The sequence below is a fragment of the Serinicoccus hydrothermalis genome (genome assembly GCF_001685415.1).
GTDB classification, from domain to species: domain Bacteria; phylum Actinomycetota; class Actinomycetes; order Actinomycetales; family Dermatophilaceae; genus Ornithinicoccus; species Ornithinicoccus hydrothermalis.
On sequence record NZ_CP014989.1, the window covers coordinates 1475191 to 1587635 of the forward strand.

Below are 112445 nucleotides of genomic sequence, written 5' to 3' on the forward strand. Positions count from 1 at the left end.
GTTGCCTCGGGAGTCGAGGATCTCGCGGGCGATGATGGCATCGATGGCAGCCATGTGCGCTCCTTTCGCGGGGCGTCTGGGGGTCGACCGGCAGCGCTGGCGGTGTGTCGTCGGCCAGCCTAGCGGCGCTGGCGGGCGGCGGTGTCCACCGACCGGAGGGTATGCCGCAGCGCCTGGTCGGCGTCCACGTCCTGCGCGCGCAGCTCCAGGACCGCGCGGAGCAGCGACGCACCGGGGTCGCCGGCGGCCTCGAGCCCGGCCACCTGTTCCTCGAGCCACTGCCCCTCGCCCGCCCGGCCGAGCCGGGAGGCGACCTTGGCGGCGCGGGCGAGAGCGGGCATACCCCTGGGGATGCCGTCCAGCGGGTGTTCGCGCTGCGCCCCATCGGAACCGGCCCGCTCCTGCGCCTTGATCTGGTCCCAGTTGCGCGCGACGTCCGCCGCGCCCGAGACCTGGGTGTCGGCGAAGACGTGCGGGTGCCGGCGGACGAGCTTGGCGACCAGCCCGGCGGCGACGTCGTCGACGTCGAAGGGCTCCTCGTCGTGCTCGGCACCGACCCGGGCGTGGAAGAGCACCTGCAGCAGCACGTCGCCGAGCTCGTCGACCGCGTGCTCCCGCGCGTCCCCGCCGGCGGAGTCGAGCTCGTCCAGGACCTCGGCGGCCTCGTGCGCCTCCTCGACGAGATAGGGCACAAGGCTGGCGTGCGTCTGCTCGGCGTCCCAGGGACAGCCGCCCGGCGAGCGCAGCCGGTCCATGACGGCGACCGCGTCGAGCAGCCGCGCACCGGGCGTGTCCCACGATCCGACGAGCAGCTCCAGCGTGGGCGGGTCCTCCTCGGGCAGCTGCACGGCGAGCGCCTCGGCCAGCCCCGGGTCGCCGTCGGGCGAGCCCACCCAGACGACGATCCCGTCCAGGGCGAGCAGCTCGGCGGCCCGCTCCTGCGGGGTGGCCGACGGCGTGGCGGGCCGCACGGGCACCTCGGCGGCCAGCAGCGCGCGCGGCGTGGGGTCCTGCGGGTCGGCGGCGAGCACGTGGTCGGCCGACCGCAGCGCCTGCCAGGCCGCGGCGGAGAGCAGCCCCGGCGCCACCCGGGGAGAGGTGAGCAGCAGGCTCAGCTCTCGGACGGGCTGATCCACTCGGGCACCTGCGGCAGCACACCGTCACCGGTCGCGCTCCACGACCCGAAGCGGGGGTTGACCTCCACCTCGAGCGAGCCGATGTCCTCCGGGCTGAGAGTCTGCAGCTCGCCGATGACCGGGGCGAGCTCCTCGTCGGCCAGCGCCTCCTGGTCGCCGAGCACGGCGCCGTACTGCTGGAAGGTGACGGCCTGGACCGTCAGGTCGCTGGCCTCCCCCTGGAGCCCGGCCTCGGAGAGCGTGCGGCGCACGTCGTCCTCGGTGACCTCGTAGCTGGTGTCGTTGAAGTAGCGGGTCAGCAGCGGCGCGACCCCGGCCTGGTAGATGACGGTCCCCACGGCCACCGGCTCGGGCGAGACCTCGCTGAGCTGCTCGGCCGCCTCCTGGACCTCGGACACGGAGTAGCCCGTGCCCTCGATGACGACGCCCTCGGTCATCCCGACCCCGCTGCACCCGGAGAGGGCGAGCGCGGCGACCGCGGCGGCGGAGGGGAAGGTGTATGCGCGCTTCACGCCGCTCATCATCGCACGGTGCGGCGGGCCACCGGCCCGTGGCATGCTCGGCGCATGAGCAGGAGCACCCTGAGCACCGCCCTCCTGGACCCGGCGACCCGCCCCCGCGTGGTCGACGCGCTCCTCGTCCTGGCCGACGCCGAGATCTCCACGAAGAAGGGCATCTCCGGCACGATGCTCAAGACGGCCTTCGCGGGGGCGAAGAAGGCCAGCGAGAGCAACGTCCGCAAGGGCATCGACCGGATCCTGCCCGGGATGGCCCGCTCGCTGGACCCACACTACGACGCGAAGGGCGACGTCGCCTTCGGCACCTACCTCTCCGATCCGGCGCGCTCGGGCCAGGTCGCCGACGAGCTGCTCGCGGTCGCCGACTCCGCCGCCACCCGGGTCGAGGGCAACCCGCTGGGCAAGGTGTACTCCTCCTTCCGCGGCAAGGCCAAGGAGCACGTCGTCGCGGCGCTCCCCCGCCTCGGCGCGACGCTGGAGACCTTCGTCCACTGAGCGCATACCCCGGGGCTTCGGCTGCCCGGGACCCGCTGCCCCATCCCGGCGCTCCCCGTCCCGGCACCCCCTGACTCGGGGCCCCCGCCGGACCTGAACACGCTTATTCAGGCGGAGCGCAGGTTATTTCCTACGCTCCGCCTGAATAAGCGTGCTCAGGTACGGGTGTGACTGGGGTGGCGTGCACAGGTATGCCTGGGGCTGGGCTTCCGTGCACAGGTTCCGCGAGTTGAGGGCTCAGCCGGCGCCGACCGGCGCGAAGTCGTCGAGCAGGACGGCGTGGATGAGCTGGGAGGCCCAGTCGAGGATCTCCTGGTCCCGCAGCGGCTTGCCGCCGACCGGGGCGGTCTTCGGCGCGGGGACGAGGATCTGGCGCAGGGCGGGCTTGATGATCGTGCCCTTGTAGACCCGGGTGAGGCGCAGCTGCTGGCTCTCCCTCAGGTTCTCCACCGGCGCGAAGCGCACCACCTTGCCCTGGAGCGCGATGTCGCTGATGCCCGCGGCGCGCGCCACGGTCCGCAGCCGCGCCACCTCGAGCAGCGTGGCCACGGGCGGCGGCGGCGTGCCGTAGCGGTCCACCAGCTCCTCCCGGATCTGCTCCAGCTCGGCCTCTTCGGCGACCTGCGCCAGCTTGCGGTATGCCTCGAGCCGCAGCCGCTCCCCCGGCACGTAGTCGTGCGGCAGGTGGGCGTCGACGGGCAGCTCGATCTTGACCTCCGGCGGCGCCTCCTTGCCCTCGCCCTTGAAGGCCGCGACGGCCTCGCCGACCAGCCGGACGTAGAGGTCGAAGCCCACCCCCTCGATGTGCCCGGACTGCTCGCCGCCGAGCAGGTTGCCGGCGCCACGGATCTCCAGGTCCTTCATCGCGACCGCCATGCCGGCACCGAGGTCGGTGTGGGCGGCGATGGTCTGCAGCCGGTCGACCGCGGTCTCGGTGAGCGGCTTCTCCGGGGGGTAGAGGAAGTAGGCGTAGGCGCGCTCCCGCCCACGGCCCACCCGGCCCCGCAGCTGGTGCAGCTGGGAGAGGCCGAAGGCGTCGGCCCGGTCCACGATGAGCGTGTTGGCGTTGGAGATGTCCAGCCCGGTCTCGACGATCGTCGTGCACACGAGCACGTCGAAGCGCCGCTCCCAGAAGTCGACGACGACCTGCTCCAGCCGGTGCTCGCCCATCTGGCCGTGCGCGGTCTCGATCCGGGCCTCGGGCACCAGGTCGCGCAGGCGGGAGGCGACCTTCTCGATCGAGCTGACCTTGTTGTGCACGAAGAAGACCTGGCCCTCGCGCAGCAGCTCGCGGCGGATGGCCGCGGCGATCTGCTTCTCGTCGTAGCTGCCGACGAAGGTCAGCACCGGGTGCCGCTCCTCCGGCGGCGTGGCCAGGGTCGACATCTCCCGGATGCCGGTGATCGCCATCTCCAGGGTGCGGGGGATGGGCGTGGCCGACATCGCCAGCACGTCGACGTTGGTCCGCAGCGCCTTGAGCTGCTCCTTGTGCTCGACGCCGAAGCGCTGCTCCTCGTCGATGATGACCAGCCCGAGGTCCTTGAAGCGCACCGTCGAGCCGAGCAGCCGGTGGGTGCCGATGACGAGGTCGACCGACCCGTCCGCGATCCCCGCGATGACCTCGCGCGCCTCCTTGTCCGACTGGAAGCGGGACAGCGCCCTGACCACGACGGGGAACTGGGCATACCGCTCGGCGAAGGTCTGCAGGTGCTGCTGCACGAGCAGCGTGGTCGGCACGAGGACCGCGACCTGCTTGCCGTCCTGGATCGCCTTGAAGGCCGCGCGCACCGCGATCTCGGTCTTGCCGTAGCCCACGTCACCGCTGATGAGGCGGTCCATGGGCACGGTCTTCTCCATGTCCTCCTTGACCTCGTCGATCGAGACCAGCTGGTCCGGGGTCTCGGCGTAGGCGAAGGCGTCCTCGAGCTCGCGCTGCCAGGGGCTGTCCGGGCCGAAGGCGTGCCCCTGCGTCGCCTGCCGCGCCGAGTAGAGGCGGATCAGCTCGGCGGCGATCTGCCTGACGTGCCGGCGCGCCCGCGACTTGGTCTTCTGCCAGTCCGCGCCCCCGAGCCGGTGCAGCGTGGGGGCCTCGCCGCCGACGTACTTCGTCAGCTGGTCCAGCTGGTCGGTCGGGAGGAAGAGCCGGTCACCGGGCTGGCCCCGCTTGGAGGCGGCGTACTCCAGCACGACGTACTCCCGGGTCGCGCCCTGCACCTGCCGCTGCGCCATCTCGACGAAACGCCCGACGCCGTGCTGCTCGTGCACGACGAAGTCGCCCGGGCGCAGCTGCAGCGGGTCCACCTGCTGGCGGCGGCGCGAGGGCATGCGCCGCATGTCCTTGGTGCTGCCGCCGGCACCCTGGTTGCCGGTGAGGTCGGTCTCGCCGAGCAGCACGAGCCCGTCGTCGTCCAGCACGAAGCCCCGCCCGACGCGGCCGGTCGTCACGAGCACCCGCTGCGGGTCGACCGTCTCCGGCAGCCCGTCGGCCCCGTCGTGGACGCGGTTCGGCACCTCCCGCTCGGCGAGCACCTCGCCGACGCGACGCGCCAGCCCGGCCCCGTCGAGCGCGAGCACGACCGGTCGCCCCTGCTCCAGCCAGCCGCGCAGGTCGGCGGTCAGCGCGTCGACGTCGCTGCGGTATGCCGCCGCCGGGGTCGAGGGCACGCTCACCACGGGCACCCGGTCCGTCCCCTCGTCCTCGTCCTCGGCGGCCGCCTCGTCGCCCTCGACGAACTCCTCCAGGGACTCGTCCGCGGCGAAGGCGGACACGCTCCACCACGGCACCCCGGCGTCGAGGGCGTGCCGGCGCATGTCGGCCAACGACCAGGACGAGGCCGTGCCGAGCAGCTGCTGCAGGTCGATGGGGACGGCGGCCCCGCCGCCCGCGGCGGCGGCCCACCCGGCCTGCATGAACTCCTCGCTGGTGCGCACCAGGTCGTGCGCCCGGGTCCGCACCCGCTCGGGGTCGAGCACGACGACCCGCGCGGCCTCGGGCAGCACGTCGACCAGGGTCTCCATGCCGTCCACGAGGGCCGGCGCCAGCGACTCCATGCCCTCGACGGCGATGCCCTCGGCGATCTTGGCGAGCAGGTCGCCCGCACCGGGGAGGGTGTCCACCAGCTCGGCGGCCCGCGCACGCACGGCGTCGGTGAGCAGCACCTCGCGGCACGGCGGGGCATACAGCCCGTGCCCGGCGATCTCCAGGCTGCGCTGGTCGGCGACCTTGAACCAGCGCACCTCCTCCACGGTGTCGCCCCAGAACTCGACGCGCACCGGGTGCTCCTCGGTGGGCGGGAAGACGTCGAGGATGCCGCCGCGCACCGCGAACTCGCCGCGGCGCTCGACCATGTCGACCCGGGTGTATGCCGCGGCCGCCAGCGCCTCGACCACCTCGGTCGGCGGGCGCTCGTCGCCGGCGGCGAGCCGGACCGGCACGAGGTCGCCGAGCCCCTGGACGAGGGGCTGCAGCAGGGCGCGCACGCTGGCGACGACGACCTGCACCGGCCCGGCGAGCGGGTCCTCGCCGGTGCGGTCCGGGTGGGCGAGCCGGCGCAGCGTGGCCAGGCGGTGCCCGACGGTGTAGGAGCGCGGGCTGAGCCGCTCGTGGGGCAGGGTCTCCCAGCTCGGGAAGCCGGCGACCACGTCCGGCCCCTGCGGGAGCAGCTCGCCGAGCATGCCCACGAGGTCGTCCGCCTCCCGCCCGGTCGCCGTCACCGCCAGGACCGGGCCCGAGCCCTCGGCGGAGGCCAGCAGGGCCACCAAGCTCGGGTGCAGCCCGGGGGCGGCGGAGACCTCCAGGGCGGGCATACCGGCCGCGGCGGACTCCAGCACGGAGGAGACCTGCGCCTGGGGGCGCAGGGCGGCGAGCAGCGGGGCGAGCGACATGGGGGCAGACCTCGGGTGACGGGGGTGAGAGGGGGTCTGCTCCCAGTCTAGGTCGGCCCGCCGACAGACCTGGCCCCGCGCTGCGCGGACCGGCGGGCGCCGGACCCGGGGTGGCGCGGAGCCGGGCGGTCGGGCAGGATCGCGACGTGAGTCAGTCGACACATCGCGCGGGGGCGGTGCGCCGCGGACCCTTCCGCCACGCCCTGACCGCCGCTGCCGCAGCAGCCGTCCTGACCGCCGTGGCCCTGCCGGCCACGGCGGAGGAGCCCTCCTACCTCGAGGACACGATCTACGACCCTGCGGACGCGCTCACCGACGCCGAGGAGCAGGCCGCCCTCGAGCAGATCGAGGAGCTGCGCGACGAGACCGGGCTGCAGCTCTTCGTCGCCTACGTCGACACTTTCACCGACACCTCGGGGGCGAGCATCGGCGGGGAGGAGTGGGCCCGGCTCACCTCCGACGAGTCCGGCATGGGGGCGGGCGACCTGCTCCTGGCGGTGGCCGTCGACCAGCGCGCCTACGGAGTCGGCGACGCCGGTCAGAGCCTCACCGACGCCCAGCTGCAGACGGTGCAGCTCGACGACATCGAGCCGCGCCTGGCCGAGGACGACTGGGCCGGTGCCGTCCAGGGCGCGACGGAGGGCTTCGCCCGGGAGTATGCCGCTGGCCCCTCCTCGGGCGGGGTGAGCGTGCCGGACGGGGAGGACGTCCACGCCCGGTCCGAGGGCGGCCTCGGTGGCGCCTTCCCCCTGCTGCTCCTCGCGCCCTTCGTCATCGGTGGCGTCGGGATGATCGCCGGGCGCCGCAAGCGCAGGCCCGACCCGGGCGCGGAGGTGCCGCCGCAGGCCCAGGGGGCGAGCCTGCCCGAGCTGCAGCGGGAGGCCTCCGAGGCCCTCGTCGCGATGGACAACGCCGTCCGCTCGGCCTGGGAGGAGCTCGACTTCGCGCAGGCGCAGTTCGGGACCCAGCAGACCCAGGCCTTCACGCAGGCGCTCTCCCGGGCCCGGGCCGCCGCCCAGGAGGCGTTCTCGCTGCGCCAGCAGCTGGACGACGACGACGAGGAGGCGGAGAGCGTGCAGCGGGCCATGCTGGGCCGCATCCTGGAGCTGACCGGACGGTCCCGGCAGGAGCTGGACGCGCAGACCGAGGAGTTCGCGCGGCTGCGCTCGCTCCAGGACCGGGCGCCGCAGTTCCTCGCCGAGCTGGAGACCCGGGCCGCCGAGACCCGCGACCGGCTCCCGGCCGCCGAGCAGGAGCTGCGCGGTCTGCGCGCCCGGCACCCCGAGCGGGCGCTGGCCACGGTGCGGGCCAACCTCGAGCGGGCCACCAACCTGCTGGACTCCGCCGACGGCTTCGTCACCGCCGGCCGGCAGTCGGTGGAGCGGGACGACCGGGCCTCGGCCGTCGCGGCCGCCCGGGCCGCCGAGGAGTCGATCGGCCAGGCGGCCACGCTGCTGGACCAGATCGCCAGCGCCGACGCGGACCTGCGCGGCGCGCAGGAGGAGATCGCCAAGGGCATCGCCTCGCTGTCCGCCGACCTGCAGGACGCCCGTCCGCACCAGGGCGAGCCCACGATCGCCCAGGCCGTGGAGCGGGCCCGCGCGGCGATCGAGCAGGCGCAGGGCAGCACCGGCGGGGGTGACCCGCTGCGGGCGCTGGCCGACCTCGACGCCGCGGAGCACGCCCTCGACACGCTGCTCGAGCCGATGCGCGAGGCGCAACGTCACCAGGACAAGCTGCGCGGCGACTTCGAGGCACGCGTCAGCCGGGTCGGCGCCCGGCTGCAGAGCATCAACCAGACCGTGTCCACCGCCCGTGGTGCGGTGAGCAGCTCGGCGCGGACCCGGATCTCCGAGGCGCTGCGGCTCTACGACCAGGCGGTCGCCACCGCCTCGGAGGAGCCCACGGCCGCCATGGACCTGCTCACCCGCGCCGAGCAGCTCGGCGAGCGGGCCCTCACCGAGGCGCAGCGCGACACCGACCACTGGGGCAGCGGCTCCGGGGGCCTCGGCACCCCCTACTCGCGGGGCCGCTCCCGCGGCATCGACCCGTGGTCGGTGATCCTCGGGGGCATCCTCTCCGGTGCCGGCAGCTCGCACCGGCACAGCGGCGGATGGGGTGGAGGCGGCTTCGGCGGAGGCGGGGGCTTCGGCGGGGGTGGCGGCGGCTTCAGCGGTGGCGGCTTCGGCGGAGGAGGAGGGGGGAACTTCTCGGGCGGCCGCTTCTGAGCGACCGGGCCCGGCGCAACCGGGGGTGGCGCCGGCACGTCATACCCTCGACACCTGACCAGCAGGACCCGCGACGTCGCGGGCGGAGAAAGGACACCACATGACCCAGAAGCAGACGATCATCGGCCGCGTCAGCCAGCTCGCGCGGGCCAACATCAACGCGCTGCTGGACCGCGCGGAGGACCCGGAGAAGATGCTGGACCAGCTGGTCCGGGACTACTCCAACTCCATCGCCGAGGCGGAGGAGGCGGTGGCGCAGACCATCGCCAACGTCCGCATGGCCGAGGCCGACCTGCAGACCGACCGCGACGCGGCCGCCGAGTGGGGGCGCAAGGCCGCCGCCGCCTCGGCCAAGGCCGAGGAGATGCGCGGCGCGGGCGACCCGGACGGCGCCTACAAGTTCGACAACCTCGCCCGGGTGGCGCTGGGCCGCCAGATCCAGCACGAGAACGACGTCCGCAGCGCCGAGCCGACGATCGCCCAGCAGAACGAGACCGTCGAGCAGCTCAAGGGCGGGCTGGTGACGATGAAGACCAAGCTCGAGGACCTCAAGGCTCGCCGCGGCACCCTCGTCGCCCGGGCCCGCTCGGTCGAGGCCCAGGAGAAGGTCCAGGACGCCATGTCCTCGATCGACGTCATGGACCCGAGCAGCGACCTGGCCCGCTGGGAGGACAACATCCGCAAGCAGGAGGCGATGGTCGCGGGGCGCGCGGAGGCGCAGTCGGCCAGCCTGGAGGACCAGTTCGCCGAGCTGGAGAGCAGCGACGGCGACGCCGAGATCGAGGCCCGGCTGCAGCAGCTCAAGAGCCAGGGCTGAGCCGGGAGAGGCGACCCGGGGGGGGGGGGGGGGGGGGGGGGGGGGACGAGGTGCGACTCCGTGCCGCGCTGGTCGCTGCTGTCCTGGGCCTCGGGCTCGGGACGGCGGCGGCCATCGCCACACCACCGCTGGACGAGGTCGACGCCGTCGTCGACGAGTCTGGCGTGCTCAGCGAGGCGCAGACCACCGAGGTCGAGGCCGCGATCGACGCGCTCGCGGACGAGCACGACATCGACCTGCACGTGGTCTTCGTGGACAGCTTCGACGGCTACGTCGGCCCGGAGTGGGCCGACCAGACCTTCGACCGGGCCGGTCTCGGCGAGGGTGACGTCCTGCTCGCCGTCGCCGTCGAGGACCGGCGCTACGGGTATGTCGAGGAGACCCCCATCCGGGCCGGTGAGGCCGAGCGGGTGGCCGTGGACCTCGTCGAGCCCGAGCTGCGGCAGGAGGACTGGGACGGGGCCGCGGTCGCCGCCGCGGAGGGCTTCGGCGAGGCGTTCCGTCCCTTCAACTGGTGGATCTTCGGCGGCATCGGGGCCGCCGTCGCGGGCTTCTTCGCCGCCGTGGGTGGCGCGATCTTCGGGCCGAGGGTGCGGCGCGACCGGAGCGCCCGGCGCCGCCGCCGGGACGCGGTCTTCACCGAGCGTCCCGCGCTGGTCGAGCTCATGACCGGCGCGCGTGAGCTCGCGGACCGGTCCGAGCAGGAGCAGGAGTTCGTGACGGTCCAGCTGGGCGAGGCGGAGGCGGAGCGGCTGCGGATCGCCCGCACCGAGGGCCTGTCCGCCCTGGACAGCGGCGTGACGTCCCTCGCCGAGGTCCCCCAGGAGCAGCCGCGACGCCTTCCGAAGCACGAGACGCTGTGGGCCTGGGAGCGCTCGCTGGAGTCGGCGCGTCAGGACCTGGAGACGTCGCACACGGTGCTCTCCTCCGCCCTGGACCGGGTCGACGTGGCCCGCACCCTGCAGCGGGACACCTCCCGGTTGGACGACCTCGCCTCGACCGTGGCCGCCCAGCTCGACCGCGCCGCGACGATAGAGCAGGGCCTGGCCACGCTGTCCGGGTCACCGTGGCTGCACCAGCACGTCGCCGGGCTCGTCGAGCATGCGCGCACCGCGCTCCGGGTGGCGGGCTCGGCCCACGAGCACGGTGTGGCGCTGCTCGCGCAGGGCACGCCGGGTGACGCGGCGCAGGAGCTGCTCAGCGGCGAGGGTGCGCGCGCGAAGGCCGACGGTCTGCTGGACCGCGCCGAGGACCCCGCTGCCGAGCTGGCCGCAGCGCTCGAGGAGATCGCCCCCGAGGAGAAGGCCCTGCGCGCGGCGCTCGCCGAGGCCGAGCAGCAGCAGCTCAAGCTCGACGACTACACCCGTCGGGCCAACCGGCTGGGTCTGCAGGAGCGGCTCGGTCGGGTCGACCCCGCCCGCATCGGCCAGGCCGTCACCGACGGCGCGGCCGCGCTCCGGGCCCACCCGGAGGACCCGCCCGCCCGTGCGGCGGGGCTCAGCGCCGCGTCGGCCGAGCTGAGGGCGGCGGTGGCCCCGGTGCTGTCGCTGGCCGTCATCATCGAGGCGGCCAGCGCCTCCTCCGGGAGCTCCTCGGGCAGCAGCTCACGGCGCTCCTACTCCAGCCGCTCCTCCGGCCGCTCGTCCTCACGGAGCTCCTCCTCACGCAGCTCGTCGCGCAGCCGGGGCGGGGGACGCTTCTGATGCCTCGTCGCCGAGCACCGCACCTGGCCGGGCCGCGACCGTGACCCGCCGCCGCGCGGGGAGGGTCGCCGCCGCGCTCCTCGCCGCCGGTCTGTGCGGTGCGGCGCTCGTCCCATCCTCCCCTCTCACCGCGGTGGCGCAGGAGCCCTTCGACCTGCCCGGCGAGCTGGTCGATCAGGCCGAGGTGCTCGGCGACACCAGCGAGCTGGTCGCCGACCAGGACGCCTTCGCGGGGCGCACCGGCCTGCAGCTCTTCGTCGTGGTCGTCGACGACTTCGAGGGCAGCAGCGCCTCGGGCTGGCTGGAGCGGACCGCCGGCCTCTCCGGGCTGGGTGAGCAGGACCTCGCGGTGGCCGTCTCGGTCGACGACGCCGACGCGGCGGTCCGGGTCCCGGAGGGCAGCCGGCTGCGGCCCGGCGAGGTCGGCTCGGTGGTCGATCAGGTCGTCGCGCAGGCGCGCGCCCGCGACCCCCAGGGCGCCGTGGACACCGCGGTCACCGGCCTCACGGCGCTGGACCCCGTCGACCCGGCGCAGCGGGCGCGCGCGATCGCGGCGTGGACCGTGGGCATACTCCTGGCCCTGGCGGTGCTCCTGGCCGGCGCACTGTGGTGGCGTCGCCGTCGGGCACGGGCTCGGCCCCTCGCCGACGCGGGCCGGCGCGCGGAGGAGCTCAGCGCGCAGCTGGGCGCGGACGTCGTCGCCCTGGACCAGGAGCTCGAGGACACCCGGCTGCGGGTCGAGCTCGCCGGCGCTGACGCCGATGCCGCCGCCACGGCGCAGGCGCGCAGCGAGCTCGCGGCGGGCGAGCTGGAGGCGCTCGACGTGCACCGCGCCCGGGCCGACCTGTCGATCGGCCCGACCGACGACCCCACCTGGCGGCGACCGGTCACCGAGGTCGTCACCGAGCTGGAGCGGCTCCGCGGCCTCGCCGCCTCCGCCCGCGGGCACCTCGCCGACGCCCGGGACGCCCTCCCCCGGTGACCTCCCGGCCCCCCCGGCCGGAGTGCGGTCACCTTCCTGCAACCTCCATCACGCTAGAGGGTGATGGAGGTTGCAGAAGGGTGACCGCACTCTGGGGTATGCCCGGGGTATGCCCGGGGGCTGGCACCGCGCCAGGCGGACCGAAGGCCTGTCCGGTCGCTCAGCGGACGTGGAAGCGCTGCTGGGTCGCCTCGAGGCCGCGCTGGGCCAGGTGGACGACGGCGTCCTCCGCGTCGCCGATGAGCAGCTCGACCTCGGTCCGGTCCCGGGCGGGGAAGTCGGAGAGCACGTAGTCCGCCGGGTCCTGCCGACCGGGCGGGCGGCCGATTCCGAGGCGGACCCGCAGGTAGTCGCGGCTGCCGAGGGACTGGCTGATGGAGCGCAGACCGTTGTGCCCGCCCTCGCCACCACCGCGCTTGAGCCGCACCTGCCCCGGCTCGATGTCGAGCTCGTCGTGGACGACGATCACCTGCTCGACCGGCACCTTGTAGAACTTCGCCAGCCCGGAGACCGGCCCCCCGGAGACGTTCATGTAGGTCATCGGCCGGGCGAGCACGGCGCGGGGACCGGGCAGCCCACCGGGCAGGGTCCCGAGGCGCACCTCGGCCGCCCACGCCCGGCCCGCCTTGTGCTCACGCAGGGTGGCGCCCGCCGAGGCCGCCATCGCCTCGACCACCATCGCGCCGATGTTGTGCCGGTTGCCGGCATAGCGCGGCCCGGGGTTGCCCAGGCCGACCACGAGCCACGGGTCCTCGCTCATCGTTCCTCCTCACGCGGCGTGGCCGCGCCCGGGAGCACCCGGACGCGGCCACGTCACGATCACACTGCGAGCGGGCGTGAGCCCGCGGCGGATCAGTCGTCCTTGTTCTCGGCGTCCTCGCCACCCTCGGCGTCGCCCTCGGACTCGCCGCCCTCGGACTCGCCGCCCTCGGCGTCCTCGCCCTCGGCGGCCTCGTCCTCGTCGGACTCCTCCTGCTCGATGCCGGCCTCGGCCTCGGCCTCGGCGAGCTCGGCCTCCAGGGCCTCCTCGGAGAGCTGCTGCGAGACGTTGACGACCAGAGCCTCCGGGTCGGTGACCAGGGTGACGCCGGAGGGCAGCTCGACCTCGCCGGCGAGGATCTGGGTGCCGGCCTCCAGGCCCTCGACGGACACGACGATCCACTCGGGGATGCTCGTGATCGGGGCCTCGACCTCGAGGGTGTTGTAATCGGTGGTGACGACGGTCTCCGCCGCGGCCTCGCCCTCGACGTGGACACCGACCTCGACGGTGACCTTCTCGCCGGCGCGGACGACGACGAGGTCGACGTGCTCGATGAAGCGCTTGATCGGGTCGCGCTGCACGTCCTTGGCCAGGGCCATGTGCGACTCACCCTCGACGTCCAGGGTCAGGACGGCGTTGGTGTGGCGCAGCGCCAGCATCGCCTCGTGGCCCGGCAGGGAGAGGTGCATCGGCGGGGTGCCGTGGCCGTAGAGGACGGCGGGCACCTTGTCGGCGCGGCGGATGCGGCGGGCGGCGCCCTTGCCGAACTCGGTGCGCTTCTCGGCGGAGATCGTGAGCTGGTCAGCCATGAGGGTGAGACCTTCTTTGCGGGTATGCGGTGTGCAGGGTCAGGCCTCGACGCGGGGCACCGCGCGGGGCGGCGTCAGCCGCGAGCTCTTCGTCGATGACGGACACCGTGCAGCGTCCCTCGCCGAGGCAACGCCGGCCAGTCTATCGCCCGCGCCCGTGGGGCACGAAATCCCGGTCCTCGCCGGACCTCGGGCTCAGGCGCGGCCCTCGAACATCGAGGTGACCGAGCCGTCCTCGAAGACCTCGCGGATCGCCCGGCTGATGAGCGGCGCGATCGAGAGCTGGGTGAGCTTGTCCATCGCCAGCGCCTCCTCCGAGAGCGGCAGCGTGTTGGTGACGACGACCTCGGTGGCCACGGAGTTCGTGAGCCGCTCGACCGCGGGCTCGGAGAAGATCGCGTGGGTGGCGGCGATGACGACCTCGTTGGCGCCGTCCTTCATGAGCGCCTCCGCGGCCTGGCAGATCGTGCCGCCGGAGTCGATCATGTCGTCGACGAGGATGCAGGTGCGGCCCTCGACCTCGCCGACGACCCGGTTGGCCACCGACTCGTTGGGGCGGGTGACGTCGCGGGTCTTGTGGATGAAGGCCAGCGGCACCCCGCCGAGCTTGTTGCTCCACCACTCGGCGACCTTGATCCGCCCGGCGTCCGGGGAGACGACCGCGAGCTTGCGGTCGCCGTAATTCTCCTTGATGTGCTTGGACAGGATCGGCGTCGCCATGAGGTGGTCCACCGGCCCGTCGAAGAAGCCCTGGATCTGTGCGGTGTGCAGGTCGACGGTGAGCAGACGGTCGGCGCCCGCGGTCTTGAACATGTCGGCGATGAGCCTCGCCGAGATCGGCTCCCGGCCCCGGTGCTTCTTGTCCTGACGGGCATACCCGTAGAACGGGAGCACGACGGTGATCCGCTTGGCCGAGCCGCGCTTGAGCGCGTCGACCATGATGAGCTGCTCCATGATCCACTCGTTGACCGGCGCGGTGTGGCTCTGGATGACGAAGGCGTCGCAGCCGCGGACCGACTCGTCGAAGCGGACGTAGATCTCGCTGTTGGCGAAGGTGTGCGCCTGCATCGGGACCAGGTCGGTGCCCAGCTCTTCCGCCACCTCGTCGGCGAGCGCGGGGTGCGCCCGCCCGGAGAAGACCATGAGGTTCTTCTCGGTGGTCTTGTGGATGCCCATCAGCTCTCCTGCGTGGTCGTGTCGTCCGGGACGTTCGCGCTCTCGGGTATGCCCTCGCCGCCGTCGTCGCCCGTGCTCGCCTCCTGCGCGGCCTGCGCCGCCTCGGCGGTCCTCGTGCCCGCGCGGCGGCGCGCGACCCACCCGTCGACGTTGCGCTGCCGGGCCCGGGCGACCCCGATCTGGCCGGGCTCGACCCGGCCCTCGATCGTGGAGCCGGCGGCGACGTAGGCACCGTCGGCGATCTCGACGGGCGCGACGAGCACCGAGTCCGAGCCGACGAAGCTGTGCCGTCCGACGGTCGTGTGGTGCTTGGCCACCCCGTCGTAGTTGGCGAAGATCGTGCCGGCCCCGATGTTGGCGCCTTCCCCGATCGTCGCGTCGCCGCAGTAGGTGAGGTGCGGGACCTTGGCCCCCGGCCCGATGTCGGCGTTCTTGGTCTCGACGAAACCGCCGATCTTGCCGCCCTCGCCGAGCACCGTGCCCGGGCGCAGGTAGGAGAACGGGCCGACCGTGGCACGCGGGCCGATGAGCGCGTGCTCGGCCTGGGTGCGCACCACGCTGGCGCCGTCCCCGATCTCGCAGTCGCTGACCGTGGTGTCCGGGCCGATCGTGGCCTCCGCGCCGATGGTCGTGGCACCGAGGATCTGGGTGCCGGGCCGGACGACGGTGTCCTGGCCGATGGACACGTCGGCGTCGACCCACGTCGTCGCGGGGTCGACCACGATGACGCCGTCACGCATGTGCTGCTCGACGACCCGGCGGTTGAGCTCCTTGCCGAGCGCGGCGAGCTGCACCTTGTCGTTGACGCCCTCGGTCTGCATGAGGTCGGTGACCGGGTGGGCCACGACGGCGCGGCCCTCCTCGCGGGCGATCTTGATGACGTCGGTGAGGTACTTCTCGCCCTGCTCGTTGGCCTGCCCCACCTGCTCCAGCGCGCGGCGCAGCACCTCGACGTCGAAGGCGTAGATGCCGGCGTTGAACTCCCGGATGTCCACCACGTGGGAGTAGTCCGGGTCCCCCGCCTCCCGGCGCCGGACCGCGTCCTTGAACTCCATGATCTCGGCCAGCTCGCCGTCGGCGTCGCGCACCACGCGGCCGTAGCTGCCGGCGTCGTCCACCACGGCGGAGAGCAGGGTGACCGCCGAGCCCCGCTCCTCGTGCACCCGGGTGAGCTCGCGCAGGGTCTCCCCCGCGAGCAGCGGCACGTCGCCCATGGTGACCAGCACCGTCCCGGTGAGCCCGTCGGGCAGCGCGGCGAGCCCGCACTCGCAGGCGCGGCCGGTGCCGGGCACCTCGTCCTGGTCTGCGACGATCGCGCTCTGGTCGAGCTCGGCGACGTGCGCGGCGACCCGCTCCCGCTCGTGCCGCACGACGACGGCGAGGTGCTGCGGGGAGGCCTGGCGGGCGGCATACATCGCGTGCCCGAGGAGGGATCGGCCACCGATGCGGTGCAGCACCTTGGGGATGGAGCTCTTCATCCGGGTGCCCTGCCCGGCGGCGAGGATGATGACGGCTGCGGGGTGGTGGGACGTCACGGGTCCGACTGTACCTGTGCGGGATCGGGCCGCGACCCGGCCTTGGCATGATGGGGGCGTGAGCTCCAGCGCGAAGACCTCCCGACACCGGATGACCGGCCCGCAGCGGCGGCAGCAGCTGATCGAGGTGGGGCGGTCGCTGTTCGCCGAGCGGGGCTTCGAGGGCAGCAGCGTGGAGCAGATCTCCGAGGCGGCCGGAGTGTCCAAGCCGGTGATCTACGAGCACTTCGGCGGCAAAGAGGGGTTGTATGCCGTCGTCGTCGACCGCGAGATCCAGGCCCTGCTCGGGCAGATCACCGACGCGCTCACCGAGCACGAGGGCAACGCGCGGGCGCTGCTCGAGGCGGCGGCGATGGCGCTGCTGGACTACATCGACCACTCGACCGACGGTTTCCGCATCCTCGTGCGGGACAGCCCGCCCGGGCAGTCGACCGGTTCCTTCGCCTCGCTCATCAGCGACATCGCGACCCAGGTCGAGCACATCCTCGCCGCGGAGTTCCGGCGCCGGCGGCTGGACCCCAAGACCGCCCCGCTGTATGCCCAGATGCTCGTCGGCATGGTCGCGATCCCCGGTGGCTGGTGGCTCGACTCGCGCAAGATGAAGAAGGACGACGTCGCCGCGCACCTGGTCAACCTCGCGTGGAACGGCCTCGCCGGCATGGAGGCCCGTCCGACGCTGCGGACCAGGGCCAAGAGCTGAGCCCGGCCGTTAGGCTGGCGGGGTGCTGCGGCACGTTCCCCGGTTGCTCTGCTGGTAGGGGCCGCCTGACTTTGAATCAGGATTAGCGACGCAGGTTCGATTCCTGCCCGGGGAGCCCACCGCCTAGGGTCGTCGGAATGCAGACCCGTCGCCTCGGCCCGTTCACCGTCTCCGCCATCGGCCTGGGGGCGATGCCGTTCTCGCTCGGCAAGGACCCGCAGCCCAGCGAGGAGCAGGCGATCGCCACGGTGCACGCCGCTCTCGACGCGGGGGTGACCTACGTCGACACGGCCGACATCTACGCTCCCAGCTGGGACCAGATGGGGCACAACGAGCGGGTCATCGCGAAGGCGCTCCAGGGCTACGGCGACACCAGCCACGTCGTCGTCGGCACCAAGGGCGGCATCACCCGCGCCGAGGGCGAGCAGTGGGGTCGCGACGGGTCACCGGCATACCTGAGGGGTGCCGTCGAGGCCTCGCTGCGCGCGCTGGAGGTCGAGACCATCGACCTCTACCAGTGGCACCGCCCCGACCGCTGGCGGGTCTACGGAGAGGTGATCCAGACCTTCAAGGAGCTGCAGGACGAGGGCAAGATCAGGGCTGTCGGCATCTCCAACGCCGACGTCGAGGAGATCGAGGTGGCGCTGGAGGTGCTCGGCGAGGGCGGGCTGGCCTCGGTGCAGAACGAGTTCTCCCCGCGCTTCCGCTCCAGCCGCGACGAGCTCGAGATGTGCGGTGAGCACGGGATCGCCTTCCTCCCCTGGAGCCCGCTCGGCGGCACCGGGTCGGCGAGCGACGTCGGGGTGACCTACCCCGCCTTCCACGAGATCGGCACTGAGCGCGGCGTGAGCCCGCAGCAGGTGGTGCTCGCCTGGGAGCTGAGCCTGGGCGAGCACGTCATCCCGATCCCCGGCGCCAGCCGGCCGGAGTCGATCACCGACTCGGTGCGCGCCGCCGACCTGCAGCTGACCCGGGACGAGCTCGACCGGATCGAGGGTCAGTTCCGCTGATTCACCCCCTCTTGGGTCCTCGCCTACTGTGGGAGGCATGAGCCAGGGACCGGACGACGAGGTGGATCGCATCGTCGCGGCCTGGGGGCGCGAGCGCCCGGACCTGGACGTCACCCCGCTGGAGGTGCTCTCCCGGGTCTCCCGCCTGTCCAGGCATCTCGACCTGTCCCGACGGCACGCATTCAGCACCCACGAGCTGGAGTCGTGGGAGTTCGACGTGCTCTCGGCCCTGCGCCGCGCCGGTGAGCCCTACGAGCTGACTCCCACCCAGCTGGTGCGGCAGACCCTGGTCACCAGCGGCACGATGACCAACCGCCTCGCGCGGCTGGAGGGACGCGGCTTCGTGGACCGCGCTGCGTCCGCGGCGGACCAGCGCTCCAAGCTGGTGCGGCTGACCGCCGAGGGTCGGGACGTCGTGGACGCGGCCCTGGCCGACCTGGTGACCGACGAGCGACGGCTGCTGCAGGGACTCTCACCGCAGCGTCAGACCGAGCTCGCCCAGCTCCTCAAGGGGCTGCTCGCGCCGTTCGACTGACGCCCGATGGGGGTCGAGCCAACCACGCGCGACGCCCGATGGGGACGTGGTCAGAGAAGTGTTGACTGAACGTTCAGTCAGTGCCATGCTGAACACATGGTCAGCCAGGCGACCGACGAGACCCCCGCCGAGCCAGGGCTCGAGCGCATCCTCACCACGGCGATCGACCTCTTCGGCCGGCACGGGGTGAGGGCGACCAGCGTCCGGGCCATCGCCGAGCAGGCCGGCGTGTCCCCACCGCTGGTCATCCACCACTACGGCTCGAAGGAGAAGCTGCGCGAGGCCTGCGACGACCGGGTGCTCGCCTTCATCCGCGAGTCCAAGGCGGAGACCATGCGCGCCGGCCTCGGCGGCCCGCCGATCCAGGTCGACACCCGCGTGGCGCAGGCACGACCGGCGTTGCGCTACCTCGCCCGGACCCTCTCCGAGGGCAGCCCGCGGCTGGACGAGTTCGTCGACGACCTCGTCGAGGACGCCGTCGGCTACACCGCCCAGGGCGTCGAGAGCGGCCTGGTCCTGCCCAGCGCGAACCCGCGGGCCCGGGTGGTCATCCTGACCCTCTGGTCGCTCGGCGCGCTGGTCCTCCACGAGCACCTGCAGCGCCTCCTCGGCGAGGACCTCATCGGCGAGGGCAGCACCGACCTCTACACCCAGACGATGCTCGAGCTCTTCTCCGAGGGGCTCCTCACCGAGCGGGCGAAGCAGGCCTTCATCTTCTCGGGCGACACCGACGACACCACGGAGGAGACCGCATGAACACCACCGTCAGTCCCGTGATCGAGACCAACGCCCTGGTCAAGACCTTCGGCAGCACCCGTGCCCTCGACGGCCTCGACCTGTCCGTCGCCCCGGGCGAGGTCCACGGCTTCCTCGGCCCCAACGGCGCCGGCAAGTCCACGACGATCCGCGTCCTGCTCGGACTGCTCCGGGCCGACGGCGGCACGGCACGCCTCTTCGGCGCCGACCCGTGGGACGACGCCGTGGCGCTGCACCACCGGCTGGCCTACGTCCCCGGTGACGTCGAGTTGTGGCCCAACCTCACCGGAGGTGAGGCCATCGACCTCTTCGCCCGGCTCCGGGGCACGCTCGACAAGGCCCGCCGCAGCGAGCTGTGCGAGCGCTTCGACCTGGACCCCACCAAGAAGGCCCGCACCTACTCCAAGGGCAACCGGCAGAAGGTCGCGCTCATCGCCGCCCTGGCCTCCCCCGTCGACCTGCTGCTGCTCGACGAGCCCACGGCGGGTCTCGACCCGCTGATGGAGCTGGTCTTCCAGGACTGCATCCGCGAGGCCCGCGACGCCGGGACCACCGTGCTGCTCTCCAGCCACATCCTGGCCCAGGTCGAGGTCCTCGCCGACCGCATCTCCATCGTCCGCGCCGGCCGGGTCGTCGAGACCGGCAGCCTGGACGACCTGCGCCACATGACGCGCACCACGATCGTGGCGCGCACCGACCGCCCGGCCGACGGTATGGCCTCGCTCACCGGCGTCCACGACGGCACCACCGAGGACAACCAGGTGCGGCTCGAGGTGGACGGCGAGCACGTCGGCCCGGTGGTCAGCCGGCTCGGCGAGCTGGGGGTCCGGTCGATCACGGCCCACCCGCCGACGCTGGAGCAGCTGCTCGTGAGCCACTACGGCGAGCAACCACGGGCGACGTCCGGTGGGGCGGAGGGCAACCATGCGCGACGCCCGGTCGAGGAGGGGGCCGCACGATGAGCACCACCATCCGCGACCACGACGCCTCGGCCAGCCGCCCACCGACCGACCGGAGCGGACCCGCCCACGGGGCGCCACGGCATACCCGCGGCAGCGGCACGCTGGCCGGGACCGGCACGCTGGTGCGCTTCATGCTGCGCCGCGACCGGATCAAGCTGCCCGCCTGGGTCGCCGGGCTGAGCCTCTTCGTCATCTACATCGGTGCCGCGCTGCCCCAGATCGCGCCCACCGAGGCCGACCTCGCCGCCGCCAGCCCGTTGCTGAGCCAGCCGATCGGCCGCATGTTCGCGGGCCCGGCCTACGGCATGGACCCGCCGAGCTACGAGACCTTCTTCGCCGGCGGTTACACGCTCTACCTCTACCTGCTCGCCGCGCTCATGAACATCCTGCTGATCTCCCGGCACACCCGGGTCGAGGAGCAGAGCGGCCGCGCCGAGCTGGTGCGGGCCAACGTGACCGGCCGCCATGCCCGGCTCACCGCGGCGCTGGTCGTGGCGGTGATCACCAACCTCGCGGCGGCGGTCGCGGTCACCGCGATGGCGCTCGCCAACGACTTCGCCACGACGGGCTCGCTGCTGGTCGGCGTCGGGGTCGCCCTGACCGGTATGACGTTCGCCGGGGTCAGCGCGGTCACCGCGCAGCTCTCGGAGTACTCCCGCTCCGCCTCGGGCCTGGCCGGTCTCGTGCTGGGGGTCTCCTTCGCGCTCCGCGCCCTGGGCGACATGGCTGCCGAGGGCGGCAGCACGCTGTCGTGGTTCTCCCCGCTGGGCTGGGCCAGCCAGACCGCCCCCTACGTGCTCGACCGCTGGTGGCCGCTGCTGCTGTCGATCGGCCTCGCGGCGGCGACCACGGCGCTCGCCTTCGGGCTGCAGGACCGGCGTGACCTGGGCGCGGGGCTGCTGGCCGCGCGTCCCGGCCGCGCCGAGGCGGGCCCGGCGCTGGGCACGGTCTGGGGTCTCGCAGCGCGGCTGCAGCGCGGCCCGGTCCTGGCCTGGGGCTTCGCCATCGCCGTCCTCGGGGTGGTCGACGGGCTCTTCACCCAGGTGATGCTGGACTCGGCCGAGAACATGCCCGACGCGCTGCAGCAGGTCTTCGGCGCGGGCGAGCTCGCCGCCGGATACCTGGCCTTCCTCTCGGTCTTCAGCGGCTATCTCACGGCCGCCTTCATCGTGTATGCCGTGCAGGGCCTCAAGGCGGAGGAGGACTCCGGCCGGGCCGAGGCGGTGCTCGCCACGCCGACCGGCCGCACCGCCTGGGGCCTGTCGCACGTGCTGGCGATCGGCCTCGGGGCCGTGGCCGTCATGCTCGTCACCGGCCTGCTCGTCGGTGTCGCGGCGGCCGGGGTCACCGGCACCGGTGCGCTCGTCGGCGACGGATTCCTCGCCCACGTCAACACGCTGCCCGCGGCGCTCGTCACCCTGGGGATCTGCACGCTGCTCGTCGGCTGGGCACCGCGGCTGCTGGCTCCGGTCGGGTGGACCCTGGTCGGCGTCATGATCTTCGTCGGCAACTTCGCGGCCCTCCTGGAGGTGCCGGACTGGGTGCTCACGCTCTCCCCGCTGCACCACGTGGCGCAGGTGCCCGTCGAGCCGGTGCAGTGGCTGCCGCTGCTCTGGCTCGGGCTGGTCGCCGTCGTGGCCGTCGCGCTCGGTCTGGTCGGTCTGCGCCGCCGGCAGATCAGCGCCCGGAGCTGAGACCCCGACGCGCGCGGAGACTCCTGGCCGGGGTCGCTCCGCGCGTGATCAGCCTGGGCCATGGCTCAGGTGCACCGCTGGGGATCCTCCGCACGCACCGCTGCCCTCGCGGTGGTCCTGGGCGCCGCCGAGGCAGCCGCCACCTGCACGGCTGTGCTGCGTCGACCGCTCGCCTCCGTCCTCATCCTGCTGGTCTTCTTCCCACCGGCCGTCCTGGTGCCGATGGTGACCGGCGCCGCCGCGGCGGCGGCGGCGACCGCGCACCCCAGCCACCGACACCGACGCACTGGCGTCTCGGGGCGCGGCTACGCCTCGGCCACCTCCGAGGCCTCGAGCCACTCGGTCTCGAGCGCCTCCTCCTGCGCGGTGAGCTCGGCGTCGCGGGCGGTCAGCCGGGCCAGCTCGTCGGGGTCGGTCGCCACGGCGGCCATCTGCTCGTGCAGCCGCTGCTGCTGGGTGTGCAGCCGGTCCAGCGACCTCTCCACCCGCGCCAGCGTCTTGCGGGCCTCGCGCACCTGGGCCGGGCTGCGCGACGAGGAGCCAGACCCCGACCCACCGGCGCCCGGTCCGCCCGCCCCCGCCGCGGTCGGCGTGCCCGAGGGGGACGCCGCAGACCCCCTGCTCCGGCCGGCCGAGCTCATACCCTCGCGAAGCCGGAGGTATTCCTCCACGCCGCCCGGCAGGTCCCGCAAGCTGCCGTCCCCGAGCAGCGCCACCTGCCGGTCGGTCATGCGCTCCAGCAGGTAGCGGTCGTGGGAGACGACGAGCAGGGTCCCGGCCCATCCGTCGAGCACGTCCTCCATCGCGGTGAGGGTGTCGATGTCGAGGTCGTTGGTCGGCTCGTCCAGCAGCAGCACGTTGGGCTCGTCCATGAGCAGCCGGACGAACTGCAGCCGCCGCCGCTCCCCGCCCGAAAGGTCGCCCACCCGCGACTGCTGCCGCCCGCCGGAGAAGCCCAGCCGCTTGGCCAGCGAGCTCGCGCTCACCTCCTTGCCCCCGATCACCGTGAACGATCGCACCTCGGTGATCGCGTCGATGACCGACCAGCCGGCGACCCGGTCCAGCTCGCGCAGCTCCTGTGACAGACACGCCATCCGCACCGTCTTGCCGGTCTTGAGCTTGCCCGCGGCCAGCGGGTGCTGGCCCAGCAGCACCCGCAGCAACGTGGACTTGCCCGCGCCGTTGACGCCGACGACGCCATATCGGTCGCCCGGTCCGATCCGCCAGGTGACATCGGTGAGCAGGTCGCGCTCCCCCACCCGCACCGTGGCGTCCAGCAGGTCGAGGACGTCCTTGCCGAGCCGGGTCGTCGCGAAGCGCACCAGCTCGACGGAGTCCCGCGGCGGCGGCTCGCCCTCGATGAGGTCGGTCGCGGCCTCGATGCGGAACTTCGGCTTGCTCGTGCGGGCGGGCGCCCCGCGGCGCAGCCAGGCGAGCTCCTTGCGGGCGAGGTTGGCCCGCCGCTCCTGGGTCACCCGGGCGACGCGCTGCCGCTCGACCTTGGCCAGGACGTAGGCGGCATACCCGCCCTCGTAGGTGTGCACCTCGCCGTCGGCGACCTCCCAGGTCAGCGTGGAGACGGCGTCGAGGAACCACCGGTCGTGGGTCACGACGACGAGCGCGCTGCCCGGCCGCACCCGCCGCTCCGAGAGGTATGCCGCGAGCCAGGCGACCCCCTCGACGTCCAGGTGGTTGGTCGGCTCGTCGAGCACGAGCAGGTCGGGGTCGGCGACGAGCAGCGCGGCGAGGGCGAGCCGGCGCCGCTCCCCGCCGGACAACGGCCCGACGGCCGCGTCCCAGCCACCGACCGCGGTGGCGCTGTCCCCGAGCAGCCCCTCGATGACGTGCCGGACCCGCGCGTCGCCGGCCCACTCGTGCTCTTCCAGGTCACCGAGCACGACCTGCCGCACCGTGGCCCGCGGGTCCAGGACGTCGGTCTGGCCGAGCATCCCGACCCTGACGTCGTTCGTGCGGATGACCCGTCCGCCGTCCAGCGGCCGCGCATCGGTCAGCACCGAGAGCAGCGAGGTCTTGCCGCCGCCGTTGCGGCCGACCACACCGATGCGGTCGCCGTCGAGCACCCCGACGGAGACGTCGTCGAGCAGCACCTGCGTGCCGGCGAGCAGGTGGGCGCGGTCGAGGGTGACGAGGCTGGCGCGTGCGGCCGGCGCCATCAGCCGATCACCGGGCCCAGCGGACCGGGCCGATCGGTGTCGGGGCGGGAGCGGGGCGGCTCGGGGTTGCTGCGCTGGTGGACGATCTGCGCCCCCGGCGCCGGGCCGACGGCCCGCTCGATGTCGCCGGTGGGGCCGTTGGCGGCGAGGCCGACGGACAGGTCGATCGCCTCGGTCTGCGAGCCGACGAGGAAGGCGACGGTCGGTCCGGAGCCGGACACGATGCCGGCCCGCGCCCCGAGGTCGAGCCCCGCGGAGAGCGCCTCGGCGAGCACCGGCTCCAGCGAGATCGCGGCCTCCTGCAGGTCGTTGTGCAACGCCGCCGCCACCTCGTCGGTGTCCATCCGGCGCAACGCGGTCATGAGCGCCCCGCTCGGCTCGGGCGCGCCGGGGGTCACCCCGCCCTCGGCGCGCAACCGGTCGCACTCGGCATACACCTGCGGCGTGGACAGGCTGAGCCCCTCGCCCGCCCAGAGCACCCAGTGCAGCTCGCCGCGGGCGAGCACGGAGGTGACCTGCTCGCCGCGGCCGCTGCCCATCGCGGTGCCGCCGTGCAGCAGGAACGGGATGTCCGAGCCCAGGCTGGCCCCGAGCATCTCGAGCAGGTCGTTCTCCAGGTGGTCCAGCCCCCACACCTCGCGGCACCCGACGAGGGTCGCCGCGGCGTCGGCGCTGCCGCCGGCCATCCCCCCGGCGACCGGGATGTGCTTGTCGATGTCGATGCGGACCGGGTCGACCTTGGCCCGGCGCGCGCGGCGCTTGGCGAGGGTCCGTGCCGCGACGAGCGCGAGGTTGCTGTCGTCGGTCGGGACGTGCTCGCCCCAGGGCCCGGTGACGTGCACCGACCAGTCGTCGGCGGGCTGCACGGTGACGGTGTCGTAGAGGCTCACCGCGTGGTAGATCGTCGACAGCTCGTGGTAGCCGTCCTCGCGCAGCGGCCCGACCGACAGGCCGAGGTTGATCTTGCCGGGCACCCGGACGGTCACCGTCTGCGCCTGCGTGCCCGTCGTCATGACTTCACCCTATGGGGTCGGCTCACGACGGCGGCGAGGGGCGCTGACCTGCGGCTTCGGCGATGCGGGCGAAGTCGGTCACGGTGAGCACCTCGCCGCGGGCCCGCGGGTCGACGCCGGCGGCCCGCAGGTATGCCTCCGCCTGCGCCGCCGATCCCGCCCAGCCGGCGAGCGCCGCGCGCAGGGTCTTGCGGCGCTGCGCAAAGGCCGCGTCGACGCAGGCGAAGACCTGCTCCCGCGTCGCCGAGACCTCCGGCGGGTCGCGGCGGACCATGCGCACGAGGCCGGAGTCGACGTTGGGTGCGGGCCAGAAGACAGAGCGGCCGATCCGCCCGGCGCCGGTGACGTCGGCATACCAGGCGGCCTTGACGCTGGGCACGCCGTAGACCCGGCTGCCGGGCGCCGCGGCGAGCCGCTCGGCGACCTCGAGCTGGACCATGACGAGCACGCTGCGCAGCGTGGGGACGGTCGCGAGCAGGTGCAGCACGACGGGCACCGCGACGTTGTAGGGCAGGTTGGCGACCAGGGCGGTGGGCTGGGGGTCGGGCAGCGCGGTGACCCGCAGGGCGTCGGCCTGCACCACCTGCAGCCGGTCGGAGAGGTCCGGCGCGTGCTCGGCCACGGTCGCGGGCAGCTGGGCCGCGAGGGCCGGGTCGATCTCCACCGCGGTGACCTGCCGCACCTGCGGGAGGAGGCCGAGGGTGAGCGAGCCCAGCCCCGGCCCGACCTCCAGCACGACGTCGCCGGTGCCCACGTCGGCGGCGCGCACGATGCGCCGCACGGTGCCCTTGTCGATGACGAAGTTCTGCCCCCACTGCTTGGTCGGCCGGATCCCCAGGCGGGCGGCCAGGTCTCGGACCTGCGCCGGCCCGAGCAACGCGGCCTCGGACCCCCCGGTGTCGCCCTGCGTCCCGGAGGACGGCGCGGGGGTCGGTCGCTCGCTCACGCCCGGCATCCTCTCACCCGGCTGCGGCTCGTCGTCCACAGATCCACCTGGGTGGCCCAAGGTCTGGTCCGGCCTCCGAGACGGTCGCTGCGCGACCTGGGCCCGCCCCTGCCCCCGCGGGAGGGCGCCACCCTGACGGAACTGCTGGAGCAGGATCGCGAGGAAGGCTGTAGATGGCCGTCTACCTCGATGCCTCCGCCCTCGCCAAGCTGGTCCACCACGAGTCCGAGTCCTCCACGTCGCCTCACCCGGCCACGACGACGAAGACCGACCAGGGCCTGGCACAGCCTCGAAGCCCCTCACCAGGGGCCGTAGACCGCCTCGCTGTTCGCCGAGAGCGCCTCGCACAGCTGCGGCACGGAGGTGTTGAGCGTCGCGGCCATGGCCCGCACGGTGAGCGGCACGAGGTAGGGCGCGTTGACCTGGCCCCGGTGGGGCGTCGGCGTGAGGTAGGGCGCGTCGGTCTCGACGAGCAGGTGCTCCACCGGTGTCACGGACAGCGCGTCGCGCAGGTCCTTGGCGTTCTTGAAGGTCACCGTGCCCGCGAACGACAGGTAGTAGCCGCGGCGCGCGCACTCCCGAGCCATCTCCATACCCCCGGAGAAGCAGTGCAGCACCGTCTTCTCCGGCGCACCCTCCTCGGCGAGGATGCGGAGCACGTCGTCGTGGGCGTCCCGGTCGTGGATCTGCAGCGCCAGGCCGAGCTCCTTGGCGAGCGCGATGTGCCGGCGGAAGGAGTGCTGCTGCGCGGCGACCCCCTCCTCGCCGGTGCGGAAGTAGTCCAGCCCGGTCTCGCCGACCACCCGGATCCGGGGGTGCGCGGCGAGCGCGCCGATCTCGTCGATGACGGCGTCGAGGTCGCCGGCCTCCTCGTGGCCCGGCGCCTCGTTGGGGTGGATCGCCACCCCGCCCAGGACCGCCGGGTGCTCGTCGACCACCTGCACGGTCCAGCGTGCCGCCTCGATGTCGCAGCCGATCTGGACCAGCCGGTCGACCCCCACGGCCGCGGCCTCCGCCACGACCTGCTCGACCGGGAGGCGCTCGGCCCCCTCCCGGCGGGTGTCGAGGTGGCAGTGGTTGTCCACCACTGGGATCGGCAGGGGGTCGGGAGCGGGTGGCCGCTCGACCAGCCGCTCTGGCGTCATACCGCGGCGTCCGCGGGCTCGTCGACGAGGCCGAGCCGGGCGCGCTCCTCCTCGACCACCGAGGGGTCGAGCTTGGTGAAGATCAGCGAGGGCTTGGCCACGACGGCGCCCACGGTCACCGCGCGGTGCTCCCAGCGCGGGGCCGCGGAGTAGTCGCCGGTGATGACCGGGTAGTCCGGGCGGGAGCTGTCGTCGAGGTCGGCGACGGTCTCCAACCGCGGCATCGGCTGGAACTCACCCTCGCCGCCGAGCGCCTGGTGCACCGCGGTCGAGGAGTGCGGCAGGTAGGGCGACAGGATGGTGTTGAGGTCCACGACGACCTGCGCGAGGGTATGCAGCACCGTCGCCAGCCGCTCGCGCTGGTCCTCCCCCTTGAGCTTGAAGGGCTCGGTCGTCGAGACGTAGGCGTTGGCCTCGCCGACCAGCCGCATCGCCTCGCTCAGCGCCGCCTTCTGCTTGTGGGTCGCGATGAGGGAGCCGACCGTCCCGAAGCCGTCACGGACCTGGTCCAGCAGCGCGCGGTCCACGTCCTCCAGCTCACCGGGCTGCGGGATCTCGCCGAAGTTCTTGGCGATCATCGAGGCGGTCCGGTTGACCAGGTTGCCCCAGCCGGCGACGAGCTCGTTGTTGGTGCGCTTGACGAACTCGGGCCAGGAGAAGTCGGAGTCGGCGGTCTCCGGCGCGGCGGCGGAGAGGAAGTAGCGCAGGGCGTCCGGCTGGTAGCGCTCCAGCACGTCGCGGACATAGATGACGACGTTGCGCGAGGTGGAGAACTGCTTGCCCTCCATCGTGAGGAACTCGCTGGAGACGACCTCGGTCGGGAGGTTGAGCTCGCCGAACGGCCCGACCTCGCCGCCCTTGCTCCCCTGGCCGTTGTGGGCCAGCATCTCGGCCGGCCAGATCTGGGAGTGGAAGGTGATGTTGTCCTTGCCCATGAAGTAGTAGGTCAGCGCGTCCGCCCCGTTCCACCACTCGCGCCAGCGCTCGCCCTGCTCCCCGGGCAGCCGACGGGCCCACTCCACGGACGCGGAGAGGTAGCCGATGACCGCGTCGAACCAGACGTAGAGCTTCTTCGTCGGGTTCTCCCGCCAGCCGTCGAGGGGGATGGTGATGCCCCAGTCGATGTCGCGGGTGATGGGGCGCGGCCGGATCTCCTCGAGGATGTTCGTGGAGAAGCGGATGACGTTGGGCCTCCACAGCCCGCTGCGCTCGCGGCCGTCGAGCCACTCGCGCAGCGCGTCGGCGAGCGCGGGCAGGTCGAGGAAGAAGTGCTGGGTGTCGCGGAACTCCGGCGTCTCCCCGTTGATCTTCGAGCGCGGGTCCTCGAGGTCGGCGGGGTCGAGCTGGTTGCCGCAGTTGTCGCACTGGTCGCCCCGCGCATCGGCATACCCGCAGATCGGGCAGGTGCCCTCGATATAGCGGTCCGGCAGCGTCCGGCCGGTCGACGGGCTGATGGCGACCTGCTGGGTCTGCTCGATGAGGTAGCCGTTGCGGTGGCAGGCGAGGAACATCTGCTGCACGACGTCGTCGTGGTTGGCCGTCGTGGTGCGCGTGTAGAGGTCGTAGGACACCCCGAGCGCGGTGAGGTCCGCCGCGATGAGCGCGTGGTTGGTGTCGATGAACTCCTGCGGGCTCTGCCCCGCCTTGTCCGCCTGGACCAGGATCGGCGTGCCGTGCTCGTCCGAGCCCGACACCATGAGCACCTCGTGCCCAGCCATCCGCATGTAGCGGCTGAAGACGTCGGAGGGGACGCCGAAGCCGGCGACGTGACCGATGTGGCGCGGACCGTTGGCGTAGGGCCAGGCGACCGCGGACAGGACGTGACTCATGGGTCACCAGTCTAGGTCGGCGCGGGCCTGCTCCCCTCCCACTGGCCCCGCCGCGGGAGGTCAGCTCTGCGGGATGAACAGGTCGAGCGGGAGATCGGTCTCGCCGTCTCCGTCGGTGTCCAGCCCCTCGAACCCGTCCCGCAGGTCGTCCATGCCCGGCGCCTGCACGGTGAGCGACCACCAGCGGATGCCACCGACCTCGGAGACGGTGCCGATTGGCTGCTGCACCGTCATGCTGTCGTCGACCGGCACGAGCGCAGGATCTCCGCCGTCCCCGGGCAGGCGTGCGACCAGATCCCATTCCTCACTCCCGAGCTCGACGCCGACGAGCCGCGGCCCGTCCGCGACGAGGGCCCGCCCGACATCGCCGCGATGCACCACCCACAGCCCGGTGGCGCCGTCGAAGGCGACGAAGAGGTCGTCGTCCGCACCCGTCTCCAGCGTCCCCGGCTCGGCCCCGACCACCTGGACGGCCTCGATTCTGCTGGCCGAGCTATCGACCACCATGGCGCCGATGACAGTCGCGTCCTCGTGGTCCGCAAGGGTGTCCTGGGCCAGTTGGAGGTGGGCGGCCATCAGCTCCCGGCCGTCCACCTCGACCACGGACCTCTCCTGCACGAGCTGTGGCGCGAGTGCCGACGCCGGGCCGCCGTCCTCGGCGGCGTCGGGCCAGCGGACGACTGGCACGAGCCGCGACATCGGAGCCTTCTCCTCCACGTCTGCCACGAGGACGACCTCGTCGCCGTCCTCCCAGGCCCACACATCAGCTCCCAGACCCGGCACCGGCACCAGCGGGACGCCCGCTCGCGTGGCGCGCAGCTGCGAGTCGGTGCCGGTGACATCCACCCCTGCGAGCCCGTCGGCGCCGACGAGATCACCGTCGCGGTCGTTCCACTCCTGCCCGTCGGCGGACCACTGCAGGTCCGGACCGAAGACCTGTCCGGACCCTGGCTGCGCCGGACGGGAGGCGAGGGCGAACGCACTGTCCCCCAGCTGCACCGTGTCCACGACGGGGCCACCGCCCACATGCCGGCCGGGAGCGGTCGTGACCAGTCGTGCCCGATCCGCCTCCTGCGGTAGCCGCGCCAGGACCCAGTCGACGTCGTCGCCGCCGCGCCACCACGGCAGCTGGTCCACCCCGACGACCGCGTCGCCCGGCGGGACGAGCTCCGCGCCGTCCACGACGCCGCTGAGCTGCCGGTCGGGCAACGAGAAGACCCGACGCTCGACCCGTCCGTCCCCCACCACAGCCGTGTCCGCGACCTCACCACCCGCCGTCCACACCGAGCCGTCACCGTGGAACAGCAGGTCCTCCGGCAGGCGCGCAGGTGCCTCGAGGACGGCATACCAGAGGTCGTCAGGCCCCTGGACCGGGCCGATCTCGCCAGGGTCCAGCGATGCCGGCAGGACCTGCGCGCCCTCGGCGGCGCCCGGCTGCTGCCAGACCAGGACGCTCGCCCGCCCACCCGCATACAGCTCGGCACCGAAGTCGGTCCTGGCTCCCGTGATCGTCTCCTCCTCGCCGTCCACCACCACGACCGCCTCCGAGCTGGTCGCGGTGCGGCTCACGACGACCGACGACACGCCGTCCTGGGTGTCCCGGTCCACCAGGGTGAGGGTGGTGGGCTCCTCGACCTCCCAGACGACCGAGGCAGGCGAGACCTCCGGCGGGCCGAAGGGGTCGCCCAGGCCCAGCCAGACCGAACCCACCAGAGCCAGGGCTCCGACGCCCGACCCGAGGCCCACGGCGCGGCGCCGACGCACCCGGCGCCGGCCCTCGGCCAGCAGCGCACCGGTGCTCAGGTGGGTGGGCGGCGCCTGGCCCACGGCCCGGCGCAGTTCCTGGGTGAGCTGCTCAGACATGGCGCTCCTCCTGCATCAACGGCCGCAGCGCGGCCAGGCCCTTCGACGTGTAGCTCTTGACCGCGCCCACGCTCACCCCGAGCGTCGCCGCCGTCTCCTTCTCCGACTGGTCCAGGTAGTGCCGCAGCACGACGCACTCCCGCTCCCGCGGGGAGAGCTGCTGCAGCGCCCGCACCAAGTCCACGACCTCGGGGTCATCCGCCCCGTATGCCCGGTCCGGCACCTCGTCGGTCAAGGTCTCCCGCCGCGTCTTGCGCCACCGGTCGGTGTGCAGGTTGGACATGACGCGGCGGGCATACGCCAGCGGCTGGCCCGAGGCGACCCGGCGCCACTTCACGTAGACCCGGACGAAGGTCTCCTGCAGCAGGTCCTCGGCGGCATGGGCGTCGGCGGTGAGCAGCCACGCGTAGGCGTGCAGCGTGGCCCGGCCGGCGTCGACGAACTCGACGTAGGCCGCCTCCTCGCTGCTGTGCATCGCCCGCTCCCGCCTGCCTCCGGTGCCCGGGCCGGTGCTGCCGGCCCTGGGGCTCAGTGTGCCTCGGTAACGGGCGGGGCACCGGAAAGGTTGGGGTGGGATCGGCTGCCGTCGCCCATCCCTGGACCTGTGCACCGAACGGTGGCCTGTGCGCACGTTATGCCGCGTGCACAGGCCACCGTTGGCTGCACAGGTTCGGAGTACTCAGTCCTCGAAGGAGGCCACCTGGATCTGGTCGAGGTCGAGGTCGAGCTCGGTGACGGCGCCGCCGGCAGGGCCCTCGCCGATCCCGACGACCTGCTCGCCGTCCGCGAGCGCGTCGAGCGCGAGCAGCGTCACCGGTCGACCGTCGAAGAGCTCGCGCACCTGCACGGCGTCCTCTTCCACCTCGACCCACGTCGGCTCGTCACCACGACCGTCCACCGCCACCTGCACCGGCGTCTGCGCATCGGTCGGGATCCAGCCCGCCACGACCACTACCGCCAGGTCGTCGATCGGCGCCACCGTCGCCGTGGCGTCGGCGAGCTCGGCCGGCTCAAGCCGGAGGGCGGCCGCGCCGGCTCGCAGCTCCAGCCCGTCCGGCATGGCCTGGTAGCCCAGCGTCGTGCCAGCCAGCACCACTTCGCGGCGCCAGGTGTCGACGAAGCTGCTGAGCTCGTGCTGCTCGCCGTCGAGGGTGAACCGGATGGTCGGCAGGGGGGCGCCCTCGTCGGCTGTCGCCAGGATCACCTGCTGCCCGGCCACCGTGGCGACATCGCTGCGCGCCCCCTCGGGCGACACCGTGACGTCCGAGGCTCCCTCGGGCAGCAACCCGAGGACGTGGGAGGGCACGGCGCCCGCGCCTCCGCCGGACGCCGCCCCGTCGGTCAGGGGCATCGGGGTCCCCCACATCGCCTGCTCCGAGGCATCGGCCCCGACCCAGACCTGCCGCTCCCGGTCGATGCCGACCACCCAGGACATGTCGTCGGTCTCCAGGAGCACCGTCTCGACCGGTGCACCGCTGGCTGCTCGGGCGCCCTGCTCGTCGATCAGATAGAGCTCGACCACGTCAGCCTCGGCCCCCGGCACGTGCTCCGCCGTGGCGTAGCGGATCCTGCCGCCCGGCACCTTGACGACACCACCCGTGCCGTACTCGACCCCGTCGGCCCAGAGCACGTCCTGGGCCAACCCGTCCTCCGGCTCGACCCAGACGAGGACGGTGATCCCGTCGGCCCGGAAGACCTCGCTCTCGCCCGGTCCGTCCTCACCGACGATCGTCTCGGGCTCGCCACCGTCCTTGGCGAGGAGCAGCTCCGGGTGCTGCCCGCCCTCGACGGTGCGCAGCCGCCCGGTCCACTGCGCCCGGTCCGGCTCGTGCTCCGGGTTCGGGCCGTTGTCGAAGAGCTCGGTGTCGATCGAGCCGTCGGACCACCCCACCGACGCGGGGACCGGAGGCGCCTCGCCGCCGAACGGGAGGGTCTCCATACCGAGCCAGAGGGTGCCGGCGAGCGCCAGCGCGCCCACCCCGGCCGCCGTCCGACGGCGGCCGCTGCGGATCCGGCGACCGCGTGCCACGACCTCGTCGTGCCCCACGTGCAGGGGCGGGGTGTGGGCGGCGGCACGGTCCATCAGACCCACCACGTGCGTCGTCTCGTCGAGGTGCTCGCGCTCAGACATGAGAGGTGTTCCCTTCCCGCAGCAGGTCCCGCAGGGTGCGGCGACCGTTCATGGCGTACTTCTTGACGCTGCCCACCCCGACACCGAGCGTGCGCGCCGTCTCAGCCTCGGAGAGGTCGAGGTAGTGGCGCAGGATCACGCACTCGCGCTCGCGGCGGGGCAGCCGGGACAGGGCACGCACGAGGTCGACCGACATGGGATCGTCCGAGGTCGCGCGGTCGGGCACCTGGTCGGTGAGCACCTCGCGCCGCCGCTTGCGCCAGCGGTCGGTGTGCAGGTTGACGATGGTGCGCCGGGTGTAGGCGGCGGGGTTGCCACGACGGACCCGGCCCCAGCGGGCATACGTGCGCGCCATGGCCTCCTGGACCAGCTCCTCGGCGACGTGGCCGTCACCGGTGAGCATCCAGGCCGCGGTGAGCAGCCGCGAGGAGGTCGTCTCGAAGAACTCCTCGAACTCCTGCTCGTGGTCGCGCCGCATACCGCCTCCTCGTCGACACCCTGTCACTGCTCCCAACGGGCGGGACGGTCGGGACGTGGGGTCGAGGAGCTCGATCGAGGTATGCCGTCGCGCCGGCTACTCCCCCTTCGGCACCGTGAGCGCGTGCCAGGTGACCGGGCCGACGATGCCGTCGGCGGGCGGGGCGAACATCTGCTGGAAGTCCCGCACCGCGGCGTCGGTGAGCGGCCCGAAGGAGCCGTCCTCGGCGAGGCCGGGCAGCAGCGACTGCAGCGCGCGCACGTGGTGCCCGCTGTCGCCGAGCCGGGCGGTCTCGACCAGCGCCGGCCAGTCGAGCTGCCCGCAGGTGGTCGAGATGTACTGCGCCCGCTGGGTCAGCTGCCACTGCCGCATCGCCTCGCCGGTGAGCGGCCCGTAGCTGCCGTCGACGGTGAGAGCGGCGCCGTGGTGGACCAGCAGGTGCTGGACCGCCCGGACCCGCCAGTTGACGTCCTGGGTGTGACCGACCTTGGCCATGCCCCAGACGTGGCTCCCGGCGCGTCGGGTCGAGAAGAACGACCAGGTCTCCTGTCCGGCCAGCCCGTCGATCGTCAGCCCCCACCGGCGCTGGAACTCGCGGACGGCGGCCACGGTGTCCGGGCCGTAGGACCCGTCGACGGCGAGCGGGTCGACGCCGATCTGGGCCGCCGGGTCGAAGCTCTGCACCCCGCGGACCGCCTCGCCGGTCGAGCCCGGACCGGTCGGGACGACGAGCGCGATCCAGGTCGCGGTGTCGATGTCCCCGGTCGTCGGCAACCCCTCGTCCGACTGCGCGGCCGACACCGCACCGGCCGTCACTGGCCCGAAGACGCCGTCGGCGACGATGGCCGCCCCCGCTCCCGGAGCAGGAACTGGGCACCACGCACCGGCAGCGGGGCGACGTCGCCCTGCACCAGGTCCATCCACGGCTCGACGTTCATGGCTCGCGCTCCTCCCGAGCGGCCGGGTGGGGTGCACCGGCGTCATCGGTGAGAGGCCGTCGGGGCCCCGCAGATACCTCAGAAGCTCGACAGAGGCGCCACCACCCCGCTCGCAGGGGAAGATCCGCGGTATACCGCGTGGTTGACTATGGATGACGGCTCCCGCCGGGGGTCGCCGAGTCAGGAGGCACTCACGTGCTCGCTGCCCTCACCGGAGCCGGGCTGTCGGCCGCGGCGGGGCTGAACGCCTACATCCCGTTCATCCTCATCGCGCTCATCGCGCGCTTCACCGACGTCATCAACCTGCCGCACCAGTACGCCTGGATCGAGTCGAACTGGGCCATCGGTATCGCCGCCGTGCTCCTGCTCTCCGAGGTCGTCCTCGACAAGGTCGCCCTCGTCGACCACCTCAACGACGCGGTCGGGACCTTCGTGCGGCCCGCCACCGGTGGCCTCATCTTCGCCGCGACGACCGCCGCGGCGGACTTCGAGCAGGGCTCGAGCTTCATGCAGGACAACCCGTGGGTGGGCGTGCTGCTCGGCATCATCACCGCCGGCATCGTGCACACCGGCAAGGCGGTGACCCGCCCCGTGGTCAACACCACGACCGGCGGGCTGGGCACCCCGGTCGTCTCCGCAGCCGAGGACGGCGCCGCGATCACGCTGTCGCTGGTGGCGATCTTCCTGCCGGTGCTCGTGATCTTCCTGCTGCTGCTCCTGCTCTGGGGCGCCTTCGTGCTCTGGCGGCGGGGGCGCAACCGCCGGCGCTACCGCGACCAGCTCATGGCGGACGCCGGCTACAGCTGAGCGCCCGGGGCCGACGGCATCTCGTCGTCGAGGGACTGCGGCCGCAGCAGTGCGGCGGTGAGCCCGCAGACCGCGGCGAGCAGCAGCAGCCCGGCCCCGAGCATGAGCACCACGCCGACGACGTAGGGCCAGGCGCGCTCCGGGACGGAGTCGCTGCGCGACCAGGCATACGTGCCGGCCAGGGTGGCGAGCAGCGTCGTGATGGCGGCGATGCCGCCCAGGCCGCGGGAGCGTCGCGCGTTGACGAACCATCCTCCGACGACCCCCAGCACACCCCCGACGGCGGCCACGACCCCGGACCAGACCATCAGGGACGTCGTCAGCTCCCCCGCGTCACCGGGGAGCACCTGCGTCGTGGCGTAGACCGCCACCAGGCCGGCGAGCACGCCGCCGACCAGGCCCCCCAGGATCGCCATCCAGTTGAACCTCATGGTCGCCTCTCGTCCGGAGCCCGTCACGGTACGGGCCGGGGCACAGTCAACCACGGGCCCGCCCGCCCCACCAGGGGCCGCACCGCTCTCAGCGGGACCGGACCGCCTCGTCGTAGATCGCCCTGGCCGCGAGCCCGGTCCGCGCGGCGAGGTCCCGGGTGACGTCCTTGAGGCGCTCCCCCGCCTCGACCCGCTCCAGGACCTCGGGTATGACCTCGGCCGGGTCGGTGACCGCCGCCCGGCTCGCGGGGCGGCCCGCCACGACGACCGTGATCTCGCCCTTGACGCCGTCGGCGGCCCACGTCGCCAGCTCGGCCAGCGGACCGCGCCGGACCTCCTCGTAGGTCTTGGTGAGCTCCCGGCAGACGGCGGCGTCCCGGTCCTCGCCGAGGACGGCAGCCATCGAGGTCAGGGTCGCGGCGAGGCGGTGCGGAGCCTCGAAGAAGACCATGGTGCGCGGCTCGTCGGCCAGCGCGCCGAGTGCGCGCTCCCGCTCCCCCTGCTTGCGGGGCAGGAAGCCCTCGAAGCAGAAGCGGTCGACCGGCAGACCGCTCACCGCGAGCGCCATGAGCACGGCCGACGGGCCGGGCACGCAGGTCACCGGCAGGTCGGCCGCGACGCACGCCTGGACCAGGCGGTAGCCGGGGTCGGAGACCGAGGGCATACCCGCGTCGGTCACGAGCAGCACCCGCGCCCCCTCGCCGATCCGCTCGACCAGCTCCGGGGTGCGGGCCGCCTCGTTGTGCTCGTGGTAGCTCACGACCTCACCGCCGACGTCGACCCCGAGGCGGTCGGTCAGCCGGCGCAGCCGCCGGGTGTCCTCGGCCGCGACGACGTCGGCCCCGGCCAGCTCCTGCAGCAGGCGCGGGCTGGCGTCTCGGGAGTCGCCGATAGGGGTGGCGGCCAGGACGAGGGCAGAGCGGTCCTGAGGCATGGTGGGACGGACGCGCTCGCGGCGTCAGTCGTCGAAGGAGCCGCCGTAGCCGGCGCGCCGGTAGTCGGCGTTGAGCTGGCTGATGACGTTGAGCGGGATGCCCTTGGGACAGGCGCGGGTGCACTCGCCCAGGTTGGTGCAGCCGCCGAAGCCCTCGGCGTCGTGCTGGTCGAGCATGTTGAGCACGCGGGCCGAGCGCTCGGGCTGGCCCTGAGGCAGCTCGCCCAGGTGGGTCACCTTGGCGCCGGTGAAGAGCATGGCCGCGGCGTTGGGGCAGGCCGCGACGCAGGCGCCGCAGCCGATGCACTCGGCGGCCATGAAGGCGCGGTCGGCGTGCTCCTTGGGGACCGGGACGGCGTTGGCGTCCGGTGCGGAGCCGGTGTTGACCGAGACGTAGCCGCCGGCCTGGATGATCCGGTCGAAGGAGCTGCGGTCTACGCACAGGTCCTTGATGACCGGGAAGGCGTCGGCCCGCCACGGCTCGATGACGATCTCGTCGCCGTCGTTGAAGCTGCGCATGTGCAGCTGGCAGGTCGTGGTCCGCTCCGGGCCGTGGGCCTCGCCGTTGATGACGACGCCGCAGGCACCGCAGATTCCCTCGCGGCAGTCGGAGTCGAAGGCGACCGGTTCCTCGCCGGAGTGGATGAGCTGCTCGTTGAGCAGGTCGAGCATCTCGAGGAACGAGCTGTCCTCGGACACCCCGTCGATGTCGTATCGGACCATCCCGCCGTCGTCGGTCGGTCCGTCCTGGCGCCAGATCTTGAGCGCGAGCTTCACTTGTAGCTCCTCTGCTTCAGCTCGATGAAGTCGTAGACGAGGTCCTCCTTGTGCAGGACCGGTGCCCCGTCGTCACCGCCCCACTCCCACGCCGCGACATACGCGAACTCGTCGTCGTGCCGCAGCGCCTCTCCGTCCTCGGTCTGGCTCTCGGCGCGGAAGTGGCCGCCGCAGGACTCGCGGCGGTGCAGCGCGTCGACGCACATGAGCTCGCCGAGCTCGAGGAAGTCGGCGACGCGACCAGCCTTCTCCAGCGACTGGTTCAGCCCCTCGGCGGTGCCGAGGACCTTGACGTTGGACCAGAAGTCGGTGCGCAGCGCGCGGATCTCCTCGATCGCCTCGCGGAGCCCCTCGTCGCTGCGCTCCATCCCGCACTTCTCCCACATGATCTTGCCGAGCGCCTTGTGGTAGGAGTCGACCGAGCGAGTGCCGTCGATCGAGAGGAACTGGTCCACGCGGGACTGCACGGCCTCCTGCGCCGCGACGACCTCGGGGGCGTCCTCGGCCACGGCCTCGAACGGACCGGCGGCGAGGTAGTCCCGGATGGTGTTGGGGAGCACGAAGTAGCCGTCGGCCAGGCCCTGCATGAGCGCCGAGGCGCCGAGCCGGTTGGCACCGTGGTCGGAGAAGTTGGCCTCACCGGTGACGAAGAGCCCCGGGATCGTCGACTGCAGGTCGTAGTCGACCCACAGCCCGCCCATCGTGTAGTGGACGGCGGGGTAGATGCGCATCGGCACCTGGTAGGGGTTCTCCCCGGTGATCCGCTCGTACATGTCGAAGAGGTTGCCGTACTTGCTGCGCACCGCGTCCTCGCCCATCCGCTCGATCGCGGCGGCGAAGTCGAGGTAGACGCCGCGCCGGACCCCGTCGACGGCCGGGCCGACGCCACGGCCCTCGTCGCACATGTTCTTGGCCTGGCGGGAGGCGATGTCGCGGGGCACGAGGTTGCCGAAGGAGGGGTAGATCCGCTCCAGGTAGTAGTCGCGGTCCTCCTCGGCGAGCTCGCGCGGGTCCTTGTCGCAGTCCTCGGCCTTCTTGGGCACCCAGATGCGGCCGTCGTTGCGCAGCGACTCGCTCATGAGGGTGAGCTTGGACTGGTGGTCGCCGCTCTGCGGGATGCAGGTCGGGTGGATCTGCGTGTAGCAGGGGTTGGCGAAGTAGGCGCCCTTGCGGTGCGCCCGCCAGTTGGCCGTGACGTTGGAGCCCATCGCGTTGGTCGACAGGAAGAAGACGTTGCCGTAGCCGCCGGAGGCCAGCACGACGGCGTCGGCCATGTGGGTCTCGATCTTGCCGGTGACGAGGTCGCGGGCGATGATGCCGCGCGCCTTGCCGTCGACGACGACGAGCTCCAGCATCTCGTGCCGGGAGTACATCTCCACGGTCCCGGCGGCGATCTGCCGCTCCAGCGCCTGGTATGCCCCGATGAGCAGCTGCTGGCCCGTCTGGCCGCGGGCGTAGAAGGTCCGGGAGACCTGGACGCCGCCGAAGCTGCGGTTGTCGAGCAGCCCGCCGTAGTCGCGTGCGAAGGGCACGCCCTGCGCGACGCACTGGTCGATGATGTCGACGCTCACCTCGGCGAGCCGGTAGACGTTGGTCTCCCGCGAGCGGTAGTCGCCGCCCTTGACCGTGTCGTAGAAGAGCCGGTGGATCGAGTCGCCGTCGCCCTTGTAGTTCTTGGCCGCGTTGATGCCGCCCTGGGCGGCGATCGAGTGGGCCCGGCGGGGGCTGTCCTGGTAGCAGAAGGACTTCACGTGGTAGCCGGCCTCGCCGAGCGTCGCGCCCGCGGAGGCCCCGGCCAGGCCGGTCCCGACGATGATGATCGAGAGCTTGCGGCGGTTGGCCGGGTTGACCAGCGCGCCCTCGAACTTGCGGTTGGTCCACATCTCGGCGATGTCGCCGCCGGGGGCATGGCTGTCCGAGATGGGGTCGCCCTCGAGGTAGATGCCGTCGACGAGCTCGGTGTCGTTGCTGCGGGTCACGGTGTCAGTCATGGGTGCACTCACTCGATGAAGCCGAAGAGGATGGCGAAGGGCGGGACGAGGAAGCCGACGACGATGATGGTCGCCAGCAGGATCGAGACGAAACGGATCTGCTCGGCCCGCTTGAGCGAGGTGTTGAGGCCGAGCGTCATGGCAGCCCCCCAGACCCCGTGCAGCAGGTGCATCCCGAGGAAGACCATGGCGAGGGCGTAGATGCCGACGACCCACCAGACCTGGAAGCTGGTGATGACCCGCTCGGCCGGGCTCGCGTAGGCCCCGTCGATGGTGATCGTCTGGGTCGTGAAGTGCATGATGTGGAAGACGACGAAGGCCAGCAGCGCCAGGCCTCCCCACCGCATCGCCTTGGCGTAGAACCCGCCGTACGACGTCTTCTTCTTCCCGGCATACCGCGTGGTGCGCGCCGCGCCGGCCCGCCGCCACAGCGACATCGTGGCCCACACGTGACCCACGAGCGAGGCCAGCAGCAGGATGCGGAAGACCCACAGGAAGGACTTCTCCGGCAGCATCGGCTCGCCGAAGGTGCGCAGGTGGTGGGCGTACTCGTCGAACGCCTCGGTGCCGACGAGGATCTGCAGGTTGCCGTACATGTGGAACAGCACGAAGAAGACGAAGAACAGCCCGGTGACCGCGACGACGGTCTTCAGCAGGATGCTCGGCGGCCCTTTGCGGGCCGTTCGCTCGGGAGCAGTTGAGGTGGCCACCCTCCCGATGCTACCGCCCGACCTGCGGCGTCTCTCCCCGACCCCGCACACGTCGGCGGAGCCCCGGGACGCCACGATCGAGCACCTACCATGACCGGTATGGAGTCACTGCGGGCGCGCCTGCTCGGCCCGGCGCCCGCGACGCTCACCCGGCAGCGGCGCGCCGCGACGGTCGGGATCCTGCTGCTGACGATCATCGGCGGGGCGCTGCGCTTCTGGCGGCTCGGCTATCCCGACCGCCTCGTCTTCGACGAGACCTACTACGTCAAGCAGGCCTGGTCGCTGGTCCGGTTCGGGCACGAGCGGGAGATCAAGGCCGGGCTCGAGGAGCCGGACACGCTGTGGAACGCGGGGAACCCGGACGTCTTCGGCAACCAGCCCGACCTCGTCGTGCACCCCCCGGTCGGCAAGTGGATGATCGCCCTCGGCGAGCTCGTCACCGGCCCGGAGTCCTCCTTCGGCTGGCGGCTGTCGGCCGCCACCGTCGGCACCCTGTCGATCGCGCTCCTCGGCGTCGCCGCCTGGCTGCTGTGGCGCAACGCGCTGCTCGCGATCAGCGCCTCCACCCTGCTCGCGGTGGACGGGCACCACTTCGCCTCCTCGCGGATCGGCCTGCTCGACATCTTCCTCATGTGGTGGGTGCTGCTCGCCTTCGTCCTGCTGCTGGTCGACCGGGAGCAGGGACGGCGAAGACTCGCCGCGCGCTGGGGGCCGTGGTCGGAGCGCACCCACGGCCCGGGCGTCACGGCGCCCCGCTCGGCCTGGGCCCGCGCCCGCCGGTGGTGGGGCCCGAGCCTCGGGGTCCGCTGGTGGCGGCTCGCTGCCGGGGTATGCCTGGGGCTGGCGGTCGGGACCAAGTGGTCCGGCCTCTACTTCCTCGCCGTCTTCGGCCTCATGACGGTGGCGTGGGACCTCGGCGCGCGCCGGGCCGCGGGGGCGAAGGACTGGCTGGCCGGCACGGTGGTGCGCGACGGCATACCCGCCTTCCTGCTCATGGTGCCGACCGCGCTGGTGACCTATCTCGTGAGCTGGACCGGGTGGTTCGCGACGCAGGGCGGGTGGAAGCGGCAGTGGGCGGCCGACCACCCGGCGTCCGGCGCCATCGCCGGGCTGGTGCCGGACCCGCTGCGCTCGCTGTGGGCCTACCACCAGGAGCAGTGGAACTTCCACATCGGGCTGGCCAACGAGCACGCCTGGAAGTCCAACCCGTGGAGCTGGACGGTGCAGTGGCGGCCCACCCTCTTCTACGCCGAGTGGCCCGAGCGCGGTGAGAAGGGGTGCGAGGTCGCCGAGTGCGTGGAGTACATCGCCTCGCTCGGCAACGTCGTCCTGTGGTGGGGCGGGACGATCGGGCTGCTCGTCGTGCTCTTCCTGTGGCTGCTGGGCCGGGACTGGCGCGCGGGGGCGGCGCTGTCCGGGATCGCGGCGGGCTGGCTGCCGTGGTTCCTCTACCAGACGCGGACGGTCTACAGCTTCTACGCCGTCGCCTTCGAGCCGTGGCTCGTGCTGGTCGTGGTCGCCTGCCTGGGGCTGGTGCTCGGCCGGTCCGACGCCTCACCGGGACGCCGACGATGGGGGGCAGTCGCAGTGGTCGGCTACCTCACCCTCGCCGCGGCCTTCTTCGCGTGGTACTGGCCGGTGCACACCGCCATCACGATCCCGCGGGAGGCGTGGAACCTGCGGATGTGGTTCGACTTCTGGACCTGAGGTCAGGAAGCCGAGCGGAGCCCCCGCCAGGCACGGGACGCGACGACCACGCAGCCGAGTGCCACGAGGCCCCAGACGGCCGCGAGGACGGTCACCACGGTCGTCACGGTCGCGGGGACGAGGGTCACCGGGCCGGTGACGACGGCGAGGCACTGGAGGGCGGCCGCGAGGGCGGCCAGGCCGAGGACGACCGCCCCGTGCCGACGCGCGCGGGCGAGCGCGAGGCCGCCCCACACGGCCAGCCCGAGCAGGACGGGCAGCGCCAGGAAGGTCAGGAGCGTCCCGAAGATGACGCCGTAACCGTGCGGGTCGCCCGCGGGCGCCTCGGAGGGCGACCCCTGACCGGGGTCGGCGACGAGCACGGCCAGGTGCAGGCCCAGCACGACCACCGGGCTCGCGAGCAGGAACCGCGCCGCGAGCTGCGCGCGCCGCGTCGTCCCCACCGGGGGCGGGCCGACCGCGGCGCGGGTGCTCACCCCTCCAGCCCCATGGCCTCGGCGAGCTTGAGGTGCGGGGCTCCCTCCTCGGCGCGGCCGGCGCGCTGCAGGGTCCGGGCCAGCACGAGGTGCGCGTAGGCGTCGCTCGGCCAGCGCTCGACCATGGCGCGCAGCTCGGTCTCGGCGCGCCCCAGCCGGGCGGAGTGGTAGTAGCTGCGGGCCAGCAGCAGGCGCACCTCGGCGTTGCCGGGGTCGGCCTGCACGAGCGGCTCCAGCAGGGTCGCGGCGCGGACGTAGTCCTTGGTCTCGAAGGCGAAGGTGGCGCGGTCGTAGCGCGCGTGGTCGTCGAGGTCGTCGTCGGCCGGCAGCGCGACCGCCTCGCCCACAGGGATCCGCCGGTCCTGGTCGTCCCCGCTACCGTCCAGCCCCCTCAGCATGTCCTCGAAGTCACCCATGCTCGTCCTACGCGCGGAAGCCGTCCAGCATTCCCGGGCTGGCCCGGTCGGCGAGGTCGACCGCCAGCGGCACCGGGATGTTGGGCGCGAGCAGGCGCTCGTTGCCGGCGGCGGTGGTAGCGGTGAGGTCGCCGAGCCCCAGGCGGCGCTGAAAGAAGCTCTGGTCGAGGGTCCAGCCGATGATGCCGGCCCGCTCCAGCACCTCGCGGCTGCGGATGACGGCGCCGGTCTGCACGACGACGTGCTCGTCGGTCAGCCCGTGCCCGAGGTTGCGCCAGGCGCTCTCGGCGATGAGCACGTTAAGCACGCCCACCACGAGGAGCACGGCGAGGGGCCCCCACCACGGGAGGAGGCCGAAGATCCAGACGTCGAGGACGAAGGTCGGTATGCACGCGAGGCCGACGAGGAAGAGGGTCCCCCACTGGCGACGGACGTGGATCCGGCGCCGGGCGCGCGGTCCGTGCCCGACGAGCGGCATGGTGAGCGGGCCCTCCTCCTCCAGGATTGCGTGCCCGACCTCCTGCACCACGCGGCGCGGCGCCGGGGGCAGCAGCTTGGCGGTGCCGCCCGTGCCGACCCCGGTGGCGAGCGCGGTGAGCTCGGCACCCTTGACGAAGCGGAGCAGGAACTGCTCGGTCATGAGCACCCCGCGGATCTTGCCGCCCTCGATGGTCTGGCTCTTGGTCGTGAAGAGCCCGCGGGTCAGCCGGATCTTGCCCCCGGCCTCCCGCACCAGGCGCAGGTTCCACCAGGTGATGACGTAGGAGAGGGTCGAGACGAGCAGCCAGCTGACGACGAGGACCAGGAGGGCACCGGCCACCAGGAGCAGCACGGCCTGCGCCACGACCCACTCCCAGGCGTCCGAGGCGACCGAGACCTCGTCGATCGGCACGTCGTCGCCGAACTGGCCGAGGACACCCAGCGCACCCGCGACGACGACGAGGCTGGAGAGGCTGAAGGGCGCATACCGCAGCCAGCCCCAGTCGATGCGGGCCAGCTCCTCCTCGGGGGCGGGAAGGCTCCGCTCCGGCTCCCCCGTCGGCGCGTCCTGCGCGGGCGGCGCCTCGGCCACCGCGTCGTCGGCGAGGTGCGAGCGGGCCAGGAGGTCGACGCGCAGCCGCGCCGCGTGCTCGCGCGGGAGCCCGTCGAGGGTGATCTGCGAGGTGTCGACGCCGGTGCCGATCTGGGCCTTGGTCAGCCCGAGCACCCGGTGCAGCAGCGAGGACTCGAGGTCGACGCTGCGGATGCGGTCCAGCGGGGCGGTGACCAGCTTGCGGTTCAGCCACCCGGACCGCAGCTGCAGCTGCTGGGGGGTGAAGCGGTAGCGGGTGAAGTGCCAGGAGAGCACCCCGAAGACGACCGCGATCACGGGGAAGGCCAGCGCGATCCAGAACCAGACACCGCCGCCGTCGCCCAGGCCGTCGCCGCGCATCAGGCTGAAGAGGACGAGGACGATCGGGATGATCATCGAGCGCAGCGTGAGCAGCGGGTGGACCAGGAGCATGCGCGGGCTGAGTCGCTGCCACCCCTCCTCGTCCCCCGCCCGGGGTGCGGCCCCGTCAGACGCGGCGGTCGGCATACCCGCGGGGGCCTGCACGTCGACCTCCCCCTGGTGCTCGACCCCCGGCTGCGCGCCAGGTGGGCGCGGCTCGCTCACGTCGCGTCCCCCCTGGTCTGCCCGGTGACCCGGGCGAGGTCGGCGGTGACGCGGTCGGCAAGGTCGGTGTCGAGGCACGGGAGGGTGATCGGGCCGGCCGCCGAGGCGGTCGTCACGGTGACGTTGGCGAGCCGGAAGAGGCGCATGACCGGGCCGCGCTCGGTGTCGACCGTCTGCACCCGTGACAGGGGCGCGATCCGCTGCTCGCGCGAGAGCCACCCGGTCTGGGAGAAGACCCGTTCGCCTGTGACCTCCCAGCGGGTGCGCCGGTAGCGGATCGCCGGCTCGAGGACGAGCTCGAGCAGGTTGTAGACCATGATGACGACGAAGAGCGGACCGAACCAGCGCGCCCACGCGTCGGGCAGGAACCAGTGGACGGTGAAGAGGATCGCCCACACGATGATGCTGCCGATGAAGTTCTGCACCACCCAGTAGCGCAGCGCGCGGGGGCTCACCTGGTATGCCGGTTCGCGCAGGGCCGGCCCTGTGTGGGCCTGCTCGGGCTGGACGACGGTCATGCGAGCGTCGCCACGAGGAGGGCCTTGATCGTGTGCAGCCGGTTCTCGGCCTGGTCGAAGACGATGCTGGCGGACGACTCGAAGACCTCGTCGGTGACCTCGAGGCCGTTCTTGAGGTCCGGGTTGGTGGCCATCAGCTGCTGCCCCACTTCGGTGTCGGTGTCGTGGAAGGCCGGCAGGCAGTGCATGAAGCGCGCCGCCGGGTTGTCCGTGGCCGCCATGATCTCGGCGTTGACCTGGTAGGGCATCAGGTGCTCGATGCGCTCCGCCCAGGCGCTGGCCGGCTCCCCCATGGAGACCCAGACGTCGGTGTGCACGAAGTCGACCCCCGCCACCGCCTCCAGCGGGTCCTCGGTGATCGTGAGCCGCGCGCCCGTCTCCGCAGCGATGTCCTGGCAGAGGGTCACGACGGACGGCGCGGGCTGGAGGGCCGACGGGGCGCCGATGCGCACGTCCATGCCGAGCTTCGCGCCGAGCAGCAGCAGCGAGTGGCCGGTGTTGTTGCGGGCGTCACCGAGGTAGGCGTACGAGATCGAGCCCCAGTCGGTCTCGCCGCCGCCGTCGGTGTGCTCGGCCATCGTGAGGGCGTCGGCCAGCATCTGGGTCGGGTGCCACTCGTCGGTGAGGCCGTTGTAGACCGGCACCCCGGCATACCGGACGAGCTGCTCGACCGTCGACTGCGCGGCGCCGCGGTACTGGATCGCGTCATACATGCGGCCGAGCACGCGGGCGGTGTCCTTGATCGACTCCTTGTGCCCGATCTGGGTGCTCTTCGGGTCGAGGAAGGTGCTGTATGCGCCCTGGTCAGCGGCGGCGACCTCGAAGGCGCTGCGCGTGCGGGTCGAGGTCTTCTCGAAGATCAGCGCGATCGACCTGCCCACGAGGCGGCGCTCCTCGGTGCCGGCCCGCTTGGCGGCCTTGAGCTCGGCGGCGAGGTCGAGCAGCGCCCGAATCTCCTCGGGCGTCTCCTCCACCAGGGACAGCAGGCTGCGGCCCCGCAGGTCCACGGTCATCGTCGCGCTCCTTGCTCGGGTCTGGGCGACCGGCTCTCACCCACCGGCCGTCGGGGCCAGCGTAGTCGTCGGGGTCGGTGGCCTGTCGCCACGGGCGTTCGAGACGATGACTCGCTGGGTGGCCGCCTCAGAACGGTGGTGGCTCGTCCTGGATGTCCGCCGGGCGACGCCGTGTGCGCCCACCCTCGTGCTTGTCGGTGATGGGGTCGGTCCAGTGGTCGGCGCGCAGGACCTGCTCGCGCGGGTGGTCCAGGAGCTGGTCCGGGGTGGGGGTGGCGGGGTGGGGTCCGGTGATCTTGCGGCCGTCGCGGGTGCGGGTGTGGCGGACCCACATGATCCGATGCCCGTCGTCCAGGAGGTGGGCGTCGGAGTCGGGGTCGTCGTCAGGGGACTCCAGCCGGGCACGGCGGGGCCGGCGCGCGAGGGCGGCGTAGACGAGCAGAGAGGCCAGGTGCCGCCGCGCTTCGGGCGTGAGGTCGGTATCACCCTGGGTATCGATGTGCTCGGGTGCCGCAGAGTCCGCAGAGGGCTGCGGTTTTCGATCAGGACCACCCGGCGGGGCGAGATATTGCCGGTAGTCGTGGGGGCGGGTGGTGTAGTGGCGCCCGAACAGGGAGGTCCAGGTCACGTTCCTGGTCGCGTCGATCTGGGCGGTCCAGAACTTGTGGGTCTTCAGGGCGTGGAAGACGGTGTCGAGGCCTTGCAGGTTGGTCTCGGAGGTCGGCCCACCGAGGAGGTATTCGTGGACGTGGTCCAGCTGGCCGTCGCGCACCGGCAGGGTGCCGTCGGGGGCCCGGGAGAGCAGGTCGGCCGCGGTCACCTGGGCGCGCATCGCGGCGTCGGGCTGGTAGCGGGACACGGTCCGTTCGACGCACCTGCCGTCGGCGGGATCGGTGAGCAGGCGGTGCAGCGTGGTGCCCGGCCAGGCCAGCAGGTCACCGATGGCCCCGGGGGTCAGGAAGTGCGGGCACCTGCCCGCCACCCGCCCCACCCCTGGATGTGCCGGTGCCCTCGGCCTCAGCGTCGCCCGGTCCTCGATGGGCGCATCGGGATCGGCCGAGGTCGGCAGGTGCGGCACCGACGTCCCGGATCCCGGTGGCGCCCCGTGGACCGAGGGGCCTGACCTCCGCGCCGTGTCCACCCCTGCCGGCGCGAGAGCGTCGAGCGGCACGACGACCTGCAGGTCGCAGGTCGGGGCACCGGCCAGGACCTGCGCCAGCGACGCGATCTCCTCCGGGGTGACCAGCCCGGCCAGGGCTTCCTCCAGACCACTCGTACCGGGTCCGCTCGTCCTCGGGTCGCCCGTTCCCTGACCGCCCTGGGCAGTGCCGACATCGGCACCCTGACCGCGGCAGCCCGGGCAGTCCTGCCCTGTCCGACCGTGTCGGTCCTGCTCTTCTTGGCCTCCCTGGCCGGGGGTGGGCAGGGGCAGGGTGCCGTGCAGGAGCAGCGCGCGGGCGATGTCGGAGCGCAGCTGGGACTCGGTGCGTTCGTCCCCGGCGGCGCGGGCCCTCTTGGCCAGGACGTGCAACCGGTCCGTGCAGGCTGCGGTCCCGACCGCGTCACCGGTGATGACCAGCCGCCCGGTGCCGTCGTCGTCGACGACCCCGTAGGCGGTGCGCTCCCGGTGCCGCCGCGCCCTCGCGGCAGTCTCCGCCTCCGGGTCGACCGCGCGAGCCCGGGCCACCTCCCGCGCCAACGCCTGCACGAACTGCTTGGCACCCCACGGGGCCTGGGTCGGCTCACCCTCGGGGTCCAACCGTTCCATCGCGACCGGTGCGCCGGCCGTGGTCTCATCGCCCGCGGCCCGAGCCCGGTCCACGGTCTGCCGGGTCGCGAACAACGCGTGCGCCACGTTGCCGGCGTCCTCGTGCGGCAGCAGGCCGGCCTGCCGCCAGAAGTGCTCGACCTGATCCCACGTCGCCACCCCCGCGGCCAGGGCGTCCCGCACCGGCACCGCGGTCGAGGCCGGCGCCAGGGCCACCGCGACCAGCTGCCGGGCCGCTCCCCGGCCCAGGCCCGTCAACGTGCTGATCTCCACCGCGGTCACCGACTTCGCCCGGGCCCGCCACCGCTCCCTCGCGGTGCGCGACAGCTCACCCGGGTCGCTCACGCCCTGCCGCTCCAGCAGCTGCTCACCGGCTCTCGCCGCCAGCTGCCCGGCCCCGTGCACCCGCGCCCCCTCCAGCCGGCGCACCAGCAGGTGCGCCGCCTCCAACCCCTCCAGGCAGTCCTGCGGCGACAAGCCCCTCTGCCCGCACAACAACGGCTCCACCAGCTCGAGCAGCTCACCCGCGCCCAGCTCTGACAGCGCACCAGACCCCGACGCATCCTTGCCATCACCGGCGTCCTCCGGCACCGGTGTACCGCCGTCCTGTCCCGCCGTCGCGGTCATGCCCCTCACCCCCCGGTGATGTCGAACCGATACCCCATGTTAGCACACATGTTCGAACATCGCCAGGCCTGTGGACGGACGATCTGAGCACGGCACCCGGCCCGCTGCGGCGCTGCTGAAGCGGGCATACCCGGACAGAGAAAGAGCCCGCCGAGTGACTCGGCGGGCTCTTCGTGGACCAGGTCCGGTGGTGGAGCTGAGGGGAATCGAACCCCTGACCTTCTCATTGCGAACGAGACGCGCTACCAACTGCGCCACAGCCCCGTGTGCGTCTCCAGACTATACAGACCGGGGGGTCGCCGACCCAAACCGCGCAGCGTCTCCGGTCAGCCGACCCGGTGGATCTGCGGGAGGTCCTCGAACTCCTCGTCCAGCGCCATCTCGTGGCCATCCGCGGGCAGCTGGCCTGAGTCGGTCGACGGCTGCGCCGGGCCTCGGTATGCCTTCGCCTTGAGCGTGTAGGTGGGCGGCGGGACGGGCGCGGGGGTCCAGGAGCCGGGTGCGGCGCTCGCCTCCGTCTCGTCGGCGACGGTGGCGGACGCGGCCCCCACGGTCGACCGGGCGACCAGGTCGGCCTCCACCTCGTCGATGTCGAACAGCGAGGGGCGGGTCGGCTGGAGGTCGGCCGCGCGGCGCGCAGCAGTGGATCGCGCCGGTCCGGCCGATCGCGTGGAGCCGGAGGAGGTGGTGGCGGCCGCGGCACGGGCCTGAGCCGCCAACGGGGAGGCGTCGGCCTCGGCGGTGACCGCGACCTCGGCCTCGGCCACGCCCGCGGGGTCCGCCACGTCCGGTCGGGTGCGCGCCGGCTGGGTGGACGCGGCGCGGTCGGACCGCACCGCGGCCCCCGCGCCCCGGGAAGCCTGCCGCGCCGACGAGGGACGCGACGACGACCGGCGCGACGAGGTCGAGGCGCGTGCTGACGTCGAGGCTCGTGCTGACGTCGTGGCCTGAGCACGGCGCGCGCGCTGCGCGGCCGCGGAGCGGCGCACGAGCAGCAGCGTCGCCGCGAGCACACCGACCCCGACGAAGCTCCACCACCAGTCGAGCACCGGGCTGACCCCGAGCGCGACCAGCGCGACCATGACCACCGAGGCGAGGATCAGGGCACCCGCGCGCAGCTGCGCGGTGCGGCGGGCGTGCCGCACGGCCGGGGTCGGGCCGACGGCGGTGGCACCACCGGTGCGGCGGGGCGCCGGCGCGCCCGACGCGGCGGCCGCAGGACGGGCAGCAGCAGGGCGCGCAGGTGCAGCGGCTGCAGGACGCGCCGTCGAGGGAGCAGAGGCAGGAGCACTGCCGCCGCGCTTGACGACCACGTCCGGGCGGGCGGGCCGCAGCGGCGAGACGGAGTATGCCGCCGGGGACTGCTCGGCGATGTCGGGTCGGGGGAGCGCGCGGCGCCGCTCGAGGACGCGCATGGCCTCGGAGAAGCGGTCGACCGAGCGGGCGGTGGCGACGTGCTCACGGCGGCGGACCCAGTGCTGCACGAGATAGACAGCCCAGACCGCCACGATGACGACGAAGATGAGGCTGCTGACCGGGGGCACGGACCTCACGGTAGGTGCCCCCGCGCCAGGAGCCGGTGAGGCCTGCGGAGTGTCGCGGGAGTTTCTCCTGTGACTACGGTGAGAGGGCCGTTCAGCCGGCCCGTCCGTGCAGCAGCGGCACCAGCCCGCCCTGGGCATACCCGCCCCGCCGCAGGTCCTCGACGACTATCGCGAAGAGCCGGTGGTCGGCCCACTGCCCGTCCACGTGCATGAGCCCGCGCTGCGTCCCCTCCTCGGGGAGCCGCAGGCGGGCGGCCACGGCGAGGGAGGCGGTGTTCTCCGGCCGGATCGCGACCTCGACCCGGTGCAGGCCCGCCTCGAGCAGGACGTGGTCGACCAGCGCCGCCAGCGCCCACGTCGCCACCCCGCGGCCGGTCGCTTCCTGGTCCAGCCAGTAGCCCGCCCAGCCGGAGCGCCGCGCGCCCCAGAGCACGTCGAAGAGCTGGATCTGGCCGACGATCTCGCCGTCCACGTCGATGACGAAGGGCAGGATCAGCCCGTCCTTGGCACCCCGGTCCAGCACCCGACGCAGCTGCGGGAAGGGCAGGGTCCTCGACGCCTCCCCCGGCGCGGTCGACTCCCACGGCCGCAGCCAGTCCTCGTTGCGCCGGCGCAGCGCCTCCCAGGCGGCGCGGTCGGCCCGCTCCAACGGGCGCAGCGACAGACGCCTGCCGTCGGGCAGCTCGTGCCGCACCGCGACCGGCCAGCGCCAGCTCACGCGTCGCTCACCCGTTGATCACCGAACGCTCACCGGTGACCCACCGGACGCTCATTCCGGCCGGACCCAGTCCCCGGACCGGCCGCCGGACTTCGCGACGACCCGGATCCCGCCGATCACCGCGAACCGGTCGACCGCCTTGATCATGTCCACCAGGGCCAGCCCGGCGACGCTGACGCAGGTGAGCGCCTCCATCTCGATCCCGGTGCGGTCGGCGGTGCGCACGGTCGCGGTGATCTCGACACCCCCGTCGTCGACCTCGAGGTCCACCTCCACCCCGTGGATGGCGACGGGATGGCACAGCGGCACCAGGTCCGGCGTGCGCTTGGCCGCCTGGATGCCGGCGATCCGCGCCACCCCGAGCGCGTCCCCCTTGGGCACCGTGCCGTCGCGCAGCGCGGCGACAGCCTCCCCGGACAGGTCGACCCGGCCCCGCGCGGTGGCGCTGCGGGCGGTGACGTCCTTGGCGCTGACGTCGACCATGTATGCCGACCCGTCCGCCCGCAGGTGGGTGAGCCGGGGCGCCTCGCCCATCAGCCCTCCTCGTCGTGGTCGTCGTCCTCGGCATGCAGCCGGGCGTCGATCTCCGAGCGCGGACGCAGCAGCAGCAGGTCGACCTCGGACCCGGCCGTCACCTCGGCCGCCTTCGGGTCCGAGACCGCCAGCGCGTCGGCCACCGCCAGCGGCCCCACGAGGTGCGAGCCGGCCCCGCCCGCGGGCGAGACGGCATACTTCCCGGTCGGGTCGCGGTCGATCCGCACCCGGGTGTAGGTCTGCCGCTCCGGCGAGCTGCGCCAGCCCTCCGTGGCGAACCCGGTCGCCAGCCGGCCGCCCTCGCTGCGTCCCGCGCGCCGCTGCAGCGCCGGACGCACGAAGACCTCGAAGCTCACCAGGGTGCTCACCGGGTTGCCCGGCAGGGTGAAGACCGGCACGTCGCGCCGGCCCAGCACCCCAAAGCCCTGCGGCTTGCCCGGCTGCATCGCGACCTCGACGAACTCCATCGATCCCTGGCCGCTCAGCACCTTCTTCACGAGGTCGAACTCGCCCTTGCTCACGCCCCCGGTGGTGATGACGAGGTCGGCGTGGTCCAGCAGGCGGTGCAGCTGCTTCTTGATGGCGCCCTCGTCGTCCGGCAGGTGGCCCACGTGCACGACGTAGGCACCCGCCTCACGCACCAGCGCCTCCAGCATGGGTCCGTTGGAGTCGATGATCTGCCCCGGGCCCACGGGCTCACCCGCGGGCACCAGCTCGTCGCCGGTCGACAGGATCGCGACCCGCACCGGCCCGACGACCTCGATCTCGCTCACCCCGGAGGACAGCAGCGCGGCGATCTCCCCCGGCCCGATCCGGCTGCCGGCCGGCAGGACCAGGTCGCCGGCCTTCACGTCCTCTCCCGCCCGCCGGATGTGGGCACCCTCGTCGGGGTGCACGCGCAGCTGCGGCTCGTGCGGGTGCCCGTCGGTGTCCTCCACCTTGACGACGGCGTCGGCCCCCTCGGGCATGGGCGCACCGGTCATGATCCGCCACACCTGCCCGGGGGCGAGCGCGTGCCGCTCCTGGTCGCCCGCGGCGACGTCGCCGGCGACGGGCAGCACGACCGGGTTCTCGCTGCTGGCACCCTCGAGGTCGGCCCGGCGCACGGCATACCCGTCCATCGAGGAGTTGTCGAAGCGCGGCAGGTCGACGCTGCTGTGCACGTCGGTCGTGGTCACGAGGCTCTGCGCACGCCGGACCGGGAGGGTGACGGTGGCCACCGGCTCGACCTGAGCCAGCACCCAGTCCAGGTGCTCGTCGACGGAGATCATGGCCCCACCCTAGGAGCATCGGCCACAATCGGGCCGCATGAGTGTCCCGCTGCCGCCCTACCGTCCGACCGGCGACGTCGTCGCCGACAAGGCGCACTGGCGCACCCTGGTCCGGGCCGCCCGCCGCGACCTGGTCGCCGGGTGGACCCCGGAGCACCGCGCGGGGCTCGCGCGGGCGCTCGGCGAGGCGGGGCTGACGCACCTGGACCGGTATGCCGTCTCCACCGGACGCGCGGGCGTCGCCGGGACGACGGTCACCGCCTACGAGCCGATGCGGACCGAGCCGCCCGTGGACGGGCTGACGACGGCGCTGCAGGACGCCGGGGTGCGGGTGCTCGTGCCGATCACCCTGGAGCGACCGCGGCTGGACTGGGCCGACCTGGCCGACCCCGACCGCACGCCGCTCGGCGAGGGGGCTCTCGCGCAGGTGGACCTGGCCTTCGTGCCGGGCCTGGCCTGCTCGCGGGCCGGGGTGCGGCTGGGCCAGGGCGGCGGCTACTACGACACGGTGCTGCCGCGGCTGCGCGAGGCCTCCGGCGGCGCCCCCGTCGTCCTCGTGCTGCACGACCACGAGGTCGTGCCGGAGGTGCCCGCGGCGGAGCACGACGCCGTGGTGGACGCGGTGCTGCGGCCGGGCAGCGGGGTGCTGCCGGTCCCGCTGGTCTGAGTCAGCCCTCCTCGGGCACGAGGGTGAGGGTGTCGGTGCCCGCCTCGTCGACCGCAGCACGGGTGAAGGCCCACGGGTAGGTCCGGCCCTCGATCCACGCCTGCGTCTGGTCGTCGTAGTTGTGGTGGAACGGGTGCCCGGAGGTGCCGGTCTGGTTGACCCAGGTGGAGGCGTCGAGGTCGGCGAGGTCGACCACCATCCGCATCGACGGCGCCGAGGTGACGTCGAAGCTGTCGGTGCCGGCGTCCCAGTTCATCGCGTTGACCATCGCGCTGCTGCCGGAGACCGGGAGCGGGCCGCGGTTGACCATGCTCTGCACCACCCCGGGCACGCCCTCCTCCCCGAGCACCTGGTGGCGCAGGTCGGCGCGGTGCAGCTGGCCCCAGCTCCAGTCGTCGGGGTCCTTGGAGATGCGGCGGGTCAGGTCCAGCCGGGCGTCGACGAGCGCGGTGCGCAGCACCTCGTCACGGGACTCCACGAGACCCGGCGTGCGCTGGTCGTCCCACCAGACGCTCTCCGGCGTCGCCATGAGCTCGGCCATGACCTGCATCGTCCGGGAGTTGCCCGAGACCCCCAGGTCCGGGGGCAGCTCGTCGTCGAAGGTCGCCTCGATGAGGTTGTCGTAGACGACGTAGAAGTAGGCGGCGGCCGCCGACTGCTCCCCCTCCGCCGGCGCCGTGCCGTCCCAGTCCCGCAGCAGGTCCTGCGCCTCGCTGTAGAACCTTCCGTCGAGGTCGACCGAGGTGAGGTAGGGCACCACCTCGAGCGCGAAGCTGCTGGTGTCGTCGAGCTGGATCTCGCCCATGTCCTCCACGGTCAGCGGCTCCTGCTCGAGCCGTTCCTGCAGCAGCTCCAGGATGCGGGTGGAGCGGTAGCCCTTGTCCCACTCGGTGGTGAGGAAGGGCGTCGACCCGCGCGTGACGGCCTGGTTCGCGGCCACGACGATCCCGTCCTCGGGGTTGTATGCCGTCGGCAGGTCCTCGAAGTCGACCCACCCGCTCCAGGCGTACTGCTCGTCCCAGCCGGGCGAGGGGAAGTAGCCCGGGGGCGTCGCGTGCGTGGCGGTCCGGCGGACCGGCACCAGCCCCGGCGCCTGGTAGCCGATGTTGCCCTCGGTGTCGGCGTAGAGCAGGTTCTGCGACGGCACCGCGAAGAGCTCCGCGGCACCCCGAAAGTCCTCCCAGTCCGTGGCCGAGTTGAGCGCGAAGACGGCCTCGGCGGTCCGCGAGGGTTGCAGCCCGGTCCAGCGCAGCGCGACCTCGAAGTCCCGGGAGGTCGCGACGCCGTCGAGCGGGCCGTTGTCGCCCATGAGGCCGGTGTCGGTGAGCACGTCGGAGACGATGGGGCCGTTGGAGGTCTCCCGCACCTCCAGCTCCACGTCGTCGCCGCCGGCCACCTTGATGGTCTCGGTGCGGACGTCCATCGGCACGTGCTCGTCCTCGCGCAGCACGGTGTCCCCGGCGACGTCCTCGAGGTAGAAGTCGGTGACGTCCGGGTCGAGGTTGGTGAACCCCCAGGCGATGGACTGGTTGTGGCCGATGATCACGCCGGGGAAGCCGGCGAAGGTGAAGCCGGTGACGTCGAAGGGGCAGGCCTCGCTCACCTCGCGGCAGTGCAGGCCGCTCTGCATCCAGATCCCGGGCTGGGAGATCGCGAGGTGCGGGTCGTTGGCGAGCAGCGGCATACCGGTCGCGGTGTGCTCGCCGGAGACGACCCACGAGTTGGAGCCGATCCCCTCGCCCTCGCCGAGCAGGTCGGGGACCGCCGCCAGGACGGTGCCGGTGTCGGTCAGGGCGTCCTGCGCACCCCCGGCGAGCCAGTTGCGGGTGAGGCCGGAGGTCGGGCCGTCCGGGGCCACCGGGTCGGTGAGGCGGGCGGCGTCGGCCGGGTCGGTCTGGCCGGGGACCGGCGCCAGCACCGTGCCGCGGGACCCACCACGGGTGTCCGTCATGCCCGGCGCCGGGGGGTCCGGCGGGGACCACTCGCCCGGGTCGAGGATCGGCGGGTGCTCGTCGACCGGGTAGTCGGGGTAGAGGTTCTCCAGCTTGTCCAGCGGGATCTCGCCGACGAGCCGGCCCCGGGCCAGCTCGTCCTCGTAGTTGCCGCGCAGGTCCCACGCCATCGCCTTGAGCCACGCGAGGGAGTCGACCTCGTCCCACTGCTGCACGGTGTATCCCGGGGCGCTCTGGGACAGGGCGACGTACTCCACCCCCATCGAGGAGGGGCCGCTGCGGCTGTCGATGTAGGCGTTGACGCCCGAGGCGTAGGCGCTGAGGTAGGTCCGCGCGTCCGGGGAGAGCATCGACAGCTCCTCCTCGGCGACCCGGCGCCAGCCGAGGGTGCGGATCACCCGGTCGGTCTCCAGGCCGCCCTCGCCCACGAGCTCGGACAGCCGGCCGCTGACGATGTGCCGGCGCAGGTCCATCTGGAAGAAGCGGTCCTGGGCGGCGACGAACCCCTGCGCGCGGAAGAGGTCCTCCGCGGTGTCGGCGTAGATGTGGGGCACTCCCAGGTCGTCCCGGACCACCTCGACCTGACCGGCCAGCCCCGGCACCTCCAGCTCGCCGGAGACCTGCGGGAAGGCACGCCGCGCCAGACCCACGCCGATGACCGCCGTGGCCACCATCACGACCACGAGGATCGCGACCGTGGGCACGGCGATGCGCTGCCACAGGGGTCGGGACACGGGGACCAGCCTAGGCGACGGTTCCGAAGGACGTCGGGAGGCGACGTAGAATCCGACCTCGTGCCCACGTACTCATACGCCTGCAAGGACTGCGGCCACGCCTTCGACATCCAGCAGGCCTTCACCGACGACGCGCTGACGGTATGCCCGGAGTGCGGCGGCTCGCTGCGCAAGGTCTTCAGCGCGGTCGGGGTCGTCTTCAAGGGCTCGGGCTTCTACCGCACCGACTCCCGCGGCTCGGGCTCCTCCTCCGGCAAGGGCGGCTCGAGCGGCTCCGGCGGCGAGTCGGGCAAGAGCGAGGGCGGCAGCAAGGGCGGCTCGACGGCCTCGGAGGGCAAGGGGTCATCCTCCGGCGGGTCGTCCGGCTCCTCGTCCTCGACGGGCTCAGGAGGGTCCGGCTCGGGCTCCGGCGGCTCGTCGTCCACATCCTCCGGCTCCTCCGGCAGCTCGTCCACAGCTTCGCGCTGAGCCCTGGCGGGGGCGGAGCGGCGGGCCTAGCGTCGCGGGCGTGACCCGACGAGCCGCCCGACCCGCCACCCCGTCGCGCCGCGGTCTGACCCGGTTCCTGCGTCGCCCGGTCCTGCGCCGCTGGCTGGCGGCCGTGCTCGCCGCGACCACCGTGGGCGGCAGCCTGCACCTCGTGCTGGGTCGCCCGCAGCCCGGCGAGGTCCCGGCAGTCGTGGCGGTCCGGACACTGCCGGTCGGCGCGACCCTGACGGCCCGCGACACCCAGCTGCGGCACGTCCCGCCGGACGTCCTGCCCGAGGGGCACCTGGCCGAGCCACCGGCCGAGGGCAGCTCCCTGGCCGTGCCGCTGCAGGCCGGGGAGGTGCTGACGGCGGCTGACCTGCGCACCAGCTCCCTGCTCGCGGGCCTCGACGACGTGGTCGCCGTCTACCTCCCCGTGGCCGACGCGGCCGTGGCCGGGGCGACGCTCGCCGGCGACCGCATCGACGTGCACTCCCCCGTCGACGGGAGCACGGTGGCCAGCGAGGCGCTCGTGCTCCGCGCCGGGGCGGGCGAGGAGCCGGGTCTGTGGGTCGCGGTGGACGAGCGCACCGCGTCCGAGCTCGCCGCCGCGAGGGGGGCCGACCCGCTCGGGGCCGCCCTCCTGGTGGCGGTGCGCGCCGGCGACACCGGAGGGTGACGGGTGAGCAACCTCACACGACCCCTTCTCGGAGCCCTGACCCGGGTGACGTGAAGCGGTATACACTTCACGACCGGCCCCAGGGGCGAGTCACGATGTCGGGCCACCCACCACGACCAACACCACCACGAGCGATCTGCCCCTGGCCTGCGCTCGCACGAAAGGAGAGGCCATGCTCAGCGGCTTCAAGGACTTCATCATGCGCGGCAACGTGATCGAGCTTGCCGTCGCGGTCGTCATCGGCTCTGCCTTCGCCGCCGTCGTCGAGACCATCGTCTCCGGCATCATCACCCCGCTGCTCAACGCCGCGGGCGGCGCGGAGGTCGGCGGTCTCGGCTTCAACATCATCGAGGGCAACGACGCGACCTACCTCAACTTCGCGGCCATCATCAACGCCCTCATCGTCTTCCTCATCACCGCGGCCGTCGTGTACTTCGTGCTCGTCGCGCCGATGAACAAGGTGAACGAGCGCCTCAACCGCAACAAGCCGGTCGAGGAGATCATCAGCGACGAGGTCGCCACCCTGCGCGAGATCCGCGACCTGCTGGCCGAGCGCCGCACCGACGGCCCGCAGCAGAGCTGACCCCGCGCGGGCACCCACCCGCCGCACCACCGACGCCCCGGCACGGACACCGTGCCGGGGCGTCGTGCGTCCTGCGTCTGCGCCCCGGTGACGGTCGGGCCCGGTTCAGTCCCAGTGGGGCGGCCGCTGCTCCAGGATCCAGGTGTCCCGGGGGTCGAGGCGACGGGGCGCCCGCCCTGCCTCGCGCCCGCGCTTCCGCTCGTGGTCGCGCGCCGGAGGCACCTCGTCCGCCTGGTCCGCCGCGGGGTTGGTGGGTGCTGCCACGGCACGCCGTGGCGCGCGCCGGCGGCGCTGCTCCGCCGGCCCGTCGCTCACCGCGTCCGCTCGCGCAGCGCCTGCAGCACCCGGGCGACCTCCCGCGCCGGGTCGGTGAAGACGTCCGTGGTGCGCACCCGCACCGGCGCCCACCCCATGCGGGTGAGCTGGTCGTGCCGCAGGCGCACGTCGTCGCGGCCGGGTCGCGGGGCGGAGCCGTTCTGGACGTCCCCGTCCACGGCGACGGCATACCGCGCGTCGTCCTCCTCGGACACCACGGCCAGGTCCACGACGTGCGGACCGTGGCCGACACCCTCCTTGACCTGCAGCCCCTCGGAGCGCAGCCGCCGGACGAGCTCGGTGAGCACCGCCGAGCCGTGGCCGTGCTCCTCGGCGTCCGGGACGAGGGCGTGCCGGACGATCTCGGCCCCGTGACCGGCCGCGGTGGGCCAGTCGGCGACGGGGGTGGGGGTGACCAGGTCGACGCTGCGGCGCGCGCCGGCGAGCACCGCGCCGGCGGCCTCGGCGCTGCCCACGGCGGCGGGTGAGCCCACCCACACGACCCGGTCGCGGGTCTGACCTGCGACCCGGTGGACCGGGAGCACGAGGAAGGCCTCGCTGTCCTGCTCGTCGTCGGAGAGCGAGGCGGGCAGCCCGGCCGAACCCATCGCCGCACGCAGGGCGATGCCGGCGTCCTCCGCCCCCGCCTCGTCGTCGGTCACCAGCAGCAGGCTGTCCGGCCCGGAGCGCGCGTGCTTGAGCACCAGGCGCACGGCGGCCTCGATCCTCGCGCTCACGTGCCCGTCCACGACGTGCTCGCGCACGCTCGCGCCGCGCCACACCCCCGGGAAGGAGTGCACGGGACGCGGCATGAGGGGGGCCAACGGGGCGACGAGGCCCTGGTCCAGCGCCCGGTAGTGGGTGCCGAGATGCCGCACGGGCAGGATCTTCGCGACCTCGGCGAGCAGCGAGGGCTCGTCCATCGGTCCGGGGTCGCCGTCCGCCTGCGGGTCGGCGACGACGGAGAAGTGGCGCGGCCCGGGGCCGCCGCTGTCGCCCACGACGAGGACCTGCCGGCCACGGGCCAGGGCCGGCGCCGTGCGCGCGGTCGTGGTGCGGCCGGCGCGGTCGACGACGACCAGGTCGACCGTCAGGTCGGGGGGCAGCACCGCCGGCACCACCAGCGGGCTGGCGAGCAGCACGGGCGCGGCGGCCAGCACGACGTCCGGGGCCCGGCTGATGACGTCCCGGGAGTCGACCGCGCCGAGCCGGGTCTCCTCGAGCGCTCGCTGCCAGGCGCCGAGCTGGGAGCCGTGGCCGGCCAGCGTGCGCCGTAACCTACGGAGCACCGCGCGCCGGGCGCGCAGCGCGTTGCGGCGCAGGTGGGCCCGGTCCGCGGCGCGGAAGGATCGCTCGGCCTCCCGGACCGCCTCCCCACCGACCTGCTGGGGCACCTCGTCCGAGGTGAGGTGGTCGAGCACCGAGCTGCGGTGCACGAAGCGCACCTCCTGGGCCACGCGGTCGGCGGGCACGCCCCGGCGGGCGAGGTCGTCGACGAGCTCACCCAGACCCTGCTCGCGCAGCGGCGCGAGCAGGGGGTGCGCCTGCGCCGCGACCGCGGCCCGGTCGGCACGCGCGTCGAGCCGGACCAGCCGCTCCAGCACCGTGTCGAGGTGGGTGGTCGACAGCTCGTGGCCGACCGAGGTGCCCGTGAGGGCCTGCTCCAGCCACTCCAGGTCCTCGCCGATGGGCGTCTGGGCGGCCAGCGCCTCCTCCCAGCCCTCGGGCGCGGTGGGACGGGCGGCCTTCCCGGCCACCTCCTCCCACTCACGTCCTTCGTCACGGGCCATGCGCACCCGCTGCGCCAGGTCGGCCGGAGGGGTGCCGGGCCGCAGCTGCTGGCGCACCTGACGCCGCAGCCGGGCGCGGGCGACCGCACCGGGCCGCTGCACACCGGCGTCGCGGTCCGGTCCCAGCGCGGCGACCATCTGCTCCAACGGGGCGTCGTAGATCCCCGGCGCGAAGTGGTCCAGCGTGTCGCTGGCGCGGGCCACGAGACCCAGACGGTGGCCCCACTGGCGCAGGGTGGCGGGCGCGGGCATACCGGCCGCGCGGCACACGGCGTCCGCCTGCTCGCGGGCGGTGCTGAACTCCCCGGACACCAGGCGACCCACGATCTCGGTGGCGCGGGTGGCCTCGTCCTCGCTGGTGAGGCGTGCGGCGTACCAGGGGTCCTCGGCGCGGGCCGTGGACCAGGCGCCGCAGTCGGCCGCCTCGATGAGGGCGTCGGTGACGGCCGAGAGCTCCTCGTCGGTGAGCGTGCGCAGGACGTCCGGGTGCAGGCGCACCCGCGAGGTCGGCGGGTGCTCGGAGGTGGCGAGGGCGGAGAGGTCGTCCTCGGTGCGGGCCAGGCTCAGACCCCAGGGCTCGTGCTCCCGGTGCAGGACCTCCTGCTCGCGCTGCAGCACCGACAGGGCGTCGGCCCGCGCGGGCAGGGGGTCGGGCCCGAGGTCGGGCTCGTCCTCGGAGGGCAACCGGTCCAGACGACGCCGCACCTCCGCGAGCGTCTGGCGCATGGAGGCAGGGTCCTCGGCCAGCTGCAGGCACAGGTCGCCCAGGCCGACGGCGTCCAGGCGCCGACGGACCGCCTGCAGGGTGCTGCGGTCCTCCGAGCAGACCATGACCGTCCGGCCCTCGGAGAGCGCCCCGACCACGACGTTGGCGATCGTCTGGGTCGCGCCGGTCCCGGAGGGGGTGTCGAGGACGAGGTCGCCGCCGTGCGACACCTCGTCGACGACCAGCCGCTGCGAGGCGTCGGCGTCGAGGGCGCTCAGCTCTCGGGCGGCGTCCTCGGCGCGCTCCGGGTCCGGTGCCGACGGGGTGAGCCGCACGTCGGCACCGGCGAGCGCGGCCACGACGTCGTGCGCCGCGAGCGGTTCGGGGTCGCCGGTGTAGGAGGTGACCAAGGGCAGCTTGGCCCAGGGGAAGGTGCTGATGACCATCTGCGGCCCGATGGCGAAGCCGGCCATCTCGATGCAGATGTCCTCCAGCGCCCGGTAGGTCAACCGCGGGTCGAAGCCGTGGCTCTGCGCGGACAGCCCGGCCAGGAGCGCCGGGTCCGGCTGCAGGTGGGCCTCGCTGCGCAGGTAGTGCTCCAGGACGGGGTTGAAGACGACGTCCTCGTGCAGCTCGAGCACGAAGTCGGAGTGCGCGGCGTCGGTCGGCGTGATCGTGCAGGCGCGCAGCAGCACGGGGGCCCGGGGCGGGACCGGCACGCGGTGCAGCGTCCAGGTCGCGAGCCCGATGGCCAGGAAGCTGGTCTCTAGGCCGTGCTCCCGGCGCATCTCGGTGACCTTGTCGCGGATGCCGCCGAGGCGGCGCGCGGCGTCGGCGAAGGCCACCTGCTCCCGGACGAGGTCGGAGAGCGGCGTGGGCCGCCCGGACAGCAGCTTGGCCACCCCGCCCGGGTGGGCGAGGTTGAGGTCGAAGGTGCCGGTCAACGAGGTGCGGTGCCACAGCAGGGAGTTCGCCCCGCCGAGCTCGGCCACCTCGTGCCGCCACCGTGTCCGGGCGCGCTGGACCGCCTCGACGCGCGCTTCGTCGAGGGTGTTCAAGGGGCGCAGGGAGCTCACCGTCTCAGGCTAACGACTGAGGTCGTGTATGCCGCGAGCACCACCGCGGCGAGCGCGGCGAGGACGCAGAGCCAGGCGTACCCGACGAGGTCCATGACCACCCCGGCCAGGGCTCCGCCGGCGGCGGCGGACAGGCCCATGACGAGGTCGGCGCCGCCCTGCACCGAGGCGCGCTGCCCGACCGGCACGGCCCCGGCGACGGTCCCGGAGCCGGCGACCATGGTGCAGGACCACCCCAGGCCGAGCAGGAAGAGACCGGCGGTCAGGCCCGGGGAGAAGCCGTCGTGGCTGATCCCGGCGAGCAGGCACGCCAGCACGAGGAGGACGGTGCCCAGCAGCACCACGGGCCGGGGCCCGAAGCGGTCGGTGAGCTGGCCGGTGACCGGGGCCAGGCCGTACATCCCGAGGATGTGCAGGCTGATGACGAGGCCGATGAGCTCGATCTCGGCCTCCCCGTGCCGCATGTGCAGCGGCGTCATGACCATGACCGCGACCATGACCACGTGCCCCACCGTGAGCGCGGCGGTGCCCCACAGGGCGGCCGGGGTCGCCCGGATGAGGCGCAGACCGTCGCCGACGTTGCCCTGCCGGCCCACCGGCTGCTCGGTGTCCACCCCGGCCAGGCGGCGGGCGGTGAGGAGCGGGTCGGGCCGCAGCGCGAGCTGGAGGAGCACCGCGGCGAGCCCGAAGCCGATCGCGGAGAAGACCCAGGCCCCGGCGAGCGGCGGCAGCCCGAGCACGCCGGCGACGGCCTTGCCGGGGCCGACCATGTTGGGCCCCAGGACGGACCCGATCGTCGTGGCCCAGACCACCCAGCTGAGCTGACGTCCCCGGCGCTCGGGGGCGGCGAGATCGGTCGCGGCATACCGTGCCTGGCTGTTCGCCGTCGTCGAGGCACCGAAGAGCGTGGTGCCGACGAGCAGCATCCAGAAGGTGCCGGTGGCGGTGGCAGCGATCGCGAGCGCCGCCCCGAGCGCCCCGACGACATACGCCGCGGAGAGGCCGACCCGGCGGCCGCGGCGCCCCATGAGCGCGGCGATCGGGATGGTGAACAGCGCCCCGCCCAGGACCTGGGTGGTCGTGGCCAGGCCGGAGAGTGCGTCCCGGCCGCTGACGTCCGCCGCGACGATCGCCCCCACGGCGATGCCGCTGGCCACCCCGATGCCGCCCAGGGTCTGGCTGCCCATGAGGGTGAGGACGGTGCGGGACTGCAGCTGCGCCGTGTCCGTGGCGTCGAGGGCGTGGTCGGCGGTCACGGGGGAAGTCTCGCAGCCCCGGGACGCGGGGGCATCAGTGGATCTGGGTGCGCCAGCCCGCCGGGACCCTGCCCGCCGGCCCGGGGGCGGGCTGGTCCTCGGGCCGGCTGGTGGGCGCCGCGAGCTGCGGGCCGAGCACACCGGTGCTCTTGGCATAGGACCAGAACCAGTCCTCGCCGGGCTCGAAGCTCTGCACGACCGGGTGCCCGGTCTCCTCGAAGTGGGCGGTCGCGTGCTGGCCGGGCGAGCTGTCGCAGCAGCCCACGTGCCCGCACTCGGCGCACCGGCGCAGGTGCACCCACCAACCCTGGGCGTCGTCGCACTCCACGCACCCGGTGCCGCTCGGCGGCACGTCGGTCCTGATCCCCTCGACGGTCATGGCTGCTCCCTCTCCTAGGCTCGTCCCATTCACGCACGAGCGGGGGTATGCCGTCCACGGGTCGGCCTCGGGCGATGAGTTCCCGGCGGGTCAGCGGTCAGGATGGGACACACGAGCGAACCCGAGGAGAGGACGAGCGATGAGCGAGCAGCAGCCCACGACCGAGGACGTCGAGCCGTTCCGCGCCGTGGTGGTCACCGGGACGGGCGTGCCGGTGGAGGACCTGCGCGACTTCTTCGACAGCGGCTTCCAGCGGCTGGGCGCCGCGCTGCAGGCGCAGGGCGGACCGCCCGCCGGTCCCGCCTTCGCGGCCTACGACCGCCAGCCGTCGGAGACCGTGGACCTGCGGATCGGCTTCCCGGTCGGCCCCGCCGTCGTCGCCGCCGAAGGGGTCGAGGTCATCGACGTCCCCGGCGGACGGGTGGCCCGCCTGGTGCACGAGGGAGGCTACGACGACCTGTCCGGCTCCTGGGACCGGCTGGTGACCTGGGCCCTGGAGCAGGGCGAGCGGCCGGCCGGCTGGTTCTACGAGGAGTACCTCACCGAGCCCACCCCTGACGCGGACCCGGCCGACATGCGCACCCGGCTGACGCTGCCGCTCCAGCCGGCCTGACCCGGCCTCCCAGCCTCACCGGTCTGCGTCCGCCCCGTCGTCCGACAGCTGACCTCGGCGGCGCAGCACCACGAAGGTCGCCACGGCCAGCACGAGGCCGGCGAGGATCGTCAGGAGCGTGCTGGCCGTGCTGCCGAGCGCCTGGGAGAGCAGGATCCGGCTCTGCGACGTCGGGTCGGACAGGATCACCGCGACGAAGACCGCGACCAGGACGGTCGCGAGCATCATCGGGACCCTGGCCCACCACCCGGAGAGGCCCGAGCGCTGCTGCAGCAGCCGGCCGGCCTTGAGGATGCGCCCGGCACGCACCAGCCGCAGCGCCCCGACGACGCGAAGCAGCCGCAGCAGCTGGACCGGGCCGACCGCCAGCACCACGGCGGCCACGACGGCGAGCGTCAGCAGCACGAGCCACCAGTGCCGCAGCAGCCAGGCGCGCCGGTCCTCGGCCACGGCGAAGAGGATCACCGTCTCGGCCACGAGGACCGCCCCGGTCAGCCAGTTCGCGACGGTGCCGACGGTCGAGTAGGGCTCGGCGAGCAGGGTCAGGAAGACCGCGGGGACCGAGGCGAGCGCCGCGACCAGCACGGGCAGCGCCAGCCGCTCCTCCCACTCCTCCTCGCGGCTGCGGGCCACGGTCACCTCCTGCGTGCCCCCGGCAGGATTCGAACCTGCGACACCCGCTTTAGGAGAGCGGTGCTCTATCCCCTGAGCTACGAGGGCGCACCGGGTCGCGCCCGGAACCGGCACATCCTCTCATGCGGGAGCCCGCCGACCGGGTGCTCCCCACGACCTCCGGCACGCCTGAGCCCCCGCCGTGGCGGGGGCTCGGGCGGGTCGGGCTCAGCCGGTGGCGGCCGCGGCGAGGTTGCCGAGGCTGGTCTCCAGCTCCTCCTCCTGGACGAGGGGGAAGCTCACTTTGGTGAGCAGCTCGGGGTCGGTCACCTTGCCCCAGTCGTAGGTGAGCTGCACCTCGGTGCTGTCCGGGCCCTGGGGGGTCAGCTCCCAGACCCACTCCCAGCCCTTGGGCTCGGTGCCGGCCGGTGCGGTCTGCCAGGCCACCAGCTTGTCCTTGGCGTAGCCGGTGACGTGGTTGTCGGTCTGGTAGTCGCCGCCCATGTGCTCGCCGGACATGTTCATGGTGAAGACCTGCCCGGTCTCGGTGATCCGGTCGCCGTGGTCGACGGACTGCACGAAGCCGGAGCCGTCGATCGCGACGTGGTTCTCCGGGAGGGTGAGCACCTCGAAGACGTCCTTGGCGGACACGTCGATGGTGCGGCTGACGGTGATGCTCGTCTGATCGCTCATGGGGCCGACGCTAACGAGGCGGGCGCCGCGACGCGAGCCGAGACGGGCGAGCGCCCGCGACCTGCGACGCTGGGCGCATGGCGACGCACACCTACGAGCTGGGGCTCACCTGGACCGGCAACCGCGGCTCGGGCACGTCCGGCTACCGCGACTACGACCGCTCGGTCCTGGCCCGCAGCGTGGGTATGCCGGATCTCCCGCTCTCCGCGGACCGCGCCTTCCGCGGCGACGCCGGGCGGTGGAACCCCGAGGTGCTGCTGCTCGCGGCGCTGAGCGAGTGCCACCTGCTGTCGCTGCTGCACGTGGCGGTGACGCACGGCGTCACGGTCGTGGACTACACGGACGCACCCGTGGGCACCATGGAGCAGTCCGGGATCGGCGGTCGGTTCACCCGGGTCCTGCTGCGCCCCGTGGTGACGGTCACGGACACCGAGCACGTCGAGCTCCTGCCGCAGCTGCACGCGGAGGCGGCGCGGGCCTGCTTCATCGCCTCCTCGGTGAACTTCCCCGTGGACCACGACCCACGGACGGTCGTGGCGCCGCCGCCCGCGACCTGAGGCGGCTACGAGGCCTGCAGCCGGACCGTCCGGGCCCCCGGGATCGAGGCATACCGGTCCGGGGTGCAGGTGAGGAGCACCACCTGCACGTCCTCCCCACCGGCGGCCCCACCCCCGAGCACCTGGCTCATCTGCTCCAGCCGGTCCGGGTCGGTCCACCCCAGGGCGTCGTCGATGACCACCGGCACACCCCGCGCCGGGTCCACCAGCTGTGCCACGGCCAGCCGGGCCAGGATGCCGAGCTGCTCCCTGGCCCCGCCGGAGAGCTGGTCGTGCGGCACGGTGGTGCCGTGCAGGGTCCGGGCGACGACGCTCAGCTGCTCGTCGACGGTGACGCCGAAGGTCTGGCCGTAGACCCGCCGACCGAGCCGCTCCAGCGCCTCGGTGAAGGGTCGGACGTAAGCCCGGTGGGCCGCGTCGCGGTGCTCGTGCAGCGTGGTCCGCAGGTGCCGTGCCGCCCGGGCCCGTCGGTCGAGCGCGACGAGCCGTCGCTCGGCCTCGTCCAGGCCCGCGACGGCGAGGTCGTACAGCTCCTGGCGCCCCTCGCCGGCCGCCTGCTCGACGTGCCCGGTGAGGGTGTGCATCCGGTCCCGCGCCTCCCCGAGCTCGTGCTGCGCCCGGGTCAGGGCGCCCTCGGCGCGCGCGAGCGCGGCCGTGACGGCGTCCGCCCCGGCGTCGCTGAGGGCCGTCCGCGCCGCCTCGGCCCGCACCCGGGCCTCCTCCAGCGTGGCCGTCCGGCTGCTGGCCCCGGCCGCCAGCTCGTCGTCGCTCGCGACCTCGCGGGACCCGGACAGCTCGGTGACGGCACGGTCGTGCCGGGCCCGCTCACCCTCGACGCGCCCGACGAGACGGTCCAGCTCGGCCTGGACCCTGCGGGCCTCCTCCCGCCGTGCGCTCATGGTCGCGCCCGCGCCGCGCCGCGCCTCACGGGCCTCCCGCAGCTTCCGCCCGGCCGCGTGCTCCGCCTGACGCGCGGCGTCCACGTCGCCGCCGGGCTGCCACTCCTCGACGTCCGCCGTCGCCACCGTGAACCGGTGGCGCGCCTGCTCGAGGCGCCGCAGCAGGCTCGGCGCGGCGGCGCCGGCCTCCACCTGCGGCAGGTCCGCCGCGGCGCCGTGGGCGCGCAGCACGGACTCCAGGTCGCGTCGCGCCTCGCGCCACGTCGCCTCCGCGGTCTCCGTCGCCCGCGCCGCGGTCCGGAGCCCGTCCAGGTCCGTGTGGCCGGCGCGGTCCAGCGACGAGACGAGGGCTTCCCGCGCACGGTCCAGGGCGGCCACGCGTCCCGCGGAGTCCGCCGCCGCGCGCACGACCACGTGGGCCGCTCCCGGCACGTCCACCTCCAGGTCGTCGGTGGCGACGAACGTCCGTTCCTCGCCGGCGCTCACGGGGCCGTCCTCCTGATCGGCGCCCCGCACCGTCACCCCCGAGCCGTCCGACAGCGCACGGACGACGACGCGCGGGCTGGCGGCCTCGTGGCGGGCCCGCTGGACCTCGAGCTCGTGCGCCAGCGCCTCGACCTCGCGGACCGTCTCACGGGTGACCGGTCGTGCGGGGACGGCCTCGCGTGCCCGGTCCACGGCGGCGGCCCGCTGGTCGATCTCGGCGAGCACGCCCTCGAGCCGCCGGACCTCCTCGTGCTGCTCCAGGCGGTCCAGCTCGGCCCGGGCCTCTTCGAGCCGCGTCTCGGCCGTCTCGACCAGGGCCTCGGTGCGGCGCGTCTCCCCCTGCGCCCCCTCGACCTGGGAGAGGAGCTCCTGCGCCGCACGGGCGAGCCGGTCCATCTGCTCCTCGTGCCCGGCGAGCACCTCCTCGAGGTCGGCGACCTCGCGCACCTGGATGCGCCGTCGCCCGACCTCCGCCTCGGCGGCCCGCGCGAGCTCAGCGGCCTCACCCAGGCGCGCGGAGGCGGACTCCTCCGCGGCGACGAGCGCGGCGATCCCGGCGGCCCGGTCCTGCGCCCCGGTGAGCGCGCCCCGCGCCTCGTCCGCCTCGCCGGTCAGGGCAGCGACCCGCTCCCGCGCGGTGGCCAGCAGCTCCAGCAGCTCCTCGGCCTCCACGACCCGGCGATGGGCCTCGGCGACCTCGGACTGGGACTGCGCGTGGTCGGCGATCGCGGCCTTGTAGTCGCCCGTGGGCCGGCCGGTGCGCGCGGTGAAGTAGCTGAGGTACTCCTCCTCCACGAGGTCCAGCACCCGCTCCCCGCCACCGTCGTGCAGGTGCGCGTCCGCGGCGGTGTCCAGGGCCTCGCGCAGCACGCCGCTGGAGACCAGCGGCAGCACCGTCCCGTCCCCCGACTGGGTCAGCCGCAGCGCCTCCCAGAGCGTCGTGTCCAGGCACCCGCGCAGGAGCTGCTCCAGCCGCTCCTGGGCCGCCGACCCCGTGAGCTGCTCCGGCCGGGGCGCCAGCACCTCCAGCTCGGTCATCGGGCTGCGCAACCACCGCTTGGCCAGCCGCAGCCGCTGGCCGTCGAGGGTGAACTCGGCCTCGACGTAGGGCCCGACGTCGCGGCCGATCGGCTGCAGCGCCTGGGCCCGCGCGCTGCGGGACGTCGACTTCAGCTCGAGCAGCCGGTCGAAGGCCTCGAGCAGCGTCGACTTGCCGATCTCGTTGGGGCCCTCGACCACCACGACACCGCTCTCCGGCAGGTGCACGGTGCGCTCGGCGACGCCCCGGACGTCGCGCAGGGTGATCCGGTGCAGCCTCACGACCCGCTCCTGCTCAGCCGGTAGAGCAGCGCGAGGGCGTCGCGCGCGCTCGCCTCGTCGTCCGGCCGCCCGGCCAGGAAGGGCGCCGACGACGTCTCGACCGGGGCCTCCTGCGCGGACGGGGAACCAGCGGGCGCGGGGCGCTGCGCCTCGGCGCGGATCTCCTCGACCGCCGGTCCCAGGAAGCCGCCGAGCTCCAGCTCCGCCCAGGCGGCGTCGTCGTCGGCCACCACCAGGTCCCGGTGCTGCTCGCGCTCGACCAGTGCCCCCAGCCGGTCGGCGTGCCGACCGCGCACCTCCTCCAGGCGCGCGTGCTCCACGACGCCGAGCATGCCCCGCAGGTTGAGGAAGACGACAGTGCGGTCCGGGTCGGGCAGCGCCGCGAGCTCGGCGTCGAGCGACGCCACGTCGGCGTCGGAGTCGACCTGCCGGTCGAGCACGGTGAAGCCCCAGGTCCCGACGCGGTGCCCCCGCACCCGGACCCTCTCCCCGGACGGCGCGCCCGGGTCGACCTCCACGACGAGCGCCTCCCCCGGGGCCACCTCCGTCTCCCGGGTGGGCTCCGGCGTGCCGGCATACTGCAGGTCGGCACGCCCGGCGACCTCGGTGCGCGAGTGGCGGTCGCCGAGGGCGACGTAGTGGACCTGCCCGGCGTCGAGGGCCTGGACCAGCGGCCCGGTCGCGATCGTCGCGTGGTCGCGCCACTCCGGGTCGAAGGTGTCGACGCCGCCGTGCCCGACGACCACCCGGGTCACCCCCTCGGGCGCCGGCCCGGGCGGGAGCAGGCCCATCGCCTCGGCCACGAGGTCGCGCCCCGGGTGCTTGCTCTCCCACGGCGCGGCGACCAGCTCCACGCCCGGGGACACCTCGTGCACCCCGGCACGCTCCAGCACGTGCACGTGGCCGGGCCGTTCTGCGAGGAAGAGCGCGGAGCGGTAGACCGAGGCGGCGTCGAGCGGGTCGTGGTTGCCGGGCAGGAGGTAGACCGGCACCGGCACGGTGCGCAGCGCGTCGAGCGCCCGACGCACCGTGCGCCCGGTCAGGTGGTTGCTCTCGAAGACGTCGCCGCAGACGACGACGAAGGCGCAGTCCTGCGCCGCCGCGACCTCCCCCAGACGCCGGATCGCGTCGGTCCGGGCGGCCGTGAAGCGCGACTGTGCCTCGGGCTCGAGGAAGCGGCGGGTCATGCCGATCTGCCAGTCCGCCGTGTGCAGGAACCGGACCATCGTCATCGCCTCCTCTCACCGGTGCACCAGGTCGTCCCTCCACCGTAGGAGAGGCCGCCGACAGACCCGCGGACCACGCGGCCCGTGTCGCCTCCCGACCGCGTCACACCAGGAGCCGGGCGAGCGCATACCCCCCGGCCGCGGCCCCGAGACCCAGCAGCAGCGTCGCACCCAGGTATGCCCCGGCCCGGTCCCGGTCGCGCCCGCCGAGCTCACAGGTCTGGACGGCGAGGGTGCTCCACGTCGTGAGCGCACCGCACAGACCCGTGCCGAGCAGCAGGAAGAGCCAGGGGGCGAGGGCGTCGGCCAGCCCGACGAGCACGCCCAGCGCGGCCGCCCCGACGAGGTTGACGAGCAGCACGCCCCGCACCGGGCCCAGCGGGGGGCGGGAGAGCAGGTGCCGGAGCATCGCCCCGACCGCGCCGCCCGCCGCCACGAGGGCGGCCGCGAGGAGCCACGGCATACCGCTCACGAGGCACCACCCCGCGCCAGCCGCGCCCCCAGACCCGCCGCGGCGACGCAGAGCGCGGCGGTGACCACGAGGTAGACGAGCCCCACGAGGGGGTCGACCCGGCCGAGCAGGGCGGTCTGCACGGCATACGTGGAGAAGGTCGTGAACCCCCCGAGCAGCCCGGTCCCCACGCCGGGCCGTAGCCAGTGGGGGTGGCGGTGCCGGTCGTCGTGCACGACCAGCCAGCCCAGGGCGGCGCTGCCCAGCACGTTGGTGACCAGGGTCGCCCAGGGCCAGCCGGAGCCGGCCGGGAGCAGCAGCTCGAGGCACCAGCGCAGCACCGCACCGAGCCCGCCGCCGACCGCGACGGCCAGGAGGGTGGGGACGTGCCGGGTCGCGGGCGCAGGGGCCTGGGACGAGGACACGGTGCGACCCTATCCGCGGTCGTACACTGGAGTTCATGGATCGACAGTGCGCCGACGCGCAACCTCCGAGTCCCCGGCCGGGCGATGACCTCGTCCGGCTGCCCGACGGCGCGGGGGGCGCCGCATGCTGATCGTCGGCGGCATCGCCGTCATCGTCGTCCTCACCCTCATGACCGGCTACTTCGTCGCCCAGGAGTTCGCCTACGTCAGCGTGGACCGCGGACGGCTGCGGCACCTCGCCGACGAGGGTGACGCCGCCGCGCAGCGGGCGCTCAAGGTCACCTCGCGCCTGTCCTTCACGCTCTCCGGCGCCCAGTTCGGCATCACGGTCACCGCCCTCATGGTCGGCTACCTCGGCGAGGCGTTGCTCGTGCGCGGGCTGACCGACTCGTATGCCGACGCCGGGCTGCTCGCGCGGGCGGCGATGATCTCGCTGTTCTCCATCGGCACCCTCGTCTTCTCCACCGTGCTGCAAATGGTCATCGGCGAGCTGGGCCCCAAGAACTGGGCGATCGCGCGCCCCGTGCCGCTGGCCCGGGCGCTGTCCCGCAGCACCCTCATCTACCTCACGATCCTCGGCCCGGTCATCGCGCTCTTCGACAAGGCCTCCAACGCGCTGCTGCGCTCGGTGGGCATCGAGCCGGTGGAGGAGCTGCCGCAGGGCGCCACCCCCGAGGACCTCACCCGGATCATCGCCGAGTCGCACAGCGGGGGGACGCTGGACGAGGACCTGTCGACCCTGCTCGGGCGCGGCCTGGCCTTCCGGGACCGCGTGGCCGAGGAGGTCATGACGCCGCGGACCTCGGTCCAGACGATCCAGGCCGACGAGCAGGCCGCGGTCGTGCTCGACGCCCTGCAGAGCGGGCACTCCCGCTTCCCGGTCATCGGCCGCGACATCGACGACATCGTCGGCGTGATCGGGCTGCACGACCTGCTCGACGTCGAGCCCGAGGTGCGCCGCACGGCCCTGGTGCGCGACCTGGCCGACGACGCCCTCATCCTGCCGGAGTCGCTGCCGCTGCCGAAGGTCCTCGAGGCGCTCCGGGAGGGCCACCAGCAGATGGCCGTCGTCGTCGACGAGTACGGCGGCTTCGCCGGGATCGTGACCTTCGAGGACGTCGCCGAGGAGGTCGTCGGGGAGATCTGGGACGAGGACGACGACGAGGAGGCCACGAGCGCCGCACGCCCGGACGGGATCTGGGACCTCTCGGCCCGGTTGCGGATCGACGAGGTCGCCCAGCTGACCGGCGTGGAGCTGCCCGAGCACGAGCACTACGACACGCTGTCCGGCCTGGTCCTGGACCAGCTGGGCCGCACGGCCGACGAGGGGGACAGCGTGGTCGTCACCTGGAACAGCCGGGACGGGGAGGGCGAGGAGTATGTCCACCTCACCCGGATCGACGTCGTCACCACCCAGCGCTACGTCCCGGAGACGGTGACCCTGCACCCGATGGTCACCCGCACGCTCGAGGAGTGGCGCGACCTCGGCGACGAGGAGCGCGAGCACCTCGGCGACGGGCTGGTCATCGCCACCGCCCAGGCCGAGGACCAGCTGGAGGTGGCCCGATGAGCACCACCCAGGCCCTCCTGGTCAGCCTCGTGCTGCTCGTCGCCAACGGCTTCTTCGTCGGGGCCGAGTTCGCGATCGTCGCAGCCAAGCGACACCGGCTCGAGGAGCGCGCGGAGGCCGGCAGCCGGTCGGCGCGCGCGGCCGTCGACGCCTCGAGGGAGCTGTCCCTCATGCTCGCCGGGGCCCAGCTCGGCATCACGCTGTGCACGCTGGCCCTCGGCGCCCTGGCCAAGCCGGCCGTCGCCTACCTGCTCGAGCCGGTCATCCACGCCCTCGGCGTCCCCGACGTGGCGGTGCACGCCATCGCGGTCGTCTTCGCCGTGTCCATCGTGGTCTTCCTGCACATGGTCGTGGGCGAGATGGCGCCGAAGTCGTGGGCCATCTCCCACCCGGAGAGCTCGGCGATGCTGCTGGCGCTGCCCTTCCGCGCCTTCACCTGGCTCGCGCGCCCCGTCCTGTGGCTCATGAACGCCCTGGCCAACCTGCTGCTGCGCCTGGGCGGCATCGACCCGGTGGACGCCCTGGGCAACGCGCAGAGCCCGGCCGACCTGCAGCTGCTGCTGGCGCAGTCGCACGAGCACGGGGTGCTCGAGGACGCCGACCACCAGATCCTCACCGGGGCCCTGCGGCTCGAGGAGGAGACGGTCGAGGCCGTGATGTTCGGGACGACCGAGGCGGTCACCATCCCCCGCACCGCCACCGCGGCGGACGTCGAGCGCATCAGCCACGCCAGCGGCCGGTCCCGGCTGTTCGTCGTGGAGCCCACCGGCCGGCAGGGCCAGCAGCGCATCCGCGGGCTGGTCCACGTGCGCGACGCCATCCTCGCCTCGGCCCAGGGCCGCGGCGGAGGGTCGCTCGGCGACTTCCTGCAGCCGGTGGCCTCGCTGCCGGCGTCCATGCCGCTCATCGACGCGGTCTCCAGCCTGCGGCAGCAGCGCGGCCAGCTCGCGCTCGTGCGCGACGATGCGGGCCGGGTCGTCGGGATGGCCTCGATGGAGGACATCCTGGAGCAGATCCTCGGCGAGTTCGACGACGAGTCCGACCCCGAGAGCGACAGCGCCGACGCCGGTGCCGACGAGCAGCCGGCGCCCCAGGTGCAGGCCTCCCCCGCCTGACCGGCATACCCCGGCACCCACGCCTGACCGGCATACCCCCGCACGCGCGCCTGACCGGCATACCCCAGGCGCCCGAGCCGGAGGTGCCTCTGCCGGAATTCGACTACTGCTCCGCTCGCCATGGCGACGATTCGAGAGGTCGAATTCGGGATCTGCCCGTTCGCGACGACGTGGGCGCCCGGGGAGGATCGGTGCGCCTGCACGCATCCTCACCGCCGCAGGCCCGTCACCCGGGGAGGGTCGGTGCACCTGCACCCATCCTCCCCACGCCACTCCTCACGCCCGCGTCCCCCGGGTATGCCGAAGGGCCCCGGCCGCAGTGCGGTCGGGGCCCTTCGTGCGGGCTCGTGCGAGGGCTGGGTCAGCCCACCCGGCCGTAGCCGGAGACGCCACCGAAGACGGCGCGGTACTGGCTCGGGATGCCCGGGCGGCCAGAGTCGTACATCATGCCGTTACCGGCGTAGATGCCGACGTGGTAGGCCGGGTAGCCGAAGAAGATCAGGTCGCCCGGCTGGGGGTTGCTGACCGGGGTGGCGTAGGACTGCTGGGCCGCGGCGGTGCGCGGCAGCGAGATGCCGGCCTGGCCGAAGACCCAGGAGGTGTAGCCGGAGCAGTCGAAGCCGGTGGCGGGGCTGGAGCCGCCGTAGGAGTACATGTAGCCGGTGTAGGCGGCGGCGATGCCAAGGATGCCACCGCTGGGGGCCGGAGCGGCGGGCTCGGGCTCCGGCTCGGCCTGGACGACCGGCTCGGGCTCCGGCTCCGCCTGCACGGCGGGCTCGGCCTGGACGGCGGGCTCCGGCTGGGCCTGACGCTCGTTGGTGCGGCTGGCGGTGGTCTCCTCACGGGTGGAGACCTGCTCGGCGGCCTGCTCGGTCACCTGGTCGGTGGCCGGGGCGGCCTGCTCGACGACCGGCTCCGGCTCGGGCTCCTCGACGACCGGGGTGAAGGCGGTGAAGCCCCCGATGCCGAACGAGGCCAGGTCGACGTCCTCGGGCGCAGCCACGGCCTCGGCCGGGCGGTCCACGGTCACGGTGCGGTCGGCGGTCACCTGACCACCGATGCGCTGCAGACCCTCGCCACGGTCCTGGGGCAGGTCCGGGGTGGCGTTGGCGGTCAGGGCCACGCCGGCCAGCAGGCCGGTCGAGGTGGCCGCGACAGCCGCCGTGCGGGTCAGGGCGGAGCTGGTCGTGCTGAGGCGACCGGGCCGACGGTGCCGGCCGGTGATGCGCTGCGTCATGTAGTTCCTCCAGTGCCTGCGGGGTGAGCTGTCGGGCTAGGGCTGGAGTGCCCCTGGTCCGACAGGGCCGGACCGTTCGCCCCAAGGAACCGGAATCGGTTCCAGAGGTGGTTCCCCCGCTCCTGTCAAGCGGTGTTCGTACGTGCCACGGCCCCGGCTGCGCGCGGACAGGACTAGGCAGTTGCGCTTCGGGGGTCCCCCCAGGGAGGAGGACTCATCGAGAGTACACAGAGCCGGTAACAAATGTCACGCTGAGGTAACGACGCTGTGGACAACTCGTGACGGCCCCACCAGCAACATGCCCTCTGACCTGCGGATTCGTCGTCCGACTTGACCGATCTCCCAGGTTACGGGTGAGCCATCTCACACGTCAGGAGGCGTCCTGGGGGACGCAGAAGATGTGCGCGGCGACGTCCGTCGGCAGCGACACGGCCTCGCCCTCGAGCGCCTCCACGATGGTCCGGCCGTCCTCGCCCCAGACCTCGACGGCGGCCCCCGGGCGCACGCCCGACTCCAGCAGCAGCCCGAGCACCTCGGGGTCCACCTGGACGGGCTCCCCGAGCCGCACCACGGTGGTCGCGGTGCGACCCTCCTGCTCGGCGAGCTCGCTGCTCGCGACCCCCTGCGCGGACGGCGCCTGCGCCTGCCCGAGCTCGTCGAGCCCCGGCACGGGGTTGCCGTAGGGCGAGCTGGTGCCGTCCTCGACGAGCTCGAGGATGCGCTTCTCCACCTGCTCGCTCATGACGTGCTCCCAGCGGCACGCCTCGTCGTGGACGTAGGCCGGGTCCAGCCCGATGACGTCCATGAGCAGCCGCTCGGCCAGCCGGTGCTTGCGCATGACCCGGACCGCGGACCTGCGCCCGTGGTCGGTCAGCACGAGGTGACGGTCCTCGGCCAGCTCCAGCAGCCCGTCGCGCTCCATCCGGGCGACGGTCTGGGACACGGTGGGCCCGGACTGGCTCAGCCGCTCGGCGATCCGTGCCCGCATGGGCAGGACGCCGTCCTCCTCCAGCTCGAAGATCGTCTTGAGGTACATCTCCGTCGTGTCGATCAGGTCGCCGCTCACGGTGCCATCCTAGGGTCGGGGTCCGACAGGCGCGGGTGCTGCGCCCGTCTCACGGCTGGATCCTGCTGCGTCGCCAGGCGGCCGGGTCGTCCAGGCCACCCTGCGCGGCACGCTCCCAGACCAGACGGTCGTGCAGCCGGTCGCGTCGGCCGGCCCACACCTCGACCCGCTCGGGGACGATGCGGTAGCCGCCCCACGTCTCCGGTCTGGGCACGTCGTCGGGGCTCCCCCGGTCCGGCCAGCGCTGCGCGCACTCCTGGTATGCCCGCTCCAGCGTCTCCCGGTCGGCGACCGGGGCGCTCTGGGTCGAGGCGTGGGCGCTGATGCGCGAGCCGTAGGGCCGGCTGCGGAAGTAGTCCTCGACGAGCTCCTCGGGCAGCTCCTGCGCCCGGCCGCGGAAGCGCACCGCCCGGAACATGCCGGCCCAGGTGAGGGTCGCCGCGACCTTGTCGTTGGCGGCCAGCTGCAGGCCCTTGGCCGAGTCGGTACTGGTGAGGAAGCCCGGCCCCCCGGGGTCGAGGAAGCGCATGAGGACCGCGCGGACGTCGGGCATACCGTCGGTGTCGACCGTCGCGACCCACAGCGCCGCCGGCTCGGGGACGTCCCCGTGCTCCTCGTGCCGCGCCAGCGCCTGGTCGAACCACTCCCGGACCAGGGGCAGCGGCGCCTCCGGCGCGTCCTGCTCGAGGATCCCCTCGCCGGTGTAGTCGGTGCGGCCGCCCAGCGCCCCGCTCATCGCCGGCCCCGGCGCGGGAGGTGGACGGTGCGGCGCAGCTCGTCGGGGGTGTGCCGCTTGCCCGGGTCCGCGTTGAGCAGCAGCGTGTCGAAGGGCGCGTCGGTGTGCGGGTGCACGCCGACCGGCTCGTTGCGGGAGAAGACCACCCAGTAGGGCTGGCCGCGGTGGAAGACCTGCTGCAGCGAGCCCTCCACGACGGTGTCCGCGTGCGCGAGAGCGTGCTTGCGCGGGTTGGTGCGCGTCCGCGCGGCCTGGTCCTGGACGAACCGGGTCGCGGGCTCACGCTGCTTGAGGATCTGGTCGACGACCTGCGGACCGTACTTCTGGGCCATGGCGTACACCACGGGCCCGTACTTGATCGCCTGCTTGGCCAGCCGGGTCTTTCCACCGGGCACGGGTCCTCCTGCGGATCTGGGGTGCCCCGCCAGACTAGGCGGTGACTCTGGGTCAACGCCCGACGGCATACCCCTGCATTCCCCGGGGGTTCGCGCCGGCGCTGAGCACACCGGTCTCCGGGTCGCGGGCCACGGCGCACATCCGCCCCAGGCTCCACGGCCCCTGGTCCAGCACCTCGTGGCCGCGGGCGCGCAGCCCGTCCAGCACCTCGTCGCCGAGCCGGGACTCCGCGACGAGCACGCGGGGCTCGCTGGCGCGCGGGTGGAAGGAGCCGGGGAAGCTGGTGGTGTGGAAGACCGGGGCGTCGATCGCCTCCTGGAGCTCGGCGCCCCCGACGAGGTGGCGCAGCAGGAAGACGCTCTGCCACTGGTCCTGCTGGTCGCCGCCGGGGGTGCCGCACGCCAGGACGGGTATGCCCTCGCGCAGCACCATCGTCGGCGTGAGCGTGGTCCGGGGCCGCCGGCCGGGCACGAGCGAGCTGGGCAGCCCCTGCTCGAGCCACATCATCTGCAGCCGGCTGCCGAGGGCGAAGCCGAGCTCGGGGATGAACGGGCTGGACTGCAGCCAGCCGCCGCTGGGGGTTGCGGAGACGAGCATGCCCCAGCGGTCGACCACGTCGACGTGGCAGGTGTCGCCCCGGGTCGCGCCGTCCCGCTGCACGGTGGGCTCCCCGGCGCTGCCGTCGGCGGCGTCCGCGCCGGCTCCCTCGGTGACCAGCGCCTGCTCGGCCAGCCGCGGCTCGCGGCCGCCGGGCGAGCCGGGTCGCAGCTCGCGGGAGGCGCGGGCGTCGATGAGGCCGGCGCGGTCGGCGAGGTAGGCCTCGTCCAGGAGGTCGGCCATCGGGAAGGCGTCCTCGCCCGCGCTGTCCCCCAGCCACGCCTCCCGGTCCGCCATGGCGAGCTTCCACGCCTCGACGAGGGTATGCACGCCCTCGACGGTGTCGAGGTCGGTCACGTCGGCGTCGCCGGCGGCCATCTCGTCCACCATCGCCAGCACCTGCAGCAGCGCCGGGCCCTGGCTCCACCGGCCCGCCTTGGCGATCGTGTGGCCGCGCCACTGCGCCGTGACCGCATCCTCCCAGGTGGCCTCGAAGGAGGTGACGTCGTCGGCGGTGATGACGCCGGGCAGCACCGCCCCGCCGCTGTGCCGGAAGGCCCGACGGGCGAAGGCGTCGATCGCCTCGGCGACGAAGCCCTGGCGCCAGGCGGCGAGGACCGCGTCGATCCCGTCCTCGCGGGAGCCGCCGCCCCGCACCGCGTCCCGCTCGGCCTCCAGCAGCCGCTCCAGGGTGTCGGCCCAGGCCGGGTTGGTGACGATGCTGCCGGGCGCGGGGGGCTCGCCCCCCGTCAGCCACTGGTCGGCGGAGGTGTGCCAGTCGGACTCGAAGAGCTCGCGCACCGACGCGATGGTGCTGCTGACCCGTGGCACGACCGGGTGGCCGTGCCGGGCGTAGTGCAGGGCCGGTTCGAGCGCCTCCTGCGCGCTGACCGTCCCGCGGTCGCGCAGCAGGGTCAGCCAGGCGACGGTCGCCCCCGGCACCGCGGTGGCCAGCGGCCCGGACCCGGGGACCCGGTCCAGCCCCGCGGCGGCGAAGTGCTCCGGGGTCGCGCCGGCGGGCGCCGGACCCTGGCCGCACAGGACGCGCGGGGTGGGGTCCTCGACCGAGGAGACGATGAGCGGCAGGTCGCCACCGGGGCCGTTGAGGTGCGGCTCGACGACCTGGAGCGCGAAGCCGGCGGCGACCGCACCGTCGGCGGCGTTGCCGCCGAGCTCGAGCAGGCGCATACCGGCGGAGGAGGCGATCCAGTGCGTGCTGGAGACCATGCCGACGGTGCCGGTGAGCGTGGGGCGGGTGGTGAACTCCATGGTCAGCCCAGGGTCGCCAGGACGGGGACGAGGATCAGGGCGGCCAGCGCCACCAGCACGACGACGCGACGGGTTCGGGCACTCATCAGGTCACCTTCTCAGGAAGTGGCTCGGTCATGCGCACCAGGTAGACCGGGCGGGGCCAGCGGGCGCGGAAGCGCAGCCGCAGCTGGTCGTGGCGCATGACGTAGGCGGAGGCCAGGACTGCCGTGGCACCGCACATGACGGTGGCGATGAGCACCGTCGCGCGGGCGCCGAACTGCTCGGCGAACCAGCCGAGGAAGGGCGAGCCCAGCGGCGTGCCCCCCATGAAGACCGTCATGTAGAGCGCCATCACCCGGCCGCGCACGGCCTGGTCGACGCTGAGCTGCACCATGGCGTTCGCGCTCACCATGACGGTCAGCGCGAAAAGCCCGGTCGGGATGAGCAGCAGCGTGTATGCCGTGAAGTTCGGCGCGAGCGCGATGAGCGCGGTGCAGCCGGAGAAGGCGGCCAGCGAGCCCAGGAGCAGGCGCCACCGCGGGCGGTCCCGCCGGGCCGCGAGCAGGGCACCGGCCAGCGACCCGATCGCCATGACCGAGCCGGTGACCCCGAACTCGGCGACGTCCTTGCCGAAGACCTCGGTCGACATGAGGGCGTTGAAGATCTGGAAGTTCATGCCGAAGGTGCCGTGCATGAAGGCGATGACGAGGATGAGCTGGATGTCCGGTCGACCGCGGACGTAGGCGATGCCCTCGCGCACCTTGCCCCGTGGCCCGGTGCGGTCGCGGACCGCGAGCTGGGAGGTGTCCATCGCCAGCAGCGCGATGATGACGGCGACGAAGGTCAGCGCGTTGATGAGCAGCGTGGGGCCGGTCCCGACCGCCGCGATGAGCAGGCCCGCGACACCGGGGCCGATGAGCCGGCCGGAGTGGAAGGACGCGGAGTTCAGACCCACGGCATTGGTGATCTGCGCCTTGGGGACCATCTCGGAGACGAAGGCCTGACGGGCGGGGGCGTCGACGGCGGACGCGGTGCCGGAGAGGAAGGCGAGGATGAACATGTGCCACAGCTGCATGTGGCCGGTGAGCACCGCGACGCCCATGACGGTGGCGAAGAAGGCCATGGCGCTCTGGCTGACGAGCATGACCCTGCGTTTGGAGAAGTTGTCGCTGATGGCCCCTGCGAAGGGGGAGAAGAGCAGGATCGGCAGGAACTGCAGCCCGGTGACCAGGCCCAGGGCCTGCGCCGAGTTGTCGGTGAGCTCGGTGAGCACCACCCAGTCCTGGGCGATGCGGCCCATCCAGGTGCCGGTGTTGGAGATGATCCCGCCGGTGGCGTAGATCCGGTAGTTGCGCACCGAGAGCGCGGAGAACATCGCGCTCACCGGGACACCTCCCGGTCGGGGGCCTGCGACGCCCGGTCCGGCTGACCGGCGGTCGCGGTCGCGAGCAGCCCTTCGATGAGGTCGGTGGCGCGGCGCAGCAGCTCGCGGTCCACGCCGCTCAACCCCTCCAGCCGCGCCGCCATCCAGGCGTCGCGCAGCTCGCGCTCGCGGGTCACGACGGCCAGGCCCTCGTCGGTGAGGGAGAGCCGCACGAGACGACCGTCGTCGGCGTCGGTGGCGCGGTCGACGTAGCCCAGCTCGGTGAGCTGCCCCACGGTCCGGCTCATGCTCGGCGGGCTGACCTGCTCGATCCCGGCCAGCTCGCCCAGCGTGCGCTCCTGCTCGCTGAGGCGCACCAACACGCTGAAGTGGTGGGGGGCGATCGTGTTGCCGGCGTCGAAGCGCACCCGGCGGGCCACCCGCATGCACGCGATCCGCAGGTCGTGCGCGAGGGCGGCGGTCGCGGGGTCCGGGGAGGTGTCAGGCATACCTTCGTTAGTCTATCTCATTACCTCATCTAACGATAATCGGTACAGGGGCCCACGGCGCTACGGTGGTCGGGTGAGCACGGCACCGCGTCCCCGCGACGACGACGTCCATCCCCCCGAGGTCACGCTGCGCACGATCACCCTGGTCCGCTGGGGCATCCTCGGGTGGGTCGTGGTGCTGGCGGTCGTGCTGGCCGTGCCCCCGTTGCGCAGCGGAGAGCGCGACTGGTGGGTGTGGGTGCCGGTCGCCGGGGCCGTACTCGGGGCGCTGGGGTATGCCTACCTGCGCCGCGGCAAGGGCAACGCCGCCGAGGCCTGAGGCCGCCCGGCGGTGGTCCCGCCGGAAAGGACGCTCAGCGCTCGCTGAAGACGATCTCCGCGTCGTCGTCGAGCACCGGGGGGTCGATCTTCTCACCGGCCGGCTGCTCGACGTCGACCTCGCTGTGCGCCCCGCAGCCGAAGTCCAGGGCCACGACGGAACCGTCCGCGGGCGACCACTCGTTGGCGCAGACGCCGAAGACGGTGCGCAGCGCGCCGGACATCGGCAGGAAGTAGCCGCAGGTCCGGCACGGCTTCGGCGCCTTGCGGGCGCTCTCGCTGGCCGGGCCGTGGTCGCCGTCGTGCCAGCGGGTCGCCGCGGCGTCGCGCCCCTCGGCGGACAGCACCCGCGGCCGCCCGAGGCCCAGCTCCCACAGCGCCACGGCGTCGACGTCCTCCTCGCCGGTGGCCTCGAAACCGGCCTCCAGCCGTGGGTCGTCCGCGACGAAGGCGGTGCGGTCGCCGGGTCCGATGTCGCCCGGGGCCAGGCGCTCGGCATACGGCACCCACTCCGGGGAGAGCATCGCCTCCTCGCCGGGGAGCAGGTGCACCTCGCTGACGGTGGCCTTGCGGGCGCGCGGGACGCGGGAGAGCGTCACCGCCCAGCGCCACCCGGGGTAGGCGGCCGCCGTGCAGGAGAAGTAGTGCGTCGCCAGCCGCTCGGCCTCCAGGACGACCTCGACGTGGTCGCCGACGGTCCCCGGCTCCGCGATCTCGGCGGCCGCCGCCCGGGCCACCTCGACGGCACCGGTCAGCACGGCATCGCTCCTGGGAGTGGGCATACGGGCTACTTCCCCGCCTCGAACTGGTCGGCGACCGCGCGCAGCGCCTTGGCCATCGCGGTGCCGTGGGCGCGGTCCGGGTAGTGCCCCTTGCGCAGCGAGCTGGACGCCTGGTCGAGCAGCGTGATGAGGTCCTCGACCACGACGACCATCTCGTCGGCGGGCTTGCGGTCGCGCATCGTCAGACCGCGCGACACCGAGGGCGCCGGGTCGACCAGCCGCACGTGCAGCGCCTGGTCGCCGCGCTTGCCGGCGACCACGTCGAACTCCACCTTGCTGCCGCGCGGGAGCGCGCCCACGCCCTCGGGCAGGGCGGAGCGGGGGACGTAGACGTCACTGCCCTCGTCGCTGGACACGAAGCCGAAGCCCTTGTCCTCGTCGAAGAACCTGACCTTGCCGGTGGGCACGGGAGCACCTCACGAAAGTGTGTGGGGATGAAACGGGATCACCCGAGGATATCGCCCGCGGCGGCAGGGGTCGAATGCCTTGTCGGACGGCACCGGTCCCGCTGCCGCGCCCTCGGGTATGCCTCAGGCCGCCAGGGCGACCTCGGCACCGTCGTCCAGGCGCCCCGGGACCTCCGGGCGCGCGGAGCCGGCGGCGACGAGGGCGGCATACGCGCCGCCGGAGCGCAGCAGCTCGGCGGGCGGTCCCTGCTCGACGATCCGGCCGGCCTCGAGCACGACGACGAGGTCGGCGTCCCGGACGGTCGAGAGCCGGTGCGCGATCCTCACCACGGTGCGGTCGCGCCCCACCCGGTCCAGGGCCTCCTGCACGGCCGCCTCGGTGCGGGTGTCGAGGGCGCTGGTCGCCTCGTCGAGCAGGAGCACCTGCGGGTCGCGCAGCAGCGTCCGCGCCAGGGCCAGGCGCTGCTGCTCACCCCCGGAGAAGCGGTGGCCGCGGGCGCCCACGACCGTGTCGTAGCCGTCCGGCAGGCCCAGGATGAGGTCGTGGATCTGTGCGTCGGCGGCGGCCTGCTCGATCTGCGCGTCGGTCGCGTCCGGGCGGGCGAACCGCAGGTTGTCACGGACGCTCGCGTGGAGCAGGTAGGTCTCCTGGGAGACGACGCCGACGGCGCCCGCCCGCTCCGCCGCCGGCAGGTCGCGCAGGTCGACGCCGTCGAGGGTGACCCGGCCGCTGGTCGGGTCGTCGAGCCGGGTGAGGAGGGAGGCGAGCGTGCTCTTGCCGGACCCGGTATGCCCGACGAGCGCCACGGTCGCCCCGGCCGGGACGACCAGGTCGATGTCGGTGAGCGCGGCGGTGCCCTCGGCGGCGTCGGCGTGGCGGTAGCCGACCGACTCCAGGCGCAGCTCGCCGCGCACCGGGCTGGGCAGGTGGCGGGCGCGCGCGGCGTCGGGCTCGGGCAGGTCGACCGGCAGGTCGAGGTACTCGAAGATCCGGCTGAACAGCGCGAGCGAGGCGGTGATCTGGACCCCGGTCGACAGCAGCCCCATGACCGGGCGGAAGAGCCCGGCCTGCAGCGCGGTGAAGGCGACGAGGGTCCCGATCGTGATCCCGTCACCCGTGACCGGCAGGCCGGCGACGAGGTAGAGCGCCGCGGGCACGACGGCGAAGACGATGCCCATGGTGGCCTGCCGCCAGCGGCCCGCGATCTGCGCGGCCACCTCGAGGTCGAGCAGGCCGGTGCTCGTGCCGACGAAGCGGTCGGCGAGCTGGTCGCCGGCGCCGAGGGTCTTGCTCAGCCGGGCACCGCTGACCGAGAGCGACTCCTCCACCTGGGCGTGCAGCCCGGCGAGGGCGCGCTGCCTCTTCTCGGTCGCCTCCCGGCGCAGGCGGGCGACCGAGCGGGTGATGAGCACCGCGGGCGGGATGACGACGAGCGAGAGCAGCGCGAGGGTGGGGCTGAGGGCCAGCATCGCGACGAGGGTGCCCACGACGGTGGCGACGTTGCCGGCCCACGACGTGGCCGTCTGTGTGACCACGCCCTGGAGCCCGGAGATGTCGTGGGTCAGGCGCGACTGCACCTCGCCGGACCGGGTGCGGGTGAAGAAGGCCAGCGACTGGCGCTGCAGGTGCGTGAAGAGCTGGCTGCGCAGCTGGTGCATGATCCGCTGGCCCATGGTCGTGGACAGCCAGGTCTGGACCACGCCGAGCACCGCCGTGACGACGGCGACGCCGACCATGAGGCCGACGAGGGTCACGAGCAGCCGCACGTCCTGGTCCGGGATCGCCACGTCGACGATCTCCTTGGTGAGGAAGGGCGTGGCGAGGCCGAGCGCGGAGCTCGAGACGATGAGCACCAGGACTCCGGCGATGGTCCTGCGGTGCGGGCGGAAGAGGGCCAGCACCCGGCGGGCGCTGACGGGGTGGGCGGCCAGCTGGGCGGTGTCCTTCGGGTCCGGGCGGGTGCGGTCGCCGCGGTCGCCGCGCCGGCCTGCCTGGTCGGGGGTGGGGGTGAGGTGGGGGTCCATGGGGCCTCCTCGTGAGGCTGGGGCCGGTCGTCCTCGCCGGCCTGCGGGAAGTGTCGGAGGTTCCAACATCCTGAGGTAACCTCTTTATTTCCCCACCTCGGTATGCTGTCGCCCGTGAACCCTTCACGCGGGCGGTCCGGGGCGGCATCGGACGAGATCGACGAGCCCACCGAGGTGGACCTGCTCCAGCGCCTGGCGCGCCGCTGGCGCCACGCCGGGCGGCCCGACGCCGCCAGGGACGGTCTGTCCCCGCACCAGGAGCGCGCCCTGCTGGCCGTGACCCGGCTCACCGACCGCACGGAGCGGCCGGGGGTGCGGGTGTCGGCGCTCGCCGAGCACCTGGACATCGCCCCCCGCTCGGCCACCGAGGTCGCCGACGCCCTCGAGACCGCCGGGCTCCTGACGCGCCGGCCCGACCCGGACGACCGGCGGGCGGTGCTGCTCACGCCCACCCCGGCGGCCCGGCATACCGTCGAGCAGGTGCGGGAGCGGCGCCGGGCGGCCGCCGGCCGGGCCGTCGCGGCGCTCGACCCGGCCGACCGGGCCGAGCTGCGGCGCCTGCTGCTCCTGCTGCTCGCGGACTGACTCCCCCGGGCAGCACAGAACGAGGCACCCGCGGCGGCTGTCGGCCGCGGGTGCCCCGCTGTCGTGCTGGCTCGCTCGTCGCCCCGAGCGACTAGGCGCGAACCTCCTCGGCGATGGGGTCGTAGGAGGCTTCCTCATCACCGAAGGCATAGGCGGACTCGCTGTGCTGGGACAGGTCGACCCCGCGGGCCTCGTCCTCGGGGCTGACCCGGAAGCCGATCGTCTTGGCGATCGCCAGACCGATTAGCGCGGTCATGACACCGGTGAAGACGAGGGTGAAGAGGGTGGCGACGACCTGGGCGACCAGCTGGCCGGCGCCGCCGCCGTAGAAGAGGCCACCGCCCTCGCCGTCGACCGGCAGCGCCACGAAGCCGATCATGACGGTGCCGATGATGCCCGAGACCAGGTGGACCCCGACGACGTCGAGGGCGTCGTCGTAGCCGAACTTGTACTTCAGGCCGACCGCGAGGGCCGAGCCGACACCGGCGAGGACGCCGATGAGGATCGCGCCGAGCGCCGACACGTTGGCGCAGGCCGGGGTGATGGCGACCAGGCCGGCCACGACGCCCGAGGCGGCACCGAGGGAGGTGGCGTGCCCGTCGCGGATGCGCTCGGTGATGAGCCAGGCCAGCATCGCGGCGCCCGGGGCGACCATGGTGTTGACCCAGATGAGGCCGGCCTCCTCGGCGGTGCCGGCGGCACCACCGTTGAAGCCGAACCAGCCGAACCACAGCAGCGCCGCGCCGAGCATCATGAGCGGGATGTTGTGCGGCTTGTGGAAGCCCTTGGGGCCGAAGTCGCTGCGCGAGCCGATGATGTAGACGAGCACCAGGGCCGCGAGGCCGGCGTTGATGTGGACCACGGTGCCGCCGGCGAAGTCGATGGCCTCGCCGAAGGTCGAGCCGATGGCGCCGTCGGCGGAGAGCAGCCCGCCGCCCCACACCATGAAGGCCAGCGGGCAGTAGACGAGGGTGACCCAGATCGGCACGAAGACCGACCACGAGCCGAAGCGGGTGCGGTCGGCCACCGCGCCGGAGATGAGGGCCACGGTGATGATCGCGAAGGTCGCACCGAAGCCGATGCCGATCATGTCGGCGGTGCCGACGTAGTTGGTGAGCCCGAAGTCGGCAGCCGGGTTGCCGACCACGCCACCGAGCAGCGGCGGGGCGGCGGACATGCCGTAGCCCCAGAGGACCCAGACGACGCCGACCAGACCGATCGAGACGAAGCTCATGAGGATCATGTTGGTCGAGGCCTTGGCCCGCGCCATACCGCCGTAGAAGAACGCCAGGCCCGGTGTCATGAGCAGCACGAGCGCCGCCGAGACCATGACCCAGACGTCGCTGGTCGAGAGTTCCATCTTTCGTGCCTCCAGTGAGTGGTGGTGCGCGCAGGCTCCCCGCGTCACGTCTGTCGGGGGTGGGAGTCCGCTCGCCGTGGCACCAGTCAAGGCCCAGGATGTTTCGGAAGGGGGCGCATCGGTGTAAAAGGTGCGTTACGGATGTTTCCGTCGCGTAAATCTTTCGGCGGAGGTCAGAGGAGGGAATGCGCTCGGGTGAGGCGATCGCGCCACCAGGTCTCCCGATCCGGGCCGGGCCGGTATGCCGCGAGCGCGGCCGGGTCGACCGCGTCCCGGGCCGCCTCGGCGCGGGCGAGGGTCAGCACGCCACCGGCCGGGACGAGCGGCTCGGCCACGACGTCGGCGGCGAGCAGCGTCGCCGTGCCCAGCCCGCAGTCGTGCTCCAGCGCGGGCAGCGCGGCGGCGAGCCGCACCCCGAGCGAGAGCCCCACGGAGGTGTCGAGCGCGGAGGAGACCACCGCCGGCAGCCCGCACCGCTCGATGATCTCCAGCGCCCGCGCGACCCCGCCCAGGGGCGCGACCTTGACCACGACGAGGTCGGCCGCCTCCAGCCGCGCGACGCGCAGCGGGTCCTGCGCCCGGCGGATCGACTCGTCCGCGGCGACCGGCACGTCGACGCCGCGTCGCGCGAGGGCCAGGCGCAGCGCGGCCAGCTCCTCGACGGTGCCGCACGGCTGCTCGGCGTACTCCAGCCCCAGCGGTGCCAGCCGCTCCAGCGCGGCCAGGGCCTCCTGCTCCGACCAGGCCCCGTTGGCGTCGACCCGGATCCGGGCGGCGGGGCCCAGCACCCTCCGGACCTCGGTCACCCGCGCCACGTCGTCGTCCAGGGACTGCCCGGCCTCGGCCACCTTGACCTTCGCGGTCCGGCGGGCGTCCACCCGCGCCAGCAGGCCCTCCACCTCGGCGGCCGGCAGGGCCGGGACGGTCGCGTTGACCCCGACCTCGTCCCGCACCGGTGCCGGCAGCTGACCCCACCCCGCCTCGACCGCGGCGGCGAGCCAGCGCGCGGCGTCGGCGTCGGCATACTCCACGAAGGGGCACCACTCCGCCCAGCCGCCCGGACCACGCAGGAGCACCGCCTCGCGCTCCGTCACGCCGCGGAAGCGCACCCGCATCGGGAGGCGCACGACGTGCGCGGCGGCGAGCAGCTCGTCCAGGTCCGGGGTCTCGGGGGTCGGCACCGCCCCAGCGTAGGACGACGGCTCCCGGCCGCCGGCGGACGCCATCTGTCCGCGACCTCGCCCGAGGGGCCCCGTCCAGGGCGATCCACGGGCAGGATGACCGCATGGCACTCAAGTGGTACACCGTCGTTGTCGACTGCCGCGACCCCCAGGCCCAGGCCCACTGGTGGGCGGAGGCGCTGGACTGGACCGTGGTGTACGACACCCCGGACGAGGCGGTGGCGGTCCCCCGCTACGCCCTCGAGGGGCCGGAGCACGAGGAGGACCCGGACGCCTGGATGCGCCGCGGCCAGGGGCTCGTCTTCGTGCCGGTGCCCGAGGGCAAGGAGGTCAAGAACCGGCTCCACCTCGACCTCGCCCCGCACACCAGCCAGGACCGGGACGCCGAGATCCAGCGGCTGCTCGACCTCGGCGCGAGCCACGTCGACGTCGGGCAGACCGAGGCCGACACCTTCACCGTCCTCGCCGACCCCGAGGGCAACGAGTTCTGCGTGCTGTCCTCCCGGGACGGCTGACGCACGGACGGGGCCCTCTGGGCCTCTGCGCGCTCCCCTAGGCTGACCCGCGTGAACGAGCAGAGCAGCAGGAGCACCGGCGACCCCTTCGACCCGACGCAGTGGGAGCCGGTCGAGGGCTTCGAGCTCACCGACGTCACCTACCACCGGCACCGCGAGCTGGGGTGCGTGCGCATCGCCTTCGACCGGCCAGAGGTGCGCAACGCCTTCCGCCCGCACACCGTCGACGAGCTCTACCGGACCCTCGACCACGCCCGGATGAGCCCGGACGTCGGCGTCGTGCTCCTCACCGGCAACGGGCCGTCGGCCAAGGACGGCGGCTGGGCCTTCTGCTCCGGGGGCGACCAGCGCATCCGCGGGCGCAGCGGCTACCAGTACGCCGACGCCGAGACGGCGGACAGCGTCGACACCGCGCGGGTCAAGGCCGAGGGCGGCCGGCTGCACATCCTCGAGGTGCAACGCCTCATCCGCACCATGCCCAAGGTCGTCATCGCCGTGGTGAGCGGCTGGGCGGCCGGCGGGGGCCACAGCCTGCACGTCGTCTGCGACCTGACGATCGCCTCCCGGGAGCACGCCCGGTTCAAGCAGACCGACGCCGACGTCGGCAGCTTCGACGCGGGCTACGGCTCGGCATACCTCGCGGCGATGGTCGGGCAGAAGAACGCCCGCGAGATCTTCTTCCTGGGCCGCACCTACGACGCCGAGCAGATGCAGCGGATGGGTGCCGTCAACGTCGTCGCCGAGCACGCCGACCTCGAGACGGAGGCGGTGCAGGCCGCGCGGGAGATCCTCGGCAAGAGCCCGACCGCCCAGCGCATGCTGAAGTTCGCCCTCAACCTCGCCGACGACGGCCTCATGGGCCAGCAGGTCTTCGCCGGGGAGGCGACCCGTCTGGCCTACATGACCGACGAGGCGGTCGAGGGCCGCGACGCCTTCCTGGAGAAGCGGGCGCCGGACTGGCGCCCCTACCCCTGGTACTTCTGACCCCTCCGGTGGCGGTCCTTCCGGCCGCCGCCGGACGGGCCCGCGTGAGAGACTGACGTGACCGCGACCAGGGAGGACACCGCGATGCGACGCCCACTCATGCCACTCCTGGCGGCCCCGCTGCTGCTGCTGGCCGCGTGCGACTCCGGGGGCGAGGTCGTCGAGCCCAGCGCGGACTCCACGCAAGCCCCGCAGGACGACGCCGCGACGACCAGCGGCGGTGACGACGCGGCCCGGAGTGCGCCCCCGGACGACGCGGCAGTCACGAGCGAGGGCCCCTCGGACGGCGTCGAGGGCGGGGAGGACGGCCAGGCGGCGGCCGACCGGGCCAAGGAGTTCCTGCTGGCGCTCGTGGACGCCGACCCGGCCGCGTGCAGCCTCATGCTCTCCTTCAGCGACACGACCGTGCCGATGAGCGAGGTGCCCGAGGACCTGGAGCTCTGCGAGGAGCAGCTGCCGGAGACGATGTCGGCCGCCGTGCAGGCGCAGGGCCTGGGCGAGGAGGGTCGGGACATCCTCGAGGCGATGCAGATCGACGGCGCCGCGGTCGACGGGGACACCGCGGTCATCGACCAGGACAACTACAGCGACCTCTTCGCGGAGTCGATGGGCGACTCGACGATCACCCTGGTCAAGGTGGACGGCGAGTGGTTCGTCGACGTCGAGCGCTTCCTCGCCACGCCGTGAGGAGCCGGCCGGCCCTCACCATCCCCCCAGGAGCCGGCTGGTCCGTGCTGGGCGAGCCGCTGCGCGCGCTCCTGCGCGACGACGCGAATGACGGGGCGGTGGTCGTCGCGACGTCCGGCTCCAGCGGCACACCGAAACGGGTCCGGCTCGGTGCCGCCGCGCTGCGCGCCTCCGGCGCGGGGACCGCGCAGGTGCTCGGCGGGCACGGTCAGTGGCTGCTCGCGCTGCCCACGGCGCACGTCGCCGGGCTGCAGGTCCTGGCCCGCTCGGCGCTGGCCGGCACCGAGCCGGTCGAGCTGGACCCGGACGCGCCCTTCACCGCCGGCCTCTTCGCCGCGGCCGTCGCGCGGATGGACCAGGGTGCGCGACGGTATGCCTCGCTCGTCCCCACCCAGCTGCAGCGGGCCCTCGCCGAGCCGCAGGGCGCCGACGCGCTGCGCCGGCTCAACGCGGTGCTCGTCGGTGGCGCCGCCAGCGACCCCGGCCTGCTCGACGCGGCCCGGTCCGCCGGAGTGCGGGTCGTCACCACCTACGGCATGTCCGAGACCTGCGGCGGCTGCGTCTACGACGGCATACCGCTACCCGGGGTCGAGGTCGACCTCGGCACGGAGGACGAGGGTGCGGGCAGGATCCGGCTCGGCGGCCCGGTCCTCGCCGACGGCTACGTCGACGACCCGGACCTGACGCGGCAGCGCTTCGTCACCGACGACGGCAGGCGGTGGTTCGTCACGGACGACCGCGGGGCGGACCGCGACGGGCGGCTCACCGTGCTCGGGCGCCTTGACGACGTCATCGTCTCGGGCGGGCACAAGGTCGAGCCGCGCGACGTCGAGACCGCGCTGCGGGGCCTGCCCCAGGTGCAGGAGGTCCTCGTCGTCGGAATCCCGGATCCAGAGTGGGGCGAGCGCGTGGCCGCGCTGGTCGTCCTGCGTGCGGACGCAAGGGGTGTCCGGTCGGATGAGGGGGTGGGCGTGCTCCTGCGGGAGGCACTGCGGGAGCGGGGTGACCTCCCGTCGCACGCCCTCCCCCGTCAGGTCGAGACGGTCGGGCAGATCCCGCTGCTCGCCACCGGCAAACCGGACCGCACGGCCGCGCGTCATCTGCTCACCGGCGGTGGCAGAATGGGATCTTCACCCATCGTGACCTGGAAGGACGGCTGAGACGTGCTCCGCGTGGCCATCGCCGTGGCGCTCCTGGCGTTCACCGTCTTCTGCGTCGTGGACGCCGTCCAGACCGAGAAGTACGAGGTCCGCGGCCTGCCCAAGCCGCTCTGGGTGGTCCTCTGCCTCATCCTCCCGGTCGTCGGCGGCCTGGCCTGGTTCGTCTTCGGCCGCCCCCGCAGCATCCTGGACATCCTGCTCGGTGAGGGCCGCGGCCGCAGCGGTCCGCCGCACGGGCCGGACGACGACCCCGACTTCCTGCGAGACCTCTAAGGGGCATACCCACATGGCAACCCTCGCCCAGTGGATCGAGGGGGCGCGCCCACGCACGCTCCCCGCCGCCGTCGCGCCCGTCCTCGTCGGCACCGCGGCGGCGCACGCGCTCGGCCACGCCGAGCTCGGGTATGCCGTCCTCGCGCTCTGCGTGGCGCTGGGCTTCCAGGTCGGCGTCAACTACGCCAACGACTACTCCGACGGCATCCGCGGCACCGACGAGGACCGGGTGGGCCCGGTCCGGCTGGTCGGGCAGCGGCTGGCCGAGCCGGCCAACGTCCGGACCGCCGCCTTCGCCGCCTTCTTCGGCGCCGGTCTGGCGGGCTTCGCCCTCGTGGCGCTCTCCGGGGCCTGGCTGCTGCTGGTGCTCGGGCTGGCCTGCCTCTGGGCCGCCTGGCACTACACCGGCGGCGACAACCCCTACGGCTACCGCGGCTGGGGCGAGGTCATGGTCTTCGTCTTCTTCGGCCTGGTCGCCGTGCTCGGCACCACATGGACTCAGGCCCACGCCCTCGACCTCGGGGCCCTGGGCGGCGCGCTCGGCTGCGGCGCACTCGCGAGCGCGATCCTCGTGACCAACAACCTGCGCGACCTCGAGGGCGACCGGGCCGCGGGCAAGCGCACCCTCGCGGTCCGGCTGGGCTTCCGCCGGACGCGCCGGCTCTACCTCGGGCTCGTCGTGGGCGCCTTCGTCGCCGTCCTGCTCGCGGCAGTGGCCCACCAGTGGGCGCTGCTCGGGCTGCTCGCTGCCCCGCTCGCCTGGCGCCCGACCCGGCTGGTGACCAGCGATGCCTGGGGCCCGGCCCTGCTCCCCGCCCTGGCGCAGACCGGCCTGCTCCAGCTCGGGTATGCCGTCGCGTTGTCCCTGGGGCTGGCCCTCTCCTGACGCCGTGCCGCCGGCCCACTCTCACGCAGAAGATGTTCCTCTGCGCTGTTGCATCCCCGCAGAGGTACACCTTCTGCGTAGGAGTGTGAGCTGGGCCGCCTCCAGAGGGGCGAGACCTCGCCCTCAGTCCTCCTCGTCGACCCGCTCGGCCTCGGCCTGGGCCCGCCGCTTCGCGACGCGGTCCTCGACGCGGCGCTCCAGCCCCGCGGCCATACGCTGCCGGTCCGGCGCGAGCAGGAAGTAGGACACGACCATCGAGACCACCGCCGCAGCCACCGCGGCCCAGATGACGTCGAGGCGCACCAGCCGGAAGAGCGCGAAGAAGCCGACGAAGATCAGCACGCGCATCACCGAGTAGCGCGCGGCGATCACGTGGCCACCCCGGAGTAGGAGTGCAGGCCGGTCATGAGCAGGTTGACGCCGACGTAGTTGAAGATGACGCAGCCGAAGCCGACGAGCGCCACCCAGGTGGCCCGGCGGGTGCTCCAGCTGCTCGTCGCCCGGGCGTGCAGGTAGGCGGCGTAGACCACCCAGATGATGAAGGTCCACACCTCCTTGGGGTCCCAGCCCCAGTAGCGGCCCCACGCCTGCTCGGCCCAGATCGCGCCGGCGATGAGGGTGAAGGTCCACAGCGGGAAGGCGACGATGTGGATGCCGTAGGTGATCCGCTCCAGCCGCGCCGCCTCGGGCAGCGCCGCGATCCAGCCGCGCACCCGCCCCCGCGTCTCGGCGCGGTCGCGCAGCAGGTATGCCGTCGCCAGGGCTGCCCCGATCGTGAACAGCGCGGTCGACAGGATGGCGATGGTCACGTGGATGATGAGCCAGATGCTGTTGAGCGCCGGCATGAGCTGGGAGGCCTCGGTGTACCACGCCACCTTGGCCGCGCCGAGGATGACCAGCACCGGCAGCGTGACGAAGGCACCGAGCCACAGCCGGTCCTTGCGCAGGCTCCAGCCGGAGTAGATCACGAGCGCGAAGCTCGCGGTGACCAGCGCGAACTCGTACATGTTGCCCAGCGGCGCCCGGCCCACCGAGACCCCGCGCAGGACGGTCCCGGCGACGGTGAGGAAGGTGGCCAGGAAGGTCAGCTGCAGCCCGATGACGCCCCAGCGCCGCGAGGAACCGGCCGGCTTGGCCGGACCGGCGTCGGCCGCTCCGAGGTCGAGGTCCGCGGTCCCGGCCGCGACCGACGGGCCGCCGGCCCCGACGGCCACCGGCTCACGTCGCTCGACGCGTCGCTGCGCCGCCGCGCCGGAGGAGGCGAGGTGCACCAGGAAGGCCAGCATGGCCGGCACGAGCACCACGATGGCGCCCCAGATCGCGAGGTCGCTGGCCTGCGCCAGGCTGTCGTTCGTCATCTCTCATCCTCGTCTCGTCCACCGGTGGTGGTCGTTCGCTCCGGCACCCGGGCGCCGGACGCGGTGGTGATCTGCTCCAGGAGCTCCTTGACCAGGGCCTCCAGGCCGGGGTCGGTGCCCTTGGGCAGGGCCGCGATGCTCAGTCCAGTATGCCGCGACGCCGGGTCTGCTCCGTCGCCGGTGAGGGTGCCGCCGACGTCGACCCGCACGAAGACGCGGCGCCGCCGGACGGCGAGCATGAGCACGAGCCCGGTCAGCGCGGCGCCCGCGAAGATCAGGGCGGGGAGCCGGCCGGGGTCATGCCGGACGAGCATGCCGCCCCACCGGACGACGCCCTCCAGCTCGATGGTGCCGCGGTCGCCCGGGATCTCGAGGGTGTCGCCGGGGCGCAGCAGCATCCGGCTGGGCTCGCCGTCGGCCTGCATGACCTGGTCCATCGACTCGGTGTCGATGGAGAAGACCGACTGCGAGCGTCCCTCGGGGAAGAGGTCGCCCTCGTAGGCCGTGAGGACCAGCGCCGGGTCGACCAGCCCCGGGAAGGAGGAGGTCATGCCGGCCTCGCTGATGTCGAGGGTCGGCAGGAAGCCGCCGGCGAAGCCGAGCCCGGGGTCGGCCGCGGGCACCTTGATGACGCCGTCCGAGCCGTAGGTGTTGTCCTGCGGCAGGAAGGTCACGGCGTCGGAGAAGAGGATGTCTCCGGCGTCGTCGCGCACGGTGACGACCGGGGCATACCCGTTGCCGAGCAGGTACAGCGAGGTGCCGTCGACCGACAGCGGGTTGTTGACGCCGAAGCTGCGCTGGCGCGGCTCCTCGCCGGCCCGCTCGACGGTCGCCAGGCCCTCGAAGATGCGGGGCTGGCCGAACTGCGCGCCCTGGGCCTCGCTCTCGAACTCCACCTGCAGGTCGTCCAGGCGCACCGTGAAGGTGGGGACGTCGGTCTCGTCGACGAGCGGGCCGAGGTTGAGCGTGTCGTAGGTCCCCGCGCCGGAGGTCCAGGACTCGCCCTCCTTGATGATGATCTCCCCGCGCCAGCCGAAGAGGTGCCCCGCCGCCACCGCGACGATGACCCCGAGCAGCGCGATGTGGAAGAGCAGGTTGCCGGCCTCCTTGAGGTAGCCCTTCTCCGCCGACACCACGAGCACGCCGTCCTCGGCGTCCCGCAGCCGGAAGCGGCGCCGCCCCAGCGTCTCCCGGGCCGCCGCGAGGACCATCTCCGGCTCGGCGTCCAGCTCGACGCGCCGGTGGACCGGCATCCGGCTCAGCCGGGCGGGCGCCCGGGGCGGCTGCGCGCGCAGCGACCGGGCGTGCTGGCGCATCCGGGGCAGCACGCACCCGATGAGGCTGATCATGAGCAGCAGGTAGATGGAGGCGAACCAGGGCGAGGAGTAGACCTCGAACATCCCGAACCGGTCGAGCCACTCCGCACGGGTCGGCGAGTCCTCGAAGTACTGCCGCACCCGGACCGGGTCGACCGAGCGCTGCGGGAAGACCGAGCCGGGCACCGTCGCCACGGCGAGCAGCAGGAGCAGGATCAGCGCCGTCCGCATGCTCGTGAGCTGGCGCCAGACCCAGCGCGCCCAGCCGAGCGGCCCCAGACGGGGTCCGCCGAGGGCGGTCCGGTCCTTGGGGTAGCTCGGCTCGATCCGCTGCCGCTGGTCGGTCGTCATCTACAGCACCGTCTCGAAGCCGCTGACGAGGTGGGCCTGCACCCAGGCGGTCAGCCCGGCCCAGACCCCGGTCACCATGAGCAGGCCGAGCACGACGAGCAGCGTGCCGCCGACCCGTTGGATGAGCAGGTGCCGGTCGCGCAGCCAGCGCGAGGCGCGGCTCACCCAGCCCAGCCCGGCGGCGACGAGGACGAAGGGCAGGCCCAGACCCAGGCTGTATGCCGTCCCCAGCACCACCGCCCGCGCGAGCTGTCCCTCACCGGGCAGGATCGAGGTGCCGAGGGTCTGGATCGCCGCGAGCGCCGGGCCGGTGCAGGCGGTGAAGCCCAGGCCGAAGGCGACCCCGAGCAGCGGCGCCCCGGCCAGACCCGCCGCGGGACGCCAGCGCAGCTGCCAGGAGGCGCCGGGCTGCAGGATCATCACCAGTCCCAGCGCGACCACCACGGCGCCACCCACCCGCAGCAGCAGCCGCTGGTGCTCGACGAGCGCCAGGCCGAGGCCGGAGATCGCCACGCTCATGAGCAGGAAGACCGCGGTGAAGCCCAGCACGAAGAGCACCGCCCCCAGCACCAGCCGTCCCCGGGCCGGGTCGGCCCCCGCCCGAGCCGGGCCGGCGCCACCGGGGCGACCGGGCGCCATACCCCCGAGGTAGCCGAGGAAGCCCGGGACCAGCGGCAGGACGCAGGGCGAGGCGAAGGACACCACCCCCGCCAGCGCGGCGACACCGACGGCCAGCAGCAGCGGACCGGTGAGGACGAGCTCGCTCACCCGCCGGCTCCCCCGCCGTCCGCGACGGTGCCGTCGCCGAGCACGTCCTCGACCATGCCCGTGAGGGTGCTGGCGTCGACCTCGCCGCTGACCCGCGCGGCCAGCCGTCCCTCGCCGTCGAGCACGAGGGTGGTGGGGGTGGCGACGGCCATGCTGCCGAGCTGGGCCCGGGTGCGGCCGCCGTCGTCCTGCAGCGAGGGGTAGGGGATGTCGTACTTCTCCTCGAAGGCGAGGGCGTTGGGGACGGTGTCGCGCGAGTTGACCCCGATGAACTGCACCGGTTCTCCCGCCTCGCGGAAAGCGGTCTCGACCTCGACGAGCTCGGGGACCTCCGCGACGCACGGGCCGCACCAGGAGCCCCACACGTTGACGACGACGACCTCGCCCCGCTGCTGCTCCAGGCTCCACTCCTCGTCCTCGAGGGTGGTGCCCGCCAGGGTCACGGGGTCGCTGCGCTCCTCGGGCGCGAGCTGCTCCAGCGTCCCGTCACCGGCGACGTAGCCCTTCTGGTCCCCCTGCCGCATCTGCTCGGTGATGCTCGTGCCCTCGTCGCTGCAGGCCCCCAGACCCAGCACGAGGACCGCGGCGAGGCCGACCCCGCGGGCGCCGGCCCTCACGGCGCCACCTCGCTCGCCTCGCCGGTGACGTCGACGGCCTCCGCGAGCAGGTGCCCGGCGGGCTCGGCATACATCACCCGCACCGGCAGCTGCCCGTGGAAGAGCACCGTCGTCACCGAGGCCAGGCTGCACTGGCGCCGCCGCGGGTGGTGCCAGAGGCGTCGCCCCTCCACCGCGCGGCGCAGCGTCCAGATCGGCAGCTGGTGGCTGACCATCACCGCCTCCCGGCCCTCGGCCCGGCCGCGTGCCTCGTCCAGCGCGCGACGCATCCGGTCGGCGATCTCGGAGTAGGGCTCGCCCCAGGAGGGGCGCAGGGGGTTGACGAAGGCCGCCCAGTGACGGGGGTCGGCGAGCATGCGCCGGTTGAGGGTCTCCCCCTGGAAGACGTTGCCGCTCTCGGTGAGCAGCGGGTCGGTGGCGACCTCGAGGTCGTGCGCGGCCGCGATCGGCGCGGCGGTCTCGCGCGCCCGCTCCAGCGGTGAGGAGACCACGTGGGTGATGGGGCGACCGGACAGGTGCTCGGCGGTCGCCCGGGCCATCTCCTGCCCCAGCTCGGAGAGGTGGTAGCCCGGCAGCCGGCCGTAGAGGACGCGCTCCGGGTTGTGCACCTCGCCGTGCCGCACGACGTGGACCAGCGTCACCGGTGTGCCGTCGTAGAGGGCACGTGGGGCGCCCTCCTCGGGGGGCAGTCCGTCGGCTCCTGGCATACGCGCGATTCTCCCACGTCACACTGGGTGGCCCCTGATGGGTCACGAATCGCTCACAGGCGCGGATCCACCGGCTCCGACTCCAGCGCCAGGATCGCGAAGACCGCCTCGTGCACCCGCCAGAGCGGCTCCTCCCGGGCCCACCGGGCCAGGCTCTCCAGCCCGAGGGCATGCTCTCGCAGAGCCAGGGCGCGTTTGTGCCCCAGGTGCCGCTCCCGCAGCCGCTCCAGGTGCTCGGGCAGGGTGTAGTCCGGTCCGTAGACCAGGCGTAGGTAGTCGCGGCCCCGCACCTTCAGGCCCGGCTGGACGAGTTTGCCCCGGGCCCGGGCGACCCCCTGGGCGGGCTTGACCACCATGCCCTCGCCGCCGGAAGCCGCGAGCTCCTCCCACCACCGCACCCCGGCGGCGCAGCTGTCGGGGGACGCGGTGTCCACCACCAGCCGCCTGGTCGGCCGCACCAGACCGGGGTCGGCCTCGACCAGCCGGTCCGCGACCCCGAGGTGCCAGAGGTGGTCCTCTCCGGCCCGGACCTGACCCCCGGCCGCGAGCACCTGGAAAGGCGCCAGCTGCACGCCGTCGAGCCCCTCGGTCGGCCAGACGTAGCGCTGCCAGGCCGCGTCGAAGGCGCCGGCGTTCGCGGCACGCTCACGCGTCCGGGTCAGCAGCTCCCCGACGTCGAGGCCCCGGCCCGCAGCGGTCGCGAGCGTGTCGACCGCCGCCGGGAGGGCGAGCCGGGCGGCAGCGCCGACCGCGGCGTACTGCTCCCGCACGAGTCCCTCCGCCTTGGCCGACCACGGCAGCAGCTCGGCATCCAGCAGAACGTCGTCGCCACCCAGATCGGCTGCGAGACCTGAGGCGACCCAGGCAGCCCCCAGGCGTGAGAGCAGCTCCTGCTGGAGGTGCGGCTCGAAGAACGCGCGGCCCGTCCGGGTGTAGACCGCGCCGCCGTCGGGGGCCAGGTGCACGACCGCGCGCGAGCCCATGTGCTTCTCCTGGCAGACCACCTCCTCGACGCCCCACGCGGCATACTGCGCGAAGGCCTCGTCGGGGTGCTCGAGGAAGCCCGGTCGCCGGGAGCTACCGACCGGCGCCATGGTCGGCGGCAGATAAGGCACCTGGCGAGGGTGCAGCGCGAAGCGGCTCATGACCTCCAGGGCTCCCGCGGCCGACTCCTCGGTGACCAGCACCCGGCCCAGCTGCTCGGTCTCGACGTGCCGTCGACCGGTGACGTCGGTGAGTCGCAGCTCGTCCTCGCCCCGCCCGGTGGCCTCGGTGGCGAAGGGCCGCGCCGGCTCGTGGTGGACCGCGCGCGCGGAGACCTGGACCGTCTCCCTCTCGGGCCAGCGGAGCGCCGACAGCTGGCCGCCGAAGACGGCGCCGGTGTCCAGGCAGAGGGTGTTGTTGATCCACTCCAGCCGCGGGGTCGGGGTGTGGCCGTAGACGACGGCGGCGCGGCCCCGGTAGTCCTCGGCCCACGGGTAGCGCACCGGCAGGCCGAACTCGTCGGTCTCGCCGGTGGTGTCGCCGTAGAGCGCGAAGGCTCGCACCCGGCCCGACGCGCGCCCGTGGTAGGCCTCCTTGAGACCCGCGTGCGCGACGACCAGGCGTCCCCGGTCGAGCACCCGGTGGGCCACCAGACCGTCGCACCAGTCGCGGACCCGACGGCGGAAGCCCTCGCTCTCCCGCCCGAGCTCGGCCAGGGTCACCTCCAACCCGTGACTCACGGTGACCTTCGCCCCGTCGAGCGCCCGCACCAGCTTGGCCTCGTGGTTGCCGGGCACGGCCATGGCATGCCCGGCCTCGGCCATGCCCATCGCCAGCCGTAGCACGCCGACCGAGTCGGGACCGCGGTCCACGAGATCGCCGACGAAGACCAGCACCCTGCCGTCGGGGTGCTCGGCGTCGACCGGCGCGCCGTGCTCGTCCCGGGACACGGCATACCCCAGCACCCCGAGCAGCTCGACCAGCTCCTCGAGGCAGCCGTGCACGTCGCCGACGATGTCGAAGGGCCCCGTCCGGTCCCGGAAGTCGCTGCGCAGCGGCTCCCGGGCGACGACGGCGGCGTCGACCTCCTCGGGAGAGCGGAGCACGTGCACCCCACGGAAGCCCTCACGGCTCAGCCCCCGCAGCGACTTCCTGAGCTGGCGGTCGTGGCGGCGGACCGGCCCCTCACCGAAGTCGCGCTCGGGCCTGCCGCGGTTGCGCTCGATCGCGATGTCGGCGCCGACGTCGAGCACGATCGCCACCGGGAGGACGTCGTGCTCCCGAGCGAGGCGCACCAGGTCGGCACGCGCCGCGCGGGTGACGTTGGTCGCGTCGACGACCGTGAGCAGCCCACGGCGCAGCCGAAGACCGACGAGGTGGTGCAGCAGGTCGAAGGCGTCGGCGCTGGCTGACTGGTCGTTCTCGTCGCCGCTGACCAGCGCACGGCAGACATCCGAGCTGACCGTCTCGAAGGGGCCGAAGGCGCGGCGGGCGAAGGTCGTCTTGCCCGACCCGGAGGCGCCGACGAGGACGACGAGGCTCAGCTCGGGGATCGCCAGCTCGGTCCGCGCGCTCACGCCTGGTCCTCCTGGGCGAGGTCCTCACGGGTGAAGAGGGCCAGCTGCGTGGGTGGTCCGACCTCGGGATAGTCCTCCCCGACCGGGCGCAACTCGACGTGATAGCCATGCCGTCCGGCCACGCCCTCGGCCCACGCGCGCAGCTCGGTCCGCGTCCACTCGAACCGGTGGTCCGGGTGCCTGAACTGCCCCTGAGGTATGCCGTAGCGCACGTTGTGCTCGGCGTTCGGCGTCGTCAGGACCACGTTCCGCGGTCGCGAGGCGCCGAAGACCGACGCCTCGAGGTCCGGCAGCCGCTCGGGGTCGACGTGCTCCACCACCTCGACGAGCAGCATCGCGTCGTAGCCGGCGAGCTCCTCGTCGCGGTAGACGGCCGAGGACTGCCGCAGCCGGATCCGCGCCCGCTGCTGGTCGGGCAGCCGGCCGGGGTCGTCGAGCCCGAGCCGACCCTCGGCCCGCACCAGCTCACGCGCGGAGACGTCGACCCCGAGGATCTGCGTGAAGGCGGGATCGGCCAGCAGTGCCGAGAGACAGGCGCCCTCGCCGCAACCCAGGTCGACGACCCGTCGAGCCCCGACCTCCCGCAGGACCGCCAGGACCGTGTCCAGCCGCTGCTGCCGCAACGGCCCCCGGGGCACCTCCTCGGGCCCGGCCGCATCCGTCGTCGGGACACCTCCGGTGCTGGCCCCACCCGCACCGGGCACCTGCTCCGACGGCGCCACCTGGTCGTCGAGCGCCGCGAGCCGATCCAGGGCGTCGTCGACGAAGCGCCTCCGCACGCCGAGGTAGCGCCGGGTGATGAGCTCGCGGTCCGGGTGGCCGGGGAGCCAGGTCTGGCCCCGGCGGAGCAGCTTGTCCACCTCGTCTGCGCTGACCCAGTAGTGCTTGGCCTCGTCGAGCACCGGCAGCAGCACGTAGAGGTGGGCGAGCGCGTCGGCCAGCCGGTGCCGGCCGGCCAGCTCGACGTCGACATAGGGAGCATCACCCCAGTCGGCCATCTGTGCCCCGAGCGGGGTGCTGCGGCCAGACACCTCCCACCCGAGCGGAGCGAAGAGCCGCCGCACCAGCGGCATACCGCTCGCGTCCTCGCTCCGGCCGCGAGCCGGGAGCGCCGGCAGTCGGACGGTGAGCGGCAACGGCTCGTCGACCAGGTCGGGCCGGGCGTCGCAGCGACCGTTGAGCGCGGTCTTGAAGGCCTTCCCCAGGGCGACGGCCAGCAGCGAGGACGCCGCCCAGGGGCGGTCGTTGACATAGGTCGACAGCTGGGCCGCCTCCGGCCCGCCTCGGCCCGGACGCCCGCCTCCGTGCCGGCTGCCCCGCACCAGCGCGACCGGATCGACGTCCAGCAGCAGCGCCACGGTGCACCGCTCAGGCGAGGCCTCGGGATAGAAGATGCTCGCCCGCGCGGCGGGCAGCTCGACCTGCTGGACCCGGTCGGGGTGCTTGTGGAGCAGAAAACCCAGGTCCGGGGCCTGGGGTGCGGTCGACGTCAGCGTGAGCAGCACGACCTCATCCTGTCAGGCGACCTCGGCGGCGCTCGCCTCGATCGCGGCCACGGCGTGCTCCACGGCCTCGTCGTCGTGGGCGGCGGAGACGAACCACGCCTCGAAGCAGCTCGGCGGCAGGTGCACGCCGCGGCGCAGCATGGCGTGGAAGAAGCGGCCGAAGAGCTCGGCGTCCTGGTCCTTGGCGTCGTCGTAGGAGCTCACCGCCCCCTCGCGGAGGAAGACGCTGAACATCGAGCCGGCCCACTGGATGCGGTGGGGTATGCCGTGGCGCGTGAAGGAGTCGGTGACCGCGGCGGCGAGCGCCTCGCTCACCTCGTCCAGGCGCTGGTAGACCTCGTCGGTGCACCGCTGGAGGGTGGCCAGGCCGGCCGCGGCGGCGACCGGGTTCCCGGACAGGGTGCCTGCCTGGTAGACCGGGCCCTCCGGGGCGAGCTGCGCCATGAGGTCGGCGCGGCCGCCGAAGGCCGCCGCCGGGAAGCCGCCGCCCATGACCTTGCCGAAGGTGAACAGGTCGGGGGCGCCGCCGGCCGGCTCGCCCTCCAGCCCGAACCACCCCGAGGGCGAGCAGCGGAAGCCGGTCATCACCTCGTCGCTGACGAGCAGCGCGCCGTGCTCGGCGCTCACCCGGCGCAGCGCGTCGGTGAAGCCGGGCGCGGGCGGCACCACGCCCATGTTGCCGGCCGCCGCCTCGGTGATGACGGCGGCGATCTCGGACCCGCGCTCGGCGAACGTGGCCTCCAGCGCGGCGACGTCGTTGTAGGGCAGCACGATCGTCTCGCCGGCCGCGCTCGCGGGCACCCCGGGACTGTCCGGCAGCCCGAAGGTCGCGACCCCCGACCCGGCCGAGGCCAGCAGCGCGTCGACGTGGCCGTGGTAGCACCCGGCGAACTTCACCACCACCGACCGGCCGGTGGCCCCGCGGGCGAGGCGGATGGCGCTCATCGTGGCCTCCGTGCCCGAGCTGACCAGGCGCACCTGCTCGACCGGGTCCACCCGGGCCACGATCTCCTCGGCGAGCGCCACCTCGCGGGCGGTGGGCATACCGAAGGAGAAGCTGCCCTCCGCAGCCTCCAGCACCGCCGCACGCACGTCCGGGTGCCCGTGCCCCAGGATCATCGGCCCCCACGAGCAGACGAGGTCGAGGTAGCGCCGGCCGTCGGCGTCCCAGAGCCAGGGCCCCTGCGCGCGCTCCATGAAGCGCGGGGTGCCGCCCACGGACCGGAAGGCCCGCACCGGCGAGTTCACCCCGCCGGGGATGACCTCCCGGGCGCGCGCCAGGAGCTGGGTCGAGGCGGGGGCGTCGTCGGGGTAGACCGGTCCGTCGTTGCTCATGGGACCAGCGTAGGCGCGGGGTCCGTCAGCCCCGGGGGTCGCCCGTGTCAGATCGCGTCGAGCGCCTCGTCGTCGCGGTGGCGGGTGGCCCGCACGACGCGGCGCAGCGCCTCCCCGTGCTGGATGAGCTCCTCCCGGCTCAGGTGGTCCAGCAACGCCCTCCGGACGCTCTCGACGTGCACCGGCGCGAGCCGTCGCAGCTCGGTGGCGCCGGTGGGGGTGAGCTGGAGCACGACTCCGCGGCCGTCCTGCGGGGTCCGCACGCGCTGCACCCAGCCGCGTTTCTCGAGCCGGTTGGCGGTGTGGCTGACCCGGCTGCGCGACTGGACGATGAGGTGGGCCAGCTCGGCCATCCGGATGCGCTCCCCGGGCGCCTCGGAGACCATGCTCAGCAGCTCGTACTCCCCCAGGGAGACGCCGTGCTCGTCCAGGGCCTCCTCCATGACGAGGGTGATGAGGTGGGACGCCCGCAGGATCGAGCGCCAGGCGCGCTGCTCCTCCTCGTCCAGCCAGCGGACCATGCCTCACCCTCCCAGCAGCCGGGCCACCCTCGTCGCGTAGTAGGTCAGCAGGATCTGGGCGCCCGCCCGGCGGATCGACGTCAGTGTCTCCATCACCATACGGTCACGGTCGAGCAGACCCTGGGAGGCGGCGGCCTCGATCATGGCGTACTCGCCGCTGACCTGGTAGGCCGCGACCGGCACGTCGGCCTCGGCCGCGACGTCGGAGAGGATGTCGAGGTAGGGCAGCGCGGGCTTGACCATGACCATGTCCGCGCCCTGCTCCAGGTCGAGCCGCAGCTCGCGCAGGCTCTCGGTGCGGTTGGCCGGGTCCTGCTGGTAGGTGGACCGGTCCCCCTCCAGCGTCGAGGCCACGGCCTCGCGGAACGGCCCGTAGCAGCCGCTGGCGTACTTCGCCGTGTAGGCGAGCACCGCGACGTCCCGGTGCCCGGCGGCGTCCAGCGCCTCCCGCACCACCTGGACCTGCCCGTCCATCATGCCGCTGGGCCCGACCACGTGGGCGCCGGCCCGCGCCTGCGCGACCGCCATCTCGGCATACACCTCGAGGGTGGCGTCGTTGTCGACCCGGCCGGCGTCGTCGACCAGACCGCAGTGGCCGTGGTCGGTGAACTCGTCGAGGCACAGGTCGCTCATGATGACGGTGTCGTCGCCGAGCTCGGTGCGCAGCGCGCGGAGGCCGGCGTTGAGGACCCCGTCCGGGTCGAGCCCGGCGCTGCCACCGGCGTCCTTGTCCTGCGGCCGCGGGACGCCGAAGACCATGATCCCGCCGACCCCGGCGTCGACCGCCTCGCGGGCCGCGGCGACCAGGCTGGTCGGGGTGTGCTGCACGACGCCCGGCATGGAGCCGATGGGCTGCGGCTCCTCGATGCCGTCACGGACGAAGACGGGCAGCACGAGCTCGGCCGGGTGCAGCCGGGTCTGCGCCACGAGCCGGCGCAGCGCCGGCGTGGTGCGCAGCCGGCGCGGGCGCTCGTGCGGCCGCGGGTATGCCGTCACCGCCGCGACCGGGGACGCCGCGCCACCGGCTTGCGGCGGCTGGGGCGGACGAACTCCTCGCCCTCGCTCTGCGCCTGCGCCACGAGGGCGCGGGCGTGCTCGGCCAGGGCATCGACGAGGCTCGTCGCGCTCGGCTCCGGGGCGACGACGTCGACGCGCAGGCCGTGCTCCTGCGCCGCCTTGGCGGTCGCGGGGCCGATGCAGGCGACCACGGTGCCTGGGTGCGGTTTGCCGGCGATGCCGACGAGGTTGCGCACCGTCGAGGAGGAGGTGAAGCAGACCGCGTCGAAGGCACCGCCCTTGATCGCCTCCCGGACCTCCGCGGCCGGCGGCGCGGCGCGCACGGTGCGGTAGGCGGTGACGTCGTCGACCTCCCAGCCCATATCCGTGAGGCCCGCGACGAGGGTGTCGGTCGCGATGTCGGCGCGCGGAAGGAAGACCCGGTTGATCGGGTCGAGCACCTCGTCGAAGGGCGGCCAGGACTCCAGCAGCCCCCGGGCGGACTGCTCGCCGTCCGGCACGAGGTCGGGCTCGAGGCCCCACTCCCGCAGCGCCTGCGCGGTGACGCCGCCGACGGCCGCCAGCTTGAGGCCGGCGAACGCGCGGGCGTCCAGGCCGAGGGCCTCGAACTTCTCCCGCACGGCGCGGACCGCGTTGACGGAGGTGAAGCCGATCCACTCGTAGCGACCGGTGACCAGCCCCTTGACCGCGCGGTCCATCTGCTGCGGCGTGCGGGGCTTCTCCACGCTGATCGTCGGGACGACGGAGGAGCTCGCGCCGTAGCCGGAGATCCGGTCGGTCATGGGACCGGACTGCTCCTTGGTGCGCGGCACGAGGATCGACCAGCCGAAGAGCGGCTTGGACTCCCACCAGGACAGCTCGGCCCGCAGCTGCACCGGGCGCCCGACGACGGCGACGGTGGCCCCGGCGAGCTCCTCGGCGTCGGCGGCCAGCGCCTCGTGCAGCGTGGTGACCCGGGTCTGCTGGGCGTTGGTCGTGCCCCGGCCGGTCAGCGCGGTCGGGGTACCGGCGTCGCGGCCGGCGTCCGCGAGGTGCTGCAGCGCACGGTGCAGGCGGTCGCGCTCGCCGAGCACCACGACGGTCACCTCGTCGTCGACCGAGTGCGACCAGTCCACACCGGTGTCGGCGGCGCTGACGACGTGGACCTGGCCCCCGTCGCCGTCGGGGAGCATCCCGGCATACGCCGGCACCGCCCAGGCGGCGCTGACCCCGGGGACGATCTCGAAGGCGACGCCCGCGTCGTGGCAGGCACGCGCCTCGTCGGCCATCGTGCCCCCGGCGGAGTCCTCGCTCAGCAGCCGCACGACGAGGTGCGTGGCGTCGTCGAACCGGGTGGCGGTGCGCACGAGCAGCTTGGCGCGGGCCGCAGGGCTGAGCGCGGGACCGTCCTCGCCGCGGACGGTGCGGACGATCTCGGTGTCCTCCCCGGTCCAGGCTCGCACCTGGTCCTCGCGGTGGGCCGCGTCGACGACGACGACGTCCGCGACGGCGAGGTAGTCCCGAGCGCGGACGGTGAGCAGCCCCGGGTCGCCGGGCCCGGCGCCGACGAAGGCGACGCGGGCGGCGGTGCTGGGGACGGGGGTCAGGTGGACGGGGGCGGCGTCGGTGCTCACAGGTCGGACTCCGGTGTGTGTGACCCGGGTGCGGCGACGAGGCCGGCCGGGTCGGGACGGTTCAACAGCAGGTCGGCGGCACGTGCGCCGAGGTCGTCCGGCGCGTCGTCCGCGCCGGTCAGCACGTGCGTGCGCGCCCCGTCCTGCAGGGCGGCGAACACGTGAAGGGTGAGGGTGGGTGCGCCGGTGGAGCGCGCCAGCGCCCCGACGGGGGCGGTGCAGCCGGCCTCCAGCCGGGCGAGGGCGGCGCGCTCGGCGGTGACGGCGGCCCGGGTGGGCGCGTGCTCCAGGGCGGCGCCGAGGTCCTGGGCCAGCGCGGAGTCCTCCGCGCGGCACTCGACGGCGAGCGCCCCCTGCCCGGCGGCCGGGAGCACGACCTCGGTGTCGAGCACCTCGGTGGCCTCGTCGAGGCGGTCCAGCCGGGCCAACCCGGCGCGGGCCAGGACGACGGCGTCGAGCACGCCGTCGGTGACCATGCGGATGCGCGAGTCGACGTTGCCGCGGATGTCGCGGACCTCGAGGTCGGGGCGCGCGAGGCGCAGCTGCGCGGCACGACGCGGTGAGCCGGTGCCGATGACCGCGCCGGCCGGGAGCTCGTGCAGGCGCAGGCCGTCCCGGGCGACGAGGACGTCGCGCGGGTCCTCCCGCTCGGGGACGGCGGCCACGACGAGGCCGTCGGCGGGTGCGGTCGGCAGGTCCTTGAGGGAGTGCACGGCGAGGTCGATCCGGCCCTCCAGCAGCGCGGTGCGCAGCGCGGAGGCGAAGACCCCGGTGCCGCCGATCTCGCGCAGGCTGCGGGCCGAGGTGTCGCCCTCGGTGGTCACGAGGACCAGCTCGACCTCGCACCCGGCTGCGCGCAGCCGCTCGGCCACCCAGGTGGACTGGCTGGTGGCCAGGGCGCTGCGCCGGGTCCCCAGCCGCAGCGGTCGCCCGGTGCTGGTGGTGGCGGTCGCCTCACTCATCAGGACCGTCCCCCCTTCCTGCGCTCGGTGGCCTTCTCGACGACGCCGAGCGGGGGGCTTGAGACGACGGCGACCTCGCGGCTGTCGAGGTCGAAGAGCTCGCGCAGGGCGTGGGCGTAGTCGGCCGGCACCTCGTCGTAGCCCGCCTGCAGCTGCTTCACCCGCGTGGTCGGGGTGTGGAGCAGCTTGTCCACCACCCGCTGCACGGTATGCCGGACCTCGGCCCGCTCGTCGTCGGGCAGGTGCGGGAGGCGCTGGTCCAGCCGGGTCATCTCGGCGTCGACGACCCGCCCCGCGCTGGTGCGCAGCGCGGCCAGGGTTGGTCCGAGGCGGGCGGCGTGCCGCTCGGTGAGGTAGGCGGCGACCTCGGTGGCGACCAGGCCGCGCACCGCCGTGACGGCCTCGGCCTCCTCGGGCCCGGACGACGAGCTCGCCCCCGGTCCCGGCAAGGACGGGCCGGCCGACCCGCCCGCGGCCTGCTGCAGCTCGGCGAGGCCCCAGAGGGTGGCCCCGCGCAGCCGGGTCACGGCGGGGTCGACGTCGCGCGGGAGCGCCAGGTCGAGCAGCGTGAGCGGGGCGCCGGACCGGCCGGCGGCACCGCGGGCCCGGGCGAGCGTGCCCTCGTCGAGGACGTGGCCCACCGCACCGGTGCAGGTGATGACGAGGTCGGCCGAGCCGACGGCGCTCGCGAGGTCGGCCCAGGGCAGGCTGCGCACCCCGTGCGCCGCCGCGAGCCGCTCGGCCCGCTCCTGCGTGCGGTTGACCACGACGAGGTCGCTCACCCCCTGCCGCACGAGGGTCGCCACGGCCAGGCCCGACATGGCGCCGGCGCCCACGACCACCGTGCGCGCCCCGGTGAGGTCGCCGAGGACGTCCCTGGCCCGGTCGAGCCCGAGGGCGACGAGGGAGCGGGAGACGTCGTCGATGGAGGTCTCGGCGTGGGCCCGCTTGCCCACGCGCAGCGCCTGCTGGACCAGCGGGTTGAGGGAGGGCCCCAGGTGACCGTGCCGCTGGGCGACGGCGAGCGCCTCGCGCAGCTGGCCCAGCACCTGGCTCTCCCCGACCGCCAGCGAGTCCAGACCGCACGCGAGCTCGAAGAGGTGGGCGACCGCCCGGTCGTCGTAGTGCACGAAGAGGTGGTCGGTGAGCTGGTCCCGGGACAGACCGGTCAGCGCCCCCAGGGCCACGCCGATCTCCTCGAGCGCGCCGTGGAACGTCCCGGCCTCCACGACGACCTCGAGCCGGTTGCAGGTGGAGAGCACGAGCGCCTCGTGCACGTGGTCGCCGGCCCGCAGGCGGGCGGCCAGGCCCGCGGCGCCGTCGGCGTCGAGGACGGCCCGCTCGAGCAGGTCGATGGGTGCGGTGCGGTGGGACAGGCCCACGACGAGGACACTCACGAGACTCCCTCCACCGGGGTGTCGGTCACGGAGGCCTCCCGCTGGTGCTGGTGGAAGGCCAGGATCTGCAGCTCGGTCGCCAGGTCGACCCGGCGCACGTCGACGTCGGCGGGCACCTGGAGCACGACGGGCGCGAAGTTGAGGATGGAGTGCACGCCGAGCTCGACGAGCACGTCCGCGACCTCCTGGGCGGCCTCGGGCGGGGTCGTGACGACACCCACCGACACCGGGCCGCAGGTCCGCAGCTCGGCCAGCGCCTGCACCGGCATACCCTCGACCCGGCTGCCGACCACGTCGGGGTCGTTGTCCGCCAGGGCGACGACGTGGAAGCCGCGGGTGGCCAGGCCCTCGTAGCTCGCCAGGGCGCGGCCGAGGTTGCCCATGCCGACGATGACCACCGGCCAGTCCTGGCTCAGCCCGAGCTCGGCGGAGATCTGGTCGACGAGCCTGGCGACGTCGTAGCCGACGCCCCGGACGCCGTAGGAGCCGAGGTGGGACAGGTCCTTGCGCACCTGGGCCGAGCGCACCCCCGCGAGCGAGGCGATCTCCTCGCTGGAAACCGAGCTGCGGCCCTGCTCCGCCACCGTGGTGAGCGCCTGGAGGTAGCCCGGGAGCCTTCCGACCGTGGCGTCCGGCACCCCGCGCCGGTTCGACTCGGCCATCACGGCGGCACCGGCTCCTTCCTGGTGGGTGGCTCTCCCCGACGCCGGGAGGGGCTTATATCAGACCCTCGTCCTCCGGTCGGAGCGGACCCCTCAACTCTAGGCTCGCACCCCTGCTTCCACCAAAACGAGGAGCGGGCCGGGGGTCAGGGACGGCGCCCGGCGCGGCGCGCGCGGGACAGGGCGGACCGCAGCTCGGCGGGCTCGACCCGCCACCGCGCGACCACCTTCTCGTCCACCAGCAGGACAGGGACCTCGGTCGTCCAGCGGTCGTGCTCGGCCTGCCCCATCTCCCCGCCGGCACGCTCGGCGTCGATGTCCCGGACCACCACGTCCTCGACCTGCGTGCGGACCACCCCGACCATCTCCTCGCACAGGTGGCAGCCGGGCCGCGAGAGCACCTCGACCCGCGGCTGCGTCCCGGAGCTCCTGCCGCGCCCCCACCACCTCACGGTCGCTCCCGCCGACCACCGAGGACGACGATGGCGCCCTCCCAGCACGGGACGGGCGCCATGGTCTTCGCGGGTGTCGGCCTGGTGGCCGACGGCCTCACTTCTTGTTGCGACGCTGGTGACGCGTCTTGCGCAGCAGCTTGCGGTGCTTCTTCTTCGCCATCCGCTTGCGGCGCTTCTTGATCACAGAGCCCATGGGGCCATCCTTCGTCGTCGTCGGTCGTGATGGTGCAGTCGGCGTCCCACGCCGCGGGGCGGCGCAGGGCGATGCACAACCGTTCCACCCTAACGCGGGCGGGGTCCGGCTCCCAAAGCGACCTGGTCAGGCGGTGCCGTGGTAGGAGTCCTCGAGGTAGGCGTGCACGGCCTTCTCGGGGACCCGGAAGGACCGACCGACCCGCACCGCGGGCAGCTCGCCCGAGTGCACCAGCCGGTAGACCGTCATCTTGGACACACGCATGACGGCAGCCACCTCGGCCACGGTCATGAACGTCATCTCAGCGAGCTGGCGCTCATCTGCCATCGGACGCATCCCGTCTCTTGTGCTTCTCCAGGCAGGCAGCGGGCACGGCTTCCCCTCCGGCACACAGCCTGCGTCGGTTTGTCGGGCTAACGATAGGGGCAGATGTGGTCATTGCGAAAGTCGTGAGCGAAAAAAGTCCAGCGCGACACGCCGGGTGGGGCGAACGGGGCGGACGGGATCTCGCCCCGTCGCTGCCAGCTGTCAGTCGAAGTAGGGGTCCAGGCCCCAGCCGGGGAAGCTGGCCCGGCGCGTCGCCATGATGGCCGAGTCGACCGGCTCGTCGAGGTCGTGCCCCTCGTCCCACCGCCCGTAGCGGATCTCCCGGCCCTCGCGGTCCCCCATCGAGCGGGGCGCGTCCAGCCCGTAGACCTCCTCGACGTGCTGCCGCCACGACTCCGGCACCGGCGTCCGGGGGTCGACCGGCCGGCCCGTCACGACGCCGATGAGGTGGGTCCAGGCGCGGGGCACCACCTCGACCAGCTCATACCCCCCGCCGCCGAGCGAGACCCACCGGCCGCCGGCCAGGTCGTCGGCCAGCTCCCGCACCCAGCCGTAGGCGACGGCGAGGGCGTCCATCGACACCGACAGGTGCGCCAGCGGGTCGGCGTAGTGGCAGTCGCACCCGTGCTGGCTCACGACGATCTGCGGGTCGAAGACCCGGACGATGGTGGGGACGACCGCCTGGTATGCCCGCAGCCACCCCTCGTCGCCGGTCCCGGGGGGCAGCGCGATGTTGACCGCCGAGTCCGGCGCCTTCGGGCCGCCGGTGTCGCCGGGGAAGCCGGTGCCCGGGAAGAGCGCGCGGCCGGTCTCGTGCATGGAGACCGTCATGACCCGCGGCTCGTTCCAGAAGCACCGCTCGACGCCGTCGCCGTGGTGCACGTCGAGATCGAGGTAGAGCACCCGCTCGGCGCCCGCGTCGAGGAGGTCCTGGATGCCGACGGCGATGTCGTTGTAGACGCAGAAGCCCGAGGCCGCCTGCGGCATCGCGTGGTGCAGACCGCCGGCGATGTTGCAGGCGCGCGCGACCTGCCCGGTCCAGACCGCCCGGCACGCCTCGACCGTGGCCCCCACGGCGAGGGAGGTGGCCTCGTGCATACCCAGGAAGGCCGGGGTGTCCTCGGTGCCCAGACCGTGGCGTCCGGTGGCCGACCGGGGGTCGGCGGAGGCCGCCTGCACCGCCTCGACGAGGTCGGGCGTGTGCACCGAGAGCAGCTCCTCGAGCGTGGCGGGCCGGGCCGGGCGGATCTCCACGTCGTCGTGGTCGAGCAGCCCCAGGGCCCCGGAGAGGCGGTGCGTGAGGTCCAGCCGGCTCGGGTGCATGGGGTGCCCCGGGCCGAAGTCGTAGCCCGTGTAGCGCTCGTCCCACATCACCCAGGAGGCCGTCATGCGGCACACGCTAGACCACGGGGAGGGTGCCCTCAGAGCGAGGTCGGGACCCCTGCGGAGTCACCCAGCGGGTAGACCATCATCATCTCCTCGGACTCCGCGTCCTCCTCGTCGACGCCGCGGATCCGGATGGGCCGCCGGTCGTCGGTGGGGCGGAAGCCGAAGCTGGAGGCGAAGGCCACCGCGCGGCCGTTGTCGGTGCCCACCCAGTAGACGAGCTGGCGCAGGCCGACCTCGCGACCGACCTTGGCCGACTTCTCGAGCAGCCGGCGGGCGACGCCGGAGCCGCGCAGGGAGGGCGCCACCCACAGCCCGAAGAGCTCGCCGGCACCGGGGATGTTCGTGCGGTGACCGGTGCCGACGCTGACCACGCCGACGACCTCCTCGCCGTTCTCGGCGAGGATCCGACGCGAGCGCTCCATGCGCTCCTGCCAGCGCGAGTCGGGGAAGTCCGCCTCCTCCTCGGCGGAGGCCACGAAGGCTTCGGGAGACTCACGCAGCGCCCGCAGACGCACGTCCTTGTAGGACGGCCACTCATCCGGGTCGAGGACGCGCACGTGGATCTCGCTCATACTTCCCTACTCTTTCACACGGGTCGCCGGTGCTGGGTCGAGCGAGGTGAACAGTGGGTGATCGGGCACCCGGGTGCTCAGTCCTCGCGCGGGGACAGCTCGTGCGACCTTCTGGCGGCCGCCTCCATCGCCGTGAGGAAGGCGGCCCTGACCTTGTGGTCCTCCAGGGCCCGCAGGGCGGCGACGCTCGTGCCACCCGGGCTGGAGACCTGCTCCCGCAAGACCGTCGGGTGGGTCCCCGTCTCGCGGATCATCGTGGCGGCACCATACAACGTCTGTGTGACGAGCTCGGTGGCCGTGTCGCGGGGCAGTCCGAGGAGCACACCGGCCTCGATCATGGCCTCCACGACGTAGAAGATGTAGGACGGTCCGCTGCCGCTGATCGCGGTGACCGCGTCCTGGTGCTGCTCGTCGAGGACGACGACCCGGCCCACGTGCTCCATGAGGGCCCGGGCCTGCTCCACGTGCGTGGCGGTGCAGTGCCGCCCCGGGCTCATGGCCGACATGCCCTGGTCGACCAGGGCGGGGGTGTTGGGCATGACGCGGACGACGGAGGTCCCCTCGGGCAGCCGCCGCTCGAGGAAGTCGGTGGTGATCCCCGCCGCGATGGAGACGACGAGGGTGCCGGGCCCGACGTGGTCGTGGACCTCCTCGACGAGGGCCGCCATGTCCTGCGGCTTCACCGCGAGCACCACGACGTCCGCGGCGGCGACCGCGGCCGCGGGGTCGGCATACCGCGTGCCGTGCTGACCGGCCACCCGCTCGGCCCGCTCGGTCACCTTGTCGCTGAGGACGAGGTCGTCCGGGGCGTGCCCGGACCGGATGAGGGCCGCGGCCAGGGTTCCGCCCATGACCCCGGCGCCGAGGAGAGCGATCGTCACGGGCGATCAGCCCTTGGTCGCCAGGCCGCGCAGGAAGAAGGTCAGGTTGGCCGGGCGCTCGGCCATGCGTCGCACGAGGTAGCCGTACCAGTCCTCGCCGTAGGGCAGGTAAACGCGCATCTTCGCCCCGGCCCCGGCGAGCCGGCGCTGCTCGTCCGGGCGGATCCCCAGCAGCATCTGGAACTCGTAGGAGTCGGCCTCGCGCTGCTCCTTGTCGGCGAGCACCGTGGCGATCTCGACCAGCCGCGGGTCGTGCGTGGCGATCATCGGGTAGCCCTCGCCCTGCAGGAGGATCTTCAGGCACCGGACGTAGGACTTGTCCACGTCCTCCTTGTCCTGGTAGGCGACCGACTCGGGCTGCTTGTAGGCCCCCTTGCACAGCCGCACCCGGGAGCCCTCGCCCGCGAGGTCGCGGCAGTCCTGCTCGGTCCGGTGCAGGTATGCCTGCAGCGCCACACCCACCCACGGCCAGTCCTGGCGCAGCTCGGCGAGCGCCGCCAGGGTGGGGTCGGTGGTGGTGTGGTCCTCCATGTCGAGGGTCACCGTCGTGCCGGCGTTGGCGGCGGCCTGGCAGACCTGGCGCGCGTTGTCCAGGGCGATGGCGTGCCCGTCCCGGCCGAGGAACTGGCCGAGCGCGGAGAGCTTGAGGCTGACCTCGGCGGCGCCGTCCTGGGTGAGCCCGGCCTCGGAGAGCGCGGAGAGCAGCTCCAGGTAGGCGTCGCGGGTGGCGCTCGCCTGGGAGGGGTCGGTCGTGTCCTCGCCGAGGTAGTCGATGGTGACCTGGCGGCGGGTGTCCACCAGCTCGCCGGCCACCCGGACGGCGTCGGCGGTGGCGTCACCGGCGACGAACCGCTTCACCACGTCCCTGCTGACCGGCGCCTGCTCGATCACCTGGCGCAGCGCGGTGTTGCGGCTCACGCCCAGCAGGGTC

General features: G+C 73.6%; 108 protein-coding genes, 3 tRNA genes and 1 riboswitch (2 of these 112 only partly in view). Of the genes, 30 read left to right on the forward strand and 81 right to left on the reverse strand.

Features of this window, described 5'->3' with window-relative positions; all coding sequences use genetic code 11:
- The 3 genes from eno to SGUI_RS06770 form a co-directional block, all read right to left on the reverse strand.
- Positions 1 to 54 carry the 5' end (the start) of a phosphopyruvate hydratase gene (gene eno / locus SGUI_RS06760; RefSeq protein WP_066637924.1) on the reverse strand. 1227 nt of this gene lie to the left of the window's left edge, so the window shows 54 of its 1281 coding nt (coding positions 1–54); the start codon lies at positions 52 to 54; its stop codon lies beyond the left edge, outside the window.
- A 65-nt stretch (positions 55 to 119) separates the two neighbouring features.
- Positions 120 to 1136, reverse strand: a complete 1017-nt coding sequence (locus SGUI_RS06765; RefSeq protein WP_066637927.1) for a nucleoside triphosphate pyrophosphohydrolase — start codon at positions 1134 to 1136, stop codon at positions 120 to 122.
- Positions 1112 to 1648 (reverse strand): hypothetical protein, encoded by a 537-nt coding sequence (locus SGUI_RS06770; protein WP_066637931.1) that lies wholly within the window; start codon positions 1646 to 1648, stop codon positions 1112 to 1114. The genes SGUI_RS06765 and SGUI_RS06770 overlap by 25 nt, the downstream gene beginning before the upstream one ends.
- A gap of 54 nt (positions 1649 to 1702) precedes the next feature.
- Between SGUI_RS06770 and SGUI_RS06775 the strand changes: the two genes are divergently transcribed.
- Entirely contained in the window at positions 1703 to 2149 is a 447-nt protein-coding gene (locus SGUI_RS06775; protein ID WP_066637934.1) for a DUF6918 family protein, read from the forward strand.
- Between the two features lie 237 nt (positions 2150 to 2386).
- On the opposite strand, the gene mfd is transcribed toward SGUI_RS06775, so the two are convergent.
- Entirely contained in the window at positions 2387 to 6034 is a 3648-nt protein-coding gene (gene mfd / locus SGUI_RS06780; RefSeq protein ID WP_066637939.1) for a transcription-repair coupling factor, read from the reverse strand.
- 146 nt (positions 6035 to 6180) lie between these two features.
- Between mfd and SGUI_RS06785 the strand changes: the two genes are divergently transcribed.
- The 4 genes from SGUI_RS06785 to SGUI_RS06800 all read left to right on the forward strand — a co-directional run bounded on the left by SGUI_RS06785 (position 6181) and on the right by SGUI_RS06800 (position 11764).
- Positions 6181 to 8262: a TPM domain-containing protein gene (locus tag SGUI_RS06785; RefSeq protein ID WP_157621763.1), complete on the forward strand. Its 2082-nt coding sequence runs from the start codon at positions 6181 to 6183 to the stop codon at positions 8260 to 8262.
- Positions 8263 to 8362: 100 nt separating this feature from the next.
- Positions 8363 to 9079, forward strand: coding sequence for a PspA/IM30 family protein (locus tag SGUI_RS06790; RefSeq protein ID WP_066637948.1), 717 nt, complete (start codon positions 8363 to 8365; stop codon positions 9077 to 9079).
- 50 nt (positions 9080 to 9129) lie between these two features.
- Positions 9130 to 10782, forward strand: a complete 1653-nt coding sequence (locus tag SGUI_RS17375; protein WP_066637950.1) for a TPM domain-containing protein — start codon at positions 9130 to 9132, stop codon at positions 10780 to 10782.
- 40 nt (positions 10783 to 10822) lie between these two features.
- Positions 10823 to 11764: a TPM domain-containing protein gene (locus tag SGUI_RS06800; RefSeq protein ID WP_066637953.1), complete on the forward strand. Its 942-nt coding sequence runs from the start codon at positions 10823 to 10825 to the stop codon at positions 11762 to 11764.
- Between the two features lie 160 nt (positions 11765 to 11924).
- On the opposite strand, the gene pth is transcribed toward SGUI_RS06800, so the two are convergent.
- From pth to glmU, 4 genes are all read right to left on the reverse strand, one after another.
- Entirely contained in the window at positions 11925 to 12524 is a 600-nt protein-coding gene (gene pth, locus SGUI_RS06805; protein ID WP_066637956.1) for an aminoacyl-tRNA hydrolase, read from the reverse strand.
- Between the two features lie 92 nt (positions 12525 to 12616).
- Positions 12617 to 13333, reverse strand: coding sequence for a 50S ribosomal protein L25/general stress protein Ctc (locus tag SGUI_RS06810; RefSeq protein ID WP_066637959.1), 717 nt, complete (start codon positions 13331 to 13333; stop codon positions 12617 to 12619).
- A gap of 195 nt (positions 13334 to 13528) precedes the next feature.
- On the reverse strand, positions 13529 to 14509 hold the full coding sequence (locus tag SGUI_RS06815; protein WP_066637960.1) for a ribose-phosphate diphosphokinase: 981 nt from the start codon (positions 14507 to 14509) through the stop codon (positions 13529 to 13531).
- Positions 14509 to 16044 (reverse strand): bifunctional UDP-N-acetylglucosamine diphosphorylase/glucosamine-1-phosphate N-acetyltransferase GlmU, encoded by a 1536-nt coding sequence (glmU, locus tag SGUI_RS06820; protein ID WP_066637962.1) that lies wholly within the window; start codon positions 16042 to 16044, stop codon positions 14509 to 14511. The genes SGUI_RS06815 and glmU overlap by 1 nt, the downstream gene beginning before the upstream one ends.
- Positions 16045 to 16135: 91 nt before the next feature.
- Between glmU and SGUI_RS06825 the strand changes: the two genes are divergently transcribed.
- The 7 genes from SGUI_RS06825 to SGUI_RS06855 all read left to right on the forward strand — a co-directional run bounded on the left by SGUI_RS06825 (position 16136) and on the right by SGUI_RS06855 (position 21701).
- A complete protein-coding gene (locus tag SGUI_RS06825; RefSeq protein WP_066637964.1) occupies positions 16136 to 16744 on the forward strand; it encodes a TetR/AcrR family transcriptional regulator in 609 nt (202 codons plus the stop codon).
- 36 nt (positions 16745 to 16780) lie between these two features.
- A tRNA-Gln gene (locus SGUI_RS06830) sits at positions 16781 to 16859 on the forward strand.
- 22 nt (positions 16860 to 16881) lie between these two features.
- Positions 16882 to 17754 (forward strand): aldo/keto reductase, encoded by an 873-nt coding sequence (locus SGUI_RS06835; protein ID WP_066637967.1) that lies wholly within the window; start codon positions 16882 to 16884, stop codon positions 17752 to 17754.
- Positions 17755 to 17791: 37 nt separating this feature from the next.
- On the forward strand, positions 17792 to 18289 hold the full coding sequence (locus SGUI_RS06840) for a MarR family winged helix-turn-helix transcriptional regulator (protein WP_066637969.1): 498 nt from the start codon (positions 17792 to 17794) through the stop codon (positions 18287 to 18289).
- Between the two features lie 96 nt (positions 18290 to 18385).
- On the forward strand, positions 18386 to 19045 hold the full coding sequence (locus tag SGUI_RS06845) for a TetR/AcrR family transcriptional regulator (RefSeq protein ID WP_066637971.1): 660 nt from the start codon (positions 18386 to 18388) through the stop codon (positions 19043 to 19045).
- Positions 19042 to 20007, forward strand: coding sequence for an ABC transporter ATP-binding protein (locus SGUI_RS06850; protein WP_066637973.1), 966 nt, complete (start codon positions 19042 to 19044; stop codon positions 20005 to 20007). Before SGUI_RS06845 ends, SGUI_RS06850 begins: the two co-directional genes overlap by 4 nt.
- Positions 20004 to 21701, forward strand: coding sequence for an ABC transporter permease (locus SGUI_RS06855; RefSeq protein ID WP_083190546.1), 1698 nt, complete (start codon positions 20004 to 20006; stop codon positions 21699 to 21701). Before SGUI_RS06850 ends, SGUI_RS06855 begins: the two co-directional genes overlap by 4 nt.
- Positions 21702 to 22006: 305 nt before the next feature.
- Here SGUI_RS06855 and SGUI_RS06860 read toward each other — a convergent pair whose 3' ends face one another.
- From SGUI_RS06860 to SGUI_RS18225, 11 genes are all read right to left on the reverse strand, one after another.
- Positions 22007 to 23875 (reverse strand): ABC-F family ATP-binding cassette domain-containing protein, encoded by a 1869-nt coding sequence (locus SGUI_RS06860; RefSeq protein WP_066637976.1) that lies wholly within the window; start codon positions 23873 to 23875, stop codon positions 22007 to 22009.
- Positions 23875 to 24888 carry a 4-(cytidine 5'-diphospho)-2-C-methyl-D-erythritol kinase gene (locus SGUI_RS06865; protein ID WP_066637979.1) on the reverse strand — a complete coding sequence of 338 codons (1014 nt, stop codon included), beginning with the start codon at positions 24886 to 24888 and terminating at the stop codon, positions 23875 to 23877. Before SGUI_RS06865 ends, SGUI_RS06860 begins: the two co-directional genes overlap by 1 nt.
- Positions 24889 to 24910: 22 nt before the next feature.
- Positions 24911 to 25843: a 16S rRNA (adenine(1518)-N(6)/adenine(1519)-N(6))-dimethyltransferase RsmA gene (rsmA, locus tag SGUI_RS06870; protein WP_066642968.1), complete on the reverse strand. Its 933-nt coding sequence runs from the start codon at positions 25841 to 25843 to the stop codon at positions 24911 to 24913.
- A 290-nt stretch (positions 25844 to 26133) separates the two neighbouring features.
- The gene (locus tag SGUI_RS06875) at positions 26134 to 26979 is read right to left on the reverse strand and encodes a TatD family hydrolase (RefSeq protein WP_066637982.1); all 846 of its coding nucleotides are present in this window, start codon (positions 26977 to 26979) and stop codon (positions 26134 to 26136) included.
- Positions 26976 to 28808, reverse strand: a complete 1833-nt coding sequence (metG, locus tag SGUI_RS06880) for a methionine--tRNA ligase (RefSeq protein WP_066637984.1) — start codon at positions 28806 to 28808, stop codon at positions 26976 to 26978. The genes SGUI_RS06875 and metG overlap by 4 nt, the downstream gene beginning before the upstream one ends.
- A gap of 60 nt (positions 28809 to 28868) precedes the next feature.
- The gene (locus tag SGUI_RS06885; protein ID WP_066637987.1) at positions 28869 to 30671 is read right to left on the reverse strand and encodes a hypothetical protein; all 1803 of its coding nucleotides are present in this window, start codon (positions 30669 to 30671) and stop codon (positions 28869 to 28871) included.
- Positions 30664 to 31146, reverse strand: coding sequence for a SigE family RNA polymerase sigma factor (locus SGUI_RS06890; protein ID WP_083190547.1), 483 nt, complete (start codon positions 31144 to 31146; stop codon positions 30664 to 30666). Before SGUI_RS06890 ends, SGUI_RS06885 begins: the two co-directional genes overlap by 8 nt.
- A gap of 204 nt (positions 31147 to 31350) precedes the next feature.
- Positions 31351 to 32802 carry a hypothetical protein gene (locus tag SGUI_RS06895; protein ID WP_066637990.1) on the reverse strand — a complete coding sequence of 484 codons (1452 nt, stop codon included), beginning with the start codon at positions 32800 to 32802 and terminating at the stop codon, positions 31351 to 31353.
- Positions 32795 to 33280: a SigE family RNA polymerase sigma factor gene (locus SGUI_RS06900; protein WP_066637993.1), complete on the reverse strand. Its 486-nt coding sequence runs from the start codon at positions 33278 to 33280 to the stop codon at positions 32795 to 32797. Before SGUI_RS06900 ends, SGUI_RS06895 begins: the two co-directional genes overlap by 8 nt.
- A 96-nt stretch (positions 33281 to 33376) precedes the next feature.
- On the reverse strand, positions 33377 to 34081 hold the full coding sequence (locus SGUI_RS06905) for a peptidoglycan-binding domain-containing protein (protein ID WP_191090960.1): 705 nt from the start codon (positions 34079 to 34081) through the stop codon (positions 33377 to 33379).
- An 11-nt stretch (positions 34082 to 34092) separates the two neighbouring features.
- Entirely contained in the window at positions 34093 to 34218 is a 126-nt protein-coding gene (locus SGUI_RS18225) for a hypothetical protein (protein WP_257784411.1), read from the reverse strand.
- Between the two features lie 195 nt (positions 34219 to 34413).
- Between SGUI_RS18225 and SGUI_RS06910 the strand changes: the two genes are divergently transcribed.
- Positions 34414 to 35025: a DUF4126 domain-containing protein gene (locus SGUI_RS06910; RefSeq protein ID WP_066637999.1), complete on the forward strand. Its 612-nt coding sequence runs from the start codon at positions 34414 to 34416 to the stop codon at positions 35023 to 35025.
- On the opposite strand, the gene SGUI_RS06915 is transcribed toward SGUI_RS06910, so the two are convergent.
- The 5 genes from SGUI_RS06915 to SGUI_RS06935 form a co-directional block, all read right to left on the reverse strand.
- Positions 35016 to 35456: a hypothetical protein gene (locus SGUI_RS06915; RefSeq protein WP_066638007.1), complete on the reverse strand. Its 441-nt coding sequence runs from the start codon at positions 35454 to 35456 to the stop codon at positions 35016 to 35018. The two genes, SGUI_RS06910 and SGUI_RS06915, sit on opposite strands and share 10 nt — an antisense overlap.
- 88 nt (positions 35457 to 35544) lie before the next feature.
- Positions 35545 to 36390, reverse strand: coding sequence for a 16S rRNA (cytidine(1402)-2'-O)-methyltransferase (gene rsmI, locus SGUI_RS06920; protein WP_066638010.1), 846 nt, complete (start codon positions 36388 to 36390; stop codon positions 35545 to 35547).
- A gap of 24 nt (positions 36391 to 36414) precedes the next feature.
- Positions 36415 to 37167 carry a succinate dehydrogenase/fumarate reductase iron-sulfur subunit gene (locus SGUI_RS06925; protein ID WP_066638012.1) on the reverse strand — a complete coding sequence of 251 codons (753 nt, stop codon included), beginning with the start codon at positions 37165 to 37167 and terminating at the stop codon, positions 36415 to 36417.
- Positions 37164 to 39158, reverse strand: coding sequence for a fumarate reductase/succinate dehydrogenase flavoprotein subunit (locus SGUI_RS06930; RefSeq protein ID WP_066638014.1), 1995 nt, complete (start codon positions 39156 to 39158; stop codon positions 37164 to 37166). Before SGUI_RS06930 ends, SGUI_RS06925 begins: the two co-directional genes overlap by 4 nt.
- A gap of 8 nt (positions 39159 to 39166) precedes the next feature.
- Complete coding sequence (locus SGUI_RS06935; protein ID WP_066638016.1) at positions 39167 to 39868, reverse strand: succinate dehydrogenase cytochrome b subunit; 702 nt, start codon at positions 39866 to 39868, stop codon at positions 39167 to 39169.
- Between the two features lie 99 nt (positions 39869 to 39967).
- Here SGUI_RS06935 and SGUI_RS06940 point away from each other — a divergent pair, with 99 nt between their 5' ends.
- Complete coding sequence (locus tag SGUI_RS06940) at positions 39968 to 41575, forward strand: dolichyl-phosphate-mannose--protein mannosyltransferase (RefSeq protein ID WP_083190549.1); 1608 nt, start codon at positions 39968 to 39970, stop codon at positions 41573 to 41575.
- Between the two features lie 2 nt (positions 41576 to 41577).
- Here SGUI_RS06940 and SGUI_RS06945 read toward each other — a convergent pair whose 3' ends face one another.
- The 11 genes from SGUI_RS06945 to SGUI_RS06995 all read right to left on the reverse strand — a co-directional run bounded on the left by SGUI_RS06945 (position 41578) and on the right by SGUI_RS06995 (position 52117).
- Positions 41578 to 42051, reverse strand: a complete 474-nt coding sequence (locus SGUI_RS06945; RefSeq protein WP_066638019.1) for a hypothetical protein — start codon at positions 42049 to 42051, stop codon at positions 41578 to 41580.
- Entirely contained in the window at positions 42048 to 42467 is a 420-nt protein-coding gene (locus SGUI_RS06950; RefSeq protein ID WP_237141471.1) for a tetratricopeptide repeat protein, read from the reverse strand. Before SGUI_RS06950 ends, SGUI_RS06945 begins: the two co-directional genes overlap by 4 nt.
- Before the next feature lie 7 nt (positions 42468 to 42474).
- Positions 42475 to 44124, reverse strand: a complete 1650-nt coding sequence (locus SGUI_RS06955) for a PH domain-containing protein (RefSeq protein ID WP_066638021.1) — start codon at positions 44122 to 44124, stop codon at positions 42475 to 42477.
- Positions 44121 to 44642 carry a PH domain-containing protein gene (locus tag SGUI_RS06960; RefSeq protein WP_066638024.1) on the reverse strand — a complete coding sequence of 174 codons (522 nt, stop codon included), beginning with the start codon at positions 44640 to 44642 and terminating at the stop codon, positions 44121 to 44123. The genes SGUI_RS06955 and SGUI_RS06960 overlap by 4 nt, the downstream gene beginning before the upstream one ends.
- Complete coding sequence (gene argF, locus SGUI_RS06965; protein ID WP_066638027.1) at positions 44639 to 45655, reverse strand: ornithine carbamoyltransferase; 1017 nt, start codon at positions 45653 to 45655, stop codon at positions 44639 to 44641. The genes SGUI_RS06960 and argF overlap by 4 nt, the downstream gene beginning before the upstream one ends.
- A gap of 127 nt (positions 45656 to 45782) precedes the next feature.
- Positions 45783 to 48050, reverse strand: coding sequence for a hypothetical protein (locus tag SGUI_RS06970; protein ID WP_157621765.1), 2268 nt, complete (start codon positions 48048 to 48050; stop codon positions 45783 to 45785).
- A gap of 188 nt (positions 48051 to 48238) precedes the next feature.
- Positions 48239 to 48314, reverse strand: a tRNA-Ala gene (locus SGUI_RS06975).
- 62 nt (positions 48315 to 48376) lie between these two features.
- Positions 48377 to 49594, reverse strand: coding sequence for a hypothetical protein (locus SGUI_RS06980; protein WP_066638031.1), 1218 nt, complete (start codon positions 49592 to 49594; stop codon positions 48377 to 48379).
- A gap of 91 nt (positions 49595 to 49685) precedes the next feature.
- Complete coding sequence (locus SGUI_RS06985) at positions 49686 to 50312, reverse strand: GNAT family N-acetyltransferase (RefSeq protein WP_066638033.1); 627 nt, start codon at positions 50310 to 50312, stop codon at positions 49686 to 49688.
- 51 nt (positions 50313 to 50363) lie between these two features.
- The gene (gene moaC, locus SGUI_RS06990; RefSeq protein WP_066638035.1) at positions 50364 to 50846 is read right to left on the reverse strand and encodes a cyclic pyranopterin monophosphate synthase MoaC; all 483 of its coding nucleotides are present in this window, start codon (positions 50844 to 50846) and stop codon (positions 50364 to 50366) included.
- Positions 50846 to 52117 carry a molybdopterin molybdotransferase MoeA gene (locus SGUI_RS06995; protein WP_066638037.1) on the reverse strand — a complete coding sequence of 424 codons (1272 nt, stop codon included), beginning with the start codon at positions 52115 to 52117 and terminating at the stop codon, positions 50846 to 50848. The genes moaC and SGUI_RS06995 overlap by 1 nt, the downstream gene beginning before the upstream one ends.
- Before the next feature lie 37 nt (positions 52118 to 52154).
- On the opposite strand from SGUI_RS06995, the gene SGUI_RS07000 reads away from it, so the two are divergent.
- A complete protein-coding gene (locus SGUI_RS07000; protein ID WP_066638039.1) occupies positions 52155 to 52784 on the forward strand; it encodes a 5-formyltetrahydrofolate cyclo-ligase in 630 nt (209 codons plus the stop codon).
- A gap of 1 nt (position 52785) precedes the next feature.
- On the opposite strand, the gene SGUI_RS07005 is transcribed toward SGUI_RS07000, so the two are convergent.
- Complete coding sequence (locus SGUI_RS07005) at positions 52786 to 55470, reverse strand: penicillin acylase family protein (protein ID WP_066638041.1); 2685 nt, start codon at positions 55468 to 55470, stop codon at positions 52786 to 52788.
- A gap of 60 nt (positions 55471 to 55530) precedes the next feature.
- Here SGUI_RS07005 and SGUI_RS07010 point away from each other — a divergent pair, with 60 nt between their 5' ends.
- From SGUI_RS07010 to mscL, 3 genes are all read left to right on the forward strand, one after another.
- Entirely contained in the window at positions 55531 to 55938 is a 408-nt protein-coding gene (locus SGUI_RS07010; RefSeq protein WP_066638043.1) for an FmdB family zinc ribbon protein, read from the forward strand.
- Between the two features lie 40 nt (positions 55939 to 55978).
- Positions 55979 to 56617, forward strand: a complete 639-nt coding sequence (locus SGUI_RS07015; RefSeq protein ID WP_066638045.1) for an SAF domain-containing protein — start codon at positions 55979 to 55981, stop codon at positions 56615 to 56617.
- A 172-nt stretch (positions 56618 to 56789) separates the two neighbouring features.
- Positions 56790 to 57200, forward strand: coding sequence for a large conductance mechanosensitive channel protein MscL (gene mscL, locus SGUI_RS07020; RefSeq protein WP_066638047.1), 411 nt, complete (start codon positions 56790 to 56792; stop codon positions 57198 to 57200).
- A gap of 105 nt (positions 57201 to 57305) precedes the next feature.
- On the opposite strand, the gene SGUI_RS07025 is transcribed toward mscL, so the two are convergent.
- Genes SGUI_RS07025 through SGUI_RS07040 form a run of 4 tightly spaced genes read right to left on the reverse strand, consistent with a single transcriptional unit; the run spans position 57306 to position 62722 of the window.
- Positions 57306 to 57515 carry a hypothetical protein gene (locus tag SGUI_RS07025; RefSeq protein WP_066638049.1) on the reverse strand — a complete coding sequence of 70 codons (210 nt, stop codon included), beginning with the start codon at positions 57513 to 57515 and terminating at the stop codon, positions 57306 to 57308.
- Positions 57512 to 61087: a DUF4011 domain-containing protein gene (locus SGUI_RS07030; protein ID WP_066638051.1), complete on the reverse strand. Its 3576-nt coding sequence runs from the start codon at positions 61085 to 61087 to the stop codon at positions 57512 to 57514. Before SGUI_RS07030 ends, SGUI_RS07025 begins: the two co-directional genes overlap by 4 nt.
- Positions 61084 to 62343: an MFS transporter gene (locus SGUI_RS07035; RefSeq protein WP_066638053.1), complete on the reverse strand. Its 1260-nt coding sequence runs from the start codon at positions 62341 to 62343 to the stop codon at positions 61084 to 61086. Before SGUI_RS07035 ends, SGUI_RS07030 begins: the two co-directional genes overlap by 4 nt.
- Positions 62344 to 62377: 34 nt before the next feature.
- Positions 62378 to 62722, reverse strand: coding sequence for a UBP-type zinc finger domain-containing protein (locus tag SGUI_RS07040; protein WP_066638055.1), 345 nt, complete (start codon positions 62720 to 62722; stop codon positions 62378 to 62380).
- Positions 62723 to 62861: 139 nt separating this feature from the next.
- Between SGUI_RS07040 and SGUI_RS07045 the strand changes: the two genes are divergently transcribed.
- A complete protein-coding gene (locus SGUI_RS07045) occupies positions 62862 to 63335 on the forward strand; it encodes a GyrI-like domain-containing protein (protein ID WP_066638056.1) in 474 nt (157 codons plus the stop codon).
- Positions 63336 to 63350: 15 nt separating this feature from the next.
- Here the strand turns inward: SGUI_RS07045 and SGUI_RS07050 are convergent, their stop codons facing one another.
- The 3 genes from SGUI_RS07050 to SGUI_RS07060 form a co-directional block, all read right to left on the reverse strand.
- Positions 63351 to 63968, reverse strand: a complete 618-nt coding sequence (locus tag SGUI_RS07050; RefSeq protein WP_083190551.1) for a hypothetical protein — start codon at positions 63966 to 63968, stop codon at positions 63351 to 63353.
- Positions 63969 to 63982: 14 nt separating this feature from the next.
- Positions 63983 to 64055 (reverse strand) — tRNA-Arg (locus SGUI_RS07055).
- 120 nt (positions 64056 to 64175) lie between these two features.
- On the reverse strand, positions 64176 to 64640 hold the full coding sequence (locus SGUI_RS07060) for an SRPBCC family protein (RefSeq protein ID WP_066638064.1): 465 nt from the start codon (positions 64638 to 64640) through the stop codon (positions 64176 to 64178).
- 77 nt (positions 64641 to 64717) lie between these two features.
- On the opposite strand from SGUI_RS07060, the gene SGUI_RS07065 reads away from it, so the two are divergent.
- Positions 64718 to 65197, forward strand: coding sequence for an OsmC family protein (locus SGUI_RS07065; protein ID WP_066638066.1), 480 nt, complete (start codon positions 64718 to 64720; stop codon positions 65195 to 65197).
- A 5-nt stretch (positions 65198 to 65202) separates the two neighbouring features.
- On the opposite strand, the gene SGUI_RS07070 is transcribed toward SGUI_RS07065, so the two are convergent.
- From SGUI_RS07070 to SGUI_RS07085, 4 genes are all read right to left on the reverse strand, one after another.
- Positions 65203 to 67902: an AAA family ATPase gene (locus SGUI_RS07070; protein WP_066638067.1), complete on the reverse strand. Its 2700-nt coding sequence runs from the start codon at positions 67900 to 67902 to the stop codon at positions 65203 to 65205.
- A complete protein-coding gene (locus SGUI_RS07075) occupies positions 67899 to 69134 on the reverse strand; it encodes a metallophosphoesterase family protein (RefSeq protein WP_066638070.1) in 1236 nt (411 codons plus the stop codon). Before SGUI_RS07075 ends, SGUI_RS07070 begins: the two co-directional genes overlap by 4 nt.
- A gap of 97 nt (positions 69135 to 69231) precedes the next feature.
- Entirely contained in the window at positions 69232 to 69591 is a 360-nt protein-coding gene (locus SGUI_RS07080; RefSeq protein WP_066638073.1) for a FluC/FEX family fluoride channel, read from the reverse strand.
- Positions 69592 to 69596: 5 nt separating this feature from the next.
- Positions 69597 to 70004 (reverse strand): fluoride efflux transporter FluC, encoded by a 408-nt coding sequence (locus tag SGUI_RS07085; protein WP_066638076.1) that lies wholly within the window; start codon positions 70002 to 70004, stop codon positions 69597 to 69599.
- Between the two features lie 124 nt (positions 70005 to 70128).
- Between SGUI_RS07085 and SGUI_RS07090 the strand changes: the two genes are divergently transcribed.
- Both SGUI_RS07090 and SGUI_RS07095 read left to right on the forward strand, forming a co-directional pair.
- Entirely contained in the window at positions 70129 to 71574 is a 1446-nt protein-coding gene (locus SGUI_RS07090) for a hemolysin family protein (RefSeq protein ID WP_066638077.1), read from the forward strand.
- Entirely contained in the window at positions 71571 to 72689 is a 1119-nt protein-coding gene (locus SGUI_RS07095) for a hemolysin family protein (protein ID WP_066638078.1), read from the forward strand. Before SGUI_RS07090 ends, SGUI_RS07095 begins: the two co-directional genes overlap by 4 nt.
- 361 nt (positions 72690 to 73050) lie before the next feature.
- Here SGUI_RS07095 and SGUI_RS17645 read toward each other — a convergent pair whose 3' ends face one another.
- The 7 genes from SGUI_RS17645 to SGUI_RS07130 form a co-directional block, all read right to left on the reverse strand.
- On the reverse strand, positions 73051 to 73926 hold the full coding sequence (locus SGUI_RS17645; protein ID WP_066638079.1) for a C40 family peptidase: 876 nt from the start codon (positions 73924 to 73926) through the stop codon (positions 73051 to 73053).
- A riboswitch (cyclic di-AMP (ydaO/yuaA leader) is annotated at positions 73925 to 74068 on the reverse strand. It overlaps the preceding gene by 2 nt.
- A 228-nt stretch (positions 74069 to 74296) precedes the next feature.
- Positions 74297 to 74992, reverse strand: coding sequence for a metal-dependent transcriptional regulator (locus SGUI_RS07105; protein ID WP_066638082.1), 696 nt, complete (start codon positions 74990 to 74992; stop codon positions 74297 to 74299).
- A 49-nt stretch (positions 74993 to 75041) separates the two neighbouring features.
- Complete coding sequence (gene pdxH, locus SGUI_RS07110; RefSeq protein ID WP_066638085.1) at positions 75042 to 75728, reverse strand: pyridoxamine 5'-phosphate oxidase; 687 nt, start codon at positions 75726 to 75728, stop codon at positions 75042 to 75044.
- Complete coding sequence (locus SGUI_RS07115; protein WP_066638087.1) at positions 75725 to 76123, reverse strand: hypothetical protein; 399 nt, start codon at positions 76121 to 76123, stop codon at positions 75725 to 75727. The genes pdxH and SGUI_RS07115 overlap by 4 nt, the downstream gene beginning before the upstream one ends.
- Positions 76124 to 76175: 52 nt before the next feature.
- Entirely contained in the window at positions 76176 to 77990 is a 1815-nt protein-coding gene (locus tag SGUI_RS07120; RefSeq protein WP_066638090.1) for a gamma-glutamyltransferase family protein, read from the reverse strand.
- 85 nt (positions 77991 to 78075) lie between these two features.
- The gene (locus tag SGUI_RS07125) at positions 78076 to 79347 is read right to left on the reverse strand and encodes an MFS transporter (RefSeq protein ID WP_083190828.1); all 1272 of its coding nucleotides are present in this window, start codon (positions 79345 to 79347) and stop codon (positions 78076 to 78078) included.
- Positions 79348 to 79352: 5 nt separating this feature from the next.
- On the reverse strand, positions 79353 to 79844 hold the full coding sequence (locus SGUI_RS07130) for a MarR family winged helix-turn-helix transcriptional regulator (protein WP_066638095.1): 492 nt from the start codon (positions 79842 to 79844) through the stop codon (positions 79353 to 79355).
- 73 nt (positions 79845 to 79917) lie between these two features.
- Between SGUI_RS07130 and SGUI_RS07135 the strand changes: the two genes are divergently transcribed.
- Complete coding sequence (locus SGUI_RS07135; RefSeq protein WP_066638098.1) at positions 79918 to 80163, forward strand: DUF2530 domain-containing protein; 246 nt, start codon at positions 79918 to 79920, stop codon at positions 80161 to 80163.
- A 34-nt stretch (positions 80164 to 80197) separates the two neighbouring features.
- Here SGUI_RS07135 and SGUI_RS07140 read toward each other — a convergent pair whose 3' ends face one another.
- From SGUI_RS07140 to SGUI_RS07150, 3 genes are all read right to left on the reverse strand, one after another.
- A complete protein-coding gene (locus tag SGUI_RS07140; protein ID WP_066638104.1) occupies positions 80198 to 80944 on the reverse strand; it encodes a DUF3027 domain-containing protein in 747 nt (248 codons plus the stop codon).
- Positions 80945 to 80949: 5 nt separating this feature from the next.
- Complete coding sequence (locus SGUI_RS07145; RefSeq protein ID WP_066638106.1) at positions 80950 to 81351, reverse strand: cold-shock protein; 402 nt, start codon at positions 81349 to 81351, stop codon at positions 80950 to 80952.
- Between the two features lie 123 nt (positions 81352 to 81474).
- The gene (locus tag SGUI_RS07150; protein ID WP_083190552.1) at positions 81475 to 83376 is read right to left on the reverse strand and encodes an ABC transporter ATP-binding protein; all 1902 of its coding nucleotides are present in this window, start codon (positions 83374 to 83376) and stop codon (positions 81475 to 81477) included.
- A gap of 114 nt (positions 83377 to 83490) precedes the next feature.
- On the opposite strand from SGUI_RS07150, the gene SGUI_RS07155 reads away from it, so the two are divergent.
- Positions 83491 to 83961, forward strand: coding sequence for a MarR family winged helix-turn-helix transcriptional regulator (locus SGUI_RS07155; RefSeq protein ID WP_202816613.1), 471 nt, complete (start codon positions 83491 to 83493; stop codon positions 83959 to 83961).
- Between the two features lie 91 nt (positions 83962 to 84052).
- On the opposite strand, the gene SGUI_RS07160 is transcribed toward SGUI_RS07155, so the two are convergent.
- Both SGUI_RS07160 and SGUI_RS07165 read right to left on the reverse strand, forming a co-directional pair.
- Positions 84053 to 85321 carry an ammonium transporter gene (locus SGUI_RS07160; RefSeq protein ID WP_066638109.1) on the reverse strand — a complete coding sequence of 423 codons (1269 nt, stop codon included), beginning with the start codon at positions 85319 to 85321 and terminating at the stop codon, positions 84053 to 84055.
- A 173-nt stretch (positions 85322 to 85494) separates the two neighbouring features.
- Positions 85495 to 86502 carry an o-succinylbenzoate synthase gene (locus tag SGUI_RS07165; protein ID WP_066642981.1) on the reverse strand — a complete coding sequence of 336 codons (1008 nt, stop codon included), beginning with the start codon at positions 86500 to 86502 and terminating at the stop codon, positions 85495 to 85497.
- A 104-nt stretch (positions 86503 to 86606) separates the two neighbouring features.
- On the opposite strand from SGUI_RS07165, the gene SGUI_RS07170 reads away from it, so the two are divergent.
- The 6 genes from SGUI_RS07170 to SGUI_RS07195 all read left to right on the forward strand — a co-directional run bounded on the left by SGUI_RS07170 (position 86607) and on the right by SGUI_RS07195 (position 91007).
- On the forward strand, positions 86607 to 87017 hold the full coding sequence (locus tag SGUI_RS07170) for a VOC family protein (RefSeq protein WP_066638112.1): 411 nt from the start codon (positions 86607 to 86609) through the stop codon (positions 87015 to 87017).
- 51 nt (positions 87018 to 87068) lie between these two features.
- Positions 87069 to 88001: a 1,4-dihydroxy-2-naphthoyl-CoA synthase gene (locus SGUI_RS07175; protein ID WP_066638114.1), complete on the forward strand. Its 933-nt coding sequence runs from the start codon at positions 87069 to 87071 to the stop codon at positions 87999 to 88001.
- A gap of 84 nt (positions 88002 to 88085) precedes the next feature.
- Positions 88086 to 88688: a hypothetical protein gene (locus SGUI_RS07180; protein ID WP_191090962.1), complete on the forward strand. Its 603-nt coding sequence runs from the start codon at positions 88086 to 88088 to the stop codon at positions 88686 to 88688.
- Complete coding sequence (gene menE, locus SGUI_RS07185) at positions 88685 to 89848, forward strand: o-succinylbenzoate--CoA ligase (protein WP_066638117.1); 1164 nt, start codon at positions 88685 to 88687, stop codon at positions 89846 to 89848. Before SGUI_RS07180 ends, menE begins: the two co-directional genes overlap by 4 nt.
- Positions 89849 to 89851: 3 nt before the next feature.
- A complete protein-coding gene (locus tag SGUI_RS07190) occupies positions 89852 to 90121 on the forward strand; it encodes a PLD nuclease N-terminal domain-containing protein (RefSeq protein ID WP_066638122.1) in 270 nt (89 codons plus the stop codon).
- Between the two features lie 13 nt (positions 90122 to 90134).
- On the forward strand, positions 90135 to 91007 hold the full coding sequence (locus SGUI_RS07195; RefSeq protein WP_066638125.1) for a 1,4-dihydroxy-2-naphthoate polyprenyltransferase: 873 nt from the start codon (positions 90135 to 90137) through the stop codon (positions 91005 to 91007).
- A gap of 123 nt (positions 91008 to 91130) precedes the next feature.
- Here the strand turns inward: SGUI_RS07195 and SGUI_RS07200 are convergent, their stop codons facing one another.
- The 22 genes from SGUI_RS07200 to SGUI_RS07300 form a co-directional block, all read right to left on the reverse strand.
- Positions 91131 to 91379 (reverse strand): DUF4229 domain-containing protein, encoded by a 249-nt coding sequence (locus SGUI_RS07200; protein ID WP_066638129.1) that lies wholly within the window; start codon positions 91377 to 91379, stop codon positions 91131 to 91133.
- Complete coding sequence (gene ccsB / locus SGUI_RS07205; protein ID WP_066638132.1) at positions 91376 to 92365, reverse strand: c-type cytochrome biogenesis protein CcsB; 990 nt, start codon at positions 92363 to 92365, stop codon at positions 91376 to 91378. Before ccsB ends, SGUI_RS07200 begins: the two co-directional genes overlap by 4 nt.
- Positions 92362 to 94032, reverse strand: coding sequence for a cytochrome c biogenesis protein ResB (resB, locus tag SGUI_RS07210; protein ID WP_066638135.1), 1671 nt, complete (start codon positions 94030 to 94032; stop codon positions 92362 to 92364). The genes ccsB and resB overlap by 4 nt, the downstream gene beginning before the upstream one ends.
- Entirely contained in the window at positions 94033 to 94800 is a 768-nt protein-coding gene (locus tag SGUI_RS07215) for a cytochrome c biogenesis CcdA family protein (RefSeq protein WP_066638140.1), read from the reverse strand.
- Positions 94797 to 95417: a TlpA family protein disulfide reductase gene (locus SGUI_RS07220; RefSeq protein ID WP_066638142.1), complete on the reverse strand. Its 621-nt coding sequence runs from the start codon at positions 95415 to 95417 to the stop codon at positions 94797 to 94799. Before SGUI_RS07220 ends, SGUI_RS07215 begins: the two co-directional genes overlap by 4 nt.
- Positions 95414 to 96124, reverse strand: coding sequence for a histidine phosphatase family protein (locus SGUI_RS07225; protein ID WP_083190554.1), 711 nt, complete (start codon positions 96122 to 96124; stop codon positions 95414 to 95416). Before SGUI_RS07225 ends, SGUI_RS07220 begins: the two co-directional genes overlap by 4 nt.
- Before the next feature lie 53 nt (positions 96125 to 96177).
- Positions 96178 to 98685 carry a polynucleotide kinase-phosphatase gene (locus SGUI_RS07230; protein WP_066638147.1) on the reverse strand — a complete coding sequence of 836 codons (2508 nt, stop codon included), beginning with the start codon at positions 98683 to 98685 and terminating at the stop codon, positions 96178 to 96180.
- A complete protein-coding gene (locus SGUI_RS07235) occupies positions 98682 to 100190 on the reverse strand; it encodes a 3' terminal RNA ribose 2'-O-methyltransferase Hen1 (RefSeq protein ID WP_066638149.1) in 1509 nt (502 codons plus the stop codon). The genes SGUI_RS07230 and SGUI_RS07235 overlap by 4 nt, the downstream gene beginning before the upstream one ends.
- A 12-nt stretch (positions 100191 to 100202) precedes the next feature.
- Positions 100203 to 101525 carry a glutamate-1-semialdehyde 2,1-aminomutase gene (gene hemL, locus SGUI_RS07240; protein ID WP_066638151.1) on the reverse strand — a complete coding sequence of 441 codons (1323 nt, stop codon included), beginning with the start codon at positions 101523 to 101525 and terminating at the stop codon, positions 100203 to 100205.
- A 47-nt stretch (positions 101526 to 101572) separates the two neighbouring features.
- Complete coding sequence (locus SGUI_RS07245; RefSeq protein WP_066638153.1) at positions 101573 to 102046, reverse strand: MarR family winged helix-turn-helix transcriptional regulator; 474 nt, start codon at positions 102044 to 102046, stop codon at positions 101573 to 101575.
- Positions 102047 to 102049: 3 nt separating this feature from the next.
- Positions 102050 to 103042, reverse strand: coding sequence for a porphobilinogen synthase (gene hemB / locus SGUI_RS07250; protein WP_066638156.1), 993 nt, complete (start codon positions 103040 to 103042; stop codon positions 102050 to 102052).
- Positions 103039 to 104676 carry a bifunctional uroporphyrinogen-III C-methyltransferase/uroporphyrinogen-III synthase gene (locus tag SGUI_RS07255; RefSeq protein ID WP_066638166.1) on the reverse strand — a complete coding sequence of 546 codons (1638 nt, stop codon included), beginning with the start codon at positions 104674 to 104676 and terminating at the stop codon, positions 103039 to 103041. The genes hemB and SGUI_RS07255 overlap by 4 nt, the downstream gene beginning before the upstream one ends.
- Entirely contained in the window at positions 104673 to 105638 is a 966-nt protein-coding gene (hemC, locus tag SGUI_RS07260) for a hydroxymethylbilane synthase (RefSeq protein ID WP_066638168.1), read from the reverse strand. Before hemC ends, SGUI_RS07255 begins: the two co-directional genes overlap by 4 nt.
- Complete coding sequence (locus SGUI_RS07265; protein ID WP_066638169.1) at positions 105638 to 107035, reverse strand: glutamyl-tRNA reductase; 1398 nt, start codon at positions 107033 to 107035, stop codon at positions 105638 to 105640. Before SGUI_RS07265 ends, hemC begins: the two co-directional genes overlap by 1 nt.
- Positions 107032 to 107697, reverse strand: coding sequence for a redox-sensing transcriptional repressor Rex (locus tag SGUI_RS07270; RefSeq protein ID WP_066638170.1), 666 nt, complete (start codon positions 107695 to 107697; stop codon positions 107032 to 107034). The genes SGUI_RS07265 and SGUI_RS07270 overlap by 4 nt, the downstream gene beginning before the upstream one ends.
- Before the next feature lie 146 nt (positions 107698 to 107843).
- The gene (locus tag SGUI_RS07275) at positions 107844 to 108149 is read right to left on the reverse strand and encodes a glutaredoxin family protein (protein WP_066638172.1); all 306 of its coding nucleotides are present in this window, start codon (positions 108147 to 108149) and stop codon (positions 107844 to 107846) included.
- Between the two features lie 97 nt (positions 108150 to 108246).
- On the reverse strand, positions 108247 to 108345 hold the full coding sequence (locus tag SGUI_RS17050; protein ID WP_003792170.1) for a 30S ribosomal protein bS22: 99 nt from the start codon (positions 108343 to 108345) through the stop codon (positions 108247 to 108249).
- Between the two features lie 126 nt (positions 108346 to 108471).
- The gene (locus SGUI_RS07280) at positions 108472 to 108672 is read right to left on the reverse strand and encodes a helix-turn-helix domain-containing protein (RefSeq protein ID WP_028131110.1); all 201 of its coding nucleotides are present in this window, start codon (positions 108670 to 108672) and stop codon (positions 108472 to 108474) included.
- Between the two features lie 201 nt (positions 108673 to 108873).
- A complete protein-coding gene (locus SGUI_RS07285; protein ID WP_066638175.1) occupies positions 108874 to 110061 on the reverse strand; it encodes an acetoin utilization protein AcuC in 1188 nt (395 codons plus the stop codon).
- Positions 110062 to 110093: 32 nt separating this feature from the next.
- Complete coding sequence (locus SGUI_RS07290) at positions 110094 to 110633, reverse strand: GNAT family N-acetyltransferase (protein ID WP_066638178.1); 540 nt, start codon at positions 110631 to 110633, stop codon at positions 110094 to 110096.
- Positions 110634 to 110710: 77 nt separating this feature from the next.
- The gene (proC, locus tag SGUI_RS07295) at positions 110711 to 111514 is read right to left on the reverse strand and encodes a pyrroline-5-carboxylate reductase (protein WP_083190555.1); all 804 of its coding nucleotides are present in this window, start codon (positions 111512 to 111514) and stop codon (positions 110711 to 110713) included.
- Positions 111515 to 111520: 6 nt separating this feature from the next.
- A protein-coding gene (locus tag SGUI_RS07300) for a proline dehydrogenase family protein (protein WP_066638181.1) crosses the window boundary here: on the reverse strand, positions 111521 to 112445 show its 3' portion. Its footprint extends 41 nt past the window's final position; 925 of the gene's 966 nt are visible here — the last part of the coding sequence; the start codon falls outside the window, past its right edge; the stop codon is at positions 111521 to 111523.

Excerpts from the sequence above, each read along its gene's own strand:
- SGUI_RS06775 (WP_066637934.1), top strand. The coding sequence starts at position 1,703 with ATGAGCAGGAGCACCCTGAGCACCGCCCTCCTGGACCCGGCGACCCGC.
- mfd (WP_066637939.1), bottom strand. The coding sequence starts at position 6,034 with ATGTCGCTCGCCCCGCTGCTCGCCGCCCTGCGCCCCCAGGCGCAGGTC.
- SGUI_RS06790 (WP_066637948.1), top strand. The coding sequence starts at position 8,363 with ATGACCCAGAAGCAGACGATCATCGGCCGCGTCAGCCAGCTCGCGCGG.
- pth (WP_066637956.1), bottom strand. The coding sequence starts at position 12,524 with ATGAGCGAGGACCCGTGGCTCGTGGTCGGCCTGGGCAACCCCGGGCCG.
- SGUI_RS06810 (WP_066637959.1), bottom strand. The coding sequence starts at position 13,333 with ATGGCTGACCAGCTCACGATCTCCGCCGAGAAGCGCACCGAGTTCGGC.
- SGUI_RS06815 (WP_066637960.1), bottom strand. The coding sequence starts at position 14,509 with ATGGGCATCCACAAGACCACCGAGAAGAACCTCATGGTCTTCTCCGGG.
- SGUI_RS06825 (WP_066637964.1), top strand. The coding sequence starts at position 16,136 with ATGACCGGCCCGCAGCGGCGGCAGCAGCTGATCGAGGTGGGGCGGTCG.
- SGUI_RS06835 (WP_066637967.1), top strand. The coding sequence starts at position 16,882 with ATGCAGACCCGTCGCCTCGGCCCGTTCACCGTCTCCGCCATCGGCCTG.
- SGUI_RS06840 (WP_066637969.1), top strand. The coding sequence starts at position 17,792 with ATGAGCCAGGGACCGGACGACGAGGTGGATCGCATCGTCGCGGCCTGG.
- SGUI_RS06845 (WP_066637971.1), top strand. The coding sequence starts at position 18,386 with ATGGTCAGCCAGGCGACCGACGAGACCCCCGCCGAGCCAGGGCTCGAG.
- SGUI_RS06850 (WP_066637973.1), top strand. The coding sequence starts at position 19,042 with ATGAACACCACCGTCAGTCCCGTGATCGAGACCAACGCCCTGGTCAAG.
- SGUI_RS06855 (WP_083190546.1), top strand. The coding sequence starts at position 20,004 with ATGAGCACCACCATCCGCGACCACGACGCCTCGGCCAGCCGCCCACCG.
- SGUI_RS06860 (WP_066637976.1), bottom strand. The coding sequence starts at position 23,875 with ATGGCGCCGGCCGCACGCGCCAGCCTCGTCACCCTCGACCGCGCCCAC.
- SGUI_RS06865 (WP_066637979.1), bottom strand. The coding sequence starts at position 24,888 with ATGACGACGGGCACGCAGGCGCAGACGGTGACCGTCCGGGTGCCCGGC.
- rsmA (WP_066642968.1), bottom strand. The coding sequence starts at position 25,843 with ATGCCGGGCGTGAGCGAGCGACCGACCCCCGCGCCGTCCTCCGGGACG.
- SGUI_RS06875 (WP_066637982.1), bottom strand. The coding sequence starts at position 26,979 with ATGACGCCAGAGCGGCTGGTCGAGCGGCCACCCGCTCCCGACCCCCTG.
- metG (WP_066637984.1), bottom strand. The coding sequence starts at position 28,808 with ATGAGTCACGTCCTGTCCGCGGTCGCCTGGCCCTACGCCAACGGTCCG.
- SGUI_RS06885 (WP_066637987.1), bottom strand. The coding sequence starts at position 30,671 with ATGTCTGAGCAGCTCACCCAGGAACTGCGCCGGGCCGTGGGCCAGGCG.
- SGUI_RS06890 (WP_083190547.1), bottom strand. The coding sequence starts at position 31,146 with ATGCACAGCAGCGAGGAGGCGGCCTACGTCGAGTTCGTCGACGCCGGC.
- SGUI_RS06895 (WP_066637990.1), bottom strand. The coding sequence starts at position 32,802 with ATGTCTGAGCGCGAGCACCTCGACGAGACGACGCACGTGGTGGGTCTG.
- SGUI_RS06900 (WP_066637993.1), bottom strand. The coding sequence starts at position 33,280 with ATGCGGCGCGACCACGAGCAGGAGTTCGAGGAGTTCTTCGAGACGACC.
- SGUI_RS18225 (WP_257784411.1), bottom strand. The coding sequence starts at position 34,218 with ATGAACGTCGAGCCGTGGATGGACCTGGTGCAGGGCGACGTCGCCCCG.
- SGUI_RS06915 (WP_066638007.1), bottom strand. The coding sequence starts at position 35,456 with ATGAGGTTCAACTGGATGGCGATCCTGGGGGGCCTGGTCGGCGGCGTG.
- rsmI (WP_066638010.1), bottom strand. The coding sequence starts at position 36,390 with ATGCCTCAGGACCGCTCTGCCCTCGTCCTGGCCGCCACCCCTATCGGC.
- SGUI_RS06930 (WP_066638014.1), bottom strand. The coding sequence starts at position 39,158 with ATGACTGACACCGTGACCCGCAGCAACGACACCGAGCTCGTCGACGGC.
- SGUI_RS06940 (WP_083190549.1), top strand. The coding sequence starts at position 39,968 with ATGGAGTCACTGCGGGCGCGCCTGCTCGGCCCGGCGCCCGCGACGCTC.
- SGUI_RS06950 (WP_237141471.1), bottom strand. The coding sequence starts at position 42,467 with ATGGGTGACTTCGAGGACATGCTGAGGGGGCTGGACGGTAGCGGGGAC.
- SGUI_RS06960 (WP_066638024.1), bottom strand. The coding sequence starts at position 44,642 with ATGACCGTCGTCCAGCCCGAGCAGGCCCACACAGGGCCGGCCCTGCGC.
- argF (WP_066638027.1), bottom strand. The coding sequence starts at position 45,655 with ATGACCGTGGACCTGCGGGGCCGCAGCCTGCTGTCCCTGGTGGAGGAG.
- SGUI_RS06970 (WP_157621765.1), bottom strand. The coding sequence starts at position 48,050 with ATGACCGCGACGGCGGGACAGGACGGCGGTACACCGGTGCCGGAGGAC.
- moaC (WP_066638035.1), bottom strand. The coding sequence starts at position 50,846 with ATGGGCGAGGCGCCCCGGCTCACCCACCTGCGGGCGGACGGGTCGGCA.
- SGUI_RS06995 (WP_066638037.1), bottom strand. The coding sequence starts at position 52,117 with ATGATCTCCGTCGACGAGCACCTGGACTGGGTGCTGGCTCAGGTCGAG.
- SGUI_RS07000 (WP_066638039.1), top strand. The coding sequence starts at position 52,155 with ATGAGTGTCCCGCTGCCGCCCTACCGTCCGACCGGCGACGTCGTCGCC.
- mscL (WP_066638047.1), top strand. The coding sequence starts at position 56,790 with ATGCTCAGCGGCTTCAAGGACTTCATCATGCGCGGCAACGTGATCGAG.
- SGUI_RS07040 (WP_066638055.1), bottom strand. The coding sequence starts at position 62,722 with ATGACCGTCGAGGGGATCAGGACCGACGTGCCGCCGAGCGGCACCGGG.
- SGUI_RS07045 (WP_066638056.1), top strand. The coding sequence starts at position 62,862 with ATGAGCGAGCAGCAGCCCACGACCGAGGACGTCGAGCCGTTCCGCGCC.
- SGUI_RS07060 (WP_066638064.1), bottom strand. The coding sequence starts at position 64,640 with ATGAGCGATCAGACGAGCATCACCGTCAGCCGCACCATCGACGTGTCC.
- SGUI_RS07065 (WP_066638066.1), top strand. The coding sequence starts at position 64,718 with ATGGCGACGCACACCTACGAGCTGGGGCTCACCTGGACCGGCAACCGC.
- SGUI_RS07075 (WP_066638070.1), bottom strand. The coding sequence starts at position 69,134 with ATGACGATGGTCCGGTTCCTGCACACGGCGGACTGGCAGATCGGCATG.
- SGUI_RS07080 (WP_066638073.1), bottom strand. The coding sequence starts at position 69,591 with ATGCCGTGGCTCCTCGCGGCCGCCCTCGTGGCGGCGGGCGGCGCGGTC.
- SGUI_RS07090 (WP_066638077.1), top strand. The coding sequence starts at position 70,129 with ATGCTGATCGTCGGCGGCATCGCCGTCATCGTCGTCCTCACCCTCATG.
- SGUI_RS07095 (WP_066638078.1), top strand. The coding sequence starts at position 71,571 with ATGAGCACCACCCAGGCCCTCCTGGTCAGCCTCGTGCTGCTCGTCGCC.
- SGUI_RS17645 (WP_066638079.1), bottom strand. The coding sequence starts at position 73,926 with ATGACGCAGCGCATCACCGGCCGGCACCGTCGGCCCGGTCGCCTCAGC.
- pdxH (WP_066638085.1), bottom strand. The coding sequence starts at position 75,728 with ATGAGCGGGGCGCTGGGCGGCCGCACCGACTACACCGGCGAGGGGATC.
- SGUI_RS07120 (WP_066638090.1), bottom strand. The coding sequence starts at position 77,990 with ATGGAGTTCACCACCCGCCCCACGCTCACCGGCACCGTCGGCATGGTC.
- SGUI_RS07125 (WP_083190828.1), bottom strand. The coding sequence starts at position 79,347 with ATGTTCTCCGCGCTCTCGGTGCGCAACTACCGGATCTACGCCACCGGC.
- SGUI_RS07130 (WP_066638095.1), bottom strand. The coding sequence starts at position 79,844 with ATGCCTGACACCTCCCCGGACCCCGCGACCGCCGCCCTCGCGCACGAC.
- SGUI_RS07140 (WP_066638104.1), bottom strand. The coding sequence starts at position 80,944 with ATGCCCACTCCCAGGAGCGATGCCGTGCTGACCGGTGCCGTCGAGGTG.
- SGUI_RS07150 (WP_083190552.1), bottom strand. The coding sequence starts at position 83,376 with ATGGACCCCCACCTCACCCCCACCCCCGACCAGGCAGGCCGGCGCGGC.
- SGUI_RS07160 (WP_066638109.1), bottom strand. The coding sequence starts at position 85,321 with ATGGAACTCTCGACCAGCGACGTCTGGGTCATGGTCTCGGCGGCGCTC.
- SGUI_RS07170 (WP_066638112.1), top strand. The coding sequence starts at position 86,607 with ATGGCACTCAAGTGGTACACCGTCGTTGTCGACTGCCGCGACCCCCAG.
- SGUI_RS07180 (WP_191090962.1), top strand. The coding sequence starts at position 88,086 with ATGCGACGCCCACTCATGCCACTCCTGGCGGCCCCGCTGCTGCTGCTG.
- SGUI_RS07195 (WP_066638125.1), top strand. The coding sequence starts at position 90,135 with ATGGCAACCCTCGCCCAGTGGATCGAGGGGGCGCGCCCACGCACGCTC.
- ccsB (WP_066638132.1), bottom strand. The coding sequence starts at position 92,365 with ATGACGAACGACAGCCTGGCGCAGGCCAGCGACCTCGCGATCTGGGGC.
- resB (WP_066638135.1), bottom strand. The coding sequence starts at position 94,032 with ATGACGACCGACCAGCGGCAGCGGATCGAGCCGAGCTACCCCAAGGAC.
- SGUI_RS07225 (WP_083190554.1), bottom strand. The coding sequence starts at position 96,124 with ATGCCAGGAGCCGACGGACTGCCCCCCGAGGAGGGCGCCCCACGTGCC.
- hemL (WP_066638151.1), bottom strand. The coding sequence starts at position 101,525 with ATGAGCAACGACGGACCGGTCTACCCCGACGACGCCCCCGCCTCGACC.
- SGUI_RS07245 (WP_066638153.1), bottom strand. The coding sequence starts at position 102,046 with ATGGTCCGCTGGCTGGACGAGGAGGAGCAGCGCGCCTGGCGCTCGATC.
- hemC (WP_066638168.1), bottom strand. The coding sequence starts at position 105,638 with ATGAGTGAGGCGACCGCCACCACCAGCACCGGGCGACCGCTGCGGCTG.
- SGUI_RS07270 (WP_066638170.1), bottom strand. The coding sequence starts at position 107,697 with ATGGCCGAGTCGAACCGGCGCGGGGTGCCGGACGCCACGGTCGGAAGG.
- SGUI_RS17050 (WP_003792170.1), bottom strand. The coding sequence starts at position 108,345 with ATGGGCTCTGTGATCAAGAAGCGCCGCAAGCGGATGGCGAAGAAGAAG.
- SGUI_RS07280 (WP_028131110.1), bottom strand. The coding sequence starts at position 108,672 with ATGGCAGATGAGCGCCAGCTCGCTGAGATGACGTTCATGACCGTGGCC.
- SGUI_RS07285 (WP_066638175.1), bottom strand. The coding sequence starts at position 110,061 with ATGACGGCCTCCTGGGTGATGTGGGACGAGCGCTACACGGGCTACGAC.
- SGUI_RS07290 (WP_066638178.1), bottom strand. The coding sequence starts at position 110,633 with ATGAGCGAGATCCACGTGCGCGTCCTCGACCCGGATGAGTGGCCGTCC.